Annotated in this window: 106 protein-coding genes, 11 pseudogenes and 1 riboswitch (2 of these 118 running past the window's edge); of the genes and pseudogenes, 56 read left to right on the top strand and 61 right to left on the bottom strand. The window is 72.3% G+C overall.

Annotated features, from left to right (window positions below; genetic code table 11):
- From ACZ7HQ_RS14100 to ACZ7HQ_RS14085, 4 genes are all read right to left on the bottom strand, one after another.
- Positions 1–1397, bottom strand: the 5' portion of a protein-coding gene (locus tag ACZ7HQ_RS14100) for a phosphoketolase family protein (RefSeq protein ID WP_470988487.1). 985 nt of this gene lie to the left of the window's left edge; 1397 of the gene's 2382 nt are visible here — the first part of the coding sequence; the start codon lies at positions 1395–1397; the stop codon falls past the left edge of the window.
- A 48-nt stretch (positions 1398–1445) separates the two neighbouring features.
- Complete coding sequence (locus tag ACZ7HQ_RS14095) at positions 1446–2216, bottom strand: universal stress protein (RefSeq protein WP_470988485.1); 771 nt, start codon at positions 2214–2216, stop codon at positions 1446–1448.
- A gap of 199 nt (positions 2217–2415) precedes the next feature.
- Positions 2416–3030: a universal stress protein gene (locus ACZ7HQ_RS14090; RefSeq protein WP_470988482.1), complete on the bottom strand. Its 615-nt coding sequence runs from the start codon at positions 3028–3030 to the stop codon at positions 2416–2418.
- Between the two features lie 323 nt (positions 3031–3353).
- Positions 3354–4280 (bottom strand): dihydrodipicolinate synthase family protein, encoded by a 927-nt coding sequence (locus ACZ7HQ_RS14085; RefSeq protein WP_470988480.1) that lies wholly within the window; start codon positions 4278–4280, stop codon positions 3354–3356.
- Between the two features lie 70 nt (positions 4281–4350).
- Here ACZ7HQ_RS14085 and ACZ7HQ_RS14080 point away from each other — a divergent pair, with 70 nt between their 5' ends.
- Positions 4351–5304, top strand: a complete 954-nt coding sequence (locus ACZ7HQ_RS14080) for a LysR family transcriptional regulator (RefSeq protein WP_470988478.1) — start codon at positions 4351–4353, stop codon at positions 5302–5304.
- A gap of 45 nt (positions 5305–5349) precedes the next feature.
- Complete coding sequence (locus ACZ7HQ_RS14075) at positions 5350–5523, top strand: hypothetical protein (protein ID WP_470988476.1); 174 nt, start codon at positions 5350–5352, stop codon at positions 5521–5523.
- 23 nt (positions 5524–5546) lie between these two features.
- On the opposite strand, the gene ACZ7HQ_RS14070 is transcribed toward ACZ7HQ_RS14075, so the two are convergent.
- From ACZ7HQ_RS14070 to ACZ7HQ_RS14060, 3 genes are all read right to left on the bottom strand, one after another.
- Complete coding sequence (locus ACZ7HQ_RS14070) at positions 5547–6149, bottom strand: ParB/RepB/Spo0J family partition protein (RefSeq protein ID WP_470988473.1); 603 nt, start codon at positions 6147–6149, stop codon at positions 5547–5549.
- A gap of 190 nt (positions 6150–6339) precedes the next feature.
- On the bottom strand, positions 6340–7812 hold the full coding sequence (locus ACZ7HQ_RS14065) for an FAD-dependent monooxygenase (protein ID WP_470988467.1): 1473 nt from the start codon (positions 7810–7812) through the stop codon (positions 6340–6342).
- Between the two features lie 101 nt (positions 7813–7913).
- A complete protein-coding gene (locus ACZ7HQ_RS14060; protein ID WP_470988462.1) occupies positions 7914–8318 on the bottom strand; it encodes a nuclear transport factor 2 family protein in 405 nt (134 codons plus the stop codon).
- A 103-nt stretch (positions 8319–8421) separates the two neighbouring features.
- On the opposite strand from ACZ7HQ_RS14060, the gene ACZ7HQ_RS14055 reads away from it, so the two are divergent.
- Positions 8422–8871 carry a MarR family winged helix-turn-helix transcriptional regulator gene (locus tag ACZ7HQ_RS14055; protein WP_470988459.1) on the top strand — a complete coding sequence of 150 codons (450 nt, stop codon included), beginning with the start codon at positions 8422–8424 and terminating at the stop codon, positions 8869–8871.
- A 451-nt stretch (positions 8872–9322) separates the two neighbouring features.
- Here ACZ7HQ_RS14055 and ACZ7HQ_RS14050 read toward each other — a convergent pair whose 3' ends face one another.
- Complete coding sequence (locus ACZ7HQ_RS14050; RefSeq protein WP_470988456.1) at positions 9323–9514, bottom strand: hypothetical protein; 192 nt, start codon at positions 9512–9514, stop codon at positions 9323–9325.
- A 30-nt stretch (positions 9515–9544) separates the two neighbouring features.
- A riboswitch (cobalamin riboswitch) is annotated at positions 9545–9725 on the top strand.
- A gap of 39 nt (positions 9726–9764) precedes the next feature.
- Between ACZ7HQ_RS14050 and ACZ7HQ_RS14045 the strand changes: the two genes are divergently transcribed.
- From ACZ7HQ_RS14045 to ACZ7HQ_RS14030, 4 genes and pseudogenes are all read left to right on the top strand, one after another.
- Positions 9765–10163: a (2Fe-2S) ferredoxin domain-containing protein gene (locus ACZ7HQ_RS14045; protein WP_470988454.1), complete on the top strand. Its 399-nt coding sequence runs from the start codon at positions 9765–9767 to the stop codon at positions 10161–10163.
- 243 nt (positions 10164–10406) lie between these two features.
- Positions 10407–10599 (top strand): annotated as a pseudogene (locus ACZ7HQ_RS14040) (CbtB domain-containing protein).
- A gap of 22 nt (positions 10600–10621) precedes the next feature.
- Positions 10622–10867, top strand: a pseudogene (locus ACZ7HQ_RS14035) (CbtA family protein); the annotation flags it as partial.
- 641 nt (positions 10868–11508) lie between these two features.
- Positions 11509–13269, top strand: a complete 1761-nt coding sequence (locus tag ACZ7HQ_RS14030; RefSeq protein ID WP_470988451.1) for an MOSC domain-containing protein — start codon at positions 11509–11511, stop codon at positions 13267–13269.
- Between the two features lie 795 nt (positions 13270–14064).
- Here the strand turns inward: ACZ7HQ_RS14030 and ACZ7HQ_RS14025 are convergent.
- The 4 genes and pseudogenes from ACZ7HQ_RS14025 to ACZ7HQ_RS14010 all read right to left on the bottom strand — a co-directional run.
- The gene (locus ACZ7HQ_RS14025) at positions 14065–14496 is read right to left on the bottom strand and encodes a PRC-barrel domain containing protein (RefSeq protein WP_470988448.1); all 432 of its coding nucleotides are present in this window, start codon (positions 14494–14496) and stop codon (positions 14065–14067) included.
- The gene (locus ACZ7HQ_RS14020) at positions 14493–15098 is read right to left on the bottom strand and encodes a PRC-barrel domain-containing protein (RefSeq protein ID WP_470988445.1); all 606 of its coding nucleotides are present in this window, start codon (positions 15096–15098) and stop codon (positions 14493–14495) included. Before ACZ7HQ_RS14020 ends, ACZ7HQ_RS14025 begins: the two co-directional genes overlap by 4 nt.
- Positions 15095–15241: a hypothetical protein gene (locus ACZ7HQ_RS14015; RefSeq protein WP_470988442.1), complete on the bottom strand. Its 147-nt coding sequence runs from the start codon at positions 15239–15241 to the stop codon at positions 15095–15097. The genes ACZ7HQ_RS14020 and ACZ7HQ_RS14015 overlap by 4 nt, the downstream gene beginning before the upstream one ends.
- Positions 15242–15380: 139 nt before the next feature.
- Positions 15381–15613 (bottom strand): annotated as a pseudogene (locus tag ACZ7HQ_RS14010) (hypothetical protein); the annotation flags it as partial.
- Positions 15614–15650: 37 nt separating this feature from the next.
- Here ACZ7HQ_RS14010 and ACZ7HQ_RS14005 point away from each other — a divergent pair.
- A pseudogene (locus tag ACZ7HQ_RS14005) lies at positions 15651–16403 on the top strand (amino acid transporter); the annotation flags it as partial.
- 115 nt (positions 16404–16518) lie between these two features.
- Here the strand turns inward: ACZ7HQ_RS14005 and glgX are convergent.
- From glgX to ACZ7HQ_RS13990, 3 genes are all read right to left on the bottom strand, one after another.
- The gene (gene glgX, locus ACZ7HQ_RS14000; protein ID WP_470988439.1) at positions 16519–18459 is read right to left on the bottom strand and encodes a glycogen debranching protein GlgX; all 1941 of its coding nucleotides are present in this window, start codon (positions 18457–18459) and stop codon (positions 16519–16521) included.
- A gap of 339 nt (positions 18460–18798) precedes the next feature.
- Positions 18799–19248: a hypothetical protein gene (locus ACZ7HQ_RS13995; protein WP_470988436.1), complete on the bottom strand. Its 450-nt coding sequence runs from the start codon at positions 19246–19248 to the stop codon at positions 18799–18801.
- A gap of 35 nt (positions 19249–19283) precedes the next feature.
- The gene (locus ACZ7HQ_RS13990) at positions 19284–19703 is read right to left on the bottom strand and encodes an STAS domain-containing protein (protein ID WP_470988432.1); all 420 of its coding nucleotides are present in this window, start codon (positions 19701–19703) and stop codon (positions 19284–19286) included.
- 193 nt (positions 19704–19896) lie between these two features.
- Here ACZ7HQ_RS13990 and ACZ7HQ_RS13985 point away from each other — a divergent pair, with 193 nt between their 5' ends.
- The gene (locus tag ACZ7HQ_RS13985) at positions 19897–20073 is read left to right on the top strand and encodes a hypothetical protein (RefSeq protein ID WP_470988430.1); all 177 of its coding nucleotides are present in this window, start codon (positions 19897–19899) and stop codon (positions 20071–20073) included.
- 266 nt (positions 20074–20339) lie between these two features.
- Positions 20340–21293 carry an AI-2E family transporter gene (locus tag ACZ7HQ_RS13980; RefSeq protein ID WP_470988427.1) on the top strand — a complete coding sequence of 318 codons (954 nt, stop codon included), beginning with the start codon at positions 20340–20342 and terminating at the stop codon, positions 21291–21293.
- A gap of 12 nt (positions 21294–21305) precedes the next feature.
- Here the strand turns inward: ACZ7HQ_RS13980 and ACZ7HQ_RS13975 are convergent.
- Both ACZ7HQ_RS13975 and ACZ7HQ_RS13970 read right to left on the bottom strand, forming a co-directional pair.
- Positions 21306–21815: pseudogene (locus tag ACZ7HQ_RS13975) on the bottom strand (phosphatase PAP2 family protein); the annotation flags it as partial.
- Positions 21784–23180 (bottom strand): annotated as a pseudogene (locus ACZ7HQ_RS13970) (bifunctional phosphatase PAP2/diacylglycerol kinase family protein); the annotation flags it as partial. The pseudogenes ACZ7HQ_RS13975 and ACZ7HQ_RS13970, both read right to left, overlap by 32 nt.
- Positions 23181–24073: 893 nt before the next feature.
- Between ACZ7HQ_RS13970 and ACZ7HQ_RS13965 the strand changes: the two are divergent.
- Both ACZ7HQ_RS13965 and ACZ7HQ_RS13960 read left to right on the top strand, forming a co-directional pair.
- Positions 24074–24640, top strand: coding sequence for a PP2C family protein-serine/threonine phosphatase (locus ACZ7HQ_RS13965; RefSeq protein WP_470988996.1), 567 nt, complete (start codon positions 24074–24076; stop codon positions 24638–24640).
- Positions 24618–25835 carry a PP2C family protein-serine/threonine phosphatase gene (locus ACZ7HQ_RS13960; RefSeq protein ID WP_470988425.1) on the top strand — a complete coding sequence of 406 codons (1218 nt, stop codon included), beginning with the start codon at positions 24618–24620 and terminating at the stop codon, positions 25833–25835. The genes ACZ7HQ_RS13965 and ACZ7HQ_RS13960 overlap by 23 nt, the downstream gene beginning before the upstream one ends.
- Positions 25836–25838: 3 nt before the next feature.
- On the opposite strand, the gene ACZ7HQ_RS13955 is transcribed toward ACZ7HQ_RS13960, so the two are convergent.
- From ACZ7HQ_RS13955 to ACZ7HQ_RS13945, 3 genes are all read right to left on the bottom strand, one after another.
- Positions 25839–26345, bottom strand: coding sequence for a MarR family winged helix-turn-helix transcriptional regulator (locus ACZ7HQ_RS13955; protein ID WP_470988422.1), 507 nt, complete (start codon positions 26343–26345; stop codon positions 25839–25841).
- Between the two features lie 951 nt (positions 26346–27296).
- Positions 27297–28262, bottom strand: a complete 966-nt coding sequence (locus tag ACZ7HQ_RS13950) for a pirin family protein (RefSeq protein ID WP_470988420.1) — start codon at positions 28260–28262, stop codon at positions 27297–27299.
- Positions 28263–28705: 443 nt separating this feature from the next.
- Positions 28706–29401: a type 1 glutamine amidotransferase domain-containing protein gene (locus ACZ7HQ_RS13945; RefSeq protein ID WP_470988417.1), complete on the bottom strand. Its 696-nt coding sequence runs from the start codon at positions 29399–29401 to the stop codon at positions 28706–28708.
- A 139-nt stretch (positions 29402–29540) separates the two neighbouring features.
- On the opposite strand from ACZ7HQ_RS13945, the gene ACZ7HQ_RS13940 reads away from it, so the two are divergent.
- Positions 29541–30446, top strand: a complete 906-nt coding sequence (locus ACZ7HQ_RS13940; RefSeq protein WP_470988415.1) for a LysR family transcriptional regulator — start codon at positions 29541–29543, stop codon at positions 30444–30446.
- 282 nt (positions 30447–30728) lie between these two features.
- Positions 30729–31085 carry a cupin domain-containing protein gene (locus ACZ7HQ_RS13935; RefSeq protein WP_470988413.1) on the top strand — a complete coding sequence of 119 codons (357 nt, stop codon included), beginning with the start codon at positions 30729–30731 and terminating at the stop codon, positions 31083–31085.
- Positions 31086–31347: 262 nt separating this feature from the next.
- Here ACZ7HQ_RS13935 and ACZ7HQ_RS13930 read toward each other — a convergent pair whose 3' ends face one another.
- The 3 genes from ACZ7HQ_RS13930 to ACZ7HQ_RS13920 form a co-directional block, all read right to left on the bottom strand.
- Positions 31348–32322, bottom strand: coding sequence for a pyridoxal-phosphate dependent enzyme (locus ACZ7HQ_RS13930; protein ID WP_470988409.1), 975 nt, complete (start codon positions 32320–32322; stop codon positions 31348–31350).
- 100 nt (positions 32323–32422) lie between these two features.
- A complete protein-coding gene (locus ACZ7HQ_RS13925) occupies positions 32423–33775 on the bottom strand; it encodes a vWA domain-containing protein (protein ID WP_470988406.1) in 1353 nt (450 codons plus the stop codon).
- Complete coding sequence (locus ACZ7HQ_RS13920) at positions 33772–34629, bottom strand: AAA family ATPase (protein WP_470988401.1); 858 nt, start codon at positions 34627–34629, stop codon at positions 33772–33774. Before ACZ7HQ_RS13920 ends, ACZ7HQ_RS13925 begins: the two co-directional genes overlap by 4 nt.
- Before the next feature lie 154 nt (positions 34630–34783).
- Here ACZ7HQ_RS13920 and ACZ7HQ_RS13915 point away from each other — a divergent pair, with 154 nt between their 5' ends.
- The 4 genes from ACZ7HQ_RS13915 (at position 34784) to ACZ7HQ_RS13900 (ending at position 38109) form a co-directional block, all read left to right on the top strand.
- Positions 34784–35353: a TetR/AcrR family transcriptional regulator gene (locus ACZ7HQ_RS13915; protein WP_470988398.1), complete on the top strand. Its 570-nt coding sequence runs from the start codon at positions 34784–34786 to the stop codon at positions 35351–35353.
- 173 nt (positions 35354–35526) lie between these two features.
- Positions 35527–36270: an ABC transporter permease gene (locus tag ACZ7HQ_RS13910; protein WP_470988396.1), complete on the top strand. Its 744-nt coding sequence runs from the start codon at positions 35527–35529 to the stop codon at positions 36268–36270.
- A 127-nt stretch (positions 36271–36397) separates the two neighbouring features.
- Entirely contained in the window at positions 36398–37069 is a 672-nt protein-coding gene (locus tag ACZ7HQ_RS13905) for an ABC transporter permease (RefSeq protein ID WP_470988393.1), read from the top strand.
- Positions 37070–37197: 128 nt separating this feature from the next.
- Entirely contained in the window at positions 37198–38109 is a 912-nt protein-coding gene (locus ACZ7HQ_RS13900; protein WP_470988993.1) for an ABC transporter substrate-binding protein, read from the top strand.
- Positions 38110–38126: 17 nt separating this feature from the next.
- Here the strand turns inward: ACZ7HQ_RS13900 and ACZ7HQ_RS13895 are convergent.
- Both ACZ7HQ_RS13895 and ACZ7HQ_RS13890 read right to left on the bottom strand, forming a co-directional pair.
- Positions 38127–38294, bottom strand: a pseudogene (locus ACZ7HQ_RS13895) (IS982 family transposase); the annotation flags it as partial.
- Between the two features lie 113 nt (positions 38295–38407).
- Positions 38408–38803 carry a hypothetical protein gene (locus tag ACZ7HQ_RS13890; RefSeq protein WP_470988390.1) on the bottom strand — a complete coding sequence of 132 codons (396 nt, stop codon included), beginning with the start codon at positions 38801–38803 and terminating at the stop codon, positions 38408–38410.
- Between the two features lie 189 nt (positions 38804–38992).
- Here ACZ7HQ_RS13890 and ACZ7HQ_RS13885 point away from each other — a divergent pair, with 189 nt between their 5' ends.
- A complete protein-coding gene (locus ACZ7HQ_RS13885) occupies positions 38993–40924 on the top strand; it encodes an NACHT domain-containing protein (RefSeq protein WP_470988387.1) in 1932 nt (643 codons plus the stop codon).
- 146 nt (positions 40925–41070) lie between these two features.
- On the opposite strand, the gene ACZ7HQ_RS13880 is transcribed toward ACZ7HQ_RS13885, so the two are convergent.
- On the bottom strand, positions 41071–42225 hold the full coding sequence (locus tag ACZ7HQ_RS13880; RefSeq protein ID WP_470988385.1) for a betaine/proline/choline family ABC transporter ATP-binding protein: 1155 nt from the start codon (positions 42223–42225) through the stop codon (positions 41071–41073).
- Positions 42226–42378: 153 nt separating this feature from the next.
- Between ACZ7HQ_RS13880 and ACZ7HQ_RS13875 the strand changes: the two are divergent.
- Positions 42379–42633, top strand: a pseudogene (locus ACZ7HQ_RS13875) (glycoside hydrolase family 78 protein); the annotation flags it as partial.
- A 39-nt stretch (positions 42634–42672) separates the two neighbouring features.
- Here the strand turns inward: ACZ7HQ_RS13875 and ACZ7HQ_RS13870 are convergent.
- The 4 genes and pseudogenes from ACZ7HQ_RS13870 to ACZ7HQ_RS13855 form a co-directional block, all read right to left on the bottom strand.
- Positions 42673–43314: a LutC/YkgG family protein gene (locus ACZ7HQ_RS13870; protein WP_470988382.1), complete on the bottom strand. Its 642-nt coding sequence runs from the start codon at positions 43312–43314 to the stop codon at positions 42673–42675.
- Positions 43311–44789 (bottom strand): lactate utilization protein B, encoded by a 1479-nt coding sequence (locus ACZ7HQ_RS13865; RefSeq protein WP_470988379.1) that lies wholly within the window; start codon positions 44787–44789, stop codon positions 43311–43313. The genes ACZ7HQ_RS13870 and ACZ7HQ_RS13865 overlap by 4 nt, the downstream gene beginning before the upstream one ends.
- Positions 44786–45541 carry a (Fe-S)-binding protein gene (locus ACZ7HQ_RS13860; RefSeq protein WP_470988990.1) on the bottom strand — a complete coding sequence of 252 codons (756 nt, stop codon included), beginning with the start codon at positions 45539–45541 and terminating at the stop codon, positions 44786–44788. Before ACZ7HQ_RS13860 ends, ACZ7HQ_RS13865 begins: the two co-directional genes overlap by 4 nt.
- 90 nt (positions 45542–45631) lie before the next feature.
- Positions 45632–46057, bottom strand: a pseudogene (locus ACZ7HQ_RS13855) (FGGY-family carbohydrate kinase); the annotation flags it as partial.
- Between the two features lie 98 nt (positions 46058–46155).
- On the opposite strand from ACZ7HQ_RS13855, the gene ACZ7HQ_RS13850 reads away from it, so the two are divergent.
- From ACZ7HQ_RS13850 to ACZ7HQ_RS13840, 3 genes are all read left to right on the top strand, one after another.
- Complete coding sequence (locus ACZ7HQ_RS13850; RefSeq protein WP_470988376.1) at positions 46156–47181, top strand: LacI family DNA-binding transcriptional regulator; 1026 nt, start codon at positions 46156–46158, stop codon at positions 47179–47181.
- Positions 47182–47291: 110 nt separating this feature from the next.
- Positions 47292–48593 (top strand): alpha/beta fold hydrolase, encoded by a 1302-nt coding sequence (locus tag ACZ7HQ_RS13845; RefSeq protein ID WP_470988374.1) that lies wholly within the window; start codon positions 47292–47294, stop codon positions 48591–48593.
- Between the two features lie 41 nt (positions 48594–48634).
- The gene (locus ACZ7HQ_RS13840) at positions 48635–49375 is read left to right on the top strand and encodes a PIG-L deacetylase family protein (protein ID WP_470988371.1); all 741 of its coding nucleotides are present in this window, start codon (positions 48635–48637) and stop codon (positions 49373–49375) included.
- Positions 49376–49462: 87 nt separating this feature from the next.
- Here ACZ7HQ_RS13840 and ACZ7HQ_RS13835 read toward each other — a convergent pair whose 3' ends face one another.
- Positions 49463–50953 (bottom strand): cytochrome P450, encoded by a 1491-nt coding sequence (locus ACZ7HQ_RS13835; protein WP_470988369.1) that lies wholly within the window; start codon positions 50951–50953, stop codon positions 49463–49465.
- Positions 50954–51070: 117 nt separating this feature from the next.
- Between ACZ7HQ_RS13835 and ACZ7HQ_RS13830 the strand changes: the two genes are divergently transcribed.
- Together ACZ7HQ_RS13830 and ACZ7HQ_RS13825 are read left to right on the top strand one after the other, a co-directional pair.
- Positions 51071–51676, top strand: coding sequence for a TetR/AcrR family transcriptional regulator (locus ACZ7HQ_RS13830; protein WP_470988366.1), 606 nt, complete (start codon positions 51071–51073; stop codon positions 51674–51676).
- A 102-nt stretch (positions 51677–51778) separates the two neighbouring features.
- Positions 51779–52504 (top strand): DUF2470 domain-containing protein, encoded by a 726-nt coding sequence (locus tag ACZ7HQ_RS13825; protein WP_470988363.1) that lies wholly within the window; start codon positions 51779–51781, stop codon positions 52502–52504.
- On the opposite strand, the gene ACZ7HQ_RS13820 is transcribed toward ACZ7HQ_RS13825, so the two are convergent.
- The 3 genes from ACZ7HQ_RS13820 to ACZ7HQ_RS13810 form a co-directional block, all read right to left on the bottom strand.
- Positions 52472–53671: a lactonase family protein gene (locus ACZ7HQ_RS13820; protein WP_470988361.1), complete on the bottom strand. Its 1200-nt coding sequence runs from the start codon at positions 53669–53671 to the stop codon at positions 52472–52474. The genes ACZ7HQ_RS13825 and ACZ7HQ_RS13820 overlap by 33 nt on opposite strands.
- A 106-nt stretch (positions 53672–53777) precedes the next feature.
- On the bottom strand, positions 53778–54833 hold the full coding sequence (locus ACZ7HQ_RS13815; RefSeq protein WP_470988359.1) for a hypothetical protein: 1056 nt from the start codon (positions 54831–54833) through the stop codon (positions 53778–53780).
- Between the two features lie 70 nt (positions 54834–54903).
- A complete protein-coding gene (locus ACZ7HQ_RS13810) occupies positions 54904–56157 on the bottom strand; it encodes an FUSC family protein (RefSeq protein ID WP_470988357.1) in 1254 nt (417 codons plus the stop codon).
- A 129-nt stretch (positions 56158–56286) separates the two neighbouring features.
- Here ACZ7HQ_RS13810 and ACZ7HQ_RS13805 point away from each other — a divergent pair, with 129 nt between their 5' ends.
- Positions 56287–56892: a TIGR03086 family metal-binding protein gene (locus ACZ7HQ_RS13805; protein WP_470988355.1), complete on the top strand. Its 606-nt coding sequence runs from the start codon at positions 56287–56289 to the stop codon at positions 56890–56892.
- Between the two features lie 50 nt (positions 56893–56942).
- Here the strand turns inward: ACZ7HQ_RS13805 and ACZ7HQ_RS13800 are convergent, their stop codons facing one another.
- Positions 56943–57437 carry an FBP domain-containing protein gene (locus ACZ7HQ_RS13800; RefSeq protein WP_470988353.1) on the bottom strand — a complete coding sequence of 165 codons (495 nt, stop codon included), beginning with the start codon at positions 57435–57437 and terminating at the stop codon, positions 56943–56945.
- Between the two features lie 83 nt (positions 57438–57520).
- Here ACZ7HQ_RS13800 and ACZ7HQ_RS13795 point away from each other — a divergent pair, with 83 nt between their 5' ends.
- Entirely contained in the window at positions 57521–58474 is a 954-nt protein-coding gene (locus tag ACZ7HQ_RS13795; RefSeq protein WP_470988348.1) for a DUF3626 domain-containing protein, read from the top strand.
- On the opposite strand, the gene ACZ7HQ_RS13790 is transcribed toward ACZ7HQ_RS13795, so the two are convergent.
- Positions 58408–59049 (bottom strand): PAS domain-containing protein, encoded by a 642-nt coding sequence (locus tag ACZ7HQ_RS13790; protein ID WP_470988344.1) that lies wholly within the window; start codon positions 59047–59049, stop codon positions 58408–58410. The genes ACZ7HQ_RS13795 and ACZ7HQ_RS13790 overlap by 67 nt on opposite strands.
- A gap of 265 nt (positions 59050–59314) precedes the next feature.
- Between ACZ7HQ_RS13790 and ACZ7HQ_RS13785 the strand changes: the two genes are divergently transcribed.
- Together ACZ7HQ_RS13785 and ACZ7HQ_RS13780 are read left to right on the top strand one after the other, a co-directional pair.
- Positions 59315–62491 carry a bifunctional cytochrome P450/NADPH--P450 reductase gene (locus ACZ7HQ_RS13785; RefSeq protein WP_470988339.1) on the top strand — a complete coding sequence of 1059 codons (3177 nt, stop codon included), beginning with the start codon at positions 59315–59317 and terminating at the stop codon, positions 62489–62491.
- A 143-nt stretch (positions 62492–62634) separates the two neighbouring features.
- A complete protein-coding gene (locus tag ACZ7HQ_RS13780; RefSeq protein ID WP_470988336.1) occupies positions 62635–63927 on the top strand; it encodes an ROK family protein in 1293 nt (430 codons plus the stop codon).
- Positions 63928–64171: 244 nt separating this feature from the next.
- Here ACZ7HQ_RS13780 and ACZ7HQ_RS13775 read toward each other — a convergent pair whose 3' ends face one another.
- Both ACZ7HQ_RS13775 and ACZ7HQ_RS13770 read right to left on the bottom strand, forming a co-directional pair.
- Positions 64172–64354 carry a hypothetical protein gene (locus ACZ7HQ_RS13775; protein ID WP_470988331.1) on the bottom strand — a complete coding sequence of 61 codons (183 nt, stop codon included), beginning with the start codon at positions 64352–64354 and terminating at the stop codon, positions 64172–64174.
- Positions 64355–64389: 35 nt separating this feature from the next.
- Positions 64390–65421: an SDR family oxidoreductase gene (locus tag ACZ7HQ_RS13770; protein ID WP_470988325.1), complete on the bottom strand. Its 1032-nt coding sequence runs from the start codon at positions 65419–65421 to the stop codon at positions 64390–64392.
- Between the two features lie 177 nt (positions 65422–65598).
- Between ACZ7HQ_RS13770 and ACZ7HQ_RS13765 the strand changes: the two genes are divergently transcribed.
- The gene (locus tag ACZ7HQ_RS13765; protein ID WP_470988322.1) at positions 65599–66477 is read left to right on the top strand and encodes an alpha/beta fold hydrolase; all 879 of its coding nucleotides are present in this window, start codon (positions 65599–65601) and stop codon (positions 66475–66477) included.
- Positions 66478–66632: 155 nt separating this feature from the next.
- On the opposite strand, the gene ACZ7HQ_RS13760 is transcribed toward ACZ7HQ_RS13765, so the two are convergent.
- Together ACZ7HQ_RS13760 and ACZ7HQ_RS13755 are read right to left on the bottom strand one after the other, a co-directional pair.
- Positions 66633–67289 (bottom strand): HAD family hydrolase, encoded by a 657-nt coding sequence (locus ACZ7HQ_RS13760; RefSeq protein WP_470988319.1) that lies wholly within the window; start codon positions 67287–67289, stop codon positions 66633–66635.
- Between the two features lie 51 nt (positions 67290–67340).
- On the bottom strand, positions 67341–68381 hold the full coding sequence (locus ACZ7HQ_RS13755) for a PHP domain-containing protein (RefSeq protein WP_470988316.1): 1041 nt from the start codon (positions 68379–68381) through the stop codon (positions 67341–67343).
- 104 nt (positions 68382–68485) lie between these two features.
- Here ACZ7HQ_RS13755 and ACZ7HQ_RS13750 point away from each other — a divergent pair, with 104 nt between their 5' ends.
- Both ACZ7HQ_RS13750 and ACZ7HQ_RS13745 read left to right on the top strand, forming a co-directional pair.
- Complete coding sequence (locus tag ACZ7HQ_RS13750; protein ID WP_470988313.1) at positions 68486–69274, top strand: SDR family oxidoreductase; 789 nt, start codon at positions 68486–68488, stop codon at positions 69272–69274.
- Between the two features lie 174 nt (positions 69275–69448).
- Positions 69449–69694: a hypothetical protein gene (locus ACZ7HQ_RS13745; RefSeq protein WP_470988308.1), complete on the top strand. Its 246-nt coding sequence runs from the start codon at positions 69449–69451 to the stop codon at positions 69692–69694.
- A 9-nt stretch (positions 69695–69703) separates the two neighbouring features.
- Here the strand turns inward: ACZ7HQ_RS13745 and ACZ7HQ_RS13740 are convergent, their stop codons facing one another.
- On the bottom strand, positions 69704–70933 hold the full coding sequence (locus ACZ7HQ_RS13740; protein WP_470988303.1) for an RICIN domain-containing protein: 1230 nt from the start codon (positions 70931–70933) through the stop codon (positions 69704–69706).
- 101 nt (positions 70934–71034) lie between these two features.
- Positions 71035–71712 (bottom strand): VanZ family protein, encoded by a 678-nt coding sequence (locus ACZ7HQ_RS13735; protein WP_470988299.1) that lies wholly within the window; start codon positions 71710–71712, stop codon positions 71035–71037.
- A gap of 241 nt (positions 71713–71953) precedes the next feature.
- On the opposite strand from ACZ7HQ_RS13735, the gene ACZ7HQ_RS13730 reads away from it, so the two are divergent.
- From ACZ7HQ_RS13730 to ACZ7HQ_RS13705, 6 genes are read left to right on the top strand one after another with little or no spacing between them, the layout of a single operon-like run.
- Entirely contained in the window at positions 71954–72148 is a 195-nt protein-coding gene (locus tag ACZ7HQ_RS13730) for a hypothetical protein (protein WP_470988296.1), read from the top strand.
- Positions 72145–72597 carry an MrpF/PhaF family protein gene (locus ACZ7HQ_RS13725; protein ID WP_470988293.1) on the top strand — a complete coding sequence of 151 codons (453 nt, stop codon included), beginning with the start codon at positions 72145–72147 and terminating at the stop codon, positions 72595–72597. Before ACZ7HQ_RS13730 ends, ACZ7HQ_RS13725 begins: the two co-directional genes overlap by 4 nt.
- A gap of 21 nt (positions 72598–72618) precedes the next feature.
- Positions 72619–72879, top strand: a complete 261-nt coding sequence (locus tag ACZ7HQ_RS13720; protein ID WP_470988289.1) for a Na(+)/H(+) antiporter subunit B — start codon at positions 72619–72621, stop codon at positions 72877–72879.
- Positions 72876–73610 (top strand): MnhB domain-containing protein, encoded by a 735-nt coding sequence (locus tag ACZ7HQ_RS13715; RefSeq protein ID WP_470988286.1) that lies wholly within the window; start codon positions 72876–72878, stop codon positions 73608–73610. Before ACZ7HQ_RS13720 ends, ACZ7HQ_RS13715 begins: the two co-directional genes overlap by 4 nt.
- A gap of 8 nt (positions 73611–73618) precedes the next feature.
- Complete coding sequence (locus ACZ7HQ_RS13710; protein WP_470988987.1) at positions 73619–73966, top strand: sodium:proton antiporter; 348 nt, start codon at positions 73619–73621, stop codon at positions 73964–73966.
- On the top strand, positions 73966–75738 hold the full coding sequence (locus ACZ7HQ_RS13705) for a complex I subunit 5 family protein (protein ID WP_470988282.1): 1773 nt from the start codon (positions 73966–73968) through the stop codon (positions 75736–75738). Before ACZ7HQ_RS13710 ends, ACZ7HQ_RS13705 begins: the two co-directional genes overlap by 1 nt.
- On the opposite strand, the gene ACZ7HQ_RS13700 is transcribed toward ACZ7HQ_RS13705, so the two are convergent.
- Complete coding sequence (locus tag ACZ7HQ_RS13700; protein WP_470988279.1) at positions 75739–76398, bottom strand: DUF4230 domain-containing protein; 660 nt, start codon at positions 76396–76398, stop codon at positions 75739–75741. It lies immediately after the preceding gene.
- A 154-nt stretch (positions 76399–76552) separates the two neighbouring features.
- Here ACZ7HQ_RS13700 and ACZ7HQ_RS13695 point away from each other — a divergent pair, with 154 nt between their 5' ends.
- Positions 76553–77500 (top strand): ribose-phosphate diphosphokinase, encoded by a 948-nt coding sequence (locus ACZ7HQ_RS13695; RefSeq protein ID WP_470988276.1) that lies wholly within the window; start codon positions 76553–76555, stop codon positions 77498–77500.
- Between the two features lies 1 nt (position 77501).
- On the opposite strand, the gene ACZ7HQ_RS13690 is transcribed toward ACZ7HQ_RS13695, so the two are convergent.
- Complete coding sequence (locus ACZ7HQ_RS13690) at positions 77502–77882, bottom strand: anti-sigma factor antagonist (RefSeq protein WP_470988273.1); 381 nt, start codon at positions 77880–77882, stop codon at positions 77502–77504.
- A gap of 142 nt (positions 77883–78024) precedes the next feature.
- Entirely contained in the window at positions 78025–78975 is a 951-nt protein-coding gene (locus ACZ7HQ_RS13685) for an NADP-dependent oxidoreductase (protein ID WP_470988270.1), read from the bottom strand.
- A gap of 71 nt (positions 78976–79046) precedes the next feature.
- On the opposite strand from ACZ7HQ_RS13685, the gene ACZ7HQ_RS13680 reads away from it, so the two are divergent.
- Positions 79047–80009, top strand: coding sequence for a GlxA family transcriptional regulator (locus ACZ7HQ_RS13680; protein WP_470988267.1), 963 nt, complete (start codon positions 79047–79049; stop codon positions 80007–80009).
- Positions 80010–80132: 123 nt separating this feature from the next.
- Here ACZ7HQ_RS13680 and ACZ7HQ_RS13675 read toward each other — a convergent pair whose 3' ends face one another.
- Complete coding sequence (locus ACZ7HQ_RS13675; protein ID WP_470988265.1) at positions 80133–81758, bottom strand: amidohydrolase; 1626 nt, start codon at positions 81756–81758, stop codon at positions 80133–80135.
- Between the two features lie 19 nt (positions 81759–81777).
- Positions 81778–83280, bottom strand: a complete 1503-nt coding sequence (locus ACZ7HQ_RS13670) for an APC family permease (protein ID WP_470988261.1) — start codon at positions 83278–83280, stop codon at positions 81778–81780.
- Positions 83281–83405: 125 nt separating this feature from the next.
- On the opposite strand from ACZ7HQ_RS13670, the gene ACZ7HQ_RS13665 reads away from it, so the two are divergent.
- Genes ACZ7HQ_RS13665 through ACZ7HQ_RS13655 form a run of 3 tightly spaced genes read left to right on the top strand, consistent with a single transcriptional unit; the run spans position 83406 to position 85076 of the window.
- On the top strand, positions 83406–84125 hold the full coding sequence (locus ACZ7HQ_RS13665) for a TetR family transcriptional regulator (RefSeq protein WP_470988257.1): 720 nt from the start codon (positions 83406–83408) through the stop codon (positions 84123–84125).
- Positions 84126–84168: 43 nt separating this feature from the next.
- Positions 84169–84633: a pyridoxamine 5'-phosphate oxidase family protein gene (locus tag ACZ7HQ_RS13660; RefSeq protein ID WP_470988254.1), complete on the top strand. Its 465-nt coding sequence runs from the start codon at positions 84169–84171 to the stop codon at positions 84631–84633.
- Between the two features lie 50 nt (positions 84634–84683).
- Entirely contained in the window at positions 84684–85076 is a 393-nt protein-coding gene (locus tag ACZ7HQ_RS13655; protein WP_470988251.1) for a VOC family protein, read from the top strand.
- A gap of 13 nt (positions 85077–85089) precedes the next feature.
- Here the strand turns inward: ACZ7HQ_RS13655 and ACZ7HQ_RS13650 are convergent, their stop codons facing one another.
- Both ACZ7HQ_RS13650 and ACZ7HQ_RS13645 read right to left on the bottom strand, forming a co-directional pair.
- Positions 85090–85392 (bottom strand): DUF4235 domain-containing protein, encoded by a 303-nt coding sequence (locus ACZ7HQ_RS13650; protein WP_470988248.1) that lies wholly within the window; start codon positions 85390–85392, stop codon positions 85090–85092.
- Positions 85393–85420: 28 nt separating this feature from the next.
- Positions 85421–86437, bottom strand: a complete 1017-nt coding sequence (locus ACZ7HQ_RS13645) for a glutathione S-transferase family protein (RefSeq protein ID WP_470988245.1) — start codon at positions 86435–86437, stop codon at positions 85421–85423.
- 319 nt (positions 86438–86756) lie between these two features.
- On the opposite strand from ACZ7HQ_RS13645, the gene ACZ7HQ_RS13640 reads away from it, so the two are divergent.
- Positions 86757–87758: a cation diffusion facilitator family transporter gene (locus ACZ7HQ_RS13640; RefSeq protein ID WP_470988985.1), complete on the top strand. Its 1002-nt coding sequence runs from the start codon at positions 86757–86759 to the stop codon at positions 87756–87758.
- An 89-nt stretch (positions 87759–87847) separates the two neighbouring features.
- Here ACZ7HQ_RS13640 and ACZ7HQ_RS13635 read toward each other — a convergent pair whose 3' ends face one another.
- Positions 87848–88297 carry a nitroreductase family deazaflavin-dependent oxidoreductase gene (locus ACZ7HQ_RS13635; RefSeq protein WP_470988243.1) on the bottom strand — a complete coding sequence of 150 codons (450 nt, stop codon included), beginning with the start codon at positions 88295–88297 and terminating at the stop codon, positions 87848–87850.
- Between the two features lie 201 nt (positions 88298–88498).
- Here ACZ7HQ_RS13635 and ACZ7HQ_RS13630 point away from each other — a divergent pair, with 201 nt between their 5' ends.
- The 3 genes from ACZ7HQ_RS13630 to ACZ7HQ_RS13620 all read left to right on the top strand — a co-directional run bounded on the left by ACZ7HQ_RS13630 (position 88499) and on the right by ACZ7HQ_RS13620 (position 90567).
- On the top strand, positions 88499–88957 hold the full coding sequence (locus ACZ7HQ_RS13630) for a nuclear transport factor 2 family protein (protein WP_470988241.1): 459 nt from the start codon (positions 88499–88501) through the stop codon (positions 88955–88957).
- Between the two features lie 167 nt (positions 88958–89124).
- Positions 89125–90354 carry a cytochrome P450 gene (locus tag ACZ7HQ_RS13625; protein WP_470988238.1) on the top strand — a complete coding sequence of 410 codons (1230 nt, stop codon included), beginning with the start codon at positions 89125–89127 and terminating at the stop codon, positions 90352–90354.
- 12 nt (positions 90355–90366) lie between these two features.
- Positions 90367–90567, top strand: a complete 201-nt coding sequence (locus ACZ7HQ_RS13620; protein ID WP_470988235.1) for a ferredoxin — start codon at positions 90367–90369, stop codon at positions 90565–90567.
- On the opposite strand, the gene ACZ7HQ_RS13615 is transcribed toward ACZ7HQ_RS13620, so the two are convergent.
- Entirely contained in the window at positions 90542–91129 is a 588-nt protein-coding gene (locus ACZ7HQ_RS13615) for a TetR/AcrR family transcriptional regulator (RefSeq protein WP_470988233.1), read from the bottom strand. The two genes, ACZ7HQ_RS13620 and ACZ7HQ_RS13615, sit on opposite strands and share 26 nt — an antisense overlap.
- A 136-nt stretch (positions 91130–91265) precedes the next feature.
- Here ACZ7HQ_RS13615 and ACZ7HQ_RS13610 point away from each other — a divergent pair, with 136 nt between their 5' ends.
- Both ACZ7HQ_RS13610 and ACZ7HQ_RS13605 read left to right on the top strand, forming a co-directional pair.
- Positions 91266–91724 (top strand): nuclear transport factor 2 family protein, encoded by a 459-nt coding sequence (locus ACZ7HQ_RS13610; protein WP_470988231.1) that lies wholly within the window; start codon positions 91266–91268, stop codon positions 91722–91724.
- Positions 91725–91733: 9 nt separating this feature from the next.
- On the top strand, positions 91734–92267 hold the full coding sequence (locus tag ACZ7HQ_RS13605) for a flavoprotein (RefSeq protein ID WP_470988228.1): 534 nt from the start codon (positions 91734–91736) through the stop codon (positions 92265–92267).
- Here ACZ7HQ_RS13605 and ACZ7HQ_RS13600 read toward each other — a convergent pair.
- Both ACZ7HQ_RS13600 and ACZ7HQ_RS13595 read right to left on the bottom strand, forming a co-directional pair.
- A complete protein-coding gene (locus tag ACZ7HQ_RS13600) occupies positions 92264–93121 on the bottom strand; it encodes a hypothetical protein (RefSeq protein WP_470988224.1) in 858 nt (285 codons plus the stop codon). The genes ACZ7HQ_RS13605 and ACZ7HQ_RS13600 overlap by 4 nt on opposite strands.
- Positions 93122–93275: 154 nt before the next feature.
- Positions 93276–94202, bottom strand: a complete 927-nt coding sequence (locus ACZ7HQ_RS13595; protein WP_470988221.1) for an endo alpha-1,4 polygalactosaminidase — start codon at positions 94200–94202, stop codon at positions 93276–93278.
- A 139-nt stretch (positions 94203–94341) separates the two neighbouring features.
- Here ACZ7HQ_RS13595 and ACZ7HQ_RS13590 point away from each other — a divergent pair, with 139 nt between their 5' ends.
- The gene (locus tag ACZ7HQ_RS13590; protein ID WP_470988219.1) at positions 94342–95310 is read left to right on the top strand and encodes an aldo/keto reductase; all 969 of its coding nucleotides are present in this window, start codon (positions 94342–94344) and stop codon (positions 95308–95310) included.
- A gap of 8 nt (positions 95311–95318) precedes the next feature.
- Here the strand turns inward: ACZ7HQ_RS13590 and ACZ7HQ_RS13585 are convergent.
- Positions 95319–95499 (bottom strand): annotated as a pseudogene (locus ACZ7HQ_RS13585) (phytanoyl-CoA dioxygenase family protein); the annotation flags it as partial.
- Positions 95500–95811: 312 nt separating this feature from the next.
- On the opposite strand from ACZ7HQ_RS13585, the gene ACZ7HQ_RS13580 reads away from it, so the two are divergent.
- Together ACZ7HQ_RS13580 and ACZ7HQ_RS13575 are read left to right on the top strand one after the other, a co-directional pair.
- Positions 95812–96246, top strand: a complete 435-nt coding sequence (locus ACZ7HQ_RS13580; protein ID WP_470988217.1) for a hypothetical protein — start codon at positions 95812–95814, stop codon at positions 96244–96246.
- A 282-nt stretch (positions 96247–96528) separates the two neighbouring features.
- Positions 96529–98412 carry an RICIN domain-containing protein gene (locus ACZ7HQ_RS13575; protein WP_470988215.1) on the top strand — a complete coding sequence of 628 codons (1884 nt, stop codon included), beginning with the start codon at positions 96529–96531 and terminating at the stop codon, positions 98410–98412.
- Position 98413: 1 nt separating this feature from the next.
- On the opposite strand, the gene ACZ7HQ_RS13570 is transcribed toward ACZ7HQ_RS13575, so the two are convergent.
- From ACZ7HQ_RS13570 to ACZ7HQ_RS13550, 5 genes are all read right to left on the bottom strand, one after another.
- Complete coding sequence (locus tag ACZ7HQ_RS13570; protein WP_470988212.1) at positions 98414–98905, bottom strand: universal stress protein; 492 nt, start codon at positions 98903–98905, stop codon at positions 98414–98416.
- Between the two features lie 30 nt (positions 98906–98935).
- Entirely contained in the window at positions 98936–100189 is a 1254-nt protein-coding gene (locus ACZ7HQ_RS13565; protein WP_470988982.1) for an SLC13 family permease, read from the bottom strand.
- Between the two features lie 66 nt (positions 100190–100255).
- Positions 100256–101494, bottom strand: coding sequence for a polysaccharide deacetylase family protein (locus ACZ7HQ_RS13560; RefSeq protein ID WP_470988210.1), 1239 nt, complete (start codon positions 101492–101494; stop codon positions 100256–100258).
- Between the two features lie 215 nt (positions 101495–101709).
- On the bottom strand, positions 101710–102399 hold the full coding sequence (locus ACZ7HQ_RS13555; protein WP_470988206.1) for a DUF4232 domain-containing protein: 690 nt from the start codon (positions 102397–102399) through the stop codon (positions 101710–101712).
- A gap of 151 nt (positions 102400–102550) precedes the next feature.
- Complete coding sequence (locus ACZ7HQ_RS13550) at positions 102551–103942, bottom strand: serine/threonine-protein kinase (RefSeq protein WP_470988204.1); 1392 nt, start codon at positions 103940–103942, stop codon at positions 102551–102553.
- A gap of 65 nt (positions 103943–104007) precedes the next feature.
- Here ACZ7HQ_RS13550 and ACZ7HQ_RS13545 point away from each other — a divergent pair, with 65 nt between their 5' ends.
- Positions 104008–104538, top strand: coding sequence for an RNA polymerase sigma factor (locus ACZ7HQ_RS13545; protein WP_470988980.1), 531 nt, complete (start codon positions 104008–104010; stop codon positions 104536–104538).
- Between the two features lie 64 nt (positions 104539–104602).
- On the opposite strand, the pseudogene ACZ7HQ_RS13540 reads toward ACZ7HQ_RS13545, so the two are convergent.
- Positions 104603–105052 (bottom strand): annotated as a pseudogene (locus tag ACZ7HQ_RS13540) (PAS sensor protein); the annotation flags it as partial.
- Positions 105053–105132: 80 nt separating this feature from the next.
- Between ACZ7HQ_RS13540 and ACZ7HQ_RS13535 the strand changes: the two are divergent.
- The 3 genes from ACZ7HQ_RS13535 to ACZ7HQ_RS13525 all read left to right on the top strand — a co-directional run bounded on the left by ACZ7HQ_RS13535 (position 105133) and on the right by ACZ7HQ_RS13525 (position 107762).
- A complete protein-coding gene (locus ACZ7HQ_RS13535) occupies positions 105133–105372 on the top strand; it encodes a hypothetical protein (RefSeq protein WP_470988202.1) in 240 nt (79 codons plus the stop codon).
- Between the two features lie 3 nt (positions 105373–105375).
- Positions 105376–105750, top strand: a complete 375-nt coding sequence (locus tag ACZ7HQ_RS13530) for a toxin Doc (protein WP_470988200.1) — start codon at positions 105376–105378, stop codon at positions 105748–105750.
- A gap of 275 nt (positions 105751–106025) precedes the next feature.
- Positions 106026–107762, top strand: a complete 1737-nt coding sequence (locus ACZ7HQ_RS13525) for an RICIN domain-containing protein (RefSeq protein WP_470988196.1) — start codon at positions 106026–106028, stop codon at positions 107760–107762.
- Between the two features lie 42 nt (positions 107763–107804).
- Here ACZ7HQ_RS13525 and ACZ7HQ_RS13520 read toward each other — a convergent pair whose 3' ends face one another.
- Positions 107805–108119 carry the end of a lactate 2-monooxygenase gene (locus ACZ7HQ_RS13520; RefSeq protein WP_470988194.1) on the bottom strand. It continues 855 nt past the right edge of the window, so the window shows 315 of its 1170 coding nt (coding positions 856–1170); its start codon lies beyond the right edge, outside the window; it ends in the stop codon at positions 107805–107807.

Here is a 108119-nt window from a genome sequence, read left to right as displayed (position 1 = left end):
AGGATCTCCATCACCCGGCCGTGCCGGTCGAGGTGTTCGTCGACCGGCAGCATCTCCGCCTGCCAGGCCTTTCCGCTGGCCTCGAAGACGGCCTGGAGCCGGTTGGAGGCGGTCTCGTCCGGGCCGACGAGGCGGAAGTCCCGTCGCACCCTGGTGTCCTTCATGACCTGTTCGAGGAGAGCGCCCAGGACTCGGGTGGGTTCGTGCAGGGTGGAACCGGGTTTGTCGACGGGCACGGCGATGCCCTCGAGGGCCGGCAGGGGCAGCTGGCGCAGGAGGAGGCCACCGTTGGCGTGCGGGGTCGCCCCGAGCCGTTTCGTCCCCTCGGGGACGCAGGCGAGGACGTCCGGGACGGGCCGCCCGTCGGAGCCGAACAGCTCCTGCGGCCGGTACGAGCGCAACCACTGCTCCAACTGCCGTAGATGCTCAGGGTTTTCCCGGACCCCGGCCAGCGGAACCTGGTGGGCCCGCCAGGTACCCTCCACCGGTTCGCCGTCCACTTCCGCCGGGCCGGTCCAGCCCTTGGGCGTGCGCAGCACGATCACCGGCCAGCGCACCCGCTCGCTGATGCCCTCCTCGCGTGCCCTGCGCCGCATCAGGGCGATGCCGTCCAGCGCCTCGTCGAGCACCGCCGCCAGGGCGCGGTGCACCACGGCCGGGTCGTCACCGCTCACGTGGAGGGGCTCGTGCCCGTATCCCCGCAGCAGTGCGTCCAGTTCCTCCTCCGGCAGCCGGGACAGCACGGTGGGATTGGCGATCTTGTAGCCGTTGAGGTGCAGGATCGGCAGTACGGCCCCGTCGTGGACCGGGTCGAGGAACTTGTTGGAGTGCCAGGAGGCGGCCAGCGGTCCCGTCTCCGCCTCGCCGTCGCCGATCACGCAGGCCACCAGCAGGTTCGGGTTGTCGAAGGCGGCGCCGTAGGCGTGCGCGAGCGAGTAGCCGAGTTCGCCGCCCTCATGGATGGAGCCGGGGGTCTCGGGGGCCACGTGACTGGGCACCCCGCCGGGGAAGGAGAACTGCCTGAACAGCCGCGCGATGCCGGCCGCGTCCCGGGAGACGTCGGGATACGTTTCGCTGTAGCTGCCGTCCAGCCAGGAGCCCGCGAGGACGGCCGGCCCGCCGTGGCCCGGGCCCCACACGCAGAGTGCGTCGAGTCCGCGCGCCCTGATCACGCGGTTGAGGTGCGTGTACACGAGGCTCAGGCCGGGCGAGGTACCCCAGTGGCCGAGCAGCCGCGGCTTGATGTGCTCGGGCCTCAGCGGCTCGGTGAGCAGCGGGTTGGCCATGAGGTAGATCTGACCCGCCGCAAGGTAGTTGGCGGCGCGCCAGTGCGCGTCCAGGATGCGCAGTTCCTGGTCGGTGAGGGTGCTGGCGTCCGAGTGGGCGGCCTGGGGCATGAGAGCTCCGGATGTCGTCTTCGGTTGTGGGAAGGTTTCCCGCTGTTGTCAGGAAGGTTCGGGTACGACGGCCACCGGGCACGCCGCGTGGTGCAGCACCCCGTGGGCGACACGGCCGAGCTGGGGTCCGAAGTGGCCGGGGCGGCGCCGGGCGCCGACGACCAGCAGGTCAGCCTCGTGCGAGGCGGCCGGCAAGGCGTCGAGGGCGTGGCCCTCGACGGTGTGGCGGTGCGCCGGCTCCCCGACGAGCTGGGGGCGCCCCCGGACGAAGTCTGGGGGAGGGTGGCCGGTGGTCGCGTGCGCGGGCCGCCGCCAGGCCCGTACGGCTTCCAGGGGCACTCCCCGCAGCACGGCTTCCTCGGTCGCGAACCGTACGGCGGCCGAGCCCGTCGGCTTCTCACCCACGCCGAGGACGATGCGCCCTCGGGTTCCGGGGCGGCCCTGGTCGTCGTGGCTGCCACGCAGCACGATCACCGGGCAGTGCGCGTGCCCGGCGACCGCCAGGCCCGCGAGGGCGGTGCGGCTCTCTCGTAGGAGTCCGGACTCCGGCGCCTCGGGCAGCACGTCGGTGGTGACCTTCACGCCGGGTTGGTGGTGCCGGGCTCGCTGTCGGGCGGTGTCCACGACGTCCTGGGCCATCACCTCCTCCGACGGCTCGTCCGGTTCCTGGGCGAGCAGGGCGCCTTCGTACCGTTCCCAGAGCGAGGCGTACACCGGCCGGAGCGACGCCCCGCGCAGGGCGGCCTCGTCGGCCGCCCAGTCCACAGCCCCCAGGCTCGGTTCGCAGCCGTCGACGCCCACGACGATCGGAAGGTCCATCGTGCTCACCGTCCCGTGCCGGGGTCGACGGGCTCCTCGATGGCCAAAGGTCCGCCGAGCACCCGCGCGACCACTGCCTTCATGGGTTCTCCTCCTCCAGTGAGTCAGTCGTGCGCGAACACGGCAACAGGGGCGACCACGCAGTACCTCGGTCAGGGCGGTGGCCCGCCGGCGCTCGAGTGAGTCCTGGAGTTCGGCGTCACCGGAGAAGCGGCAGAACGAGGTGGGCGGCTCGGACCAGGCGTGTACGACCCTCAGGGAGGCGTCCCGGCGCACGGCGGCGAAGGCGAACCCCAGGAGCGTCTCGTCCGGGTGATCGGTGCCGAGGCCGACGACGACGGGCCGGAAGGCGGTCGCGGCCGACGGGACACCCGCGGGGCCCGTCTTGTGTTCGTCGGCTGCCTGTTCCCCGGCCCGGACCGGTACCACCGGACGTGCGGCGTGGGCGACGACGGCCAGGCTGACCGAGCCCTGACGACCCTACGCCGTAGCCGCGTGAGCCGAGCACCAGCAGCTCTGCGGCGTCCGCCGCCTGTACCAAGGCCTCGGCCGGCTTGCCGGTGACCCGATCGGTGATCACCTCGACACCGGGGTGGCGCAGCCGGAGGCGCTCCGCCCCCTCACGTGGGATCCTCTCGGTCCAGCCCTCGACGCTCTCGCTGCCGAGCAGTCGCTTCCGGGCCCCGGACATGGGCTCGAAGACATGCAGAAGCTTCAGCGGCAGGGAGCGCAGACTCGCTTCACGCACCGCCCATTCGGCGGCGGCCCGACTTTCGGGCGAGCCGTCGAGACCTACGGTGATGCTGCGGGCCATGGTCTCCACCTTCCGGGCGAGGGATCCGAATCCAGAGTGGTGACCCAGCCCTCGCGGGGTCAGGGGCCGCAGGTCCCTGTGCGGGGCCGTTCGGCCCTGCAACGTCCGTTCGGCCCTGCCACGTCCGTGACACGGCACTGGGTCCCATGGCCGTGCGCCTGGCGCGGGCCGTCGAAGGGGTGGTGGACGTGCAGTTCGACCTCGCACACCACGACCAAGGAGTGTGTGAGGCCGGCCGGCCCTGGTGGATGGCTGCACCTGGGAATTCATGAACATCCTCCGGGGAGACTCGCTGTCCCCTTCGGGGGGACCATGTGCCTGTGTCAGGCCGCGGCCTCTTCGTGGGCTCGGTGGCTCCGGGTGGTGGCCAGGTCCGCCGCCCGCCGGACCGAATCGGCGGAGGCGGCCAGCAGCGGCAGGCGGACGGCCGGGCTGGGGATGCGGCCCTGGGCGTGCAACACCCCCTTGATGACGGTCGGGTTCGGCTCGGCGAAGAGCGCGGCGGACAGCCGGGCCAGCTCGGCTCCCAGCCTGCGGGCCGGTCCGGTGGCGTCGCGCTGCCACAGCGAGATCAGCTCGGCGTAGTCAGCGGTGCGGACGTTGGCCGACGCCAGGATGCCGCCGCGGGCGCCCGCCGCGAGCAGCGGAGAGATGACGGCGTCATCACCGCCGAGCACCGCGAAGCCCGGTGCCGGCGAGCCCAGCAGTTCCATCGCGGCCGCGTCGATCGCGCCGGTCGCGTACTTGACGCCGACGACCTCCGGCAGGTGCCCGAGCGCGTTCAGGGTTCGGGTGCTGAGGGGCTGAGCGGTGCGGTACGGGATGTCGTAGACGACCAGTGGCAGGCCCCCGTGTTCGGCGAGTGCCGTGAAGTGCGCCAGGGTTCCCGCCTCGCCGGGCCGGGTGTAGGGCGGTGCGGGAACCAGCGCCGCGGCGACGTCACCGCTCTGCGCGAGCTCCCGCAGTGTCGTGATCGCGGCGGCGGTGTCGTTGGTGCCGACGCCGACGATCAGCGGAGCTCCGTGTGCCCGGCAGGCGGCCGAGCAGATACGCACCACGGCCTGCTTCTCCTCGGTGGTCAGCGTGGCCGCCTCCGCGGTGGTGCCCAGGGCGACCAGTCCGCGCGCCCCGCCGACTGACAGCGCCTCATGGGCGAGCCGGGCGAGCGCGTCCGGGGCGAGGCGCAGGTCGTCGGTGAACGGGGTCACCAAGGGGACAAACAGGCCGGTGAGGTTCGCTTCGGGCTTCATGCGCCCAGCCTGACCGACGCAAACCAGTAGATCCAGTTCATGTTTCTTCGCCTATGCGTAAGCTCACCTTATGCTTGATGTCCGACGTCTCCACCTGCTGCGCGAACTGGACCGACGCGGCACCATCGCGGCCGTCGCCGAGGCGCTGACCTTCACCGCCTCGGCCGTCTCCCAGCAGCTGAGCGTGCTTGAGCGCGAGGCGGGCGTACCCCTGCTGGAACGGAGTGGCAGACGGGTGGTGCTCACCCCCGCGGGCCGCACCCTCGTCACCCACGCCGACGCCGTCCTCGAACGCCTCGAACTGGCGGTCTCCGAGCTGGCCGGGGCACGCGAGGGCATCGGTGGGCCGCTGCGGATCGGGACGTTTCCCTCTGGCGGCCCCGCGATCGTGCCCGCCACGCTGGCCGAACTGGCCCGGCGGCATCCCGCGCTGGAGCCGATGGTGCGGGAGATCGACTCGGCGCGGGTCTCCGACGGCCTGCGCGCCGGCGAACTCGACGTGGCCCTCGTCCACGACTACGACTTCGTGCCCGCGTCACCGGACACCACGGTCGACCAGGTGCCCCTGTTGGAGGAGCCGATGTACCTGGCCACGGGCGGCTCCGCCGACAGCGCTCTCGCCACCGGTCCTGCCGCCTGCGGCGACACGCTGGCGGAGCTGCTGGGACCGTGGGCCGCGTCCCCATGGATCACCGCCCGGGACGGTACGACCGGCCACGCGATGGCCGTACGGGCCTGTCAAGCGGCCGGGTTCCAGCCGCGCATCCGCCACCAGGTCAACGACTTCCGTACGGTCCTGGCACTGGCCGCCATCGGGCAAGGCGCCGGATTCGTACCGGAGATGGCCACCGCACACGCCCCCGAGGACGTGGTCCTGACCCGGCTGCCCCTCTTCCGCCGCTCGAAGGTCGCCTTCCGTGCGGGCGGCGGCACCCACCCGGCGATCGCGGCATTCGTGGCGGCGGCGCGCACAGCGGTGGGCACCGCGGGCCGTGCCTCCCTACTGACCGCTTCAGGGAGTTGAGTCGCGGGTCCTGTCCTCGGCGATCTTGGTCGGCAGGTGTCCCGAGTGCGTGGGGATCTTGTTCCTGACGACCTGGGGGAGCGGGTGGCACCGCTGCTGCCGCCCACTCCCGCACGGCACTGCCGCAACACCTGGCTGCTGCAGGAGGTCCGCGCGGCCCCCGCCCAGGGCGAACACGAGCAACTCATCGGCCAGGAGGGCCCGGACTGGCCGGCCTGACTGCGGCCGGGCGAGGTCGTCGTTCAGGAGCGCTGGGGGCGAGCGAGTTCGTCAACGCGCACCTGGCCGTGCAGCTCAAGCAGCAGCGTCTGGTACTCCTCAGGGTGCTGCTCGCGGAGGATCTTCATCCACACTCGTGCGCCCTGGACGAAGTGCTCGGTAGCCATCTTCAGGTGAAGGTGCCGGACAACGTGGAGTGCGTCGTCGTACGGCAGAGTTCCTTCGCCCCCGGGCCGGCGCCGCCCCTGCCCCGGGGTCTTGACGGCATTGAGAGCTTTCTCCGCCTCGGCCTTCTGCTCCGCCTTGGGAAGTCGGCCGATCCGGCGGGCGTGCTCCACCTTCAACTCGCCCGCTTCGACTCTCTCCTGAAGCTCCGAAGTGAGCTCCAGCAGTGCCAGGCGTTGGGACACCCAGGCTGGTGTCCTCCCCAACCGCTTGGCCACTTGGCCCTGGGAGCCATGGACCCGTACGAGTTCCCGGATGGCTTTCGCCTGGTCCATGGGAGGGACGTCCACGCGGTGGATGTCGGCGAAGAGGGCGGGTTCAAGGATGTCCGCAGCACTGGCGGAAAGATCGTCGTTGACGTCGCTGAACCCACGGGTGGCCGGATCCTGATGGTACGTCATACGGCAAGCTCCTTCGCGAGGTCGCACATGCTGCGGCACCGCGCCGGCGCACCCGCGCGTGTTCACTGACCTCTGATCCGGGCGGGCCACCGCCGGGGGCTCCTGCCGTGCAAGGTGACCGGGCGCCATTTTCCGAATCCGGCATAAGTGTTCCCAAACGCCGCCGACGGGCGGGCTCATCGAGCGGCGTTCAGCGGCACAGGGTGCGCAGGGCCGCGCTGCAGTCCGCGGCCCGGCGCTGCGGGTCGGTGTCGGTACCGGCCCAGGCGATCCGGGCGTCCGGCCGGACCAGGACGGCGGTGACGTCCCGCCAGACCGGATGCGACTCCTCGGCATTGACGCCTACCGTCCGGCGGTCCAGACCGGGTGCGGCACACGGCGTCCGCGTTCCGCCGAGGTCCAGCAGCAGCGGTCGGCCGTGATGCATCAGCGGGTGGGCGGTGGGCGCGTCGGCCACATCCAGGGCGAGGCCGGCCAGCCGCGTGCCGGTCAGCGGGTGCGCGCCGGGTGCGGTGCCGGCGGGGAGCGGCTCGTCGAAGCCGGCGATCCTTCGGGCCCACTGTCGGTTGGTCCGCGGTTCGGCCAGCGCGGCGGACCAGACCTCGCGCAGCGCGATCTGCTCCGGGCTCGCCGCCGCGAACAGGGCCAGCTGCGCCCGGGTGTTGTGGATGACCGCGCGGGCGGCCGGCCGCCGCTCCGCGTCGTAGCTGTCGAGCAGTCCGCCGGGCGCCCGGCCCTGGAGGGTGGCGGCCAGCTTCCAGCCCAGGTTGGTGGCGTCCTGGATGCCGAGGTTCATGCCCTGCCCACCGGCGGGGAAGAACATGTGCGCCGCGTCCCCGGCCACCAGGACCCGTCCGGCCCGGTAATGCGCGGCCTGCCGGGTGGCGTTGCCGTAGCGCGACAGCCACCGGGGGTTGCGGATGCCCAGGTCCCGTCCCAGCAGCGCGCGGGTCTGCTCGCCCACCTCCTCCAGGGTCAGCGGGTCACCGGTGCCGCGGTGCACGGTGGCCGTGGACAGGCCCGCCAGCCGGTGGACGCCGTCGCCGATCGGGGCTACCAGGAGGGACCCGGCCGGCCCGGTGGCGGACAGTGGCCCCGTGGGCGGATCGTCCAGTTCGACGTCGGCGAGCCACCCGGTCATGGTGGTGTCCTGACCGGGGAAGCCGATGCCGGCCGCCTGGCGCACCGCGCTGCGGGTGCCGTCGCAGCCCACCACCCAGCGGGCCCGCACGGTCCGGTGGGCACCGGCGGCCCGGATCACCGCCTCGACGGCATCCGGCCCCTGGGTGAGCGAGACGACCTCCTCCCCGCGCAGCACCCGGGCGCCCACGGCGAGTGCGTGCTCCTCCAGGACCTTTTCGGTGACGGACTGACCGAGCGCCAGCATGAACGGGTGCACCGCCCCGACTGTGGAGAAGTCCAGCCGGGTGGTCGCCGCGCCGAAGTGGCCGGTCGGCACCGGGGTGCCGCGTTCGATGAACCGCTCCGCGAGGCCGCGGGTGGCGAAGGTGTCCAGCGTGCCGGCCTGCATGCCGACCGCGCGCGACCGTCCGTCCGGTGCCGCCCGGCGTTCCACGACGGTCACCTCCACCCCGTGCAGGCGCAACTCCGCGGCGAGCCAGAGTCCCACCGGGCCGGCCCCGGCGATGAGCACATCGAGCATGACAACCACTTCCTCTCACTTCTGGGACGATGCGCCGTGACGGCGGCGCGCCGATGTGCTGGGACAGGGGCGGCCTCGTGGCGTCAGGTGGGCAAAGTGGCTCAGCGAGCGCTGCCGAGGTTCCGGTCGTGCTCGGCGCCTTCGAGCATGAGGGTGGTCTCCTCGATGCGGCGGAAACGGCCGTCGGGGGCGAACTCGGCGAAGAGGTAGACCTCCATGCGGACGGTGGAGCCGTCGGTCTTGATGACCTCCATCGTGTGGCGGTCGGCGTAGCGATCGCCGGACGAGAGTTCGTCGTGCACCTCCACCGAGCCGCCGGCGACGACCGTGCGCAGGTGGGCGATGTGGGCGAGGAACTCGGTGCGGTCCGCCCAGCTTCCGTCAGTGCGCTGGCGGTAGTCGGGGGCGAAGTGCCGGTCGGCGGCCTCGTCGAGGTCGAGGCCCGGGGTGAGGAGCAGGTCGGTGAGGGCGGCGCGGGCGTCGGTGCGGTTGCCGGCGGTGGTCATGACGGTCCCCTTGGTGTTCATGTTTCGGCAGAAAGTGCGTGCGCCGAGCACGCACATGCACCGTACTACAGATTGCGTGCGTCGCGCACGCTATTCTTGGGTCATGCCTAACGATGTGGGACACGAGATCGCCGACGCCCTTGGAGCTCTGCTCAGGCGGGGCACCCGAGCACGGCTCTACGCGCGCCTGACGGACGGCCTGGGCGAGGCGGTGGACGAAACCACCTACCCCGTCCTCAGTGGGCTCGCCCGGACCGGCCCGTGCAGCGCTGCCGACCTCGCGGGCGAAATCGGCCTCGACCGCTCCGGCGTCACCCGCCGCGCCACCCGCCTGGAGGAAGCCGGCCTGCTGCGCCGCGAACCCGACCCCGACGACCGCCGCGCCACCCTGCTCGCCCTGACCGAAACCGGACAGCAGGCGGTGAAGACCACCCGGCAGCGCCTGGCCACTATCATCGAGGCGTCCCTCGCCTCCTGGCCCCCGGAGGAGGCGCAGAGCTTCGCCCGCCAACTCCACCGCTTTGTCGCCACCGGCCCGTTCGCGGAATCGTGACGCCTGCAAGCGAGGTGCGAGTGCGCAATGCCCGGGCCGCGCCGACTCCGGCGCTTCGTTCCTGCGCTCGTACATCGTCTTGTCGAAGCCGGGGGGTCTGCCGCCCCAGCTGCCGCGTCCCTTGCGGTGAGCGCGCCGGCTTCTGGGCTCAGGAGTGGTGCGCTTGCCGCCGCTGACAGGGGTCGGCCACCGAGTGGACGCTTTCTGGCTGCGGATGCGGGCGAGTTCACGTCGTTCTGCGGACGGGACGCCGCGGTGGCGGGCATTGGCGTTGTGCCGGCAGTAACCGGGACGGCATCGGGTCTCGCTCTTCCCCTCGACGCTTGACTCACAGAATTATGAACATGTTCAATTCATGAGTCGAGAAGGAACTGCCGTCGTCCGTGCGGCAGATCTCACGAGGAGGCGCGGTGGGTTCGGGGGCGGGGGTCATCGCATACGCCTTTCTGATCTACACCATCCTGATGACGCTGTTCTGCGTCTTCATCGGGTCCAGGACCTCCTGGAGGATGGGCTGGCTCATATCAGCTCCAGTGATCTTCGCGCCCTGGGGTTTGGTGCTGGTCGCGTTCGCCATCCACTGACCGGTCCCAGCGGCCGGCACCGGGACGGCGCCGACCGACGGTGGGGCAACTCCGGTCAACGGCGTCATCGTCGGACGACAGCGCTGACCGGATTTGAGATCATGACCGGTGACAACAGGCGACGGCGGTTCGAGGAAGCCGGTGAGAATCCGGCGTGGTCCCGCCACTGTGACCGGTGAGCGAGTTCCGGCCACCGCCCGGACAGGGTGGGAAGGCGGGGCGAGCGGCGACCCGGGAGCCAGGACACTCACGCGGTCGCCTCCTCGACGAACACCGGGGCGGATCTCCCCGGGAGGGGAGTGGTGTGCCATGCCGGAGACGCCGTCAGAAGAGACATCGGTCCAGGCCGCGCAGGTGGGTGAATCGGTGCCGTGCCGGGTCGTCGTGTGCCGGGACTGCTGCTGCGGGAGTCCCAAGGTGACCGGAGTGGATCACGCCGCACAGACCGCGCGACTGCGGGCGGAGGTGCCGGTGCGCATCTCGGAGTGCCTCGACGTGTGCGATCAGGCCAACGTCATCGTCGTGCAGCCGTCCGCCGCGGGCCGTGCCGCCGGTGCCCGGCCGGTCTGGCTCGGGCTCGTCAACGATCCGGACGCGACCGAGGACATCGTCACCTGGGTCCGTGCCGGTGGTCCAGGCGTGGCGCCACTGCCGGACATCCTCGACTTGTACGTCTTCACCCCACCGCGGCGCACCGCGGTTTCCTGAGGCTTGCGCGCGACAGGAGGCTGGTCGCTTCGAATCCGGGGCGCTTGCAGACTCGAAATCGCGAGGTCTGACTGAGGCTGGCCGAACCCTCTTCCCATGGAGCCCGTTCCGCCCCGCCTGGTGCGAGTGGAAGATCACGCCAGGCTGAGGCGGTCTTGGCCGTGCACGCGGCGCGCGGTACGGTCTGTCCGATATCGCCGACGGCGAGACGGAAGCCGGTGAGAACCCGGCACGGTCGCGCCACTGTATGCGGGACGCCCCCTGCGGCGTCCCGTGCGTCAGACAGCTCCCTGGGCGGTCTTCTTCGGCATTCCTGATGCTGGTCCTGGTCTACTTCGTCGGCGCCGAGCAGGGCGCCACCTCCGTGTTCAACGGCACCGGCGTCCACGAGTGGGTGCACGACGCCCGCCATCGGCTCGGTTTCCCCTGCCACTGACGCGGGGGGACACCGCACGCCCATGAACTCCGCAACCGTACGGAACCTTCTCGTACGGGGCATGCTCGCCGGCCTCGCCGCCGGCGTGCTCGCCCTCGTCGTGGCATACCTCCTCGGTGAGCCGAACGTCGGCAAGGCGATCAGCTTCGAGGAGGCCCACTCCCACGAGCATGAGATGGAGGTCGTCTCCCGCTCCCTGCAGTCCACCGCCGGCCTCGCCACCGGTGTCCTCGTCTACGGGGTCGCCTTCGGCGGCGTCGCCGCTCTCGAGCCTGGTCGTCCGCGCAGCAGACCCTGCGGGTGACGCGCCCCGGGACGCTGCGCGATGCCATGCTCATCCGAAGGGCGTCCATCCCAACCTGGAACCCGGCCCGGTGCCAACGGCCGAGTAGGGATACTCGGCCGTCAGCGTTCTCCCGGCGGACACGAGGGTCGGGGCCCATGCTCGTGGAGCCCCGGTCCGAAAGATCGTCCGGTCAGGGTCAGGAGGCGGGCAGCTCCCCGCGGACGGTACGGGCGGCGGTGACCAGGTTTTCCAGGGAGGCGCGGGTCTCGGGAACCGCATGAAGGCAAGGCGCCACTGCCAACGCACCCGCAACGCCATCGCCGAGTAGCCTCTCCGGCGGTCGTCTGCGAGGGTGATCGGACGGATGCATCCCCCACTGGGCTCCTAGTCCATGCAGACCCTGGACGCTCACAGGGCGAGGATCCGTCGACAACGTCCACGACACGGACCAATCCGCCAGATGGAGCATCCGCGACCCCTTCGGTCGAAGAATCTCCGCGGACACCAAGGCCCGGGACGAGAGAGCCGCCAGCGGCACCAGTCCAAGAACTACGATCGCCCCAGCGCAACAGATCACAGCGCCATGAGGGACTGCCCGGACAGCCACCCGCAGGAGGTCTGCAATGGCGAAGCTGCTGTCCGTCAACGTAGGAATGCCCAAGGACGTCTTCTGGCGGGGAAGGACCGTCCACACCGGAGCGTGGAAATCTCCCGTCGCGGGCCGTCGCATGGTGCGGCGGCTGAACGTCGAAGGAGACGGCCAAGGCGACCTCGCCGGGCACGGCGGCGAGATTCGAGCCGTTCTGGTCTACCAACTGCAGTCCTACCAGTACTGGCAAAGGCAGCTCGGTCGCCACGACCTGACCTTCGGGATCTTCGGGGAGAACTTCACCGTCGACGGCCTGCCCGACAACGAAGTGTGCATCGGCGACCGGTACCGCATCGGCGAAGCCGAATTCGAGGTCACCCAGCCACGGGTCACCTGCTACCGCGTCGGCATGCGCCTGGGTGAACCCACCATGGCCTCACTCCTGGTTGCCCACCACCGCCCCGGCTTCTACCTCCGCGTGATCACCGAGGGATTTGTCCAGGCCGGCGACGAGATCACGCTCACCCGCAAAGGCCCCGGACAACTCAGCGTCGCCGACACCGACGCCTTGCTCTACCTCCCCGACCGCGACCCCGAAAAGCTACGCAAAGCACTCGGCATTCCCGCCCTCAGCCCCGGATGGCAGCAGTCCTTCCGCGAGCTCGCCACTGCCCAAAAACCCCAACAGGAACCGGGATGGCCAGGCGAACGCGCCGGCACCCAGCAGCCCAGAGAAGAACCCGGATGGCAGGGCTTCAAGACTATGCGCGTTGCCCGCATCGTCCCGGAGACCCCCACCGTCTCCTCGATCTACCTCGAATCCATGGACGATACACCCCTGCCCCCGGCCCGCCCGGGCCAGTACCTCTCCCTCCGCCTCGCCGTCGGCGACGCCCCACCCGCAGTGCGCAGCTACTCCCTGTCAGCCATGCCAACCGCCAGCACCTACCGCATCAGCATCAAACACGAGCCCCACGGACGAGTGAGCAGTTACATTCACGCAAGACTCCACCCCGGGGCCCTCGTGGACATCGCCAGCCCCCGCGGAACATTCGTACTCGAAGAAAGCACCCGCCCCGTCGTGCTCATCTCCGCGGGGATCGGCGCCACCCCCGTGCTTGCCATGCTCCACCAACTCGCCGCCACACGAGACCCACGCCCGGTCTGGTGGATCCACACCGCCCACGACCGCGCCCACCACGCCTTCGCGGACGAGTCCCACGCCCTCCTGGCGCACCTCCCTCACGCTCACGAGTACGTCTACTACACCGCCGAAGCCCCGCCTCCGGGCGAGGACCACATCATCCAGGGCCGCCCGACCCGCCAGACGCTGGAGGCCATGCATATCCCGACCGACGCCGACGCCTACCTCTGCGGGCCGACCGCCTTCATGAACGACCTCGGCGACCTCCTGCGCCATCACGGCCTCCGCACCGAGCGGATCCACACCGAACAGTTCAGCGCCCTGCCCGCCATCAATCCCGGCGTGGCCCCTACCGCGGTGCTCCGGCCACACCAACCGCCCGGCCCCCCTGGCACCGGCCCACTCATCACCTTCGCCCGCAGCGGCGTCACCACGCCATGGTCATCCGCCCACGCATCCCTCCTCGACCTCGCCGAAGCATGCGACGTCCCGACCCGCTGGTCCTGCCGCACCGGTGTCTGCCACACCTGCATCACCCGCCTCGTGGCAGGCGACATCACCTACACCACCCCACCCCTCGAACTTCCCGAGCCCGGCACCGTCCTTGTGTGCTGCAGTACACCGGACACCGACGTCGTCCTCGATCTCTAATCACCTGGCACGCGTCGATATCACACAGCTCTGACGTGCAGGAGGGAACCGACCTTGCACGTCGCCGACGTGGGCGTACGGGGATTCGACGCAGCCGGCTGACACCTCCGGCGCTCACGCTCCATCCCCGCGATCGCGCCGGCGCCTCACCTCGCCGATCTCGCCCTCGATGGGAAGCCAGTAATATGACGACCACGGCGCCTGAGCGGCCTGGTCCCCATGGCAGTGGTCCCCAGCGGCCTACCAGACATGGGCACCGGTGAACGGAAAGGCCCAGGCGGCTGCCTGGGCCCTGGAGTGATCTGCGAAGGGGATTGGCTCTCTGGTTTCAGCTGTTGAGTCCTTACGGTCACTTCTGCCGCGTCGTCTCTCCGGTGCCCGAGCGGTCGGCCGGGCCGTGCAGGGCCTTGTCATGTCTCTCGCAAGCCCGGGGAGCGCAGGCTTGGTCCCGCGCAGACAAACGACCCGGTGCCTTCGGCACCAGCTCATGGGAACCGGACGAGAGCTGGTCAGGAACGGCGGTCGGCATGATGGGCGGGGGAGGCCCCCAGGAGTTGCTGGAGGCCATGACAGCCGCGGAGCCTCCCCCGATCCGCCTGTCGGCGGATCTTGCGGTCCCGCCCCATCCGCCGGTGATGGTGGGGGCCGTCGACAGGCTTGAGCCTGCTGGATTCCACACGCAAGAGCGGAAACAGCGACACGGTTGCCGTCAACGACCGGCTCGCCGATTCTGCTGACCGCCGACCTGGCGCGCGCCGTCGCTGGTCTGACCAGCGGCCACGAGCGTGAACCTCGTCAAACGGAGTCGACGCGTACCACGACGGCGTAGGAGCCGAGACCGATGAGGCGGTCTCCGGAGATGTCGCCGAGAGCTGTGTACAGCCTGCGGATGTGTCCGGTCGTGTCGTCGAAGGCGATGTCCTTGACAGTGCCGTGGGCGGTGCCGTCCTCGGTCAGGACGGAGTGTCCGATCGCCTCTTGGTGAGCAGGGAACGTGTGGTGATCAGGGTCGGTAGCGGCGCGGGAGTGCACGATGACGGCGTCCCGTCCCATCCCTTCGATCGCGTTCCAGGCGATGGTCGTAGCGTGCTTCGGGGCTCCGGAGAGGTGAAGGCAGGCGACGCTCCTTGTGTGCGCGTCGATGGTCAGGCCTTCCACTCGTCCAAGCGGTTCGGCCTCTTCCGCGGTGATCACGGGAAGGCCCTGGGCCTGGGTGAACAGCATCATGCCTGGCCTCCTTTTCCGAGAGCGGCCGTGTCGGCGTACGGCTCGGCGGTGTGCGTGCGGAAGGCTTCGACCTGGGCGCTGAAGCTGGGCAGGTCGTCGGCGACGAAGTGGCGGACGTGCGAGGGGACCACCAGGGCCCGTCCGGAGACGGCCAGTGTCTCTCCGCGTGGGATGAACACCTTCTGCTCTTGGTCGTCCAGGTTTGCGTTGGCGGCGATCTCAAAGCCGATCACCCGTCCACTGCTGCCGGCCTCGATCACGACATCCAGGACCGTGCCGATCTCCGTCCCCTGATCCGTGAGGACGGGCGCGCCGATGACCTGGCCGTGTGCGGCTTCGCCGGCTCCCACGACCAAGTCCCGCTTCTCCAGGACCGCCTCACTGAGAATCATCACGGCGGACGGTCCGATGGCGTGTACTTCGGAGAAGGGCAGGCTCTCCTTGAGGGGGCCGGCCAGCAGGCCGCGCCCGCTCAGGGTGAAGCCGGTGATCCGTCCCGCCTGAGCGTCGAAGACGGTGTCCCGGATCTGTGCGACGGCTTCGCCGCCCAGCGTCACGACCACCCGCTTGGTCAGTTCCGAGGCCAGCATGAGTGTGTTCACTGCGGACCCTCCCGACTGGGCCGGTGGCCCGTACGTACCGCGATCACCGTGCCGCTGCGGCGTCTGGCCTGAACCGCCAACGTCGCGGCGGTGAGCAAGCCCACCGCCGCGATGAGGAAGATCACCCAGCTCCACCACTCCATCGCCGACCTCCTCCTACCGTCCGTCTTTGCCGTTGACTGTCGTTCTGTCCGGCGGTCCCCGGGCTATCCGCTTGCCCGCAGTACCGGTTCGCACGCCTTCCGCGGTAGGAGTCGGCGGACCAGGCCACCCCTGGGAGTGACTTCGCCGGGGCAGGCGTACGACAGTGACGAAGAACTCGTCGATCTGGCGTACGGCAGCGATGAACTGATCGAGGTCGACGGGGGAAGTCGAGGGCTTCCTCTCCGTCGCGGACGGGCGACGTGCAGGGTGTTGCCGATTTTGTTGCCTTCGAAGGCTTCCTTGGTCATCAGTTCGTCGCCGGGGTCGTCCTCGACGAGCAGGACTTCGATCGGCTGCACGGGGGCGGTCATGCGGCCGCCAACAAGCCGCGACGCCGGAAGGGACTGGATGACCGACGTGGAGGTGACGGACACCGGCAGCAGCAGACCCTGCGCGTCCGAGACGGCCTCCGCAGGTGCCCGGTGGCGGGCGTGGCTTCTGCAGGGGCTGAGTCAGCGGACGACCCGCCACCCTGGCCCGCACCGCACTCCGAGCACGAGGGGCACCGGCGGTGGCGGGTCATGTGCCTGACCGGCGTCGATTACTTCTCCACGCTCGGCTACCAGCCCGGCATCGCCGCACTCACGGCCGGCCTGCTGTCCCCCTGGCCACCCTGGTCCTGATAGTGCTGACCCTGTGTGGCGCGCTGCCGATCACCATCACGCTGTCGGCCGCGGACGCTGCCGCGCACGTCGTGCAGAACCCGTTCGCTCCGCACTGGCTGCAGAATGCCAACATGCCGATCACGCTCTTCCTCATCGGCGTACTTGCGGTCAACGTGTGCTCGCCGTTGCCGCCTGGCACGTGATCGGCCATCGGGTGCGGATCCACCATTGGGCGGACGCGCTGATGGCGTCGCACAGCTCCTCATGGGCCATGGCTGGCGTGGCTCTGCTGGTCTTCATCCGGCAGGACGCCTTCAAGAGCGGCGGACCGGCCAGCGGCCGCGCGCTCGCCTACCTGGCGCACCAGTACTTCGTCGAAGCGGGCGGCACGGTGTACGACGTCTCGACCATCGCCATCCTGTGGTTCGCCGGAGCGTCCGTGCTCGCGGGCCTGCTGAACCTCGCCCCGCGGTATCTCCCGCGCTGCGGCATGGCTTCGGTTACACCCTGGTCGCCAATGTGGTCGCACGGCCCGACGGTGTCAAGATCGCGGTACTGCGCCGTGCCCAGCGGGGCCCGGAGCGACGGCCGCGGGTCCACGTGAGCTGAGTTCAGCTGTCCTGGTGGGCCCGGAGGACGAGCATGGAGCGGCCCTCGACCTCCACCCGCAGGCCCCGCAGGTCCGGTTCCGTGATGGCCCTGCCGTTGAGATGGACCATGAGGGACCTGGCGAAGCCGGTGTCCCAGTCGGTGTCGGTCATCTCCCGCCCGGCAGGGGTGAACCAGGTGATGTCCTGCACCGCCTCGCCGGATGCCCGCGCCGCCCGTCCCCTGAAGAACCGACGCCGACGGAAGACCGGGTGCTCGCGGCGCAGGGAGATCAGTTTACGGGTGAAGTCGAGCAGCTCGCTTCCTTCGGTGACCTGTGCCCAGTCGATCCAGGTCAGTTCGTTGTCCTGGCAGTAGGCGTTGTTGTTGCCGCGCTGGGAGCGGCCGAGTTCGTCCCCGTGCAGCAGCATGGGTACGCCCTGGGAGAGCAGCAGGGTGGCGAGGAGGTTGCGCTGCTGGCGGACGCGGAGGGCGAGAATGCCGCGATCGTGGGTGGGGCCTTCGGCGCCGCAGTTCCACGAGCGGTTGTGGTCCTCGCCGTCGCGGTTGCCCTCGCCGTTGGCCTCGTTGTGCTTGCCGTTGTACGAGACGAGGTCGCGCAGGGTGAAGCCGTCGTGCGCGGTGACGAAGTTGACCGAGGCGTAGGGCCGACGGCCGTCGTTCTGGTACAGGTCGGAGGAGCCGGTGAGGCGGGAGGCGAATTCACCGAGCGTGCCGCCCTCGCCGCGCCAGAAGTCGCGTACGGTGTCGCGGTACTTGCCGTTCCACTCGGTCCACAGCGGCGGGAAGTTGCCGACCTGGTAACCGCCGTCGCCGACGTCCCAGGGTTCGGCGATGAGCTTCACCCGGGAGATCACCGGGTCCTGCTGGACGAGGTCGAAGAACGACGACAGCCGGTCCACCTCGTGGAACTGCCGGGCCAGGGTGGCGGCCAGGTCGAAGCGGAAGCCGTCGACGTGCATCTCGGTCACCCAGTACCGCAGCGAGTCCATGATCAGCTGCAGGGTGTGCGGGTGGTTCATCCGCAGGCTGTTGCCCGTACCGGTGGTGTCCCAGTAGAAGCGCGAGTCCTTTGGGGACAGGCGGTAGTAGGCCGCGTTGTCCAGTCCCCGCAGCGACAGCACGGGCCCGAGGTGGTTGCCCTCGGCGGTGTGGTTGTAGACGACGTCGAGGATGACCTCGATGCCCGCCTCGTGCAGGGCCTTGACCATCGAGCGGAACTCCTGCACCTGCTCGCCCCGCTGCCCGGACGAGCAGTAGGCGTTGTGCGGGGCGAAGAAGCCGATGGTGTTGTACCCCCAGTAGTTGGACAGCCCCCGCTCCACCAGCGCGTGGTCCTGGACGAACTGATGGACCGGCATCAACTCCACCGCGGTGACACCCAGCTTGACGAAGTAGTCGAGCATGGCCGGGTGTGCCAGTGCGGCGTACGTGCCGCGCATCGCCTCCGGTATCGCCGGGTGCGTCCCCGTCATGCCCTTCACATGGGCCTCGTAGATGACGGTCTCGTGATACGGGGTGTGCGGTGGGTGGTCGTTGCCCCAGTCGAAGAAGGGGTTCACCACCACTGACTTCGGCGCGTACGGCGCCGAGTCGAGGTCGTTGCGCCGGCCGGGAGCGTCGAAGTGGTAGGGGAACAGTGCCTCATTCCACTCGACCTCGCCCTCGATCGCCCTGGCGTAAGGGTCGAGCAGCAGCTTGCCCGGGTTGCAGCGCTGACCGCGCTCGGGCCGGTACGGGCCGTGGACGCGGAACCCGTAGCGCCGGCCCGGGCCGACGTCCGGCAAGTAGATGTGGTGGACGAAGCCGTCCACTTCCTTCAATGGGATGCGCTCCTCGGCGGCGTCCTCATCGAAGAGGCACAGCTCTACGCGCTCCGCCACTTCTGAGAACACCGCGAAGTTCGTCCCCGCACCGTCGAAGGCCGCGCCCAAGGGCGACATCTGTCCCGGTCGCGGGCCTACCTCGGTGCTTTCCTGCCAGATACGCACGTCATGGCCCTCCCCAACACGGACGGTGGGCAGCCCCGCCTTGTTTTCCCTTTTGCCCTCGTCCCCGGTGAGCATGCGCATGGCGCGCTCTGTACGACCAAGGATGACGAGTATGACGTCGCAGCACATCGTTGACGTACGTCCAAGGGACGCGCCTGAGTGGCCGAGTCTGCTTTCCTGGGCCCCGGAGGGACAGGCGGGCAGCGGCTGTTTCAGTGCGCTCGGCGCATCCCGCGGCATCATGCTGTCGTGCAGATCACTGCCCGCGCGGTCTTGAGCGGGCCTTGTCGATCAGAGCGGCGAGCGGCTACGCGGCACTCGCGTCAAGGGGCTCACAGCTCCGTACAGCTGGTTGAACACGTCCCGCAGTACCGGGCGGTCCGGTGGCGCGGCGGTCACCAGTGTCTGTTCCAGAAGTTGCCGACGGCGCTGACGCGTCGCTTCGAGCACACACTGTCCGGCGCCGGTGAGAGAGAACTCGCCGGACGGAAGCCGCCGTACCAGCGTGCGCTGAGCCAAGTGGTCGAGCAAACGGGTTGCCCCCAAGGCGCTGACACATAGGTCCCCGGCAATGCGATCAGGATCGGTTGGCTCGGTGCTCAGGGCGAGCAGAACGCGCATCTGCTCCTCGGAAACCGTCGGAGCGACGTCCTCATGGGCTCGCTTCCACAAGTTGATCATCGCTTCGGCGGCGTGTTCCGCAGCAGGGCTCGCTTCGGCACGTTCGGGTTCCACTGACATGGTTTCCCCTTTCCTCGACGCCGTTGCGTACGCGCTTACCCGACCGAAGGATCGTCAGCCCCGTCTATGTGTTCGAAAATGCTATGAGCTGGGGCGGGAGATGAATAATATGCAGAATCGGTCGGTCGTCTGGGTGATGCGGTCCTCGTTCGAGGGTCGACATTTCCCTCATTCCCCGAATTGTTGTCACGGCGGCTCGCAAGGTCCGTCATGGCGTCTTCCGTAGCATCGTAGACGTCAAGAATCCTGTCGACGCCGGGGAGCTTCAGCAGCTGTCGTGAATCGCAGAATGGGACACCAGTGAGGTCCAGCACGATGAACCGTGCGCCGGAATCGATGAGGTTCAAGAACTCGGTTCGAAACATCGGCCCGGTCAGGTAATCCATGTCGCCACTGAAGGAAGCCATTAGACAGTGGCCGGCGTGGGTCTGCCTGACCGAAGGAACACGGGACATCCGACGCCCTCCCCACCATCCTTCGCGGTACGCAGGTCGTACCCGTGAAGCACTGTCTGCCCTAAATGTCTCCGCCCAACCGGGACGGTGTCGACGAGACTCGGCGGGTTTGCTCACAGCCGGTGTGAGTCGCCAGGTGCTGGGAATTCGCAGTGCAGTGCACCACGGACGTCACCCGTATAGGAGACAAACCATGCTGGCCATTGTTTCTGCTGCCCTGTTCTTCATCGCCTTTTTGATCAACGCGGCGGATATCACGACCAACCACACCTTCACCTCGACCAACGTCATGCTCCTTGGCCTCACCGTTCTGGCCCTGCACCTCGCGGGACTGGGAGGCGGCTGGACTGTCGGCGGTCGCAGACGCTGAAGATTGCCGTGGCTCTGAGAAGACCGTCTGACGCGCGCCGAGGAGGGCTGCTCATGACACGCATCTACGCCGCCCGCGCACGCCGGCGTGGGCGGGCGGCGAACGGAGCGGTACGGGGAACCCGGGCCGCTGCCAGAGAGTCAGGCGTCGGCGGGCAGGGGAGGAGAGGACTCGGAACCATTTGGCCACGACCCGTTGAACGCAGCGGCTCGTGGCTGCGGGCCGGCTTCGCTCTGGGACTCGGGGGGACTCTGGCCTGGCTGCTGGTGCACACCGTTCTGCAGATCGGACAGCTGCTGTCATTGTTCTTGGCGGCCGTCTTCATCGCGATCGGTCTGGAGCCGCTGGTCGCCCTCCTGACCAGGCACCGCGTACGTCGCGGCTGGGCGGTTCTGGTCGTTCTTCTCGCATTCCTGCTGTGCCTGTCGGGGTTCGTCGCGCTGATTGCTCAGCCGGTCACGGATGAGATCAACTCGTTGGTCAAGGCGATTCCGAAGTGGCTGACGCAGCTGCATGACAGGCACACTGCCCTCGGCCATCTGGAAGACCGCTACCACCTGATCTCCAAGGTCCGCAAAGCTCTGGCCTCCGGCGGCTCGAGTGTGCTCGGCGGGCTGCTGGGAGCGGGGAGGATGGTACTCAGTCTGGTCACATCGGCCGTCATCGTCGTGGTCGTGACCATCTACCTGATGGTCGCCCTGCCCGAGATCAAGCAGTTCGGATTCCGCTTCGTCGCCGCGAGCAGGCGCGCGCGGGTCGAGACGGTGACGGACGAGATCCTGACCCGGACGGGCCGGTTCATGCTGGCCAACCTCGCGACGTCGGGCATCGCCGGGCTCGCGACCTTCGCCTGGTGCGCGGCCATCGGTGTCCCCTATCCGGCCGCCCTGGGCTTCTTCGTGGCGCTGATGGACCTGATCCCGGTCGTCGGGTCGACGGTGGCCGGGGTGGCCGTGAGCCTGGTCGCCCTGTCGGTTTCCCTGCCGGTCGCGGGTGCCACAGCCGGCTTCTATGTGGGCTTCCGACTGGCGGAGGACTACCTGATCATGCCCCGCGCGATGAAGTATGCCGTCGACGTGCACCCGGTGGTCACGGTCGTGGGCGTCCTCGTCGGCGGCGCTCTTCTGGGCATCATCGGTGCTCTGGTCGCCGTACCGGCTGCCGTTGCCATCGGCATCCTGCTGGACGAGTACGTCTTCCCCCGCACCGACGCATCCTGACCGCCCGAGTCCCTACCAGCGCGACCGGCCCGGCTCAGGCGTGGCTTCTGCGAGTTCGGGTTCCAGGCCCTCGCTCACCGGGGGATGCCCCAGACCGGCGCCGATACGCCACGCTTCAAAGGCCCAGGTGGTGAGGGCGACGACGGCCAGGCCGAGAAGCCAGCCGCCCAGGACGTCGCTGAACCAGTGCACACCGAGGGCGACTCTGCTCAAGCCGACGCCGAGCACGCTGAACACGGCGACGCCCCAGCAGGCAGTCCGCCAGACCTTCGGTACCAGGGGCAGGAGCACCAGGATGAGGACGGCGAAGGACGTGGTGGCCGTCATGGCGTGGCCGGATGGGAAGGAGTAGCCCGGGGCGTGCGCCACCGGGTCCTGCAGAGCCGGTCGCTCACGTTCCACCACCGCCTTGACCAGCAAGCCGATCAGCCCGCCGGCCACGGCGGTCACCGCCGCCCAGGCGGCCAGGCGCCACGCCCTGCGGTGCAGCAGCCAGGCGGTCCATGCGAGCCGTACGGCGCAGGGCCGGCAGTCGTCGAGGCGGATGCTCACCCTCATCCGGGGGGCGCGCAGCACGCGGAGAAGTGCCACGGCGTAGGCGGGCCAGCCCAGAACGGCTTTGGTGCGGCCGCTGCGATTGGCGCGCTCCAGCATCGCGGCGTCGAGGCCGGCGCCGCACATGGCGGCGAAGTGTGTGGCGGCCAGGCCGTCGCCGTCGATGCGGCCGAGGTCGATGCGGTGCGTCGTACCGCGCAGCGCGGCATCGAGGGCGTCGGCAGGAGACAGCGGCAGGCCGAGGTTGCGGGCGAGGAGGTTGCCGGTTCCGCAGGGCACCAGGACGAGCGGGACCTCGCTGCCCGCCAGGGCGTCGGCAGCAGCCCGAAGTGTGCCGTCGCCGCCGCAGACCACTACGAGCACGGCACCTTGGCGGACAGCGCCGGCGGTCTGGCCACCCCCTGGGTCGTCGGCGGAGGTCTCCTTGAATACCGGTGCGTCATAGCCGTGTCGTTTCAGGACCCGGCGCAGGGCGTCACGGTCGGTCCGGTCGGTGACGGTGGGATTGAAGATCACGGCGGCGTGACCAGGCGGCCGCCCCGCGCGGTCGGCGGCGGCGGGAAGCGGGGAGGCGGCGGGCGGAGCAGTCACGAATCCGTCCGTGAGCAGGGGACGTCCGACGATCAGCAGGGACAGGCAGCCGTTCACGAGCCCGCCCACGACATCGGTGGGGTGGTGCATGCCCCGGTACAGTCGGGCGAGGCCCCCCGCGACGGGCACGAGGAACAGCAGGCCGGCCACGACTCTCCGCCAAGGACCGCGCAACCGGGACAGCACCAGCACCGCCAGGCCGCCATAGAGTGCCGTGGCCGCACCGGTGTGACCGGAGGTGTAACTGGAGGTGGGCAGCGAGCCGTCGAGACGGTGCACGTCCGGACGGTGGCGGTCGACCGCCACCGTGATGACCAGGAAGACCAGCGACTGCAAGGACACGGCGACAGCGAGGAAGGCGGCCTGCCGCCACATCGGCAGTCTGGGGATCAGGATCAGGCCCGGACAGCTCAACAGAGTCACGGTGATCACCGTCGGGGTGTTGCCGGCCTCCGACGTGACCGAGGACAACGCGGTGAGAGAGCCGGTGCGCATCCGCTCGAAGGCCTCGTCGACCTTGTCCTCGACCGTCAGAGGCCACAAAACATGGGCGGGGCCGGTGATCAGCAGGCCGATGCCCACCATCAACGTCGCCTGACACGCGGTCAGCGCGCCGATCCATCCAGCGGACCAGCCGATTCCGTGCGGCACTGCGGAATTGCCGCTCCTGGCGACGCCGGGGCGGTGCCCAGGTCTTTCACCGGGCAACTCGGCAGGTGTCCCCGATACAGCGGTCGGCATCCGTACCCGCTGATCACGTCTCTCGGCATGTCCGGCCGGAGGGCGTCCTCCGGCTCACCGCCGTATGCCCGCTCAGCTCCGAAGCAGGCAGGCCCAAGTCCGGCTCACTTGCTCGCAGGAAGCTGACCGGCCCGACTTGGTGCCTGCGCGGCGTCCAGAGCAGCCCACCCGAAGGGCGCAACCGGAGACCCGACGAAGAGGGGCATGTCGAGAACGTGACTTTGCCTGAGGACAGAAACGGAGGCGCTGTCGCGCGGGTGGGCGCGCGACCCTACGCCGAAGTCGAACGTGCACGGGCGGCTGCAGCATACGAGTGGGCCCTCGGGCGGATCGAGAATCCACCAGTAACCGGCCGAGGAGGCCGGGGCACCCTTGATCTGCTTCAGCTGACGTCTGAGCTGGACGCTGCCGCTGCTCTGCTCGAAATCCCAGCCTTGACTTCCTGCATGGGGTTCGCACGGCTCTTGCCTGGGTGTGCGGTGATGACCAGGCCTCTGTGACTGACAGGGCGCGGGGTAGATGAGAAGAAGAGCCGCGTACGCAATGTCCGGCAGGTGGAGCGGGAAGCTGTCAGCGCGCCGTGCGCCTCAGCAGTCTGCCTCGCTGTGCCCGCAGCAGTTGCTATGTGCGCCTCCCAGAACCGCTGACAGCGGCGGGCAGAGGGCGCGGGCGAGTTCCCGCAGTTCGTCGTCGGTGGGATGGATAGGGCCGTTGGCGCCGTCTTCTGCGAACGCTTTGACCCGGAGGCGTACGAATGCCGGTCTGCTCGGCGATGGCCTGGGCTGTCAGGTGTCGGCGGCGCATCGTCTGCTGGATCAGTTGCGCGAGGTCGTCCATCTTCCCTGTGCCGTCCGGTCGGCCACCCCGCACAGATCCTCACCCGCTTGCACCGCATGCTGCGCCATCTGCAGCCGAACCTGTACGCGACCGCCATGATCGCCCGCTTCCGGCCCGGCGACCCACAGATCGCGTGGGCCGCAGCCGGACACCCGCCGGCCGTTGTCCGCGCGCCCGACGGCAGCGTACGAGTCCTGGACACCAAACCCGGTCTCATGCTGGGCGTCCCCCTGCCCTACGCATACCAAGACCACACGGCCGAACTGCCGCCCGGTTCGATGCTCGTCCTGTACACCGACGGCCTGGTGGAACGGCGTGCCCACGGGCTCGACCCGGGTATCGAGCTGCTCAGCCGCACGCTGGCCGCTCTGAGCGAGTCTGACCTGGAAGATCTCGAAACCTGTGCCGAGTCACTCCTCAAGCCATTGGTGCACGACTCCGAACGCGACGACGACGTCTGCCTCCTGCTGTGCCGCACCACCCGGCAAGCGATGCCGGACACAGTCGGTAACGAATCCCCGCAGCGGCCGGCCGTGGTCCTGCCCGACCGGTCCGGATCCAGCCATCACCGCGATAGCGTGGAGGCCACAAGGGGAGAGGGTGGACGCCGTGAATGCCTTTGAACCGTTCTCGTCCGCGGAGAGCCGACTGCGCGCCGTCCCGCCCCACGCGCTGGTCGCCACCGCCGGATCCCTCCTGGCCGAGGGCTTCGGCGCACAGGACGTCACACTGCTCCTGGCCGACTACGGTCTGACAGTGCTGCAACCCGTCACGCACCTGCCACACACCGGCGAGCCGGTCTCCGCGCACGACGGCCCCGCCGGCACCGCGTTCACCACCCAGAGACCGGTGGTCGAGGTCATCCCCGACACGACCATGGAACGGGTCCACCTGCCCATCACTGTCCGCGGTGACCGGCTCGGCATCCTCTCCACCCGCCTACCCGCCACCTCCGCGGACCCGGCCACTGTGCTCAGGCTCGGCGAGTTCGCCACAGCGCTCGGCCACGAGGTCGCCACCGCCGGTCGGGACACCGACCTGTACCTGCAGGCCCGTCGTACCCGCCGCCTCACCCTCGCCGCCGAGATGCAGTGGCAGCTCCTGCCGGGGAGCGGCTGCGCACGCCGGGAGTACACGATCGGGGCCCACCTGGAGCCGGCTTACGCCGTCGGCGGCGACAACTTCGACTGGTCCACCAGCGCCGACCATCTCACCCTCACTGTCACCGACGGCATGGGCCAGGGCATCGATGCCTCGCTGCTCACCAACCTCGCGGTGAGCGCCCTGCGCAACGCCCGCCGCGCCGGTATCGGCCTCGCCGACCAGGCCGCCCTGGCAGACCAGGCCGTGTACGCCACGTACGGCGGCAAGGTGTACGCCTCGACGCTGCTGCTCCGCTTCGACCTGGACACCGGAACCGTGCGCGCTGTCGACGCCGGCTCCCCCCAGCTGTACCGCCTGCGCGCCACCGGCATCGATCTGATCGAGTTGGAAGCGCAGCTCCCGCTGGGCATGTTCGAGGAGACCCCGTACGAGGAGCAGACCTTCCAGGTGGAACCCGGGGACCGCCTCGTCGCCATCAGCACCGGCGTGCACGGCACCCGCTCGGCGACCGGAGACATCTTCGGGGAACGCGCCCTGCGCCAGATCCTGAGCGCGACCCGCCAGACCCCGCCGCACGAGACGGCGCGGGCGGTCGTCGCCGGCCTGATCGAACACTTCGGCAGCAAGGACCTCACCTCCGATGCCGCGGTCGTCTGCCTCGACTGGACCGGCAGAGCCGCCGAGAGAGCACGGCTCACCCCGGAAGGCGCCTGACCCTCACCGCGCGTCCGGTGGCTCGGCCGGAGGCAGTGCCCCACTCCTAGCGGCGAAAAACGCCTGCATCCCACGGCTCAGCGCTGACCGTTCCGCCGGCTCCATGGCCCCCAGTGCAACCGTCAGAGCCTGGGTCCGCCGCTCCGCCACATCGTCCAGCACACGGCGCCCCTGCACTGTGAGACTCAGCCGGACCTCGCGGCGCTTCTCCGGATGCACCTTACGCTCCAGCATCCCCGCCGCCTCCAGCCGGTCGCAGAGCCGGCTGGCCGTGGGAAGTCCTATGTCCAGCCGCTCTGCCAATCCGGTGAGATTCAGATCCGGTGCCGCCTCAAGCGCACGCAGAGCCCGCAGCTGGTGCAGAGACAGGCGCAGGGCCGACTCCTGCGCAGCCAGCGACCACAGGTTCGTCAGACTCTCCACGGCATCGGCGATCTCCAGCGCGACTGTGTCCGGGCTGTCGCCCGGTCCCTCCACACGGTCGCCGCCGGAGTCGTCGAGACGGGTCACGACACATCGCTTTCAGTGAGTTCCGCATGCTGCCAAGGCAATCCTCATTCAATCGCTGTACCCGAAGACAAGGGGTACACGCTGTTTCTGCAGTGACTGGTACCGCCCGGACAGTGAAGGGCACGGCGCCTGCTTGAGCACCACCGCGCCCGGCTGGCCACCGTCGGCCACCCACCCCCGCCACCCAGTGATCGGCTGCGCGTACCGATTGGCTTCCTCCCGACGTCCTCGGCACGGGCGACCTCTGCACTCGCAGAGCAGTCATCACCCGTGAGGGCGAGTGGATGCCGAGCGCCGGGTGACCTCCGCTGTCTGTGGCGAAGCCAGCCTCGCGAGCTGCCGGCGCCCTCCGTGGAGTTCACACCGCCGTGCCGGCGCTGGGCACCGGTACCCGACGGCCCGTAGCCGCGCCAGACCAGAAGCCAGCCCAGCGCCTCACGCGACGGCACCGGCACCTGCTGTGGAGATCGGTCCAGCCACGGCTGGTTCGACCCTGTCCTTGGTGCGGAAGCGGTTGCTGAACTGTGGACACTGGTCGCCCGCCTTGAGGCCCGGGTGGAAGACGGACACACGGAGGGGGACGTCCTGCATCTGCTTGCCCGTGCCCGCGTGGGGCTCGGGGTCGCCCTGGGAAATGTCCTTCCAGAAGAGCGACTGAGCACGGCGGCCCGGTGGACGGCCAAGAGTCTGGAGCTTGCCGAGTACTTCGGGGACCCGGTCACGCTCTCAAAGATTCGGCGCCGAAGCCTCCCTCGCTGCGGGATGCTCCTCATGGCGGCGAGGGACCGGGGCGCAGACCTGGGCCGGAGATCCTTTGTGCGAGCTTCCAGGTCTGTTGGGTGTCCACAATCACCGGGTGGACGGGCTCCCAGCGACTGCGTCGGCGGAGTTGATCGCATGAGGGGAGGAAATGTCGGGAAGTCTGGACAGCGATTCCGGCGTTTCCCCAGGTCAGCGCACCCTTCCGCGTGGTTTCAACGGCACGGCCGGCAGCTCGGGTGCGGGCAGAGGCCCACCGTCGTAGCCCTTCACCTCGCCGAAACGAACCCCCTTCATCCAGTCCTCTCGCGCTTGTACGATCTCTTCCTGGGAGCGGGCGACGAAGTTCCACCACATGACCAGCTCCTCCGCGAACGGCTCGCCGCCGAGCAGCATGGCCGCGGCGTCCGACTCGGCGCGCAGGGGCAGTTCGGAGCGTCCACAGCCGAGGTAGAGCAGCGAGCCGGGGAGCACCGGTACGCCGTCCACATCCAGCTCGCCGGACATGGCCAGGACGCCGTACTCGAAGTCGGGCTCCAGCGGCAGGCGTACGTCGGCGCCCCGGGCGAGGGCGAGGTCGGCGCCGACGATCGGGGTGTACGTCGTACCGGGCGAGGCGGAGCCGTCGAGGTCGCCGAGGATCACCGTGGCGGTCAGGCCGGGCGCGGTGACCGTGGGAAGCTCCGGGTGGTACTCGAACTTCGGCTCGGTGTCGCGGTGTTCGTCGGGCAGCGCCACCCACAGCTGGGCGCCGTGCAGGAAGCGGGCGTGCGGGCGGGGGGTCTCCTCGGAGTGGCTGATCGCGCGGCCCGAGGTCATCAGGCCCAGCTGCCGGGGGCCGATCGTCTGCAGGCTGCCCGTCGAGTCGCGGTGCAGCACCTCGCCCTCGTGCAGCCAGCTGACCGTCTGCAGCCCGATGTGCGGATGCGGCGGGACCTGCATGCCCGGCTCGTCGGCGATGTCATCCGGGCCGTAGTGGTCGACGAAGGCCCACGCGCCGATCATGCGACGCCCGAGGTTCGGCAGCAGCCGGCGCACCTCGGTCGACTCGCCCAGCCTCACCTGACGGGGGCTCAGCAGCTCGCGCACGGGCTCCGCGACGACGAATCCGCGGCCGCCGCAGACGCTGGGCACGGGCGCGCGGTCAAGATTGCTCATGGCGCCCAACTTAGCGGGGCGGGCGTCGTACCGGTGAGTGCGGAAACGCGCATTTTTTTCTGGGATGAGTCAATCAGCTGACTTGTATGCGGGGCGCGTGCACAGCTCCTGGACCCAGCGCACAGCACACGTCGACGACCCGATTTACCGGCACCGACGCTGCGTCGGCACCCGCGGCCGGCGGAGCCGTCCCGGGCGGTGGGCTCGGACGGGCCGGGGTCGGTGGGACGCCGGTGCGTGGGTGTGTGCGCGGGGCCGACGATCCGGTGCCGGCCGGGCCGCGGTCACCCTTGTCTCGCTCGGCGGGCGGCAACTCGGCCGGGCAGTCGCCGCGGACGACGGCGGCTGAACCGTCGAGGTACCCGGGGAGGGGACGTACGTCCTCGTCGCCTCCGCGACGGCCGCCGCCCGCGGGTCACCACCGTCGTCGTCAGGCGGCCGTCTCAGCCCAGCCTCTTCAGCAGTTCCTCGGCGACCGGGCCCGCGGAGGCCGGGTTCTGGCCGGTGATCAGATTGCGGTCGGTCACCACGTGCGGCGCCCAGGGCTCGCCCGCCTCGACGTCCACGCCCGCCGCGGTCAGCCGGTCCTGGAGCAACCATTTGGCCCGTTCGGCGAAACCGGCCTGCCTCTCCTCCTCGTTGGTGAACGCCGTCGCCCGGTAGCCGGCGAAGGCGTTGGCGCCGTCGGCCCGGTCCGCGGCGAGCAGCGCGGCCGGTCCGTGGCAGACCACGGCCAGCGGCTTGCCGGAGTCGAGGGCAGCCACGAGCAGCCGGCCCGAGTCGGCGTCCACGGCCAGGTCTTCCATCGGCCCGTGTCCGCCGGGACAGAACACGGCGGCGAAGTCGTCGAGCTCCACCTCCGCGAGCTTGACCGGCGTGCGCAGCTCGGTCATCTCCTCCAGCGTGCGGGCGATGTCGTCCGCCTTCTCCTGGCCGCCGTTGACCTCGGCGGCGAGGCTCGCCCGGTCGACCGGCGGCACCACGCCGCCCGGTGTGGCGACGACGATCTCGTGACCGGCGGCCTTCAGGGCGCGGTAGGGGACCACGGCCTCGTCCGCCCAGAAGCCGGTCGGGTGCGGCGTGCCGTCGGCCAGCGTCCAGTGGTCGGCACCGGTCAGCACGAACAGGATCTTCGACATGGGTTCCTTCTCCCGGAGCTTGGGTTTCCGACACAGAACGTAGGCGAGACGACCCATAGGCAACCAATGAAACACCGAATGCCCGGTATTGGATCTCCTATGGGTGCCGGGGAATGCCGGCCGGTGAATACTCGGACCCGTGGAGACCGCTTCCCTCGATCTGAACCTGCTGCGTACCTTCCTCGCGGTGTACCGCTCCGGCTCCTTCACCGGCGCCTCCCGCCTGCTGGGCCTGTCCCAGCCGACGGTGACGACGCAGATGCGCGCGCTGGAACGGCAGACCGGCCGGGAGCTGTTCGAACGGCTGCCGCGCGGGGTCGCGCCGACCCCGGTCGCCGACGAGCTCGCGGCCCGGATCGCCGCGCCCCTGGACGAGCTGGCCGCTGCCGCGGGTCCGGCCACGGCCGCCGGCACCCGCCGTGAACCCGTGCATCTGGCCGGCCCGGCCGAGCTGCTGTGCACCACCGCCCTGCCGGCCCTCGCGCCCTTGGTCGCGGAGGGCGTACGACTGCGCGTGTCGACCGGGCTGACCGATCCGCTGCTGGAGGAGTTGCGCGCGGGCCGGCACGACCTGGTGATCGCCACCACCCGCCCTCGGGGCCGTACCCTGCACGCGGTTGCGCTCACCGACGAGGAGTTCGTGCTCGTCGCCGCGCCGGTGTGGGCCGAGCGGCTGGCGGACCGGCCGGCCGTCGAGGGGCCGGCCGCTCTGCACGACGTCCCGCTCGTCACCTACGCCGAGGACCTGCCGATCGCCCGCCGCTACTGGCGGCACGTCTTCGGCCGCCGCCTGTCCCGCACCGCCGCGCTGACGGTGCCCGACCTGCGCGGAGTTCTCGCCGTGGTGGCGGCGGGGGCGGGGTTCGGTGTGCTGCCCCGCTATCTGTGCCAGGACCTGCTGGCGTCCGGCGCGCTCGTGGCGCTGCTGGAGCCGGAGGATCCGCCGATCAACACCGGCTTCCTGGTCCAGCGCCCCGGCCCGCCCGACAACCCGGACGTGGTCCGCGTCCGCACACTCCTTTTGCAGGCGGCGCGCACCTGGTAGCCGTACGGGCCCCGGCCCGCCCGGCACGGTGGAATGCGCCGCCCGCTGCCCTCCCCGAGGCGGTGAGGACGTCACCCAACTCCATGAACCACGGTGGCGGGAGGTGCCCCGGAAGTCTCGGGGCCGACCATGGTGCCCGACCCGGATGGCGGCGCACAGGCGGGGGGCCGACGATGGTGGCGTGGGGTACGGCCGCCGCCGCAGCGCCGGTGCCGTCCGAGGCCGCCGGGGGACGGCGGCCGGCCCCGGTCGCGGTCAGCGGCCGGAAGGGAGGACACCGTCATGCTGGAAGTGAAGACGGTCGAGAAGCCGGACGAACGGCGCGACTTCCCCCGCGGCCACCTCGAAGCCCTGCACCTGACGGGGCTGGACTTCGCCGTGGCCACGTTCGAACCCGGTTGGCGCTGGTCGGAGTCCGTGGCGCCGCTCGCGGGCACCGACAGCTGCATGGTCCACCACAACGGCTATGTGCTGCGGGGACGGATGCACCTGCGCATGGACGACGGCGGTGAGGCCGAGATCGGTCCCGGCGACGTGTTCGTGTGCGCGCCCGGCCACGACGCCTGGGTGGTGGGCGACGAACAGGTCGTGGTCTTCGACTTCGCCGGGACCATGGCGAAGGAGTACGCGAAGGGCTGAGAGGGCGGCATGGCGGTCCGCCCGCCCACAGGACCGGGTCGGACAGCGCGCGGCCCGGTCCGTGGTCGAGTCGCCGTCACCGGGGAGGTGCTGCCGTCACCGGGGAGGAGGGTGTCGCCTTTCGCGGCGCCCTGACACGTGGGAGGGCCGGACGGTCCCCGTTCGAAGGGCGGTCACCTGCCGGGGGCCGACACCCGTCGTTGCCCCGTTCCCTCGTTGCGCGGCCCCCGTGGTCGCTCCGCCCCCGCCCCCGTGAGCACCCTCACCCCTCGAAGGCCGTCGCCCCCTCCTCCGCGAAGGTGACGGCGTGCGGGTGGCCGAACAGGCCGGGGAGGCCGCCGGTGTGGACGAACACCGTCTTCTCGCCCGGCCGTACGTCGCCGTCCTGGACGGCCGCGCGGAGGCCGGCCAGGGCACGGGCCGTGTAGACGGGGTCCAGGACCAGGCCCTCGGTGCGGGCGGCGAGCCGGAGCGCTTCGCTCGCCGGGCCGGTCAGGGTCGCGTACCCGGCGCCCACCTGGTCCCGGCGTACCCGCAGCCCCTCGGCCGTGACCTCCTCCGCGGTGAGCGGTGCGGCGAACTCCGCCACGGCGGCGGCCGGGTCGGCCAGGGCCCCGACGTCGACGCCGAGCACCGAACCGGTGCCCAGGGCCGCGACCAGCCCGGCCATGGTGCCGCCCGAGCCGAGCGCGACCACCGCCGTGCGCAGCTGGGGCAGCTGCTCGTCCAGCTCCTCGCCGCAGCGCACGTAGCCACGGGCGCCCAGCGCGCTCGACCCGCCGAACGGGACCAGCGCGGGCCGGGCACCGGCCGCCCGCAGCCGTGCGCACACCTCGGCCGCCGCGGCGTCCAGCCCCGCCCGGTCCACGTCCCCGGCCCAGGCGAGCCGCGCCCCGAACAGCCCGTCCAGCGCCAGGTTCCCGGAGTGGGAGGCGCCCGGGGCGCCGCGCAGCACGAGGACGGCGGAAAGGCCGAGCCGGGCGGCCGCCGCGGCGGTCAGCCGGGCGTGGTTGCTCTGTGGGGCACCCGTGGTCACGAGCGTGTCCGCGCCGTCGGCGAGGGCCGCGCCCACCGCCCACTCCAGCTTGCGGATCTTGTTCCCGCCGCCGCCCGGACCGGTCAGGTCGTCCCGCTTGATCCACAGGTCCCCGGGTCCGAGCCCGAGCGCGGCGGCCAGCCGGGGCGCCGGTTCGACGGGGGTGGGGAACGTGCCGAGAGGGACGGGGGAGTGGCTCATGGTGTACGTCCTTCGGTGCGGATGAGATCCTGGTCGGTGCGGACCGGCCGCCGGTGTCCGTGCGGACCTGGCGCCGATCGCGGCGTGCGGGACCAGTCGATCACACCGGCAGCAGGCGGGCGATCAGCGCGCTGAGCTGGCGGGCTGTACGGCACTCGTGCATCTCGACCAGGTCGGCGTAGGCGGGCGCGGCCGAGTCGCCGGTGCCCCACTGGGCGCGTGGCTCCGGGTTCAGCCAGTACACGCGGCGGGCCCGCCGGGTGACCTCGCGTACGGCGGCCAGGTTGGGGTCGCTCATGTTCGTCCGGGCGTCCCCGAGGACGAACACGGTCGTGCGCGGGCCCACCGCGCCGCCGTACCGCTCGGCGAACTCGCCCAGCGCCACGCCGTAGTCGCTGCTGCCGTGCCACCCGGTGAGCGTGGCCTCGGCGCGGATCCGGGCGCTGAGCCCGTCGGGGTCGGCGCGGCCGTGGTCGAGCAGCCCTGTCACCTCGTCCAGGCGGTTGACGAAGGCGAACACCCGGATCTTGCTGAACTGGTCGTGCAGCGCCTGCACCAGCAGCATCGTGAAGTCCGAGAAGCCGGACACCGAGCCGGACACGTCGCAGAGCAGCACCAGTTCGGGCCGGACCGGGCGGCGCCGGCGCAGCACCGGCCGCATCGGCACCCCGCCCGTGGACAGCGAGGAGCGCAGGGTGCGGCGCAGGTCGACGGTGCCGCGTGCGGCCCGGCGGCGGCGCGCGGCCAGCCGGGTGGCCAGCTTGCGGGCGAGCGGCTGAACCGCCCTGCGCAACTCGGCCAGTTGGTCCCGGCCCGCGAACAGGAAGTCCACCCGGTCGGCGGTCGGCAGAACGCCGCGCCGGGCGATCTCGTCCCGCCCGCGCCGCTCGGCGACCCGGCGCCGCGCCTCCGTCCCGACCAGCCGCCGGAACTCCTCGATACGGCGCCGGATCTCGTCGTCCAGCAGCCGGTCCGCGAAGCCGCCACCGCTCCCGTCCCCGCCCCGGACATCGGCCCGCACCCGGGCCAACAGGGTCTGCGGGCGCAGCCGGTCGAGCGTCTGGTACGCCGAGAAGCCGTCGGAGCCGGGTGAACTGCCGTACCCACCCATGCCGTCGACCGCCTCTGCCGCCAACCGCGCCATCAACGCCTGGTCGTTGGCCGCGAGCGCCTGGGCCAGTCGGTCGCGCAGCTCGTCGCGGTCCGCGCCGGGGCCGTGTGGGCCCCCGACCGTGCGCGGGAAGTACAGGTCGAAGACGGAGTCGAACACCCCCCGCTGTCCGGGGCCGTGCAGCAGGGTCGCGGCCAGCCCCTCGCGCAGCAGCTCCCGGTCGGCGAGGCCCAGCGCCTCCACCGCGCGGGCCGCGTCCACGCTCTCACCGGTGCCGATCCGCACGCCGTGCGCGCGCAGTGCACCGACCAGCCCGGTGATCCGCTCGGCGACCGCGGTCACAGCGCGTCCAGGTCGAGCTTGGCCGCCGCCTTCTGGATGTCGTCCTGGTGCTTGAGGATCACGCCGAGGCTGTCCCGTACGACCGTCTCGTCCAGGGTGTCGGCGCCCAGCGCCAGCAGGGTGCGCGCCCAGTCGATGGTCTCGGCGACGGACGGCACCTTGCGCAGGTCCATCCCGCGCAGCGCCCCGACCACCCGGACCACCGACTCGGCCAGCGCAGCGCCGAGGCCCGGCACCTTCAGCCGTACGATCCGCCGCTCCAGCTCCTCCTCGGGGAAGCCGATGTGCAGGAACAGACAGCGGCGGCGCAGCGCCTCGGACAGCTCACGGCCGGCGTTGGAGGTGAGGACGACGAAGGGGCGGCGGGTCGCGGTGACCGTGCCTAGCTCGGGCACCGTGATCTGGAAGTCGCTGAGCACCTCCAGCAGCAGGCCCTCCATCTCGACGTCGGCCTTGTCGGTCTCGTCGATCAGCAGCACCGTCGGCTCGTCGCCGCGGATGGCGGTGAGCAGCGGGCGGGGGAGCAGGAACTCCTCGCTGAAGATGTCGGTGCGGGTCTCGTCCCAGTTCTCGTCGCGGCCGGCGCTGATCCGCAGCAGCTGCTTGGCGTGGTTCCACTCGTACAGCGCGCGGGACTCGTCCACGCCCTCGTAGCACTGGAGCCGGACCAGCCGGGCGCCGGCCACCTGGGCGACGGCCTTGGCCAGCTCGGTCTTGCCGACCCCGGCGGGGCCCTCGACCAGCAGCGGCTTGCCCAGCCGGTCGGCGAGGAAGACGGTCGTGGCGACGGCGGGCGAGGCGAGGTAGCCGGTCTCGGCGAGGCGGGCGGAGACGTCGTCGACGGACGTGAACAACGGGGCCTCCGGCGGGTCGGGAGCGGGATCCGGGTCCTATCTAAGCGCTTGTTCAGCGTCTCTGTCACGGGGTTCCGGCGGAAGGCGCTCGGCCGGCCCGGGCGGTATACACCGATCGGTTTCCTTTCGTCCGCCGTCCGGCTAACCTCGCTGCATGGCCTCCACAGACAAGCTGTCCCCCCGTGACCGGCTGCTCGACGCGGCCGCCCGGCTCTCGTACCGCGACGGCGTCTCCGTCGGCATCGAGGCGCTGTGCCGGGAGGCCGGCGTCTCCAAGCGGTCGATGTACCAGCTCTTCGACAGCAAGGACGCGATGCTGGCCGCGAGCCTGGAGCGGCGCATCCCCTGGTACGACGCCCAGCTCACGCACCCCGACCCGGAGGCCACCCCGCGCGAGCGCATCCTGTACGTCTTCGAACGCCTGGAGCAGGCCTCCGTGGCCGCCGACTACCACGGCTGCCCCTATCTGGCGGTCCTCGTGGAGCTGAAGGACCCGGACCACCCGGCGAGCGCGGTCGCCCGCGTGGTCAAGGAACGGCTGGGCGCGACCTTCCGCGGCGAGGCGGACCGCGGCGGCGCCCGTGACCCCGACCTGCTCGCCCGCCAGCTGCTGCTGGTCTTCGACGGCGCGAGCGCCCGGGCCGGCGCGAAGGTGGAAGACCTGACCGGCGGACTCGCGACGACGACGGTGACCGCCCTGCTGGACGCGGCTGGGCTGGCGTAGCGCCCCGGACGCGCGCGGGGCTGCGCCTGACCTGCGTCACCGTCGGGAGGGCGCGACCGGCCGCGACGGCGCCGCACCCGCACGACGGCACCTCGCCGCTCTCCCGGCAGAGCTACACCCGTACGGGCCAGTACAGCGCGCCGGTCCGCTCGCCCACCCGGTCCAATGAAACCGTGACCGCGCCCCCGGACGACTGCCTCGCGCGCAACGAATGGATCTGCGGCGCCTATCTGAGCACCCGCCGCCAGATCGTCCTCGACGCGGTCGTCCAGCACCTCCAGCTGACGTTCCTCTCGGTCCTGATCGGCCTGTTGATCGCGGTGCCGCTCGCGGTGCTGGCCCGCCGCTGGGGCTGGGCGGCGGGGCCGGTCCTCGCGGTGACGACGATCCTCTACACGATCCCGTCGCTCGCGATGTTCTCCCTGCTCCTGCCGCTGTACGGTCTCTCGGCCACGCTCGTCGTCGCCGGGCTCGTGCTGTACTCGCTGACCCTGCTCGTCCGGAACATCCTCGCGGGCCTGCGCGCGGTCCCCGAGGAGACCCGGCAGGCCGCGCGCGGCCTCGGCTACGGCCCGATCCGCCTGCTGCTCACCGTGGAACTGCCCCTCGCGCTGCCCGCCGCGATGGCGGGCCTGCGCATCGCCACCGTCTCGGCGGTCTCCCTGGTCACCGTCGGCGCGATCGTCGGGTTCGGCGGCCTGGGGAACCTCATCTACGCGGGCATGAACACCTATTTCAAGGCCCAGGTCCTCACCGCGTCCGTCCTGTGCGTGCTGATCGCCGTCGCCGCCGACCTCTTCCTGCTGGGCGTGCAGTGGCTGATCACGCCCTGGTCCAGGGCGGGCCGCGCACGCGTGCCTCCTCGGCGCGGGCGGCCACGCCTCAGATCCATCGGGACGAAGGCGGGCCGGGTATGAGCGCTCCCCGGACATGGGGCGGATCGGGTATGACTGCTCCCCGGACAAGAGACGGATCGGGTACGAGTGCTCCCCGGACAAGGAGCGGATCGGGCGTGAGTGCTGCTCGGGCGCGGGCGGGGCGCGCATGAGCACGCTCACCGCGACCTGGGACTGGCTGGCCGACCCCGCGCACTGGTCGGGCGCCGACGGAGTCCGGCACCGGCTGCTCGAGCACCTGCTGCTCACCGTGGCCTGCCTCCTCCTCAGCTGCCTGATCGCGCTGCCCGTCGCCCTGGTCCTCGGCCACCTCGGCAAAGGTGGTGCGCTCGCCGTCAACATCTCCAACGTCGGCCGGGCCGTGCCCACCTTCGCCGTCCTCGTCCTGCTGCTCCTGACTCCGGTCGGCAGGTGGAGCGAGGGGCCCACGGTGGTGGCCCTGGTGCTGTTCGCCGTCCCGCCGCTGCTCACCAACGCGTACGTCGGCATGCGCGAGGTCGACCGGGGCGTGGTCCAGGCGGCCCGGGGCATGGGGATGACCGGACGGCAGATGCTGCTGCGCGTGGAACTGCCCCTCGCGCTGCCCATGGTCCTGAACGGGGTGCGGATCGCCGCCGTCCAGCTCGTCGCCACCGCCACCATCGCCGCGCTCGCCGGCGGCGGCGGCCTCGGCAGGATCATCACCGCCGGCTTCAACCTCGCCAGTACGCCCCAGGTGGTCGCCGGCGCCCTCCTCGTCGCCGGGTTCGCACTCCTCGTCGAGGCCGCCTTCGAACTCGCCGAGAGACTGGCGCCGACCTGGTCGAGGGGTGACCGGTGACCGCTGCGGGAAGGAGCACGGCGCGACCGGCGACCGGCCCGGGGGATGACGCCGGGCGGGTGGTGGCGGGGGTTGGCGGGGGTACCGGGCACGGTCCCCCAGGCCTCCTCGCCCTCCTCGCCGTCCTCATCCTCCTCACCGTCACCGCCTGCTCCACCGGCCCCTCCCTCGAGGACCGCGGTCAGGTCACCGCGCCGCCCGGCGACAGTCATCACCTGACCATCGGCTCGGCCGGGTTCACCGAGAGCGATCTGCTCGCCCAGATGTACGCGCAGCTGCTGAACCGGGCCGGGTACAAGACCTCGATCCTCACGGTCGCCAACCGGGAGCTGTACGAACCGGCGCTGGAGTCCGGCCAGATCGACGTCGTGCCCGAGTACGCGGCCACCTTCGCCGACTGGCTGAACGCCAAGACCCACGGCGCCGACGCGAAACCGGTCGGCTCACCCGACCTCGCCACCACCATGAGCGCCCTGCGCGCACTCGCCGAGCCCCGCGGGCTCACCGTCCTCCCGCCCGGCCGGGCGGTCGACCAGAACGCCTTCGCGGTCAGCGCCGCCTACGCCCGCGAGCACCGCCTCAAGACCCTCAGCGACCTCGGCGCCGCGAAGCTGCGGGTACGGCTCGCCGCCGGTGACGAGTGCGTGCAACGACCGTACTGCGAGCCGGGGTTGAAGAAGGTGTACGGCATCGACGTGACCGGCGTCGACCCCAAGGGTGTCGGCACCACGCAGGCGAAGCGAGCCGTGCAGGAGGGCCGGGACCAGATGGTGCTGACCACCACCACGGACGCCACGCTCGACTCCTTCGGCCTGGTCCTGCTCACCGACGACAGACACCTGCAGAACGCCGACTACGTGGTCCCGGTCGTCAACCGCTCCCGTGCCGGCAGCGACCGCGTGGCCAGGGCACTCGGCACGCTCAACGACGTCCTCACCACGCGCGACCTGGCCGGGATGAACCAGCAGGTCGACAGCTGGCGCCGGCTGCCCGCCGACGTGGCCCGGACCTACCTGAAGGAGAAGGGCCTGCAGGCCTAGATGATTGATTCCAAGGTCAGTGGTCGTAGGCGGTCAGTGATCGCAGTTGGGGGCTCGCCCTTGCGGGCCGGCCGCAGCAGCCGCGGGCCCCTGGCGGCCGGCTCGCGCTCGCACGCGCGCCCGTAGGAGTTCATGTCCGCTAGCGGGATCTGGTCGGTCCGCCTGCGGACCAGGTCCTGCCCGGCGACGCGTTCGCCGACCCTCGCGGCGAGCGGAGAAGTTGAGAACGTCAGCTATGACGTTCGGGAGAACCCACCCGCAGGGGGCCGGGCCCTCGGTCACGCCTCCCGGACGCCGGTCAGCCCTGCCTGCCCGGCGGGGTCTGGACGTTGTTGACCCTCCCGGCCTGGATCGTCACACCGCTGAAGTGACCGCCGCTGATGGTGTTGATCACCACGTCGCCGTTGTCCCGCACCTGCTTCGCCCCTTCCTCCCAGGCCGACAGCTCACCGGCGAACTCCGGGTCCAGCGCCGCCCGCATCCCCAGCGCGATGCTCAGCTGCTGGGCCAGTGCCGGATCACCGGGCGCCTGCTGCAGCGCGACCAGCTCCGCCTCCCCGCTGCTCGCGGTCGGCAGGTGCGCGGGCCGCTGGAACGGCCGTCGCACCACCTTCAGGGCCCCCTGCAGCGCCCGCTTGCCCGCCTCGCCGCCGGCCCCGCCCGCGAACGCCGCGAGCAGTGTGGTCACCGTCATCGGATCCACCGTGCACCCCTCCCTGTCGAGCCTTCACCCCAACCCTACGGCTCAGGCGGCCGGGCTGATGGGCCATCAGGCGAACCGGAGTGTGTACCTGCCATAGAGTGTCCGGTGCAGTCGACGGGACCGGATGGCCGGGGGAACGCCATGGAACCGAGAACGCAACGCCCGACCAAGGTGCACAGGGTGCGGACAAGGCGCCGGAGCATCCCCGGCGGCACACCGACCACCCTCCAGGTCAACAACCGGTTCAGCGGCACGATCACCAACGGCGACCTGATCCAGGCCGGCAACGTGTTCATCCGTCACCTGCCCGGGCCGCAGGACTGGGCAGCCGAACTCGCCCAGCAGGTGCTCCACCTGGAGGGCAGCGAGTGCCGCCGCCTGCTGGGGCACTCGCTGCAGCGCATCGACCTGAGCTACACGCTCGTCACCCAGCCGGGCCGGGCGGCCCGGAAGGCCGGCCCGGCCGGCCGGCAGCTGACCGAAGCGACGGACACTCCGGGCATCGCCCAGTACTACCGCGAGCTCGACCCGGGCCGACTGGTCATCACCGGAGCCGGCGGTGCCGGGAAGACGGTGCTCGCGATGGAGCTGATGATCGCGCTGCTCCAGGACCGCGGGGCGGACGACCCCGTCCCGGTACGGATACCCCTCGCCGACTGGCCCAGCGGAGTCGGCCTCGCCGACTTCCTGACCGACTACCTGCACAAGACCTACCGCTGGACCAAGCGGAAGGCGCGCCGCCTGGTCGGCGAGCAGCGCGTGCTGCCCGTTCTGGACGGTCTGGACGAGATGGATCCGCCGCTGGCGAACGGCAGACCCGATCCGGCCGCCCCCCGGGCCCGGGCGGCACTGCGCGCGATCAACGCCCTGCAGAAGGGGCTGCAGCACGGCGCGGTCATCCTCACCTGCCGCTCGGAGGCCTACGACGCGCTCGCACAAGGGCAGCACGACCCCGAGGCGCGCCGGCTGCTCCACGCCGCCCGGATCGAGGTCGAGCCGATCGAGCGCGCCACCGCCCTCGCCTACCTCACCGAGCGGGCCGCCGAGCAGGACCGCTGGCAGCCGCTGCTGAAGCGGCTGGCCGCGCAACCCCGCTCACCGCTCGCCCAGTTGCTCTCCACTCCCTGGCGGCTCTGCCTGGTCGCGCGCAGCTACGCCACCGACGGCGACCCCGGCGAACTCACCCGGTTCCGCAACGCCGAGAAGCTCGACCGGCACCTGCTGAACCGGTACATCCCCGCGCTTCTGAAGCCGGACCCGGCGCTGCCGGCGGCCACCGCGCGCTACCACCCGGCGGACGTGCACCGCTGGCTCCACCAGCTCGCCCGGCACCTGCAGACCGCCGGCGGCACCGAGTCCCGTGCCGTGCTGACCCTGCACGAGCTCTGGCGGATGCGCCCCCGGCTCGCACTCCAGGTCCAGACGGTCGCGATCCTGCTGGTCGGCACAATCTTCGGATTCCTCGCCCCGCTCCTGCCGTTGGACCACCCGGCCTACGCGGACCTGGTGTCCACGATGTGGGTGTGGGGGTTGCTCGCGCTCGGCTTCTCCCGCACACAGTTCGCCCGGCGCCCGCGCAGCCTGCGGCTCAGCATGACGGGCTGGACCTGGCCCGCGCTGGTCTTGCTGCTGCTGATGGCGGTCGGCGCCGCCGCATTCCTCCACCAGTTCTTCCCCGGCCACCTGCCACTGGTGTCGGCCGTCCTGATGCCGCTGTCCACACTGGCGGCCGTGTCCTACGTCAACCCCTCCAAACCGGCCCGCTCCCCCCGCACCGTACTGCGCGAGGACCTGGTGGCCGGCGTGGTCGGCGGCTTGCTGACCGGAGTCGGCGCGCCGTTCGGCTTCGGCCACGACGCCCACGACATCGCGGTGCTCGGCGCCGCCGAGGGCGTGTTCATCACCCTGACCGCCACCGGCGGCCTGTACCAACTCCACCTGGCTTTCGTGTTGGCCTCCCGCCGACTGCTGCCGCTCCGGCTCGGCCCTTTCCTGGACTGGGCCACCGGGCTCGGCCTGCTCCGGCTGGCCGGCCCGGCCTATCAGTTCCGTCACCGCGAACTGCAGGCCTGGCTGGCGGCCAACCCGCACCCTCTCACGTCCGACGCCTAGGTGATTGTTCCGGGGGGTAGCTGCGCAGACAGCGCGAGGGTGTCCAGTCTCAGTGTGATCGGCGCTGTTCAAACCACCGCGGCAGCTGATCGGGTCGGTCAACCAGACCCTCAAGGCCCAGCTGGCCCCTGAGCGTCACGGCGGCATCAGGCGTCCGCCACCGAGTCGAAAGGCACCTGTCCCCGCGCCACGCCCCGCGCGTCCGCGTCCACCGAGCGGCGCAGCGCCTCGTGCAGCTTCGCCGGGGTGAGCACGCCGAGGAAGCGTGCGCCGTCCAGCACCGCGACCCATCCGGCGTCGTACTGGAGCATCACCCCGAACGCCTGCTTCAGCGGCGCGCCCACCGGCACCCACGCGGTCATCCGGTGGGCCAGGTCCCCGACGCTGCCGGCCGCCCCGAGTTCGTCGATGCCGGCCCAGCCGTGCAGATCGCCGTGCGCGTCGAGGACCACCGCCCACCGGGCGCCCTCGGCCCGCAGCCGCTCGACGGCCCGTGCGGCGGGCTCGTCCAGCCGGGCCACCGGCGGCTGTTCCAGGTCGTCCGGCTCGATCGCGGTGACCGACAGCCGCTTCAGCCCCCGGTCGGCGCCCACGAACGCGGCGACGTACCCGGTCGCGGGCGCCCCGAGCACCGCACCCGGCGTGTCGAACTGCTCGATGCGGCCCTGTCCGTAGACGGCGATGCGGTCGCCGAGCCGGACGGCCTCCTCGATGTCGTGCGTGACCAGCAGCACCGTCTTGCGCACGGCGGCCTGCATGCGCAGGAACTCGTCCTGCAGCTGCTCGCGCACCACCGGGTCGACCGCGCCGAACGGCTCGTCCATCAACAGCACCGGCGGATCCGCCGCGAGCGCCCGCGCCACCCCGACGCGCTGCCGCTGCCCGCCGGACAGCTGTTCCGGATAACGCGAGCCGTACGTCTTCGGGTCGAGCCCCACGAGGTCGAGCAGCTCGGCGGCGCGGGCCCGGGCCTTCGCCCGCTTCCAGCCGAGCAGCGCGGGCACGGTCGCGGTGTTGTCCAGGACGGTGCGGTGCGGGAAGAGGCCCACCTGCTGGATGACGTACCCGATCCGGCGGCGCAGCCGGACCGGGTCGACGCCGGCGACGTCCTCGCCGTCGACGAGGATCCGGCCGGAGGTCGGCTCGATCAGCCGGTTCACCATCATCATGGTCGTCGTCTTGCCACAGCCCGACGGTCCGACGAGCGTGACCAGCTCACCTTCGGTCACCTCGAAGGAGAGGTCGTCCACGGCCGTCGTCCCGTCCGGATACCGCTTGGTGACATGCTCGAACCGGATCATTCCCTCACGCTAACGGCGCCGCCCCCGGCATGCTCTCCGGCTCAGTGAAACGAATCAAACGAGCTGTGCCGACTAGCCGATCGCTTCAATCGTCGATTGCTCTGAATCGATACATCTCTCCCTGGCCGAAGGGATGACGGGCTGACTGACGGAGTGCGACGTAGGACGGTTCTGGCCACGGCTCCCGGCACCGGCGCGGTCGGTGCCGCGCCCCTGGCCGACCGGGACGCGGTGACCGGCCTGACCGTGGGCCACCGCACCGACCCGCTCGGCGTGGACACGGACGCGCCGAGGTTCGGCCGGCGCACGGACTCGCCGGTGCGCGGCCGCCGGCAGACCGTGTACCGCATCCGCGTGGCCACCGCGCCCGGCCGCCTCACCCTGGGCCGCCCCGACGTCTGGGACAGCGGCCGTGTCACCCGGTGGCACGGCGCCCGTGACACCGGGTCAGCTCAGCAGGATCACTTCCAGCGTCCGCGGTCCGTGCACGCCCTCCACCCGGTCCAGCTCGATGTCGCTGGTCGCCGACGGACCGGAGATCCAGGTCAACGGCCGTGCGGGGTCGAGGCGTTCGAGGGCCTGCGGGACCGAGGAGACGACCTGGCCGGGCACGCGCACGACACAGATGTGGTGGTCCGGGACGAGCGAGATGCGGCGCCGGCCCTGGTCCGGGGAGCCGTCCAGGACGATCGTGCCGGTCTCCGCGATCGCCACGGCACAGCCCGTCACCACGCTGTCCACCTGGTCCAGCCGCTGCGGCGTGTCCACCGCCCGGTCATGGATCCGCACCGGGTCCGCGGCGGCCATCCACTCCGGCGGCAGCCCCGGCGGCACCAGCACCTCCTGCGAGCCGCGTTCGGCCAGCAGCCGCATGACGAGCAGCGGCAGTTCCTCCCCGTCGGCGCGGTGCACGATCGCCCGGTAGTCCGCCAGGTTCTCGGCCAGCAGCTCCACCGTCTGCTCGGTCGTACGGCCCCCGTGCTCGCGCAGATAGTCCCGCGGCACGGCCTCCACGTACGGCCGGTCGTCGGGTGTCACATCGGCGAGTGCCCTTCGCACCCGGCCCAGGATCCGCTCCCTGCTGCTCACTCGGCGCCGTCCTTTCCCTCGCGCGTGCGCTGCCACCAGTCCCGGAAGGGCTCCGCGGGCACCTGCGGAAGGTCCCGGGCGGCGCTCCACGCCCTGCCCGGGCCCGGCAGCGTGCGAGGGTGCAGCCGGCGGGTGCGGGAGGCGAGCCGCTGGCCGGTGCGCAGGGCGCCGGGGTGGGTGAACGCCCAGCGTGCCGCGCGCATGGCCGCCCGCTCGGCCGCGTGTCCCTTCGCCGGCTTCAGCACCACCTTGTTGCCCTGCCGTACCGCCGGGCCGCCCTCCACGACCCGCTCCCGCAGGTGCACCAGCACCTCCGGGATGTCGATGGCGACCGGGCACACCTCGTAGCAGGCCCCGCACAGACTCGACGCGTACGGCAGTGAGGCGTCGATCTCGCTTGCCGTGCCGCGGAGCTGGGGGCTGAGGATGGCGCCGATCGGGCCCGGGTAGACCGAGCCGTAGGCGTGCCCGCCGGCCCGCTCGTAGACGGGGCAGACGTTGAGACAGGCCGAGCAGCGGATGCAGCGCAGGGCCTGGCGGCCGACCTGGTCGGCGAGGGTGTCGGTGCGGCCGTTGTCGAGCAGCACCAGGTGGAAGGTCCGGGGCCCGTCCTCGTCCGTCGTGCCGGTCCACATGCTCGTGTACGGGTTCATGCGCTCGGCGGTGGAGGAGCGGGGGAGTGTCTGCAGGAAGACCCCCAGGTCCCGCCAGGTGGGGACGATCTTCTCGATGCCGACGACCGAGATCAGTGTCTCGGGCAGGGTCAGACACATCCGGCCGTTGCCCTCGGACTCGACGACCACCAGGGTGCCGGTCTCGGCGACCATGAAGTTGGCGCCGGAGACGCCGACCCTGGCCCGCAGGAACTTCTCCCGAAGGTGCAGCCGGGCCGCCTCGGCGAGTTCCGCCGGTGTGTCGGTCAGCCCCTCGGGAGCCGGGCGGCCCCACGCGCCCATCTCGGAGCGGAAGATGTCCCGGATCTCACCCCGGTTGCGGTGGATGGCCGGCACCAGGATGTGCGAGGGCCGGTCCCTGCCGAGCTGCACGATCAGCTCGGCGAGATCGGTCTCGTAGGCGCGGATGCCCTCCTCGAGAAGCGCCTCGTTGAGCCCGGTCTCCTGCGTGGCCATCGACTTGACCTTGACGACCTCCGACTCGCCGGTCGCCTTCACGAGGTCGGCGACGATCCGGTTGACCTCCTCGGCGTCCGCGGCCCAGTGGACCGTGCCGCCCGCCGCGGTGACCGACTCCTCCAACTGCACCAGATAGCGGTCGAGATGGCGCAGCGTGTGGTCCTTGATCCGGCGGCCCGCCTCACGCAGTGCCGCCCAGTCGTCCAACTCGGCTACCGCACGGGCCCGTTTGGCGCGGATGGTGTGCGTGGCGTGCCGCAGATTGCCCCGCAGGGTGGGATTGTGGACCGCTGCGCGCGCGGCCTCCGGAAAGGCCGGCATGCCGACGAACGTTCCGCTCATGCCGCCGGTTCCTCCTCCGTGCTCGCCAGGATCTCCGCGATGTGCACCGGCCGCATGTCCGTCCGCAGCCGGCTCATCGTGCCGCCGATGTGCATCAGACACGAGTTGTCGGCCGCGCACAGCACCTGAGCGCCCGTCGACTCGGCGTGACGCACCTTGTCCGCGCCCATCGCCGCCGACACCTCGGCGTTCTTCAGCGCGAAGGTCCCGCCGAAGCCGCAGCACTCCTCGGCACCGGGCAACTCCAGCAGTTCCAGCCCCTTGACCGCCTGCAGCAGCCGGCGCGGCCGGTCGCCGAGTCCGAGGCTGCGCAGTCCGTGGCAGGTCGGGTGATAGGTGACCCGGTGCGGGTAGTAGGCGCCCACGTCCGTCACGCCCAGCACGTCCACCAGGAACTCCGTCAGCTCGTACGTCTTCGGCACCACGGGTGCCAGGGTCCGTGCGAGCGAGTCCCCGCGTCCCTCGGCGCGCGCCCGTTCGCCCATCCGGGGATAGAGCTCGCGCACCATCGCCCCGCAGGATCCGGAGGGCGTCACGATCGCCTCGTACTCCCGGAAGACATCGGAGAAGTGGCGGGCCAGCGGCTCGGCCTCGTGGCGGTAACCGGTGTTGTAGTGCGCCTGCCCGCAGCAGCTCTGGCCTCTCGGGAAGTCGACGTCGACGCCCAGCCTGGTCAGCAGTTTCACCACGGCACGGCCGGTGTCCGGATAGAGCGTGTCGTTGACACACGTCAGGAACAGGGCGACACGCATCGCGGCTCCTCGGGGTCGGTCATCGGACGAGTGCAGGGTAGTGGGCGGACAACGCCGAGGGGAGACGGCCTCGCCGGGCGGACGTCCTCGCCGCGTGGCGAGCCGTGCCTCGGCCTCCCGCCGGCGGGCACCGTCGCCGCGGGGCGCGTACCGGGTCAGTGGCTGGGTACGGGTGAGCAGGCGGCGCATCGCGGCCAGGTCGCCGACCAGCCCGTGGGCCCGGCCAGGTCGCCGACCAGCCCGTGGGCCGGGGCCTGGACAAGGACGTTGCCCAGGGCCGCCGCCTCCGCCGCCCCCCGCCACCACGGGCAGCCCGCAGGCGTCGGCGGTCAGCCGGCACAGCAGCGCGTTGCGGGTGCCGCCTCCGACGGCGTACACCACGTCCGCCGGATGCCGGGCCAGCCGCTGTGCGTCCGCGACGGTCCGCCGGTGGGCGAGGGAGTCCAGGATGCGCATCCGGCCCGGCGCCAGGAACGTCTCGTTCCCGGCGTCCACCACCGAGCGCAGCGCCGGCACGGTCCCGCGCCTCGCGCAGGAGGAGGTCCGAGCCGACTTCGCGGGTAGTGTGAAGGATCGCCCGCCGCCCCGGTTCGCCCCTTGGAGGTCTTCGCCCGATGGCCCAGTCGGTGGGTATCAAGGACGTCGCCCGCGCCGCTGGAGTGTCGGTGGGCACGGTGTCGAACGTCATCAACCGCCCGGACACCGTCGCCCGTGAGACCCGGGCGCGCGTGGTGTCCGCGATCGACCGGCTCGGCTACGTCCGCAGCGAGTCCGCGCGGCAGCTGCGCGCGGGCCGCAGCCGGATCATGGGTCTGCTTGTGCTGGACATGGGCAACCCGTTCTTCGTGGACGTGGCACGGGGCGCCGAGCGGGCGGCCCGCGCGGCGGGGCTCGGCGTGATGGTGTGCAACAGCGCCCAGAACTCCGCCGAAGAGGCCGACTACCTGGCGCTCTTCGCCGAGCAGCGGGTGCGCGGTGTGCTGCTCACGCCGGCCGACGCCACCGGCCGGAACATGGAGGCCTTTCGCCGGCACGCCATCCCGTTCGTGCTGGTCGACCGGGTCGCCGAGGGCACCACCGAGTGCTCGGTCTCCGTGGACGACGTGGCCGGCGGCGCGCTCGCGGTCCGGCACCTGGCCGACGCCGGGCACCGCTCGATCGCCTACGTCGGCGGACCGCCCGGACTCAACCAGGTCCGCGACCGCCGCACCGGCGCGCTGAACGCGCTCGCCGAGGCCGGCCTCGGCCCCGACGCGCTGCGCGAGCTGCCCACCGAACGGCTCGATGTGGCCGCCGGCCGGGACGCCGGCGCCCGCCTGCTGGGCCTCGCCGACCGCCCCACCGCTGTGTTCTGCGCCAACGACCTGCTCGCTCTCGGCGTCCTGCAGGCTCTCTACGCGGCCGGCGTCACCGTCCCCGACGACCTCGCGATCGTCGGCTACGACGACATCGAGTTCGCGGCGGCCGCCGCCGTACCGCTGACCTCCGTACGGCAGCCCGCCGTCACCCTGGGCGCCCTCGCCGCCGGGCTTCTGCTGGAGGAGACCGAGCAGGGCGAGGGCGAGCGGACGCACGAGCACCGCCGGGTGGTGCTCCAGCCGGAGCTGGTGGTCCGCCGCTCCAGCCTCGCCGCACGATGAGCCGGGTGCTGACCGGAAGTTCAGTAACAATCCATGATCCCGGGGGTCTGCGCGCGCCCCGTCCTGTGCTGAACTGGAAGGCGTCCGGCCCATCCGTCCCGGGAGACCCGTTGAGCCTCAGCTACCGCCAGCCCGGCGTCATCCTCACCGACCGCCGCTTCACCGTGCCCCTCGACCACGCCGCCCCGGACGGCGAGACGATCGAGCTGTACGCCCGTGAGGCGGTCGCGAGCGACAAGGCCGGGCAGGAGCTGCCGTGGCTGGTGTATCTCCAGGGCGGCCCGGGCTTCGGGGCGAATCGTTTCGTCGGACGTCAGGCCTGGCTCGACCGGGCCCTGAAGGACTACCGCGTCCTCCTCCTCGACCAGCGCGGCACCGGCAGCTCCACCCCCGCCAACCGGCAGACGCTCCCGCTGCGCGGCGGCCCCGCCGAGCAGGCCGACTACCTCACCCGCTTCCGCGCCGACTCCATCGTCCGCGACTGCGAGACCATCCGCGCCCAGGTCACCGGCGGCGCCCCGTGGACCGTGCTTGGCCAGAGCTTCGGCGGCTTCTGCACGGTGTCGTACCTCTCCCTCGCCCCCGAAGGCCTCGCCACCGCCGTCGTCACCGGCGGCCTGCCCTCCCTGCACGCCCACGCCGACGACGTCTACCGCGCGGCCTACCCACGCATCGAACGCAAGGTCACCGCGCACTACGCCCGCTACCCGCACGACGTGGAACGGGCCCGCCGCATCGCCGACCACCTGCTCACCCAGGACGTGCTCCTGCCGAACGGCTACCGGTTCACCGTCGAGGCCTTCCAGTCCCTCGGCCTGATGCTCGGCACGAGCGACGGCAGCCACCGGCTGCACCACCTCCTGGAGGACGCCTTCGTCCGCACGCCCGGCGGCCTCGACCTCTCCGACGCCTTCCGGGAACAGGCCCAGTCCCTGCTGTCGTACGCGAGCCACCCCCTCTACGCCCTCGTCCACGAGTCGATCTACGGCCAGGACGCCCGGCCCACCGCCTGGGCCGCCGAGCGGGTCCGCGCCGAGTTCCCGCAGTTCGACGCGGCCAAGGCGCTCGCCGGCGACACGCCGGTCCTCTTCACCGGCGAGACCGTCCACCCGTGGATGTTCGACACCGACCCGGCGCTGCGCCCGCTGCGCGAGACGGCCGACCTGCTCGCCGCGCGCACCGACTGGCAGCCCCTCTACGACCGGGCCCGCCTCGCCGCCAACGAGGTCCCGGTCGTGGCGGCGGTCTACCACGACGACATGTACGTCGACACCGCCCACTCCCTGGAGACCGCCCGCGCGATCCGGGGCCTGCGCACGTGGGTCACCGACGAGTTCGAGCACGACGGCCTGCGCACGGGCGCACCCCGCGTCCTGGACCGGCTGCTGGCGATGGCACGCGACGAGGTGTGACCCCTCGCGGCCCTGCCCGCGGAGCGCATAGTGTGCGGACCATGACCGCCGAGATCGCCCAACTCCAGCCCATGCCCCAGGACTGGCAGCGCGCCCTGGCCGTGGTGGCCCACCCGGACGACCTCGAATACGGGTGCTCCGCGGCCGTCGCGGCCTGGACCGACGGCGGCCGAGAGGTCACCTATGTGCTGGCGACCCGTGGCGAGGCGGGCATCGACACGCTCGACCCCGCCACCTGCGGCCCGCTGCGCGAGCGCGAGCAGCGGGCGAGCGCGGCCGTGGTCGGCGTCGGCACGGTGGAGTTCCTGGGCCACCGGGACGGAGTGATCGAGTACGGCCCCGCGCTGCGCCGGGACATCGCCGCCGCGATCCGCCGCCACCGGCCCGAGCTCGTCCTCACCCTCAACCACCGTGACACCTGGGGCGACGTCACCTGGAACACCCCGGACCACATCGCCGTCGGCCGGGCCACCCTGGACGCCGCCGCGGACGCGGGCAACCGCTGGATCTTTCCCGAACTCACCGAGCAGGGCCTCGAGCCCTGGGCCGGCGTCCGCTGGGTGGCGGTCGCCGGCTCCAGCCGGCCCACCCACGCGGTCGACGCGGGGCCCGGTCTGGAGCGGGCGGTGCGTTCGCTGCTCGAACACCGCAGCTATCTGGAGGCGTTGACCGACCAGGACCCCGAGAGCTACGTCCGCGACTTCCTGAGCACGCAGACCACCGCCCTCGCCGAGCGCTTCGGCGGTACGCCGGCGGTGGCGTTCGAGGTCTTCAGCCGCTGACCGTGCGGAGTGGCTGCGCCTTCCGGGGTGCTGACCGTCGGGTCGGTTGCAGCCGCGCCCCCGGCTGTTCGCACACCGCCGCCCTCTTCAGCCGCTGACCGTGCGGAGTGCCTCTGGCTTCCGGGGCGCTGAGCGGTGCGTCAACTGCAGCCGCAGGCCCTCCGGCATCACCGTCAGCCGCTCGGTCACGGTCAGCCGGTAGGCGGGGTCGGCCGACAGGTCGTAGCGGCGCAGCAGCAGGCCGAGGACCAGGGTCGCCTCGTGCAGGGCGAACTGACGGCCGATGCAGGCCCGGGCGCCGGTGCCGAAGGGCTTGAAGGTGTGCGGGGGGCGGGCCCGTACGGCCGCCGCCTCGAAGCGGTCCGGGTCGAAGCGTTCGGCGTCCTCGCCCCACACCTCCGGGTCGCGGTGCAGCATCGGGGTGAGGACGAGCGCCCACGCGCCCCGCCGCATCGGGTGCTCGCCGGCGAGGACCGTGTCCTGGCGGGCCTCACGGGCGAAGGCGGGCGCGGTCGGCCACAGGCGCAGGGACTCGTCCAGCACCCGGCGGAGGTAGCGGAGCTTGGCCACCTGGTCGTAGCCGGGCTGCTCGGTGTCGCCCCAGACGCGGTTCACCTCGGCGCGGGCCCGGGCGGCGATCTCGGGATGCCGGGCGAGGTAGTACAGGGCGAAGGAGAGCGCGCCCGAGGTGGTCTCGTGACCCGCGACCAGGAACGTGATCACCTGCTTGCGGACGTTCTGCGCCGACAGCTTCTCGCCGGTCTTCGGGTGGGCCGTCTCCAGCATCCGGTCCAGCAGGTCACCGTCACCCCGGCCGGAGCGGCGGCGGGCCGCGACCAGGTCGTCGACCGTGTGGTTCAGGTAGGCCAGGTCGGCGGCGTTGCGCCGGGCGGCGGCGCGCAGCAGCAGCGGGGCCAGCGGTGCGGGCACGCTGTTGAGGCGCTGGGCGTAGGTGAGCGTGCCGACCATCGCGGTGACGAAGGGGTGCGGCCGGTCCCGCTCGAAGGAGCCGAAGTCGTGCCCGAAACCGGTGCGCGCGATCGTCTCCAGGGTCAGTTTCGTCATGTCCCCGGGCGCGTCGACCGTGCGGCCGGCCGCCGCCTCGCGGTCCCAGTGCTCGGTCAGCCGGCCGGCGACCGCCAGCATCATCCCGTGGTAGCCCTCCATGGCCTCCCGGCTGAAGCCGGGCGCCAGGACGTCGTGCGCCAGCTGCCAGTTGGGCTCGTGGTTGTACGCGGTGAACAGGCCGTCCCCGGCGACCGGCCGCAGGTTGGCCACGCCGAGACCGACGTGCTTGGCGAACCGGGACTCGTCGGAGAGGTCCGCGACCAGCTTCGCGCCCCACACGAACACGAACTCCTTGCCGAAGGCGCGACGCCGGAAGACCGGCCCCAGCTCGCGCGCGAAGCGCATGGAGTCCTGCAGTGGCCGGCGCCGGTCGGCGCCGAGCACATCGCCGAGCAGCGGCAGCCGGCGCGGCGGATGCGGGATGCGGTGCAGTTCGGGCCAGCCCTGCTCGGCGCTCCGGAACCCCTTCTGCAGGCCTGGTTCCGCCGTCGTCCCCGCTGTCTCCGCCATGACGCCGATCTCCCTTGATCCAGCGGCCGTCGATCTGTGACGCGTGTGTTGTACGTGGGTTCAATAACGGTTTCAGTGTGGGCCGCTTGTTGAACCCGCGTCAAGTAAAGTGACGCCATGCCCGCGAACCAGGGGGAGCGCGCCCGGCGCCGACTCAGCACCGGGGAGCGTCGTGAGCAGCTGCTGTCGGTCGGTGCGAAGCTGTTCTCGGAGAGCCCCTACGACGACGTGTGGATCGAGCAGGTCGCCGAGATCGCCGGGGTCTCCCGCGGGCTGCTGTATCACTACTTCCCGACCAAGCGGGACTTCTTCGCGGCGGTCGTGGAGCGCGAGAGCGAGCGGATGCTGCGCATGACGGCGGCCGTGCCCGGGGTACCGGTGCGCGAGCAGCTCACCGCCGGCCTCGACACCTATCTCGGCTACGTCCAGGCGCACGCCCACGGCTTCCGCGCCTTCCACCGCGCCGACGCGGCGGGCGACCAGGCCGTGCGCCGGGTCTACCAGCGGGCCCTGGCCGCCCAGGAGCAGCAGATCCTCGCCGCGCTCGCCGCCGACCCCGAGTTCGGGCCCGTCTCCGAGAGCGCCCCGCATGTGCGCCTGGCCGTGCGCGGCTGGCTCGCCTTCACCACGGCCGTGTGCCTGGAGTGGCTGCGCGACGCCGACCTGACCCGTGAGCAGGTGCGCGACCTGTGTGCGCGGGCGCTGTTGGGCGTCATCTCCTGACTCCCGCCCGACCCCCGTCCGATCCTTTCCGCCGGTGGCGTGTGGTTGGCGTGCGCCTCGATCTTCGATAGGTTAGGCAAGGCTTACCTAAGGAGGTTCGGGATGGGTGACACGCAGGACTGGACGGCCGCACCCGGCGCGGCGGAACGGGCGCGATCGGTGCTGGCCGCCGCCTGGTCGTGCGCGGTGACCGCGGACGGCGCCCGCGAGGAGTACGTCGGCGCGCACACCGTGACCGAGGACGGCGCCGTGCGGCTGACGGTGCCCGACGACAGCGCCCTGTTCGCGGCGACCCTGTGCGCCCCGCGTCAAGAGCCCTCCGCCGTGCTGGAGTTCGCCGACGTGGCGCCCGTACCGGTCCGGGGCCGGATCCGGGCCCGGCTCCACCTCGCCGGCTGGTTCGCGCCGGACCGGGGCACCCTGCTGCTGAGGCCCACGCGGGTGGTGCTGCGGCAGTCCTCGGGGGCCGTGGTCGTCGACCTCGACGAGTTCGCCGCCGCCCGGCCCGACCCGCTCGCCGGCGCCGAGGCCCGGCTCCTCACCCACCTCGCCGACGCCCACCCGGACGCGGTCGAGCGGCTGACCCGGCTCGTACGGCCCCAGAGCCTGCACGGCGCGACCCGCGTGCTCCCTCTCGCCGTCGACCGGCACGGCCTGACCCTGCGCATCGAACGCACCCGCGCCCACGGCGACGTACGGCTGCCCTTCCACACGCCCGCCGACGACGTCGCCCAGCTCACCGAACGCGTGCACGCCCTGCTGGCGCAGGCCAGTGCCGCCGCCTGCCCCCGTGCCCTACAGCGGCAGCGCGCAGACGGCGACGGGTGAGGTGAACGGCTCGCCGGCCGACCGCAGTTCGCCGTCGGACCGGTCCACGTGGAAGACGGTGACCGTCCCCGAGCGCTGGTTCGCCGCGAACAGCAGCCCGCCGTCCGGGGAGAGGGCGATCTGCCGGGGGAAGTCCCCGCCCACCGGCACCGTACCGAGCAGCCGCAGCCGGGCGCCCTCGGCCTCGATCGCGTACCGTGCGAGGCTGTTGTGGCCCCGGTTCGCCAAGAACGCGTACCGGCCGTCCGCCGTCACCACGAACTGCGCCGGGTAGTTGGTGCCGCCGTCCGACCCCGTCGGCTGCGGCTCGCCGATCGTCAGCCGGCCCGAGGCGGGGTCGTAGCCGCAGACCACGACCGTGTCGTCCACCTCGTTGGCCAGATACGCGTACCGGCCGCCCGGGTGGAAGGTCAGATGGCGCGGTCCGGCACCTGGCCGGGTGTGTGCCTGCGCCACCTCCGCCAGGGTGCCCTTCGTCTGGTCGAGACGGTAGCTGTAGACGGTGTCGGTGCCGAGGTCGACCGCGAGGACATGGCCGCCGTCCGGGCTGGTGACGAACTGGTGGGCGTGCGGCCCCTGTTGACCCGGACCCGGTGGCGGAGAGGTGTGGGTGACGAGGTCGGTGCGCTCGCCGAGGGCGCCCGAGGCGTCGATCGGATGCACGGCGACGCTGCCCGACCCGTAGTTGGCGCCCAGCAGCCAGCGCCCGGAGGGATGCACGGACAGATGGCAGGGACCCGCGCCGCCCGTGCCGCGGCTGACAAGAACCCGTCGGTCCGCGAGGCGTACCGCCGTCACGGCGCCGTCCTGTCGCTCGGCCACCGCGTACAGCGTGCGGCCGTCCGGGTGGGCGGCGAGATACGACGGGTCGGGCGCGCCGGTCAGCGTGCCGGAACCGGTGATCCGGCCGGTCGCCGGGTCGTACGAGGCCAACCCGATGCCGGCGCCGCCGCCCTCGACGGAGGTGTACGTGCCCACGTACAGCGGACGCGGTCCGGACGCCCCGCGGGAAGGCACGGCGGCGTGGGGCGCGCCCGCCGGGGACGGCGGGCCGGCCGGTGGCGCCGCCGGAGCCGGGACCGCGACCACGGCCGCCGCGCCCGCCGCGGCCCCGACGAACCGGCGCCGGCTCCAGCGTCCGTTCACCGGCTCGTCGTCCGTGTCCATGCACAACCTCAGATCGTCGGTGGTCCCCGGTCGTGACTGCCACCTTGGCCCCTGCCGGCGCAAAGGGCAAGCACGGCAACGCGGGTTGCGGGCCGTGCAACGCGATCTACCAGTCGCCGTCCTCGACCGGCTTGCCCTGCGCGTCCTTCAGCGGGGTCACCTGGCCGGCGGACGGCGCCTGCCACGGGTCCAGGTCGTCCCCGAGCCACTCGCCGACCGGCTTGACCTTCCCCAGAGCGTCCGTGGGGGCCAGATCCTCGGCGTCGGCGTCGTAGTAGTCGTACCAGGGCAGCCCCGCCCGGGTGTACGCCGCCCGGTCGACCGGTGACGGCGGGGGCGCCTCGCCGGTGATGCGCCGCCACTCCGGGGGCGTGACCAGGTGTACGAACACGCGCCCCGCGGGCTCCTCGGACCAGTCCGCCGGCGGCCGCTCGTCCCGGTACACCTCCTGGCGCATCGAGCCGCCGACACCCAGACCCATGGCGGCGCCCCGAGGCGCGCCACCCGGGGCCGCGGGAGGCGGCACCGCGCCGGGCGCGGACGCCATCATCGCCGCGCCGTACGCGCCCGTCGGCCCCGCCGACAGGGTCCTGCGGCGCGCCTGCTCCCGCTCCCGCTCGCGGCGCCGCCACTCGGCGAGCACCGGCTCCCTGAGCGGGAACGACTGGAGCTGCACCCCGCCCCACACCTCCTCGCCGGTGACCTGCCCCTCCACGGTCGCGCCGAGACCCAGCGGCACGGCGACGAACTGGCGGACGGTCCCCTTGCCGGAGTTGATGCCGTCCAGCCAGGGCTGGCGGGGCAGCACCACGTAGTTCTGCGGATCCCGGGCGAGACGGCCGCTCCAGGGCCTGCCGGAGACCGCGCACACCTTGCCGACCCCGACCTGGAGCGCGGCCGGCTCCGTCGTGCCGGAGAAGCTCAGCCACATCGCCTCGCGCAGATACACCGGCAGCATCATCCCGCCGCGCGCCCGCCACTCGTCCGGGACGGTGTCGGCGTGGTCCGCGACCCGCCGGACCGGGAACTCGCCCAGCCCCGGCGGCAGCGGATGCGTGCCGGTCTCCGGCAGCCGCAGCGTGCGGATGAACCGCACCGCCACCCCGCCCGGCAGCCGCAGTGTGTTCCCGTCGATCCGCACCCCGGAACCGGAACCGGCCATCGGTCGCCCCCTCGCCTCGCGCGCCGGCCCACCCGGCGCCCTCCTCACCGGGCCACGCCCGGCGCTTTCCTCACGGAGAACGCCCGCCGAAGCCCGTACGGTTCCGCCACAGCTCCTCCTGCACGCCGAGCCGCTCGCGCAGCCGGGTCATCCGCGGCAGCTTCGCCTGCTGCTCGCGCGAGACCCGGTCCAGTTCGTCCAGCAGACGGCGGGTGCGGTGCTCGGTGTTCAGCTCGTCGATGATCCGGGTGGTCTCGGTCAGCACCGCCCCGAACAGCTGCCAGTTCGCCCAGTCCCTGCCGATCTCCTCCCGCAGCAGCTCGGCCAGCCGGTCCCGGGTGCCGGCCGCCGTGTGCAGCTCGGCCGACAGGCGTGCCTCCGCCGACTCGGCGTTCTCGCTCAGATGGGTGGTGACCAGGACCGCGAAGCTGACCACCGCGTCCGCGATCTCCGACAGCAGCTGTTCCACCGTCACCCCGACCCGGGCCGGGAACAGCTCCTCGGTACCACGGGCCTTCGCCAGGTCGGTGAAGGACCGGGCCAGCACCCGCAGGACCACCGTGCAGATCTCCAGGGTGTCCAGACCGGTGCGCAGCACCACCCGGTGCAGCAGCCCCTCCTTGACGCGCGGATTGAGCCGCAGGCTGTCCTCGGCCTGCCGCAGCGAGGCGTCCACGTGGGCGATGTGCTGGTCCAGCCGGCGTGCCTCGTGCAGCCGTTCGGCGGCCTGCTCCCAGGGGGTCCGGCCCGCGGCCTGCTCGCCCATCCGCAGCATCAGCTGCCGTACCCGGCGCGCCAGGTCCCCTATCGAGCGGCCCGCCTCGTCCACCCACACCGGTGGCGGGAGCAGGAGGTTGCAGGCCGTCCCGACGACCGCGCCGATCAGCGTCTCCACGATGCGCGCCCAGGCGGTGAACCCGACGGTCGTGACGCCGAGCACCAGCATGGCGCTGATCGCCACCTCGGCCACGTACTCGTCGACCCGCACCAGGTGCCCGACGGCCAGCGCGGCCACGATCAGCAGCGCGAGGCTCCACCAGGTGAGCCCCACCAGCACGCTGAAGGCGATCGCCACCAGCACCCCGGCCACCACCGAGTTCACCCGGCGGATGCCGTTGGTGAGCGTGGCGTAGAAGGTCACCTGGACGACCAGCAGCGCGGTCAGGGGTGCGGTCAGCGGGGCCGGCTCCGGGCTCAGCCGCAGCGCGACGACATAGGCGATCGTCGCCGCCGTCGCCGACCGCAGCGTCTGGACGACCACCGGCTGCCGGCGGCGCTCCAGCAGGCGCAGCAGTCCCGCGGTCCACTTCCGTACATCGTGCATCCCTTGGCCTGTTCCCGTTCCTCCCCCGGGTCGAACGTGCCCTGGTCGAGGACCGTAACTGTCCGCAAGGGTTCCTAGTGTGGTCTCAGTGGCGGAGAGGTCGCCGCAAGGTCACGGAAGGATGCGGACATGGGGCTGAAGGCGGGAGCCGTGAAGGGCGCGGGTGTCGAGGTGCTCGAGCAGGCGCACGCCTATCTGCGCGAGGTGGTCGCGTCGGTCCCCCGGGAGACCTGGGGCGGACCGACGCCGTGCTCCGAGTGGACCGTGCGGCAGGTGCTCAACCACGCGCGGATCGACCAGCACGCCTACGCTCTCGCGCTTGCCGCCGACCGGCCCGGCGAGGACCCGTTCCAGCCGGCCGACGCCCTCCACGGCGATCCGGTGGCCGAGCTGGACGAGGTCCTGGACGCCGTGGCCGACGCCTACGCGCGGTTGCCCGCCGCCGAGTCCGTGCCGACGCCGCTGGGCCCGCTGCCCCTGCCGCTGGCCGCCGGTGCGGGCGCACTGGACGCCGCCGTGCACGCCTGGGACATCGCCGTCGCCACCGGCCAGGACCGCCCGCTCGCTCCCGCGCTGGCCGCGGGCCTGCGACCGGCCGCCGGTCACCTGGTCCCGCGCCTGCGCGAGTACGGCGTCTTCGCACCCGCCCTCACGCCCGACGGTCCCCTGGACGAGGCGGCGACCCTGCTCGCCTTCCTCGGCCGCAACCCGGAGTGGGCACCTCCGGCCCCCTGACGACGAGGGCCGCCGGGCGCCCTCTCCGCGCCATGAAGTGAACGGCGCCGTCAGGCACCCAGCCTGTCGATGAACGCGGACAGATTGCCCGTCGCACGGGCGATCTGCTGCTCCACCGTCAGGCTCTCCTCGAACCGGGCCCCGGACTCGGGCACCTTCTTGCCCCGCACGTACAGCGAACAGGCCAGGTCCGTGCACATGTACAGGCCGACCGAGTTGCCCTCGCGACCCGCCGCTCCCGCTTTCCGTGCCGCCATCAGTGTCACCCCGCCGCCGGGATGGGTGGTCAGGCACACCGAGCACATGCTGCGGTGCAGGAAACCGTGCCGCGCGGCCTGGAACCGCAGGGCGACGCCGATGAGCCGGTCGTCCCGTTCGGTGACCAGATAGCTGCGGTCGGGCGCCCCGGGATCCCGCCAGCCGAGGAAGTCCAGGTCGTCCCAGGGGCGTTCACCGAGGTCCCGTGGCACCGCCAGCCGCCTGGCCTCCCCCTTGGAGCAGTTGATAAAGGAGTTGCGGATGTCCTGCTCGGTGAGTGATCTCATGGGGGAGGCCTTTCGATGCGCTACTGAAACCTAGGATGTCTAGGTTTTCGGCTAGCGTAGGTAGCCAAGGGGAGGGTGGGCCAATGGATTTCGGTACTGGGCCGACGGCTGTGCAGGGGCTGCCACCGCGCGCCCGACGGGCGCTGGACCACGTGGCCGGCACAGTGTCCGGCCCGCCGCTCGACCCCGGCCTGCGCATCACCCTGAACTTCCATCCCGACCGGGTCTCCCGGGGACTGCCCATCCTCGAGGCACTGGCCCGGGACGGCGCGTACCACTCCCAGTACGTCACCGGCACCAGCAACGGCGGCCTCACCGCGCATCCGGGCGGCGACCGGACCCGGTGGGAGAGCCGGATCTTCGGCGGGGCGTACGACGACGCGGCTCCGGCCGAGCGCCCGCTGTACGGCGCGCTGAACTTCCGCCGGCAGGCCGTCGGAGCGGCTCCCCGCTTCGGCTCCTCGCACCTCAGGCTGGCCGGAGCGGTCCTGGACCGGGCCACCTTCTGCTACCCCGACAGCGCGGCCGGACCGACCGACTTCGGTGTGGCCGCCGCGATGCCGCTGATCGCTCTCGCCCAGGCGGACGAGCAGGACGCGCTCAACGACTACGTCGAGAGCCATGTCCACGCCGGTGTGCTGCTGGCGCGGGACGTGGAGGCGCTCGTGCTCGACGCGAGCTACCGGGGCACCGCGGTGGAGGCGGCGGCCCGGAGCCTGCCCTTCCCGTCCGAGTGGCATCCCGGATACCGGCTCACCGTCACCGAGCTGCGTCGGCACGCCGACTACCGGGGGCCGCGGTACGCCGACCTCGGCGCCCGGATCGCCGAGCGCGGTCTGCTGACCCCGCGGGTCATCGGCGACGCGGCCCGCACCGGCCGGTACGACCTCCAGGACCTCAAGATGGTCTGGCACACCCTGGCGCGCTTCGGCGCCCCGCCTGGCGCGGGCACCGCCCACGCCGCGCCGTCTCATCCCGGCTCCGCCGTTCTCGCCTCCGGTGGCCACACCCCCGGAGTCAGCACCCCCGACGCATAGGCACGGGCGACCAGTTCGGTGCGGTTGGAGGCGTTCCAGCGGGCCGACAGACGGCGCAGGTGGTAGGTGACGCCGTCCTTGCTGAGACCCAGTTCGCGGGCGGCGCCGGCCGTGGTGGCGCCGCCCGCCAGCAGGGCCAGCACCAGGCCCTCCACCGGTGTGACCCGCACCGGCTCCGGCTCGGGCGGCGCGCACTCGCCCCGCACCCGCAGCATCACCAGCAGGGCCGGTGTCTCGTCCACGCTGTCGCTGACCGGATCCGCCGTCAGCTCCCCGAACCGCTCGGCCCCGCCGGGCGCCCGCCAGCGCACCGACACCTCGTAGCGCGAGCGGTGCCGCAGCCGCAGTGCCTGCGCGATCCGCTCCACCTGCGTGGCCTCCTGCGGACGGAACAGTTCCAGTACGTCCCGCCCGCGCAGCCGCCCCGGCGTCGTACCGCACTCCGCCGCCATCGCCGGGTTGGCCAGCGCCACCCGGCCGTACACGTCGCACACCGCGACCGGGACCGACACCCGGTCGAAGAGCGTCAGGGCCCGGTTGCGCCACACGACCCCATCGGTCCGCCCCGCGTCCACGCCTACCTCCCGAAGTGCCGAGCCAGCACCCTCATCCAAGACGAAGAGCCAGGTCAGCGGCAAACCACACAGCACGCCGGCGCCTGCCCCGGGCTCCCGGCGCACCCTCGGCGCAAGCCCCGTAACCGATTTTTGACTGCGCGAACGTGTAGTGCGGTGGCACGAGTACACCCCGCGGGTCGACCACCCTGGACGGAGTCCTCCGTTACCGCCGGTACTCCGTCACCACGAGTACTCCGCCACCGCGAAAGGCAGTTGTCGCGCCATGCCCCCCACCGCAGTGCACCCCGACCCGGCCGGTACCCTGCCCGGCGTCCCCGTCGTCGACATCACCGCCACCGGCCCCGGTCGCACCCCCCTGCAGCAGGTCATGGGCCTGATGCGCACCCACGGTCCGGTCCTGGTGCGGCGGCTGCACGGCCGGGACGTGCTGTTCGTCGCCGACGCCGGCCTGGTCGCGGACCTCGCCGACGAGGAGCGGTTCGCCAAGCACGTCGGGCCCGCGCTGGAGAACGTCCGCTCCTTCGCCGCCGACGGCCTGTTCACGGCGTACAACGACGAGCCCAACTGGGCCAAGGCGCACGACATCCTGATGCCCGCCTTCGCGCTCGGCTCGATGCGCACCTACCACCCGGTCATGCTCAGGGTGGCCCGCCGGCTCATCGACTCCTGGGACCGCGCGGCACGCGACGGGCGGCCCGTCGACGTGCCCGACGACATGACCCGGATGACGCTCGACACCATCGGGCTGGCCGGCTTCGGCTATGACTTCGGCTCCTTCGAGCGCAGCGAGCCGCACCCCTTCGTGGAGTCGATGGTCCGCTGCCTGGAGTGGAGCATGACGCGGCTGGCCCGCATCCCGGGCCAGGACCACTCCGCGGCCGACGCGGCCTTCCGGACGGACGCCGACCACCTCGCCCGGGTCGTGGACGACGTCATCGCCTCCCGCACCGGCACCGACCAGAGCGGCGCCGAGGACCTGCTCGGGCTGATGCTCAGCGCGCCGCACCCCGCCGACGGCACCACCCTGGACGCCGCCAACATCCGCAACCAGGTCATCACCTTCCTGATCGCCGGTCACGAGACGACCTCGGGCGCGATGTCCTTCGCCCTGTACTACCTCGCCAAGCACCCCGCCGTGCTCCGGCTGGTGCAGCGCGAGGCCGATGCGCTGTGGGGCGGCGCGGCCGATCCGGAGCCCACGTACGACGACATCGGCCGGCTCACCTACACCCGCCAGGTCCTCAACGAGGCCCTGCGGCTGTGGCCGACGGCAGCCGCCTTCAGCCGGCACGCCCGCGAGGACACCCTGCTCGGCGGCCGGATCCCGCTCGCCGCCGGCCAGGCCGTCACGGTGGTCACGCCGATGCTGCACCGGGAGCCCGTGTGGGGCGACAACCCCGAGCTGTTCGACCCCGAGCGGTTCACCGCCGAGGCGGAGGCGGCCCGCCCGGTGCACGCCTTCAAGCCCTTCGGCACCGGTGAACGCGCCTGCATCGGACGGCAGTTCGCGCTGCACGAGGCGACCATGCTGCTCGCCATGCTGGTCCACCGCTACCGGCTGCACGACCACGCCGACTACCGGCTCACCGTCAAGGAGACCCTCACCCTCAAGCCGGAGGGTTTCACCCTCACGCTCACCCCGCGCACCGCCGCCGACCGAGTCCACGCCGTGCTGCCCGGCGGCGCCGCCCACCAGGACGCGGAGACCCCGGCCACGGACGCGTTCCCGGCCCGCGTCCGCTCCGGCACCAGCGTCCTCTTCCTGCACGGCAGCAACTACGGCACCTGCCGCGCCTTCGCCGCCCAGCTCGCCGACGAGGCCGCCGCCGTGGGCTGCGCCACCGAGGTCGCCGCCCTGGACGCGTACGCGGACGGACTGCCCACCGGCCGGCCCGTCGTCATCACCGCCGCCTCCTACAACGGCCGCCCCACCGACGACGCCGGTGCCTTCACCGCCTGGCTCGACGGCACCCCCGACCTGACCGGCGTCATCTACGCCGTCCTCGGCGTCGGCGACCGCAACTGGGCCGCCACCTACCAGCACGTCCCCACCCGCATCGACGCCCGCCTCGCCGAACTCGGCGCCACCCGCCTGACCGACCGGGCCGCCGCCGACGCATCCGGTGATCTCGCCGGCGCCGTCCGGGTGTTCACCGCACGGCTGCGCACCGCGCTCCTGGCCGAGTACGGCGACCCGGACGCCCTGCCGGGCGCCCCGGCCGAGGAGCCCGCCCACGCCTACGAGGTCCGCACCCTCGGCGGCCCGCTGGACGCCCTCGCCGAGCGGCACGAACTGCTGCCGATGACCGTGACCGAGGCGTACGACCTGACCGCGCCGGACCACCCGCGCACCAAGCGGTTCCTGCGCATCGCGCTGCCCGAGGGCGTCACCTACCGCACCGCCGACCACCTGACCGTGCTGCCGGTCAACTCCCCCGACCTGGTGGACCGTGCCGTCGCCGCGTTCGGCCTCGAACCCGACGCCGTCCTGGACATCCGGGCCACCCGCCCGCGGCGCGACGGCCTCGCCGTGGACCGTCCGCTGTCCGTGCGTCAACTCCTCGCCCACCACGTCGAGTTGCAGGAGCGGCCGACCGCCCGGCAGCTGGCTCTGCTCGCCGGGGCCAACCCGTGCCCGCCCGAGCGTGCCGCTCTCGCCGCGCTGGGCGAGGACGACCCGCGCACCCTGCTGGAGCTGGCCGAGGACCATCCCGCCCTGCGCGGTGCGCTGGACTGGCCGCTCCTGCTCGACCTGCTGACCCCGCTGCGGCCCCGCCACTACTCGGTGTCCTCCTCACCGGCGGTCGACGCGCGCCACGTGGACCTCATGGTCTCCGTCCTCGACGCCCCCGCCCGCTCCGGAAAGGGCCGCTACCGGGGCACGGGCTCCGGCCACCTCGCGACCCTCAAGGCCGGCGACACCCTCCACGCCCGCGTCCAGCCCTGCCGCGAGGCCTTCCGGATCGACCACTCGGCACCGGTCGTGATGGTCGCCGCCGGTACCGGACTCGCGCCGTTCCGCGGCACCGTCGCCGACCGGGTGGCGGCCCGCACCACGGGCGGCGTACTCCCGCCCGCGCTGCTGTACTTCGGCTGCGACGCCCCCGACGGCGACTTCCTGCACGCCGGGGAACTGCGGGCCGCCGAGTCGGCCGGCGCGGTCTCGCTGCGCCCCGCCTTCAGCGCCGCCCCCGAGAACGGCGCCGCCTTCGTGCAGCACCGCATCGCCGCCGAAGCCGACGAGGTCTGGGAGCTGCTGGGCGCCGGTGCGCGGGTCTACGTCTGCGGCGACGGCGCCCGGATGGCACCGGGCGTCCGCGAGGCGTTCCGCGCGCTGTACCGGAAGCACGCTCCCGGCGCCGATGCGGATGCCGCCGCACAGTGGCTCGACTCGTTGATCGCTCAGGGGCGTTACGTGGAGGACGTGTACGCGGGGTGAGTGCCCGGGGCGCGGGCAGCCCCGCGCCCCTTGGGGGCACCGTCCCTTAGCTCAGATCGTGAACTAAGGGTTGTGAGAATCTCGCATTCCGCTCGGCTGAAGGGGTATGTTGCAGGTCGGACACGGTTCGTGAAGGGAGCCGCATGGCGGCGCGCAACGGGCGCACGGTACGTGATCTCAGGCGGGGCAACCGCACGGCCGTGCTGCAGAAGCTGTACTTCGACGGTCCCCTCAGCCGGTTCGAGCTGGGCCCCGCCACCGGCCTGAGCAGCGGCTCGGTCAGCAACGTGGTCGCCGACCTGATCACGGACGGCCTGGTCGAGGAGGCCGGCAGCGTCGACTCCGACGGCGGCCGGCCCCGCACCCTGCTGCGGGTCGCCCCGGACAGCGGACAGATGATCGGCGTGGATGTCGGCGAAACCCGTGTCCGCGTCGAGCTGTTCGACCTGGCCCTGACCGAACTCGCCCGTACCGAACGCAGACTGACCCCGCAGGGCTGCTACGACGTCGACGTGATCACCGGCCACATCCGCGACGGCATCGCCGAGGTCCTCGGCGCGGAACAGGCCGCGCCCGGCCGGCTGCTCGGTGTCGGCGTCGGCGTTCCCGGCATCGTCGAGCACACCCCGGAACGGGGCGCCGTCGTTCATGGCCAGACCATCGGCTGGGACGCGGTCCCCTTGGAGCAGCTGCTCCGCTCGGCCTCCCGACTCCCAGAGGAGACCCCGTACTTCATCGACAACGGCGCCAAGACCCTGGGGCAGGCCGAGATGTGGTTCGGCGCGGGACGCGGCGCCCGTAACGCCGTGGTCGTGCTCTTCGGCTCCGGCGTCGGCGCCTGCGTGGTCACGCCGGAGGTGGAGCACGGACGGGCCGTCGAGTGGGGCCATCTGACGGTGCGGGTGCGCGGGCGCCGCTGCCGGTGCGGTGCGCCCGGCTGCCTGGAGGCCTACGCGGGCGCCGAGTCGCTGCTCGCGCGCTGGCGGGAGGAGGGCGGACGACCGCCCGAGGACACCGACGAGGAGACGGCGCTCACCGCGATGCTCGCCGCCGCCTACCCGCCCGAGGGCGCCGCATCCGACCCGGTCGCGCTGGCCGTCCTGGAGGAGACCGCCGAGTACCTCGGTGCCGGGCTGTCCGACCTGATCAACCTCTTCCAGCCCGAGCGGATCCTGATCGGCGGCTGGGCCGGACTGCAGCTCGGTGCCCGCTTCCTGCCCGCGGTGCGGCGCCATGCGGCGACGTACGCGCTGCGGCATCCGGCCGACCGGGTGACCGTCGAGCTCGGGCGGCTCGGGCCGGACGCGGTGACGGTCGGGGCGGCGATCCTGCCGCTGGCCGAGTTCTTCGCGAGCGGGGGCCGCCGTCCCGAACCGGTGGCCGAGGACAACGTGCCCGCGTGGCGAGCGGCACTTCGGCAGCGGACGCCACGCTGACCGGCCAGCATGACGCACCGCTCTCGGCCGCCGAGGCGCCATGAGCAGGCGCCGGACTGCGGCTCGGTAGCCGCTTGTGCACGCTGCGGCATCCGGCCGACCGGGTGACCGTCAAACTCGGGGGGCTCGGGTCGGACGCCGCGGCGATCCTGCCGCTGCCCCATGCCGGTGACCGGCCGGTGCCGGGCCCGACGGCCGGCCTGCCGCACCGCTCTCGGCCGCCGGGGCGCCGTGACGGCGCCGCTCAGGCCGACGGCTCGTCCGCGTCGGGTGCGTCCGCCGCGGGAGCCGCCTCCTCCTCGGGCTCCTCGTCCGGCGTGACCTCCCACGGGTCCTCGCCGGCGCCCGCCTGCTGGTCGGGCATGTCCTTCGGCACCGGGCTCGAGTCGCGGCCCGGTTCGGGTTCGGGTTCCTGGTATGTGGCCATGACGTACTCCCCTCGGCCCGTACGGGCACGGCGCGTCAGCCGGCCTTGCGCCCGCGCATCGGCTCGGTGTCCATCCCCGCGCCCTTCTGCAGGCCGTCGAGGAACTCCTGCAGCACTTCGGTGGCCGTGCGCCGCGGCCGCCAGCCCAGCTCGGCGTGCGCCCGGCCGCAGTCCATCAGCGGCAGCCGCAGCACCGCGTCGAACAGGTGTGGCGAGGCCGGGAGCAGGTGCAGCCCCCAGGCCGCGGCGATCGCCGACCGGGCCGCCGCGCGCGGCAGCCGCACCGGGCGGCTGCCCAGCAGCTCGCCGAGCACACCGGCGTCGAGCGGTGGGTCCGCGGCGAGGTTGAAGGCGCCGCGCGCGCTGTCCGAGGCCACCGCGAGCCGGTAGGCCTCCGCGGCGTCGTCCGTGTGCAGCGCCTGCACCCTGAGCCCGGGGATGTCCGGCAGGAACGGCAGTAGCTCCGGCCGGGCCAGCGGACCCGGCAGGAAACGCCCGCCGAAGATCCGGCGCTGTTCACTCGCGGACTCCCACTTGAACAGGAACGCGGGGCGCATGCGCACCACCCGGACCTCCGGGTGGTCCCGCTCGAACACGTCCAGCGTGCGCTCCAGATAGGCCTTCTCCCGGCAGTACGCGGCGTCGGGCCAGCCGTGTGTCGGCCAGGACTCGTCCACCGCGTGGTCCTTCGGCCCCGGCGAGTACGCGCCCACCGACGAGGCGTGCACCAGCACCGGCACCCGTGCCGCGGCGACCGCCTCGAACACCCGGATGCCGCCGAGCACATTGGTCCGCCAAGTGGCCGCCGGATCGTGCGTCGGCTGGAACGCCCACGCCAGATGGACCACCGCGTCCGCGCCCTCGAACCGCTCCGCGAGGTTGGCCTGGTCGGAGGCGATGTCGACCGCGGACCACTCGGTCTTCGGCGGCGACCACTCGGGCGTACGCCGGGCCAGCCCGCGCACCGACTTCACGCCCGGGTCCGCCGAGAACAGCCGCACCACACTCGTGCCGACATTGCCGGTGGCCCCCGTCACGACGACCCTGCTGCCCGCTGCGCTGCTCACCCTCGGCTCCTCTCGGCCCACGGCTTCGGCGGACGGCCGGGTACCCGGGCCCGGGCGCGCGCACACCCGGGCATGACGCGGCAGGTAATCGACCGGTCGGCGGAACCCGGGGAGTATCGGGGACGTCAGCGCGACCGAGCCGCGTCGCACCTGGTCCACCGCCCGAGGAGGCGTCCCATGCCGTACTTCGAGAGCCCCGTCGACGGTACCCGTCTGCACTACGCCGACCACGGCCCCGCCACCGGGCCCGTCGCGGTCTTCGTCGCCAGCGCCTATCTGGGCCACGAGATGTGGGAGTACCAGATGCTGCCCCTGGCGGAGGCGGGCTTCCGCTGTGTCGCCCTGGACCGGCGCGGCCACGGACGCTCCGACGACGCCTGGTCCGGCTACGACCTCGACACGCTCGCCGACGACGTGCACGGTCTGCTCGACCACCTCGACCTGCGCGACGTCACCCTGATCGGCCACTCGGTCGGCACCGGCGAGGTGATCCGCTGTCTGACCCGGCACGGCCGTGCACGTGTGGCCCGCGCCGCCCTGATCGCCGGGGTCACCCCCGGTGTGGTGCGCTCGCCGGGTGTCCCGGAGGGGGTGGACCCGGCGCTCGTGCAGGCCGACGACGAGGTGTTCCGGCGCGACCGCGCCGCGTACTTCACCGCGCTCGCCGACGACTTCTTCGCCGCCCATCTGCCCGGCAACCGGATGTCGGAGCCGTACGTCCGCTACCTGATCGACCGCTGCCTGAGCGCCACCGCGCGGGCCGCGAACGGCGTCCGGGCCGTGGTCGCCGCACTCGACCTGGCCGCCGAGGCCGCCGAGGTGCGCGTCCCGGTGCTGGTGGTGCACGGCACCCACGACACCTCCGCACCGCTGGCGCTCACCGGTGCGCGCATGGCCGAGCTGCTGCCGGACAGCACGCTCAAGGTGTACCAGAACGGCGGGCACGGCCTGTTCGCCACGCACGCGGAACTGCTCACGGCGGACCTCAGGGAGTTCATCGACGCCGGACGCGTCCGGGCCACGGTACCGGCCGGTGCCGCGGCGGACGCCCACTGAACAGCTGAACAGGAGAAAGCCCCGGCCGTGACGGGGGAATCACGGCCGGGGCGGTCAGGTGGTGGGCACGGACGACGGTCCCACGATTGGTTCAACGGGCAACCACCCCGTGGTGTTCCAGCGCGCCATGTGACCCGCAGCACTCCCTGCCAGGTTCAGGCCAGCGGACTCCCGTCGAGCCGTTCGAGCAGGTCGGCGGGGTCGGCGTAGACCGCGTCCGCCCCGGCCTCCTCCAGGTCGGCCCGGGGGATCCCGCCGCACAACACGCCCACGCACCGCACCCCGGCCTTGCTGCCCGCCCGCATGTCCCACACCGTGTCCCCGACGAACACCGCCCGCGAGGCCGGGGCCCCGGCCAGCTCCAGGGCGCGTTCCACGGGCTCCGGCGCGGGCTTGCCCTCCCGCACGTCCTCGGCGCCTGCGGTGTCCGTGATCGCGTCGTCGGCGTCGATCGCCCGGCGCAGCGCGCCCAGCTCGGCGCCGCTCGCCGAGGTGGCGAGGACGACCGTCCAGCCGCCCCGGTGCAGCCGGCGCAGCAAATCCCCGGCCCCCGGCAGCGCGGGCAGCCGGTCGAAGTACTGGCCGTACAGGGCCTTGTGCGCGGCACTCAGTTCGCCGTCCCGGTCCGTGTCGCGGTCGTCGCCGAGCAGGTGGGCGATCAGGTCCGTGGAAGCCAGGCCGACGGCCCGGTGCACCGCGTGCATGGGAACGTCGTGCCCGGCCTGGCGGAAGGCCTCCCACCAGGTGACGACATGCAGGTGGTTGGTGTCGACGAGGGTCCCGTCGACATCGAAGACGGCGGCTCGCTCCATTCCGGCTCCTTCCCCGGCTCCTGATGCGAGCCGGGTACCACGCCGGCCGGCTCAGGAACCCGTCGCCCGCGCCGGCACCCGCCCCTGCCGCGTCCAGTCCAGGAGCTCGTCGGCGGACCAGGTGGTCACCACCCGCTCGGCGGCCACCCCGCACTCCTCGGCCCGTGCGCAGCCGAGGATCTGCCAGTCCAGCTGGCCGGGCGCGTGCGCGTCGGTGTCGACGGAGAACAGCACCCCGGCGTCCACGGCCCTGCGCAGCAGCCGGCGCGGCGGGTCCAGCCGCTCGGGACGGCTGTTGATCTCCACGGCCGTACCGGACTCGGCGCAGGCGGCGAACACCGCGTCCGCGTCGAACTCCGACTCCGGGCGGCCCCGTCCGGTCACCAGCCGCCCGGTGCAGTGCCCGAGCACATCGGCGTGCGGATCGCGCACGGCGGCCACCATCCGGCGGGTCATCGACCGGGCGTCCATCCGCAGCTTGGAGTGTACGGACACCACGACCACGTCCAGCCGCTCCAGCAGCTCCGGCTCCTGGTCCAGCGAGCCGTCCTCGAGGATGTCGCACTCGATGCCGGTCAGCAGCCGGAACGGCGCCCACCGCGTGTTCAGCTCCGCCACCACCTCCAGCTGCTCGCGCAACCGCTGCGGCGACAGTCCGCGGGCCACGGTCAGCCGGGGGGAGTGGTCCGTCAGAGCGGTCCACTCGTGCCCGAGCGCGGCCGCCGCCCGCCCCATCTCCTCGATCGGACTGCCCCCGTCGGACCAGTCCGAATGCGTGTGACAGTCCCCGCGGACCAACGCCCGCAACTCCGCCCCGGCGCCCGACCGGGACGCCGTACCGGCCTCCTCCTCTAGCTTGTGCAGATAGCCGGGCACCTCCCCGGCGAGCGCCTCCCGCACCACCTGCGCGGTCTTGGGGCCCACCCCTTTCAGCGCCTCCAGCGTCCCGGCGGCGGCCCGCTCGGCGACCTCGTCCGCGGGCAGCGCGGCCAGCGTCCGGGAGGCCGTACGGAAGGCCTTGACCCGGTAGCTGGGAGCCAGGGCTCGTTCCAGCAGAAACGCGATCCGGTCGAGTGCGGCCACGGGTTCCATGCAACCCAGGGTGCGACGGATGCCGGCCGGGGGCGCGGGGAACCCGTTTGCCCACCCCGCCCCCGGGTACTGCGAAGCCCACACCCACCCCCGGGAGGCCGGCCATGCCCAGCGCAGCGATCGTCACCGGCGCGGACTCGGGTATCGGCCGAGCCACCGCCGTACGCCTGGCCGAGGCGGGCCTGGACATCGGCATCACCTGGCACACCGACGAGAAGGGCGCCGGGACGACGGCCGAGGAGGTGCGCCGTACGGGCCGCCGCGCCGCCGTGGCCCGGCTCGACCTCACCCGGCTGCCTGAGGCCGCCGACACCGTGGACGAGCTGTGCGATGAACTCGGCCGTGTCGACGTGCTGGTCAACAACGCCGGTACGGGCACCATGACCCCCTACCTGGACCTCACCCTGGCGGACGTACGCCGCGTCCTGGACGTCGACCTGGTCGGCCCGTTCCTGTGCGGGCAGCGCGCGGCCCGCCGGATGATCCGGCAGGGCGACGGCGGCCGGATCGTCAACGTCACCTCCGTGCACGAGCACCAGCCCCGCGTCGGCGCGGCCCCGTACTGCGCGGCCAAGGGTGGACTCGGCCTGCTCACGCAGGTGATGGCGCTGGAACTCGCCGAGTACGGCATCACCGTGAACGCGGTCGCGCCGGGTGAGATCGCCACGCCGATGACCGGCCAGGAGGACACCGACGTGTACACCGAGCGCCGGCCCGGTGTGCCCCTCGGGCGCCCCGGCGACGCCCGCGAGGTGGCCGCGGTGATCGCCTTCCTGGCGAGCCCGCAGGCCTCGTACGTCACCGGCGCCTCCTGGAGCGTCGACGGCGGCATGCTCCGCATGGGCCCGCAGGCCGGTTCACACCTGACCAGTGACGACTGGCGGCGTCCCTGAGCCGGGCTGTTCGAACAGGGCGTGACCCGCGCCCCCGCGCTCACCCGGGCTGGGGGAACACGGGAACGCCGGGCACCCGGCCACGCGGGGAGCCGTCGAGGCGGCGGTCCTCGGTCTCCTCGGCGACTCCCACGGATGACCCGTCGGGGCGGGATGCGTTCTACCCTCGATGACATGACCGAACAAGCAGCTCCCCACATCTCCCACCCGCGGATACTGGTCCTCGGCGTGTGCCCGGGCAGGCCCGGCGAGCCGCCGTTCCGGATCATGCAGATCGACGGGCAGGTGGTCGGTGAGGCCAGGACCGTCACCGACGTCCTGGAGGCGGCCGCGTCCTACGGCATCACCATCCACGACCTGGACGACCCGGACGTGGTCCGCTTCGTGGGCGGGGACAAGTACACCTGGAAGCTGCACTGAGCCGACGGCTCAGCCGACCGTCCACTTCTGGTTGGCGCCGCCCGTGCAGGTCCAGATCTGCAGCCGTGTCCCGTTGGCCGAGTTGTTCCCGGTGACGTCGAGGCACTTGTTCGCCTGCGGGTTGACGATGTCGTGCGCCCCGGTGACGGTCCACTTCTGGTTCGGGCCGCCGGTGCAGTCCCACAGCTGGACGGCCGTGCCGTCCGCCGTGCCGTTGCCCGTGACGTCCAGGCACTTGCCGAGCGCCCGGACGGTGCCGTCCGAGCCGACGGTCCACGTCTGCGCGGCGGTGCCGTTGCAGTCGTAGAGCTGGACCGGGGTGCCGTTCGCCGAGCTGGCGCCCGCCACGTCCACGCACTTTCCGGCCAGCCCGCGCAGGGGAACCCCGGCCGCGCTGTCGCTCGTCGTCACCGACACCGAGTCCACCACCAGCTGCTGCGGGAACCGGGTGCTGCCGTCCGGGTCGCCGGGCCAGTAGCCGCCGACGGCCAGGTTCAGGATCAGGAAGAACGGCTTGTTGTCGAACACCCACGTCTTGCCGTTCAGGTCGGCGGGTGTGCGCCGCTCGTAGACGTTCCCGTCCACGGACCAGGTGATCGAGCCGGGCGCCCAGTCCACGGCGAACGTGTGGAAGGCGTCGGCGAAGGCCTGGCCGTTCGGCAGGGTGTAGGCCGCGCCGATCCCGCCCGAGCCGGAGTAGCCGGGGCCGTGGATGGTGCCGTGCACGGTGGAGGGTTCGAAGCCGACGTTCTCCATCACGTCGACCTCCCCGGAGTCCGGCCAGTTCACGGGCGTGCCGAGCATCCAGAACGCCGGCCACATGCCCTGCCCGCGCGGGATCTTCATCCGCGCCTCGACGTGTCCGTAGCGGGCCTCGAACTTCCCGGCCGTGTTCAGCCGCGCCGAGGTGTACTGGCAGCTGCCGTACCAGCACTGGTAGCCGGCCGGGTTCTCCTTGCGGGCGGTGATCACCAGGTGGCCCTGGCCGTCCAGGGCCGCGTTGTTCGTACCCGACGTGTAGTACTCGCGCTCGTGGTTGTTGACGTTGTCGCCGGTCTCCTGCGTCCACTTCGAGGAGTCGACCGGGGAGCCCGCGGGCCCGTCGAAGGTGTCGGAGAAGGTGGTGGCAGCCGCCGGCGCGGTGGCCTGGGCCCGCGCGGGGCCGACGGCGGCGGATGCGACCAGCGCGGCGGACAGGGCGGCGAGGAGACATCTGCGGAGCAGGCGTGGGGAGGCCATGGCTCTCCGATCAGCGTGGGGGGTGATGAGATGCCTCTTGATTTAAGGAGTGAGATAAGAGGGCGTCAATACTCTGGCAGGGACCTGTTACTGATGGCACGTCAGTCGGCGGGGCGGCGTACGCGCCGGTGCACCGCTCGTCCGAGCCGCCGCCCCACCAGCAGCCAGCCGAGCAGCGCCCCGCCCGTGTTGAGCAGCACGTCGTCGATGTCGAAGGCCCGCCCGGTGACCAGCGCTCCCTGCGCCAGCTCCACCATCAGCATCACCAGCGCCGTGAGCGCCAGTACTCGCAGCGCGCCGCGGGCCCGTGGCGCGAGAACCGGCACCAGCACCCCGAAGGGGACCCCGAGAAGCACGTTCCCGCCGAGCTGCCGCACCGCGTCCGCCGTCCGCGCCTGCTCCACGTAGGCCCGCAGCGAGTGGCCCGGGCGCAGGTTGCTGTGCGTCAGATGCACCGACGCGGGCGACGGTTCCAGGGTGATGCGGGCCAGCGCGGCGGCGAACGCCACCATGCACACGAAGGCCACCAGCATCGCCAGCAGCCGCAGGGGCAGGGCGAGCGCGTGCCGCTCGGCCGGCGGACGGGCCCGTTCGCCCTGCTCCCGCTTCCCCGTCGGGCGCAGGGCGGTGGGCAGCCGGGAGAGGAGACGGCCCCTGCGGTCGTCGGGCCGTCGCGGCCCGGTCCGCTCCCGTTCACCCGGCAGGTCCCGTTTCCCTGGCAGGCCCCGTTTACCCGGCAGGCGCAGGGCGGCGGGCAGATGCGGGACGGTGCGGGCCATGTGCTCCTCCTGACTCGAACTTCCCCATGCCGTAAGCCGGTTACCCGGCAGCCGGCCCGGGATGCCCCCGCCCGGGCGGCTCCGGGCGCACGGCGGCGTTTCCGTTCACGCTCCCGGGGCACTCCGGCTGCGGACCCGCGTGCCGCCGCCCCGCCACGGGCCCGGCGGTGCTTGGATGCCCCGAGCGGCGACTCGGGCGCATCGCCGCACACACGTACAGAGCGGACCGAGGAGGTGGCCGATGACCCGGCGTACGGCTCCGCGCACCGTCCTCGTCGCCCTCGGTGAACTCCTGGCCTGGTGGGGGGCGCTGGCGCTGCTGTGGCTGGTGCTCATCACGTCGGTCGACACCCTGGAACGGATCGTGGGAGCGAGCGCAGCGGCCATCGGGGCGCTGCTCGCCCGGGCCGGCCGGCGGGCGGTGACCTGGCGGTGAACGGCTGGATCCTCGCGGCGACCGTCGAACTGGGCGGGGGAGGGGCGGCCGCCCTGTGGGGCGTGACCACCGGTCCGCCCTCCCGCCGGGTCGTCGCCCAGAACATGACCACGTCGGCCGTGTGCCCGGCCCTGCTGCTGCTCTCCCAGGGCTACGGCCGCCCGTCCTACGTCGACCTCGCCCTGCTGCTGGCCCTGCTCGGTCCCGTCGGCACACTCGTCTTCGCCCGGCTCCTCTCCGACGACCTGGAAGGCGGACGGCCGAGCGCCTGGGGCCTCACCTGGACCGCCGCCGGACTGAGCGCGGCGGTCGTGGCCGCCGTGTGCGTCGCCACAGGCCCGGGCCGGGCGATGGTGAAGCTCCTGGTCATCGGGGCCCTGCTGATCGCCGGCAACGTGATCGCCTCCCGTGCGCTGTCCGGCGGGTTCCGGGGGGTGCGGGGTGGCTGAAACGCTCTGGGGAGGTGCCGCGTGAACGATGCCGTGATCGTCGTCGCCCTGCTGCTGATGGCCGCTGCCGCCACCGCGGCCGTGGTCCAGCGCGACCCCGCCCGCCAGGCGCTGGTGCTGTCCGTGCTCGGGTCCGTGCTGGCAGCGCTGTTCACGGTGCTGCAGGCGCCGGACGTCGGGCTGTCCCAGCTGGCCGTCGGTTCCGCGCTGACCCCGCTGCTGATCATGCTGTGCGTGCGCAAGGTCAGGCGCCGCGGCCGCTCGAAGGACGGTGCGGGGTGAACCGGCTGCGACTCGTCCTGCTGGCCGCCGGCGGCGCCGGCCTCGCCGCCCTGCTCGTCGCCGCCTGTCTCGACCTGCCCGGCTTCGGCGGCCGCAGCCACCCCTACGGCGTCCGGGCCGTGCACGCATCGCTCAGCCGGCACACGGCCAACACCATCGCCTCGGTCAACTTCGACCAGCGCGCCTACGACACCCTCGGCGAGATGAGCATCCTGTTCGCCGCAGTCCTCGGCTGCGTGGTGCTGCTGCGCCAGGCCCGCGACGAGCACTGGGCCAGTCCCCAGCCGGCCCAGGTGGCCCGGCCGGTCCGCCGCTACGCCCTGCTCGTGCTGCCGGTCGCCCTGGTCACCGGCCTCTACGTCATCGCCCACGGCCAGCTCAGCCCCGGCGGCGGCTTCCAGGGCGGGGTCGTCGCCGCGACCGCCCTGCACCTGCTCTACCTCGGCGCCGACTACCGCGCACTGGAACACGTCCGCCCGCTCGCCGTGTACGAGATCTCCGACGCCCTCGCCGTGTCCTCGTACCTCGTGCTGGGCGCCGCCGGAGTCCTGGCCGGCACCGCGTTCCTCGCCAACACGCTGCCGTACGGCACCTTCAACACCCTGTCCTCCGGCGGCACCGTCCCCCTGCTGAACGCGGCCATCGGCATGGAGGTGGCGAGCGCGGTCGTCGTGCTGCTCGCGAACTTCCTGGACCAGGCCGTCGAGATCGAGGAGGAGAACGGGAGTTGAGTACCGTGATGCACGTCCTTCCCTACCTGGTCGCCGCCTACGTCTTCCTGACCGGCTGCTACGGCCTGGCCACCAGCCGCAACCTCATCCACGCCGTCGGCTGTCTCGCGGTCTGCCAGTCCTCCACCTATGTGCTGCTGCTGGCGGTCGGCTACCAGGACGGCGCCACCGCACCCGTCTTCTCCGACCTCACGCCGGGCTCACGGCCCGTGGTCGACCCGGTGGTGCAGGCGCTCACCCTCACCGACATCGTCGTCGGTGCCACCGTCACCGCGCTGCTGCTCGCCCTCGTCCTGCAGATCGCCAAACGGCACGGCACCGTCGACCCCGACGAACTACGGGAGCTGCGCGGCTGATGCACCATCTGCTCCCGCTGCTCGTCGCGATCCCGCTGCTGGGCGCCGCCCTGCTGGTGGCCGTCGGCCGCCGTCTGCCGAGGGTCGCCGCCGAGATCACCGGCTTCGTCGTCTCCGGCTGCACGGCCGCCCTCGCGCTCGTCCTGCTGCTGAACTCCTCGCCACCGATGGTCGAGTGGGTCGGCGGCTGGCTGCCCGTCGGCGGTGAGAGCGTCGGCATCGTCGTGGTCGGCGACGGCCCCGCCCTCGGCATGGCCACGCTGGTCTCCCTGCTGACGCTGGCGGCCCTCGCCTACTCCTGGCGCTACTTCGACGAGCCCCCGCGTGGCCACCGCGGCGCCTTCACCGCACTGATGCTCGCCTTCCAGGGCGCCATGTGCGGGTTCGCCATCGCCGGCGACCTGTTCAACGCGTTCGTGTTCTTCGAGCTGATGAGCGTCACCGCGTACGCGCTCACCGGGTACCGCATCGACGACGCGAAGGCCGTACAGGGCGCGCTGACCTTCGGCGTCGTCAACTCCCTCGGGGCGTACGCCATGCTCATGGGCATCGGCCTGCTGTACGCCCGCACCGGTGAGCTGTCCATGGCGAAGATCGGCCGGGGCCTGGACACGGCGGCGGGACACGGTGGGCCGGACGCGCTGGTCCTCGCCTCCTTCGTGCTGGTCCTGACCGGACTGCTGGTGAAGGCGGCCGCGGTGCCCTTCCACTTCTGGCTCCCGGACGCGCACGCCGTCGCCCCCACCCCGGTCTGCATGCTGCTGTCCGGCGTGATGGTCGAACTCGGCGCCTACGGCGTCTGGCGCGTGTACGGCACCGTCTTCGCCGGACCCGGCGGAATCCCCGCCGCCGACCTGACCCGGGCCCTGGTGACCCTCGGCGCCCTCACGGCCGTGACCGGCGCCGTCATGTGCTGGTACCAGCGGCACATCAAACGGCTGCTGGCCTACTCCACCGTCGCCCACACCGGTCTGTTCCTCGTGGGCCTCGGCGTGCTCACCCCGGAGGGCGACGACGGGGTCGCCCTGTACCTGCTCGGGCACGCCGGGGTGAAGGCCGCGCTGTTCGCCTGCGCGGGGGTGCTGCTCGACCGGTACGGCAGCGTCGACGAGCACGCCCTGCACGGCCGGGCCCGCGAACTGCGCCCGACCGGGGTGATGTTCGCCGTGGGCGGCCTCGCACTCGCCGGCCTGCCCCCGTTCGGCACCGCGCTCGGCAAGGCGGTCACCGAGGAGACGGTCGGCGGCCCGCTCACCGTTGTCTACGTGGCCGCCTCCGCGATCACCGCCGGCGCCGTCCTGCGCGTCACCGCCCGCGTCTTCCTCGGCCTCGGACCGCGCCCCGAGGACGCCGACTCCGACCTCGAGACCAGCGGATCCGGTGAGCAGCCCGAGACGACCGGCCTGCTCAGCCGCATCCCGGACACCATGACGACGGTGCCGGCCGTGCTGCTCGCCGCCGCCCTCGCCGTCGGCGTGAGCCCCGGCTTCGGCGACCTGGTCGCCCGTTCGGTCAACGAGGCGGGCTCGGGGGGCGCCCACGCCTCCGTCCACTGGGCGCTCCCCGGCATCCTGCTGGGCCTCGCCTCCGCCGCTCTGGCCGTGGCGCTCGCCGGGCTCGCCGTGACCCGCCCGCACTGGACCGCGGCCCCCGACTGGGCCCGGCCCCTCAGGCGTCTGCAGTCCGGCCACGTCGGCGACTATGTGGCCTGGCTGCTGATGGGCGCCACGGTGCTGGGGGCGCTGGTCCTGCCGGGGGTGCTGGGCGGCTGATCAGCCCGTCGAGGTGCCGTAGGAGACATGCACCTCCGTGAAGCCGAGGGAGCGCAGCAGCCCCTGGAGCATGCCGGTGGTGTTCGTCTCGGCGCGGGCGGTCAGCCCACTGCTCCTGGCCGCGTCGCCGATGTGCCGGACGGCGAGTTTCTGCACGGCCTGCTCGCTGTTCGGATTGTCCGAGAACAGGTCGCCGAGCCGGTCCAGCAGTCCGCGCTGCTTGGACACGGCGTAGGAGCGGTCGGGGTCGAGGGCCGGCTTGCCGAGCCGCGCGTGCGGCAGCCGGAGCGTGGCGGACGTACGGTCGCCGTTGACCGACACGTCCCTCGCGCCGACCCGGCCGAGGTCGACGTACGCGTCCACGGTCCCGGCACCGACGTACAGGGTGCGGGTGCCGCGGATCGCGTCGGGCAGGAACTTCGCGTCCTTCTCCAGATCGACCACCACCTGGAAGTTGCCCGAGGCGGCGTCGTAACGGCTCATGTCCTGGATGGATTTGAGGAGTGCGGGTCCGGAACGGTCGTGCGTCTCGGTGCCGAACAGGTCCTTGATGCCGGGCAGTACGGCCAGCCGGATTCCGGCGAACAGCACGGCGAGCACCAGGACGAGCGCGCCGACGGCCTTGGCCCAGCCGGGCAGGCGCCTGACGGAAGTCGTCATCGCGACGGTCCTCCTTCCTGCTCTCCGGATGCCCGCCGAACGGTCCCGCCAGACCGGTGTTCCTCTTCTGGGACGGAACGCCGATGCCGTGGTGAACGGGGTGCCGCACGTAGCATGACGGTCCAGCCCGTGACGATTCCGCGAGGAGCGAATCGTGCGAGACATCGCCGTCTTCAGCGGCAGCGCCCATCCCGACCTGGCCCGCGAGGTCTGCGCCCACCTCGGGGTGCCGCTCAGTCCGACCCGGATCAGCCGGTTCGCCAACGACTGTCTGGGGGTGCAGCTTCAGGCCAACTGCCGGGAGCGGGACGTGTTCCTGATCCAGCCGCTGGTCCGGCCGGTGCAGGAGCACCTCGTGGAGCTGCTGCTGATGTGCGACGCGGCCCGGGGCGCCTCGGCGGCCCGGATCACGGTCGTCATGCCGCACTACTCCTACGCCCGCTCCGACAAGAAGGACGCCCCGCGCATCTCGATCGGAGGCCGGCTGGTCGCCGACCTGCTCGTGGCGGCGGGAGCGAGCCGGGTCCTCGCCATGACCCTGCACTCCCCGCAGGTGCACGGCTTCTTCTCGGTACCGGTCGACCACCTGAACGCACTGCGCGAACTCGCCGCGCACTTCCGCCGGTACGACCTCACACGCACCACGGTCGTCTCGCCCGACCTCGGCAACGCCAAGGAGGCCGCCGCCTTCGCCCGGCTGATCGGTGCCCCGGTGGCGGCCGGTGCCAAACAGCGGTTCGCCGACGACCGGGTGACCATCAGCTCCGTCATCGGCGATGTCGGAGGGCGGGACGTCATCGTGCTCGACGACGAGATCGCCAAGGGCAGCACGGTGATCGAACTCCTTGGCAGACTACGGGAGTTGGGCGCCCTGTCGGTGCGGGTGGCATGCACGCACGGGCTGTTCGCGGCCGGCGCGCTGAAGCGGCTGAGCGAGCAGTCGGACGTGCTGGAGATCGTCTGCACCAACACCGTGCCGCTCCCCGTGGACGGGGAGCGCACGGACAAGCTGCGGGTGCTCTCCATCGCCCCGGCGCTCGCCGAAGCGGTACGGCGCATTCACAACGGGGAATCCGTCAGCGCCCTGTTCGAGCAGTCGTAGCTCACAGCGAGCCGGACGCGGCCCCGCACCGGGCCAGGGCCGCGTCGAGCGTGGGGTGCGGGGGCAGCAGCCGGGACAGCCCGGTGACCTTGAAGACGCGCAGGATCAGCGGGTGCGTGCACACCAGGCGCACCTGCCCGCCGCCCTCCAGCACCCGGGCGCGCGCCCGGTACAGCAGCCTGAGCCCCGAGCAGTCGAAGAACTCCACCGGCCGCAGGTCGATGACGACCCGGGCGCCGGGCCGGGCGGTGACCCGGTCCAGGAGCGGGCCGATCTCCGTGGCCGAAGCCAGGTCGATCTCGCCCCGCAGCTCCAGGACCGTGTGCGCCCGTTGTTCGTACACACGGAGGTGACGGTTGAACGGTGCAGGCTCGTCTCGCACGACGGCATCACCTCCCACCCGTGCCCGGACGTCGGTCTCCCGATCGTCAAGTTACCCTCGATGGAAGGAATTTGAGCATGTTCGATTGACATATGTCTTCGAGTTTGGCGCTCGGCGTCCGGTAACCGCGCCCGGATGACCGTCAGTCGACCAGAAGGACCAGCTTCCCCGCGGTCCGTCCGGTGTCGCCCACTTCGTGCGCCTTCGCCGCGTCGGCCAGCGGGAACGTCCCGGCGATCGTCGCCTTCAGCTTCCCCGACTCCGCGAGCTCCGCGATCCTCTCCATCCCGGTCCGGTCGGCGTCCACCAGCATGCGCACGGCCCGTACGCCGAGCCGCTCGGCCTCGTCGTGGAACTCCTGGGAGCCCACCGGCAGGATCGACACCACGACACCGCCCGGCCGCAGCACCTTCAGCGAGTCGACGGACGTGTCCCCGCCGAGCGTGTCCAGGACGACGTCCACGTCCCGCACCGCCTCCGTGACGTCGGTGGCACGGTAGTCGACCGGCTCGTCCACGCCGATCTCCCGCAGGAAGTCGTGCTTGCCCGCACTGGCCGTGCCGATCACGTACGCGCCACGCGCCTTGGCGATCTGCACGGCCACGTGCCCGACCCCGCCGGCCGCCGCGTGGATCAGCACCCGCTGCCCCGGCCGCAGGTCCGCGTGCTCGGTCAGCGCCTGCCACGCGGTCAGCGAGACCAGCGGCAGCGCGCCCGCCTGGGTGTGGCCGATCGAGGCCGGCTTGTGCGTCAGGGCGCGGACCGGGGCGATCACGTACTCGGCGTGCGAGCCGTGGCCGTAGGGGTAGGGCAGCATGCCGAAGACCTCGTCGCCGGGCCGGAAGGCGACCACCCCGATCCCGGTCTCGGCGACCTCGCCGGAGACGTCCCAGCCGAGGACGAACGGCGGCTCGCCCAGGAAACCGCCGTTGGCCCGGTGCTTCCAGTCGGTGGGGTTGACCCCGGCGGCCCGCACCCGGACCAGCACCTGGTTCGGGCCCGGCTTCGGCCGCTCGACCCGTACTTCCTTCAGGACCTCGGGACCGCCGAGGACGTCCTGGCTGATGGCTCGCATCGTGTTCACATCGCTCATGGTCACCCAGCCTGCCGGGTGTCGCCCGCCCGGAAAATGGCATGATTGCCAAGCTTCGATAGGATCGTGCCATGAGTGTCATGCGGAAGCGGAAGCCCGAGCGCGTGGTCGTCCTGGCCCTGGACGGCGTCTACCCCTTCGAGCTGGGCATCCCCAGCCGCATCCTCGGCGCGGCCGACGGTCACTACGAGGTGCTGACCTGCACCGTGGACGGCGGGCCGGTACGCACCAGCGCCGACTTCACGATCGGCGTCGCACACGGTCCGGAGATCCTCGCGTCGGCGGACACCGTGGTGGTCACCTCCATGCCACCCGCCCACATCCCCGAACAGCTGCCGGACGAGGTCGCCGCGGCCCTCGCCCGGATCCGCCCGGACGCCCGGATCGTCTCCATCTGCACGGCCGCCTTCGTGCTCGCCGAGGCCGGTCTGCTCGACGGCCGCCGGGCGACCACCCACTGGCAGGTCGCCGACCTGTTCCGCCGCCGCTTCCCCGAGGTCGACCTCGACCCGGACGTCCTCTTCGTCGACGACGGCCGGATCCTCACCTCGGCCGGGGCCGCCTCGGGCGTCGACATCTGCCTGCACATCGTCCGTACCGACCACGGCAGCGAACTGGCCAACTCCGTCGCCCGCCGCTGTGTCGTCCCGCCGTTCCGGGACGGCGGTCAGGCCCAGTACATCGAGCAGCCCGTGCCGGTCAGCGGCATGGCGAGCACGGCCGCCACCCGGGCCTGGGCCCTGGAGCGCCTGGACGAGCCGCTCGCCCTGTCCGACCTCGCCGGCCATGCCCGGATGAGCCTGCGCACCTTCGCCCGCCGTTTCCACGACGAGGTCGGCCTCAGCCCCGGCCGCTGGCTGATCCAGCAGCGCGTCGCCCGCGCCCGGCACCTGCTGGAGGCCAGCGACCTGCCGGTCGACCGGATCGCCGCCGAGGTCGGCTTCGCCACCGGCGCCTCGCTGCGCCAGCACCTGCACGCGGCGATCGGCGTGTCCCCCCAGGCGTACCGGCGGACGTTCCAGCAGGCACGCTGACCGTTCCGGCCCGCTCCTGCATCCCAGTACCGAGGGGGCACTCGGCGAGGGCCTGCGCACGGCGCCGTACCGCGCCCCCGCCGGCCCCGGCTGAAGACGGGCGTCGGCTGCGGCCGACGCCCCTCACTCCGCCGCGTACACCCGCTCCCCGCCTACATAGGTGAGCGCCACGGCCGTCCGCGCGATCGCCTCCGGCGGCCCGGCGAACGGGTCGCGGTCCAGGACCACCAGATCGGCGAGCGCCCCGACGGCCACCCGCCCGGTGTCGTCCAGGTGGTTCACGTACGCCGATCCGGCCGTGTACGCCGTCAGCGCGTCCGCGAGGCCGAGCCGCTCCCGCGGCAGAAACACCGGCCCGGTGCCGCCCGGCTCGACCCGGTTGACCGCGACATGGATGCCCTGGAGCGGATCGGGGCTGCTCACCGGCCAGTCGCTGCCCGCCGCGAGCCGCGCCCCGGAGCGCAGCAGCGCACCGAACGGGTACTGCCAGGCGGCCCGTTCGGGCCCGAGGAAGGGAATCGTCAGCTCGTCCATCTGCGGCTCGTGCGCGGCCCACAGCGGCTGGATGTTCGCACTGGCGCCGAGCCGGGCGAAGCGTGGCACGTCGTCCGGGTGCACCACCTGGAGGTGCGCGAGGTGCGGCCGGGTGTCGCTCGCCCCGTTCGCGGCGCGGGCCGCCTCGACCGCGTCCAGCGCGTCCCGTACGGCCCGGTCGCCCAGCGCATGGAAGTGGCACTGGAAGCCGAGGGCGTCCAACTCCGTGACGTACTTGGGCAGGTGACCGGGCTCGATGAAGGTCTTGCCGCGGTTGGCGGTGGCGCATCCGCACCGGTCCAGATAGGGGTCGAGCAGCGCGGCCGTGCCGTTCTCGGCGACCCCGTCCAGCATCAGCTTCACGGACCCCGCCCGGAACCGGCCGTGGCTCGACGCCGCCCGCTTCTCGACGAGTTCCGGGATCTGCTCGGCCCCGCGCTCCCGGTCCCACCACAGCGCGCCCACCACCCGCGCGGTCAGCGAACCGTCCCGCGCGGCCGTGCGATACGCCTCGGCCGGATCGTCCATGCCGAGGAAGTCGCCGACCAGCGCGTCCTGCCAGGCGGTGATGCCGAGCGAGTGCAGATGCCGCTGGGCGTGCAGCAGCGCGGCCAGCCGGTCGGCCGGGGTCGCCGCCGGGGTGAGCCGGCCGACCAGTTGCATCGCCCCCTCCTGGAGGGTGCCGCTCGGCTCTCCGGAGGCGTCCCGCTCGATCCGCCCGTCGGCCGGGTCGGGCGTGTCCCGGCCGATGCCCGCCAGCTCGAGCGCCCGGCTGTTGACCCAGGCGCCATGGTGGTCCCGGTTGGGCAGATACACCGGCCGGTCCGGTACGACCGCGTCCAGCAGCTCCTTCGTCGGCGTGCCCCCCGCGAACGCCTCCATCGACCAGCCGCCGCCCAGGATCCACTCCCGCTCGGGATGCGCGTCGGCATACGCGCGTACGGCGGCCACGGTGCCCTCGGCGGTCGTCGTGCCGCTCAGGTCGCACTGGGCCAGCTCCAGCCCCGCCGGCACCGGATGGACGTGCGCGTCCTGGAAGCCGGGCAGCAGCAGCCGTCCGGCGAGGTCCACCACTTCCGTGCGCGGCCCGGCGAGGTCGCGCAGCTCGTCGTGCCCGACGGCGGTGATCCGGTCCCCGGTGACGGCCACGGCGGTCGCCGTACGGCCGCCGGGAGTGAGGACGGGGCCACCGGTGAAGAGGAGATCAGCGTGCATGATGCCTTTCCTGGTTCGGTCAGTGAGCGGTGGTGAGCAGTTCGGGTGAGTCGGCGTCGGTGCCCGCCCCGGTGCGGAAGTACGGCGACCTGCGCACCCACTTGGCCCAGGCGGCGACCGCGAACCCGGAGGCGATCATCGCGACCGGCATGAGCAGCAGGAACCAGCCGTTGTCCGCGCGCAGTTCCAGGTGGTCGGCGGAGTCGTAGAAGGACCAGCCCAGGTAGCCGCCGAGGCCCAGCAGGGCCAGCGCGCTGAGCGCGGGCAGCAGCACCGCCCGGAAGCCCTGCCACCAGTCGTCCCGCAACAGCGCCCGGAAGCGTACGGCGGCCGCGAGCGCGGTGAGCGCGTAGGACAGGGCGACGACGATGCCGACGCCGTTCACGATCGCGTCGATCATGTCGGCGAGGCGCGGGATCACCAGCGCCCCCGCCGCCACCGCGACGGCCAGTGCCCCGATCAGCAGCGTCCCGGTCGCCGGTGTCCCGTACCGGGCACTGATCCTGGACCACACCGGTCCGAGGGTACGGTCCCGGCTCATCGCGAACATCCCGCGGGCCGTCGGGATCACCCCGGCCTGCAGCGAGGCCACCGCCGAGAACGTCAGGGCGACCAGCGGCAGCGCGGCCAGCGGCTGGTCGGCCAGCCGGTCCCCGTAGTACGCGAGTCCCTGCGCGCCGTGGCCCGCCAACTCCTGCTGGGACAGCACCCGTTGGAAGGCGAGCGAGCCGAGCAGGAACAACCCGAGCATCGCCACCAGGGTGATGGTCCCGGCCCGGGACGCGTCCCGGGGGTCGCGCACCTCCTCGTTCACGGTGAACGCCGCCTCGAACCCCCAGTAGCAGAACACCGACAGCAGCAGGCCCTGCGCCAGCGCGGTCGACGAGGGGATCGCGAACGGGTCGAACCAGGAGAGGCGGAAGGAGTGCCCTCCGGTGACGATGCCGTAGCCGCAGAACCCGAGCAGGACGACGTACTCGAAGACCAGCAGCCCGGTCTGCAGCCGGGCCGCCGTGCGGACACCGGTCACAGCGGTCAGGGTGACGGCGACCAGGACGACGATCCCCACCGCCGTCGTCTGCGCGGTCGAGCCCGGGTCGAGGCCGAGCGAACCGATCCGGTGCAGGCCCGCCTCCCCGGCCAGCTGCAGCAGCGCGGAGCCGGTGACCGCGGTGGTGTAGGCGAGGAACGCCACGCTCGCCACGACGTTCACCCAGCCCACCATGAAGCCGAGCCAGGGGCTGAGGGAACGGCCCACCCACACATAGCCGTTGCCCGCGTTCGGCTCCACCCGGTTCAGCCGCGAGTAGGCCCCGGCGATGCCGAGGACGGGCAGGAACGCCAGCAGCATGATGGCCGGCAGATGCGGGCCGACCACCCCCGCGGTCACCCCCAGCCCGATGCCGATGCTGGTCGTGGCGGCCGTACTGGAGGCGGCGACGGCGACGCCGTCCACCACGCTCAGGGTCCTGCGCAGCTCGGGCCGCGCGGGGGGATCAACTCCGAAGGGTCTGTCGCTCATCGCCGGCTCTCCGCTCGCACCGCGGGGCCCCGGACGGCCCCGGTGACCGCACATGAAACTGCCGGGGTACTCCACAGGTCAACGGTGTTGTCGTAAGGTGCCGGGCACGTCCCGAGGGAGGCCCCATGCCCGACCGAGTCGTTCCGCCCGCCGCCCGGCAGCGCCGCCGGCCCACCAAGCAGGGCGTCGTGCTCTCCGAGGAGCTGATCGTGGCGACCGCCCTGCGGCTGATCGAGGAGCACGGCGCCGACGCCCTGTCGGTGCGCCGCCTCGGCCGGGCCCTCGGCGCCGACCCCAGCTCCCTGTACCGGTACTTCCGGCACACCGACGACCTGATGCTGGCCATCGCCGACGAACTGATCGGCAGCACCATGCGGACCTGGCGGCCGACCGGCGACTGGCCGGCCGACCTGCGGGACCTCGGCCTGCGCATGCACGCCGGCGCGCTCGCCCACCCCCGCGCGGCGATGCTCAGCGCCCACCGGGTCACGGGGCGTGCCCAGGAGATCCAGGCCGTGGAGAGCATCCTCGGGGTGCTGCGCGGGGCCGGTTTCCCGGACCCGGAGGCGGTGCGGATCTACCACGCGTTCGTCGACCAGGCCCTGGCCTTCGGAGCCCTGGACTCCGCGGGTACCGCCCTGCCGAGAGCGGCGCGCGAGGCGGAGGCGGAGGTGTGGCGCAGCACCTACGGCCGGCTGCCCGCCGACACCCACCCGCACATCGCGGCCGCCGCCCCCCATCTCGTGGCCAGCATGCGCTCCAGCTCCTACCCGGCCGCCCTCGACCTGTTCCTGGCGGCCGCCCGGACACGCCTTGAACGCATTCGTGCGGGGATCCGGGCCTGACGGCCACACTGGACACGATTCGTCTTCCGAGGAGGCCGTACGCATGACCCCACCGCCCGCCCGCGCCGCCGAACAGCGCAAGAAGGACACCCTGCACCGGCTGGAGCACGACGTCGACGTCTGGGTCGCCACCGCCGGCCCCGACGGCGGCACCCCCTATCTCGTGCCGCTGTCCTTCGTGTGGGACGGCGCCACCCTGCTCATCGCCACCCCGGCCGAGAGCCCCACCGGCCGCAACCTCGTGGCCACCGGCCGCACCCGCCTCGGCCTCGGCCCGACCCGGGACGTCGTCGTGATCGAGGGGACGGTCCAGGCGGTGACACCCGAGGACCTGCCCGAGGAGGACGCGGAGGTGTTCGCCGGCAAGACCGGCTTCGACCCCCGTCAACTGTCCACCCGTTACCTGTACTTCAGGGTCCTGCCGCAGCGCGTCCAGGCGTGGCGGGAGGAGAACGAACTGAGCGGCCGGGAGCTGATGCGGGACGGACGGTGGCTGCTCGCCGACTGAACGCGGCGGCCGGGGATATCCGCAGAAGGAGGACATCCCCGGGAGGAAGCATGACACTGGTGACAACGGGCGTCGTGGTGCTGGACTGTGCCGAGCCCGAGAAACTCGCCGAGTTCTACAAGGAGTTGCTGGCGGGAGAGCAGACGGGCGCCTCGGCCAACCTGGTGGAGATCAGGGGCGCCGGCGGCCTCCGTCTCGCCTTCCGCCGCGATGTGAACGCCGCCCCGCCGAGCTGGCCGCGCCCGGAGAACTCCCTCCAGGTCCATCTCGACTTCCTCGTCGAGGACTTGGACGAGGCCGAGCGGCGGGTGGTGGGTCTCGGCGGCCGCCCCCTCGACACGAAGGACGCGGCGGGCCCGTACGAGGAACGCGGCTACGCCGACCCGGCCGGCCACTCGTTCACCCTGCGTCTGGTGCCCGCGACGGCGCCAAAACAGGGCTGAGGGCCGCCCCGCCTCAGTCCCGGCCGCCCTTGTCGACCGCCGGCCACTGCCCCGTCGACCGCGCGATGGCCTTCGCACCGGTACGGTCCACCGCGCTGCGCACCACCGCGAAGATCGCGCCCTGGACCGCCGCGGCCAGCAGGATCTCGCCCCAGCCGCGGTCCGGGTCCAGGGCGTCGGGCGCGTCGTCCTCGTGCCGGATCGCCTTCCACGCCTGCCGGAAGGCCATACCGGCCAGCGCGCCGCTCGCCCAGCTCAGCACGAAACCGATGGGCTGGTAGACGAAGGGGAGCTTTTTCTTCTTTTCCTTGGCCATGTGTGACTCCTTTCTCGCGGGACGGCCCTCAGGCGGGCCGTCCCTCAGGGGCGACCCGTTCGCCCGGGGGCACCGGTCCCGGCGGGGTGCCGTCGCCGAACGGCCGGCCCCCCAGCTCCTCGCGGTGGTGCGGACTCAGCCAGCCGGCGAGATCGGGGCCGACGGGCACGATGCCGGTGGGGTTGATACCGGTGTGGACCTGGTAGTAGTGCCGCTTGATGTGGTCGAAGTCGACCGTGTCACCGAACCCGGGCGTCTGGAACAGGTCCCTGGCGTACGCCCACAGGACCGGGTTCTCCGCCAGCTTCCAGCGGTTGCACTTGAAGTGGCCGTGGTAGACGGCGTCGAAACGGACCAGCGTGGTGAACAGCCGGATGTCCGCTTCCGTCAGGGTGTCGCCGACCAGATACCGCTGTCCGCCCAGCCGCTCGGCGAGCAGTTCCAGCCGCCGGAAGACGCCCGTGCACGCCTCCTCGTACTCCTTCTGGTGCGTGGCGAACCCGGCCCGGTAGACGCCGTTGTTCACGTCCTCGTACACGTCGGCCATCACCTGGTCGATCTCCTCGCGCCGGCTGCCCGGGTAGAGGTCGGGCGCGCCGGGGCGGTGCAGGGCCGTCCACTCGGTGGCCAGGTCCAGGGTGAGCCGCTGGTAGTCGTTGGTGACCAGCTGTCCGCTGGGCACGTCCACGACCGCGGGCACGCTGACCCCGCCCGGATAGCCGGTTTCGCGCCGGTCGTAGGCCTCGCTGAGGAACCGGATGCCGAGCACCGGGTCCCGGCCGTCGGGGTCCAGGGTGAACCGCCAGCTGCGGTCGTCCTGGATCGGATCGGCGACGGCCATCGACAGCGCGTCCTCCAGGCCCAGCAGCCGCCGGGAGATCACCGCCCGGCTCGCCCACGGACAGGCGCGGGAGACCACCAGCCGGTAGCGGCCCGCCCGGGCCGGCCAGCCGTCGCGTCCGTCGGCGGTGATCCGGTCCGTGAAGTGGCTCCTGGACCGGCTGAACGTCTTGTGCCCGTAGGCGCGGTTGCCGTCGCCGCCCATGTCTCCTCCTCGCCGCCCGGTGCCTCTCGGGTTCGCGTTCCCCGTTTTCCGCCGCCCGCACGGTGTGATCCGCACGCGCAGGGGCAGTCGTCGTCAGGTGAGCGGGACATCCTCGGAACGGAAACAGGCCGCACGGACGGCCGAGGACGACGCCACGTCCGCGACGCCCACGGCAACGCCCGACGACGGCCGGACCCACACTCCGCCCGCTGCGGAGACAGGGCCCCCGCCCGCGACGCCCGGGTCCCCGGCTGGGGAGGCTGACGGGCAGAGCGGACCCCCGTCGGCCGCCGCGGTGAAGGCGGAGCAGGGCGGCGGGTTGCCCGGTGCGCAGGACGACGGGCGGAGTCGCGGAGCGCCCGGCGGGGAGGTCGCGGCCGACCGGCGTACGAAGGTGACCGTTCTCGTGGCGCTCGCCGCCAATCTGGTGATCGCCGTCGCCAAGGCCGTCGGCGGTGTCCTCGCGGGTTCGCCCGCGCTGCTGTCGGAGGCCGCGCACTCCGTCGCCGACAGCCTCAACGAGGTCTTCCTGCTGGCCGCCCTGCGCCGCAGCCGACGTCCCGCCGACCGACGGCACCCCTTCGGCTACGGCAAGGAACGCTTCTTCTGGTCCCTTCTCGCCGCCGTCGGCATCTTCGTCATGGGCGGCTGTTTCTCCTTCTTCCAGGGTGCCGAGGCGCTGAGCCAGGGCACCGAGGAGAAGTTCAGCGGCTATGTGGCGGGTTTGACCGTGCTGGGCGTGGCCCTCGTCGCCGAGGGCGTGTCGCTGCTGCGGGCCCTGCACCAGGTACGCCGCCAGGGCGGTGGCCTCGGCTCGCTGAGCGATCCGGCGCTGCGCACGGTGGTCGCCGAGGACGGCACGGCGGTGCTCGGCGTGACGCTCGCCATCGCCGGGATGGCCCTGCACATGGTGACCGGTCAGGTCGCCTGGGAGGCGTCGGCCTCGCTGGCGATCGGCGTGCTGCTGGTGTACGTCGCCTACCGGCTGGGCCGCGACGCCCGTGACCAGCTCATCGGGGAGGCCGCCGACCCGGAACTGAGCGGCCGCATCCGCTCCCTGCTGCGGGCCCAGCCGGAGATCGACAGCGTGGAGGCGCTGTTCACGATGAAGATGGGGCTCGACTCCACCCTGGTGGCCGCCCGTATCGACCTGGTGCCGGGTCTGGACAGCGAGCGGGTGGAGGAGGTCGCCGTACGCATCAAGCGGTCCCTGGCGCGGACGTTCCCGCAGGCGGACCAGATCTTCCTGGACGTGACCGACCGGCCGGCCGGCGAGGCAGCGAAGAGCCCCGCCGCGACGGGGGAACGCGGCGGGGCCTGACGCACCAGTGCCCGCCTCGGGACGGGTTCACACCTCCCCGGCACAGATATTTCTGAAACCGGCCGGTGCGCGGCGCGAATCCGCTCTCGTCAGCCCTTTTCGACGGGCTCCAGCACGAAGACCGGGATCTCCCGGGTGGTCTTCTTCTGGTAGTCGGCGTAGGGCGGGTACGCGGCGACGGCCCGTTCCCACCACAGCGCCCTCTCCTCCCCGGTGACCTCACGGGCGCTCATGTCCTGCTTGACCGGCCCGTCCTGCAGCTCGACGTGCGGATCGGACGTGATGTTGAAGTACCACACCGGATGCCTGGGCGCGCCGCCCTGCGAGGCGACCACCGCGTACGTCCCCTCGTGCTCCACCCGCATCAGCGGCGTCTTGCGGATCTTTCCGCTCTTCGCGCCCCGGGAGGTCAGCACCACGACCGGCATCCCGGTGTCCATGAGCGTCGTGCCCTTCGTCCCGCCGGAGCTCTCGTACAGCTCGACCTGCTCGCGCACCCACTGCGTCGGGCTGGGCTCGTACTCGCCCTCAAGAGGCATGGGATCCGTCCCCTTCGTCGGTCCAACAGCTGTCTGCCACCGGCATTCAACACCGGCGGCCCCACGAATCATCCGTACCGTGGGCCAGTTGGGCCGACGGGGTGATGACCTGCGGGGTAATCGCACCACCTCGGCGCACGCGGCACAGTGGTCCACGTCCCGACGCCACGTGTGTCCCGACCCTCCCGTTCAGGAGTTGCCATGACGACCAGCCACGACCAGTCGACCCGCGCCGTGGTCGAGGAACTGCTGCGCAGGATCGGCCAGGGCGATGCGGAGCGGATCGCCGAGCTGTACACGGACGGCTGCGACTGGCGGCTCGACTGGCCCGAGGAGGAGCACGGCCGCGCCGACACTCCCTGGATCCGGCACCGGTCCACCCGCGCCGACGCCGCGGCGCACTACCGGGAGCTGGCCGCGCACCATGTGCCGGACCGGGCCGACACCCGGGTCGAGCGGATCCTGGTGGACGGTGAGGACGCGGTCGTGCTCGGCGTCATCCGGCAGACGGCCGGGCCGACCGGCCGTGGCTACGCCGCCCGATTCGCTCTGCATCTCACTATTCGCGGCGGTATGGTCGTACGGCACCACGTGTACGAGGACAGTCTCGCCGTCGCGCGTGCCTTCGCCCCGTCCGGCGATCACCGTCGGTTGCCGTGACCGGTGGACGCGTGCCGCACCCCGGCTGGATCCCGCCCTTCCGGCCGCCCTTCTTCGGCCAGATCACGCGCCTCACCGAAGTGGCTGAACTTGCCGTCGACCCATAGGTGCCTGAGGCATCTAATGAAGATCGGCACGACGCACTTCTTCGTCTGCGAGGTCTTTCCATGACGGAACTGACGGACATCACCGGCTCGGCGACCCCGGCCGACCCCGTCGCCTTCCCGCAGGACCGCACCTGCCCCTACCACCCGCCCGCCGGATACGCGCCGCTGCGTGACGGGCGCGCCCTGTCCCGCGTCACCCTCTTCGACGGCCGTGAGGTCTGGGCGGTCACCGCGCACGCCACCGCCCGCGCCCTGCTCGCCGACCCCCGCCTGTCCAGCAACCGCCGCCATCCCGACTTCCCCATGCCCACCGAGCGCTTCGCGGGTGTCCGCGACCGCAGGGTGGCCCTGCTCGGGGTGGACGACCCGGAGCACCAGCGGCAGCGGCGGATGATGATCCCGTCGTTCACCCTCAAGCGCGCGACCGGGCTGCGGCCGTGGATCCAGCGGACCGTGGACGGGCTCCTGGACGCGATGATCGCGCAGGGGCCACCCGCCGAGCTGGTGTCCGCCTTCGCGCTGCCCGTGCCCTCCATCGTGATCTGCCGTCTGCTCGGCGTGCCGTACGCCGACCACGAGTTCTTCGAGGAACAGTCCCGCCGGCTGCTGCGCGGCCCGACCGCGGCGGACGCCCTGCAGGCCCGCGCCCGCCTGGAGGACTACCTCGGAGGGCTGACCGACGACAAGGCGAAGCAGCGCGAACCGGGCGACGGCATCCTCGACGACCTCGTCCACCAGCAGCTGCGCGAGGGCGCCCTGACCCGGGACGAAGTGGTGTCGCTGGCCGTCATCCTGTTGGTCGCGGGCCACGAGACGACCGCCAACATGATCTCCCTCGGCACCTACGCCCTGCTCCAGCACCCCGAGCGGCTGGCCGAGCTGCGCGCCGACCCGGCGCTGCTGCCCGCGGCCGTCGAGGAGCTGATGCGGATGCTGTCCATCGCCGATGGTCTGCTCAGGGTGGCGCTGGAGGACATCGAGATCGCCGGCACCACGATCCGGGCCGGTGAGGGGGTGGTCTTCTCGACCTCGGTGATCAACCGCGACCCGGACCAGTACGAGGACCCCGACACCCTGGACTTCCATCGCTCCGCCCGCCACCACGTGGCGTTCGGCTTCGGGATCCACCAGTGCCTGGGCCAGAACCTCGCGCGCGTGGAACTGGAGATCGCCCTGGGCAGCCTGCTCGCCCGGCTGCCGGGGCTGCGGCTGGCCGTCCCGGCCGAGGACGTCCGCTTCAAGGGCGGCGACACGATCCAGGGGATGCTGGAACTCCCCGTGACCTGGTAAGAGGCTCTGCTCATGCGCATCGACATCGACAAGGACGTCTGTATCGGAGCCGGTCAGTGCGCGCTGACCGCACCGGGCGTCTTCACCCAGGACGACGACGGCTACAGCACCCTGCTGCCCGGACGCGAGGACGGCGCGGGCGACCCGATGGTCCGGGAGGCGGCCCGTGCCTGCCCGGTGAGTGCCATCACGGTGTCGGAGACGGTCGGCTGAGTTCCCCCCGGCCCGCGGCCGCCACAAGCGCCCGCGCCGCGTCGCGGGCCTCGGCCGCCGGCCCGGTGCTCCCGGTGATGCCCGCCGTCACCATGGCCCCCTCCGCGAGCAGGAACAGCGGCCCGGCCAGCGCGGTGGGCAGCCCGGCCTCGGCCACGAGCGAGGCCAGGCAGTCCCGGAACGCCGCCTTGTGGGCGCGCACCTGATCGGCCACCAGGGCCGAGGTGGCGCCCAGCTCTCCGTGGGCGTTGATCCAGGCGCAGCCCCGGAAGCCGTCCTCCCCGAACCACCCCTCCAGCCAGTCGAACACGGCCGGGATCCGCTCCAGCGGGTCCCGCCGCCGTGCCACGTACTCGGTGAGGCGCCCTCGCCAGCGTTCGTCCCGCCGCGCCAGGTAGGCCGCGACGAGCTGCTCCTTGGCGGGGAAGAGCTGGTAGAGGCGCTTGAGCGAGAGACCCGACGCGCCCCGCAGTTCGTCCATGCCCACGGACTGGACACCACGGGCGTAGAACAGCTCCTCGGCGGCGTCGAGCGCCCTGTCCCGGGCGGCCGCGCTGTCCATCGGCGACACCATCACTCCTCGCTGCGTTCCTCGGCGGGCCGCTGCGTTCCTTGACGAGAGAACGAGCGTTCTCCTACGGTAGCAGCCACCGGGAGAACGGTCGTTCTCCAGTGCTGTCCGAGCCCAGGAGGAGACCATGGCCGACCGCCCGCCCCTGCCGCCGTTCACCCGCGAGAGCGCCGCACAGAAGGTCCAGGCCGCCGAGGACACCTGGAACACCAGGGACCCGCACAGGGTGGCGCTCGCCTACTCCGAGGACTCCGTCTGGCGCAACCGCGACACCTTCGTCACGGGCCGCGCCGAGATCGTCGACCTCCTCACCGCCAAGTGGCGTCGAGAGCTGGACTACGCGCTGCGCAAGGACCTGTGGGCCTTCGACGGCAACCGCATCGCCGTCCGCTTCCAGTACGAGTCCCACGACGCCGACGGCCAGTGGTGGCGCTCCTACGGCAACGAACTGTGGGAGTTCGACGAGCACGGCCTGATGACCCGGCGGGAGGCGAGCATCAACGACGTACCCATCGACGAGGAGCAGCGCCGGATCCACGGCCCCCGCCCCGAGGCCGAGCGGGGGGTGTCCTTCCCGCTTCAGTAGGGTTCCCGGATGACCGAACAGGCCGTGAAGCCCTTCCTCTACGTCGTCGTGTGCGCGGCCGGTGTCGCCGCGGGCGTCAGCAAGCTGATCACCGCCGCCCAGGAACGGGGCTGGGAGGCCGGGGTCATCGCCACCCCGGTCGCGATGGGCGGTTTCTTCGACAGCGCGGCCGTGGAGACACAGACGGGCCGCCCCGTCAGATCGGCCTGGCGCACACCGGCCGACCCGCGCCCCTTCCCGCCGCCCGACGCCGTCGTGGTGGCACCCGCCACCTTCAACACCCTGAACAAGTGGGCGGCCGGCATCGCCGACACCCTCGCGGTCGGCACCCTCTGCGAGGCCGCGGGCCTCGGCGTACCGATCGCCGTCCTGCCCTGCGTCGCCGACGCGCTGGCCGCCCATCCCGCCTACCAGGACAGCCTGCGACGGCTGCGCGGCATGGGCGTCCGCTTCGGCGACACCACCACCGGTGAGGTCCGGCCGGACGGCGCCCGGCCGGACTTTCCCTGGGAGCGGGCCCTGGACCTGCTCCCGCCGCGCTAACGACAGGTCAGCGTCGGTCCCGCCAGCATGTCTCCGGTCTCCAGGGCCTGGCCCTTCGGCAGCCAGTAACCGAGCTTCGACACCACCGTCGAGCACTTCGCCCCGACGGTGACGCGGACCGTCACCTTCTCCGGATGGCCGGGCTGCAACTCCGTCAGCGCGCAGTCCACGGAGTGCGCCAGCCGGGTCTTCGCCGGGTACCGGCCGACCAGCGGGTTGACACAGCGCCGGTCGGCCGTGGCGATCCGCACGCCGGTGCCCTCCTCGCCGATCAGGCCCAGCCGTGCGTTGCCGTCACCCTCGTCACTGTCCCGGCGGACGGTGTAGGTCAGCGTCGTCGTGGCATTGCGGCGCAGCGTGGTCCGGTCGACGGTGATGCCGTGCGTGTCCTTCGCCCTGGGCGTGGTCAGCGACAGCGTGGTCTGCGCCGTGCCCTTGAGGTCCACACCGGAGGGCGTCGACCGCACCCGCACGGTGGCGCTGATGTCGTAGGTGCCCGGCCCCGGGTACATGTGCGAGCCGGGCAGCGTTCCGGTGTCGAGCGTCTTGCCGGCGTGGCGGACCGTCCACGTGCCCTCGGTGCGGCAGGCGTACCGGACCCGGACACCCGCGCGCCGGCAGGTGGCCGGGGCCGAGATGGTGAGCCTCGGCGAGCCGGTGTCCGCACACAGGCTCACCTGGGCCTCCTCACCGTGTGCGCCGCGCAGGGTGCCGGCGGTCGCGCACAGCGTGGCCGGGCTCTCGGGCGCCGGCGTCGGTGCGGCGGCGGGCCGCCCCCAGGCGGGGGTGACGAGAGCCAGGGGCAGCAGCGCCGCGCCGGCCAGGGTTCTCAGGGTGGTGGGACGAGTCGGCACCGAGTTTTCCTCCGGGCGGCCGAGACCGGCCGGATGCCGGTCCTCTGCGCCGAGGATGAACCGACGGTACGACGATCTCCGGCTCCCACGCCGGGCGGTCACCCGGGGGCACCCATACGGCGCCCCGAAGAGACGCGTGCGGTGCCGCGGACGTTCAGCGAAGCACGGCGGCACCCCCGGACCGCGCATCGGCACCACCGGTGGAGCGCCGGACGTACCCCTTGCTCCCCGGCGTGGACACGTCCCGGTCCCGCCGCACGATGCTCAGCCGGCCGCCCCAGTGGGCGAGGGCCGCGCGCAGACCGGAGTCGGTGTACTCGATGTCCACGACCCGGTCGTCGAACGCCTTCGCGTACACCCCGCACTCGTCGTACTGCCCGCATTCCTCCGCCACCGCGAAGTCCAGCCCGGCACGCCTGCGCACACCGGCCAGTTCGGCGGTGTTCTTCTGCGCCACGGCCAGGTGCCGGGCGTGCGCGTGCCGGGACAGCAGGGTCATGAAGGCGGTCGCGTCGGCCGCGGTGAGCAGATGGCGGGAGCGGGTGTAGCTGTCGTAGTTGTCCGGCTCGACGGCGTCGAAGCCCTTCGCCGCGCAGCCGTCGATCCACCGGTTCACGCGCCTCGCCACCCGCTCCCGCCCCGCCGGGGTGCCGATGTCGAGCAGGGCCTCGTTCCAGTCCGTGTCGATGACGGCCTTGCCGTGCGCGTCGCGCAGCAGCAGGTCGGCCGGCCAGGAGGAGCGCTCGTCGGGCTGGGCCTGGAAGGCGTTGACGTAGCAGATGTTGTACAGGCCGGGAGCGGGGGAGTCGGAGCGGTCCCGGCTGACGATCCGTACGCCCTTCGGCGGGGGATAGGCGCCGCCGATCTGGTAGTCGAACCCCGCGCCCCGCGGCGGCAGCCTCACCCCGGTGGCCCGGCCGGACGCCCCCGTGCCCCCGGACCCACCAGAGGCACCCGAGCTGTCGGAACCGCCCGCATCGCAGCCGGCCGACGCCGACAGGGCGACGATCAGAGCCGTCATTGCCAGAGCGCCCGCGGTCCGCCGGGAGTCCGCGGCGCGCAGGGCACGCTTGGGGGGCACGTCCGCTCCGTCCTGCCCACGCCGGGCGGCGCGGCACGTGTCGGGATCCAACCGCCCGTGCGGTTCGGTCGTCAAGTCGGTGCCGGGCCACGTCGTACGCTCGTCGGTGACCATCGTCCCGAAGGCAGGAGCAGCAACGATGCAGTACGTGAAGCTCGGTTCGACGGGCCTGGACGTGTCGCGGATCTGTCTGGGCTGCATGACCTACGGCCTGCCCGACCGCGGTGTCCACGAGTGGACCCTCGACGAGGAGGCGTCCCGCCCGCTCATCCAGCAGGCGCTGGAGGCGGGCATCAACTTCTTCGACACCGCCAACGTCTACTCGGACGGCACCAGCGAGGAGATCGTCGGCAGGGCGCTGCGCGACTTCGCGAACCGCGACGAGATCGTGCTGGCCACCAAGGTGAACGGCCGGATGCGGCCGGGCCCCAACGGCGCCGGACTGTCCCGCAAGGCCATCATGGCCGAGATCGACCACAGCCTGCGCCGCCTCGGCACCGACTACGTCGACCTCTACCAGATCCACCGCTTCGACCACGCCACTCCCGTGGAGGAGACGATGGAGGCGCTGCACGACGTGGTCAGGGCGGGCAAGGTCCGCTACATCGGGGCGAGTTCGATGTACGCCTGGGAGTTCGCCAAGCTGCAGTACACGGCGGAGCGGCACGGCTGGACGGCGTTCGTGTCCATGCAGAACCACTACAACCTCCTCTACCGCGAGGAGGAGCGGGAGATGCTGCCGCTCTGCGCGGACCAGGGCGTCGGCGTGCTGCCGTGGAGCCCGCTCGCCCGGGGGCGGCTGACCCGCGACTGGGGCACCGTCACCGAGCGCAGTGCGAACGACAACTTCGGCAGCCGCCTGTACCTGGAGAGCGACCGCTCCATCGTGGAGGCCGTCACCCGGATCGCGAACGACCGGGACGTGCCCCGCGCCCGGATCGCCCTCGCCTGGCTGCTGCACCAGGACACGGTGGCCGCCCCGATCGTCGGCGCCGCCAAACCCCACCACATCCAGGACGCGGTGGCCGCCGTGGAACTGGAGCTGACGGAGAAGGAGATCGAGGAGCTGGAGCAGCCGTACACCGCGCGTGCCATCAGCGGCCACTGAGGCCGAGTCCCGGTAACCGCCTGCACAGGAACGGGGGTCAGCCCGACCGGAGGGGGAACGTACTCGCGGCCGAAGGACAGTCCCCTCGTCGGCTGTTTCGGGACAGAACAGCTCCATCCGGTCGGTGCCCGGGACGACCTCGAGACCGCCGTTGTCCCGGTCGACCGTCTCGCAGGCCACCCAGGCCGCCGGGTCGGGGTCCGCCGGGCGCGGCTCGAAACGTCCCGGCACCGCACCGGCCGAACAACTCCCGTACGGCGATGAACCCGTCGCGTGCGAACTGCCGCCTGAGCGCCTCGGGCAGGATGGCGCCGTTCTCCGTGGCCGTCATGTGTCCCCTCCTGAAGTCGGGTGGTCACCCGGCCGCCACGCTCACCCTGGGCGGATCCGGACCGCTCAGGCAGGGCGCCGCCCGGACCCGTGCCGGTGCCGGGGACCTGGTGGTGCTCGCGCCGGGCACCGGCCACCGCTACACCGTGGCGCCCGGCACTGGCGGTTCTGGTGGACGCACTGCCAGCCCGGCCGTCCTGGACGCCCTGGCTCGCCCCGTGCGCCGCGTCCGACGGGCTGTACGCGGTGAGCTCGGTGCCCGCCATGCTGTACGCGCGGATCGAGGCGGCGTTCGGCCGGATGCTCGCCGACGCCCACGGACCGGCGCAGCACGCCCCGCGCGGGCCGGACCCGGTCACCGTGGCCCAGGGCAGCCCGGCGCGCGAACTCGCCCTGTGTGCGCTGGAGGAGGTCGTCCTCGTCGCTGAGGCCGGCGCCCGGACCCCCACCGCCCGCACGGGATGCCGACGCCCGTCCCCGTCCCGGTTCGCGCACCTTTTCTCCCTGCGCACCGGACGGTCCCCGAGTCCCTTCCACTTCAGCCGGGTCTTCCGTGAACGGTACGGAGTGCCGCCCGGCGCGTATCGGGCCGGCGAACGGAGGTAATGCGAAGAAAAGGGATTCGTTTGACCCTGCGTCAATAAGGAACGGCCGCACAGGCCATTGTCGATAATCGAAAGATCCCTTGTTTATACGTGTGCGGCTGTGCGAAAGTGTGCACCGTCGGCGCCCGGGCACATCGCAATTCCGTTGCATGCGCCAGGCCGCTCCCCGTACACCCCCCACGCTTCAAAAGAGCCGCCTCAGGTGGACGTTCGAGCAGCCCCGCCACCTTCCCATACCCATTGGTATGGACTAATTCCGTATCACGTCTGGAGGAATGCAGTCGTGAATGAGGCAGGCCTGTCGGACGAACAACTGAGTGCCGAGCTGAAGAAGTGGACGGGCGGGACACCGGCGCTCCATCCCGTCGGTGAACTCCTGGACCGGCACTGGGAAGCGGCCTTCGCCTACGCCCGGTTGTGCACGGACGGGACGCGTGCCGCCGGCATGCTCACCACCGCCGCCTTCACCCGGCTGTTCGGGGAATCGCTGCGGCAGGTCGGCCCGACCGCCGCCTGGCGTCCCCATGTGCTGGTCGCCGTCCGCAGGATTGCGGCCGAGTGGGACGCCGACAGCCGCCAGGAACTCCTCCACCCGGCACTGCGGCCCGGGGCCGCCGGTGAGCGGGCCACCGCGCGGCTGCTGCCGCCGCCCGGCCGGAGACTGCTGTCCCGTGCGTTCCAGCGGGTGCCCCAGACCTCGCGGGCCGTGCTGTGGCACACGGAGGTCGAGGCCGAACCGCTCGCCGTACCCGCGGCCCTGCTCGGCCTGGACGAGGAGGACGCCCGCGTCGAACTGCGCCGGGCCCGTGAACGGTTGCGCGAGGAGTGCCTCCAGGCCCACCGCGAACTCGCGCCCGAGGCGGAGTGCCGGCGGTATCTGCGCATGCTCGACGTGACGTTCCGGCGCGGCGGTGTGGACATCGACCCGGATCTGCGTGAGCACCTGGGGCGCTGCGGCCACTGCAGCCGGACCGCCGACCAGCTCGCCGCCTTCAACAACGGCCTCGGGCTCGCCCTCGCCGAGGCGGTCCTCGGCTGGGGCGCCGGCGCCTACCTGGAGTCCCGGGCAAGCCGCACCGAGGCCCCGACCGAACCGGCGCCCCGCCCCGAGACGGTCGCACCCCCGTCGGGAGAGGCCTTCTCGATGCCCGAGCCGTCGAGCGGGACTGGTGTCACCGGGCGGCTCGGGCCCCCAGGTGGCCCGGCCGGCTCCCCGCGGACCGGCGGTTCCGCCAAGACCCCGCGCCGGCGTGCCTCCACCGAGTCAGCAGGCGAAGCAGCCGGCCCCGGCCGTTCGGCCCGGCGAGCCGCCCGCGCACGCCGTACCCGGCGCCGCCAGCTCGCCCTGGCCGTGGGCACGGTCAGCGGTCTGATCGTGCTGCCGCTGGTGCTGTGGTCGGTGCTCGGCTCCGGCGCCGGCCCGGCACCGGCCGGCGCCGGCACCTCATCACCGGCGCCCGGCAAGGACACCGCGAGTCCCGGCGCCTCCTGGGCCGGGGCCGCCAGGGCCGGCCAGGGCGCCCTGCGCGGCCGACTGCACAACCTCGCCTCCGGCCTGTGCGTCGGCGTCGTGGGGAAGAAGGCCGTCAACGGCGCCGAGACCGAACTCGCCACCTGTTCGGCGACCCCGGCCCAGCAGTGGACGTACGAGACCGACGGGCTGCTGCGCAACTCCGCCGCCCCCGACCTGTGTCTGGACTCCCACATCGGCTACTCGGTCCGCCTCGCCCCCTGCTCGGCCACCGGCAGGGCCGCCCGCACCGTCCGCTACGACTTCACCCTCCAGGGCGCCCTCGTACCCCGCTGGAACCAGGACCTGGCGCTCACCCCGGCCGCCACCGACGGCTCCGGCGCCCTGGTCCTGAAGACCCGTGCCGCCGGCGCCGCCCAGCGCTGGGCCGTGGACACCGCCAAGCTCGATCTGCAGATGCAGAACGTCAACTGGGACAGCGACAGCGGCCCGTCACCGGCTGCCACCCCGCACCCGTCGGCTCCCAGGGCGACGCCCATCCCGAAGGCCTCCGGGGCCACCGCGTCGCCGACCCCGAGTCCGGCCCCGACCAGGTCCACGCCGTCACCCGCGCCGTCCGCCACGGTCGATCCGTGCTCCGCGTACCCGTACTACTGCGGCGGGGGCTACGGCGGCGGCGAGCACCACCACCGCTGACTCAGGGGTGGTGCGGCGGTGGCGGCGGGATCGTGCCCAGTCCCGGGGCCGGTTCCGGCCACACCAGCAGTACCGGGCAGGGCGCGTGGTCGACGGCGAACCGGGCGGCCGGACCGAGACTCCTCGGCCCGAGCCGGGACCGGTCGCCGTCCCGGGCCAGCACCAGCAGATCGGCACCCTCGGCGGCGGCCACCACCTCCCGCTCGACCCGGCCCGACCGTTCCTCGCACACACACGGCCGGCCCAGCCGCTCCGCGGCCGCGGCGAGCAGTTCGGCGGCCGAACTCCCGCCGAGCGCCTCGAGGAGGCCGCCGGGGTCACGCTCCGGATGCCCCCGGCCGAGGAGCCCCGCGAACGCGCCGTGCGCGAGACCCGGCACCTCGGGCCCGCTGACGTGCAGCAGCACCACCTCGGCGGGGTCCGGCGCATGGCTGCGCACGGCGTCCACGCAGGCGGGCCAGGTGCCCTCGACAAGCCAGGCGATCACACGCATCCGGTCGGCCTCCTTCGGTGCCCGCGCAGCTCAGAGAACCTGCAGCGATCCCCACAGTGCCACCACCGCGACGGCGAGGGAGGACGGCACGGCGAGCAGGCCCAGCCGGGTGAACTCCCCGAGGTCCACACCGTGCTCGTGCTGGTGCACGATCCGCCGCCACAGCAGTGTCGCCAGCGACCCGGCGTAGGTCAGATTGGGGCCGATGTTCACGCCGAGCAGCACGGCCAGCACCGCGCCCGGCCCGGCCGGCGCGGCCAGCGGCAGCAGGACCAGCACGGCGGGCAGGTTGTTGATCAGGTTCGCCAGGACCGCGGCGAGCGCGGCGATCCCGAGCAGCGCCGGCAGCCCGGTCCCGCCCGGCAGGGCGTGCCCGAGCACGTCCGCGAGCCCGTGGTCGACGACCGCCCGCACCACGATGCCCAGCGCCAGCACGAACGCGAGAAAGGCCGGGGCGGCCGCCCGTACGACGGCCAGCGGGGTCGCCCTGCGGCGCAGCAGCGCCCGGCCCGCCAGCACCAGCGCGCCCGCCGCCGCGACCCAGGCCGGCTCCACGCCGAACGCCGACGCCACCACGAACCCCGCCAGCGTGCAGGCGACGGTCACCAGCGCGAACAGCGGCATCCGCGGGGCCTCACCGCGCTCCCGGCCCGCCGGTGCCGCCGCCGCCAGGTCACGGGCGAAGAACCGCCGGAACACCACGTACTCGACGCCGATCGCCCCCAGCCACGGCAGCGCCATCAGCGCGGCGAACCGGGTGAAGCTCAGACCGCTCGCGGCGAACGCGAGCAGGTTCGTCAGATTGGACACGGGCAGCAGCAGTGACGCGGTGTTCGACAGATGCGTACAGGCGTAGACATGCGGTTTGGGCCGTACGCCGGTCCGTGCGGCCGTGGCGAAGACCACCGGCGTGAGCAGCACGATCGTGGCGTCCAGGCTGAGCACGGCGGTGATGGCCGACGCCAGCGCGAAGACCGCCGTCAGCAACCGCACCGGGCGGCCCCGCGCCCACCGGGCCATCCACGCCCCGCACGCCTGGAACAGCCCCTCCACGTCACAGAAGTGGGCGAGCACCAGTACCGCCGCGAGGAACCCGACCACCGGCCCGAGCCGCTCCGCCTCGGCCCTTGCGTGGTCCAGCGAGATCGCTCCGGTGGCGACCGCGACACCGGCGGCGGGCACGGCCATGACCGCCTCCGGCCACCCGAAGGGCCGTACGACGGCCCAGGCGAGGACGGCGACGAGCAGCACGGCGGACAGTGCTTCGGCGAGCGGGGTGTTCAGGGCGGGTCCTTCCGGAAGCGATCACGTGGGAGTGCCCGCCCATGAAAACAGAAGACGTCGAACGTCTTACGACGACCGGCTGCCCGCCGCGCCCAGGAACTCCGCCCAGCCGCCCGTCGGGGCCTGTCCCGGCACCAGCGTGCGCATCTTGCGCAGCACCGCCGGGTCCTGTGCCTCCAGCCAGGCCACGAGCTGCTTGAACGACACGAAACGCACGTCGTCGCCGTACGCGGCCATCTTCCCGATCGCCTCCTCGACGGCGTCCATGTAGATGCCGCCGTTCCAGCGCTCGAAGTGGTTGCCGATGAAGAAGGGGGCGCGGTTGGTCGTGTACGCCCGCTGGAAACCGGCGACGTACGCGTCCCGCGCCTGGGTGCGCCAGGCGTCGTACTGGGCGCGGTCGCCGTTCGGGTTCCCGGCGGACTGGTTGAACATCATGTTGTAGTCCATCGACAGCACCTGGAAGTTGTGCCCGGGGAACGGTACGGACTGCAGCGGGAAGTCCCAGATCTTGCCGCCCTGCACCTTGTCCGGCCAGATCTGGAGGCCGCCGGGGGAGCTGGCGTCGTACTTCCAGCCGAGGGCCGCGGCCGTGGGCAGCAGGTTGGACTGGCCCTCCAGGCACGGCGTACGGCCGCCGATCAGCTCCTTGTGGTAGTCGAAGGGGAGCGGCTCCAGATCGGTGAAGCCGGTGTTGGTCTTCCACTGGGTGACGAAGGCCATCGCCTGGTCTATCTCGCTGCGCCACTCGGCCGGGGACCAGTTGCGCACGCCGGTCGCGCCGCAGAAGTGACCGTTGAAGTGGGTGCCTATCTCATGGCCCTCCAGCCAGGCCCCGCGGACCTGCTGCAGGGTGGCGTGGATGTGCCGGTCGGCGAGGTAGCCGATGGCGGAGGCGCCGACCGGGTGCTGCGGCGGGCGGTACAGGTGCTTCTTGGACTCGGGCAGTGCGTAGATGCCGCTGAGGAAGAACGTCATCTTGGCGCCGTGGTCGGCGGCCACCTTGCGGAACCGGGAGAACAGCTGGTTGCTCACCTCGCCCGCGCCGTCCCAGGAGAACACCACGAACTGCGGGGGCTTCTGGCCGGGCTTGAGCCGTTCGGGCTTCGGCTGGTGGGGCTGGGGGCCGGTGTCGGCCGTGGAGCCGTCACCGATCGGCTTCGCCGGCCGGGCCTGGGCGGTGCCCTTGCCGTCCGCGGGGCCGCCGATCGAGAGGCCGGTGCCTGAGGAGCACGCGGCCAGCGTGCCCAGGGCGCCCGCCGCCGCGCCCGCCGTCAGCACCTGCCTGCGTGAGATCCCGCTCATCTTCTCCCCGATTTCCTTGTCGCGGCCCCTTGGGGGCCTGTTCGCCGGTGTGGGTCGTCGGGTTCGATGGCGGGGTCCGGCGGAAAGATCGCGGCCCCCTGCGGCTGTTGCCGTCCTGTGACAGTTGTGGCGCGCACATGACGAACCCCGCTGCCCGGGGGGTGGGGCAGCGGGGTTCGTGTCGGGGGTGTCGGTGAGGTCGGGAAGCAGACGGGTCAGGGAGCGGTGCCGGGGCTGAGCACCGAGGTGAAGACGGTCGAGGAGTTCCCGGAGACCGGCACCGCGCCGCCGGTCCACGCGACCTTCAGCGTGTCACGCTCGTCCGGCGGCGTGACCAGCAGCGCGGCCGGGGTCGCCGTCTTGGCGCCACTGACACCGGGGTTGGAGAAGGTCAGCCCGGCCCAGGCGCTCTGCCCGGGCCTGAGGGTGATCGTGGCCGGGGAGCCCGACTCGCGCTGGGGGTCCGGGCCGAGCTGGGTGCCGGAGGCGTTGACGAACGCCGTGCCCGGATAGCCGTGCACGGTGCACGTCCGGCCGGACTTGTTGGTGAGGACGACCGGGAAGTTCTCCTGGCCGGCGCCCGGGTCGTTGCGGCCCACCGAGGCGCGCAGCTGGGAGGTGTGGCAGCGGGCGCTCGCCCCGGCCGTGGCCGTACCGCCACCCGTCGACGCCGTGGCCTTCGTGGTGGACGACGACGGGGCGGCACTGGGTTTGCCGGCCGGGGCGGACGTGGTGGACTCCGGGCCCTTCGTGGTGCCGGTCGCGGGGGCGGCGGTACCCGAGGCCGTGATCGGCGGGTTGCTGTGGACGTCCTTGCCGTTGCCGCACGCGGTCAGCAGGCCCAGCACGGCGACCGTGCCCACGAGCAGGGCTCCGTGCCGCGCGGACCGGGGTGTGTACACCATGTCGCTCAACACTCCTGGATGGTCACGGCACGCGACGGACCGCGTGCCTGACGGCGCCGGGTGCGCCGTCCTCACACTCCGATGCGCCGAACCCGGGAAAAGTTCGGCACGCAGGGATTTCTTCCCCGTTGTGAGCACCGCCAGCCGCCCGTCAGGTCACGCTCAGCGAACGGAGTATGCCGTCGGTCGCGTCCGTGTCGCCCCGCTCCCGCACCTGCACGTACACCTGGGGCTGCGTGGCGCCGCCCGCCGGGTTCAGCGCGGACTCGGTGACCGAGCCGCCGTCCGGGCAGCCGCTCCAGGCCCGCACCAGGCCGTGCCAGTCGCCGTCGGCGAAGGTGCGGCTGCCCGAGTAGCGGCAGCCGGAGTGGGCGAGGGCCTTCACCTTCGCGCCGACGTCGCCGTGCTCGCTCAGCCCGACGAACACGCCGTCCACGGACCTGCCCAGGTCGGGCCACCGGTTCAGGTCGTCGGCGACCACCAGCCCCGGTTCGTGCCCCTTGGTGAGCCCCAGCGCGCCCGGGTCCCAGCCGGAGTCGCGCAGCTCCCGGCTCCAGTCGGAAGGCACCCGCACGGCCACCCGTCCGGTCGAGTCCGTCACCCGCACCCCGTCCGAGGAGCCGCCGTGGTGGATCAGCACGGTCACCGTGGCCGCGGCCGCGGCCGCGGCGAGGAGCGCGGCCAGGGACAGCGTCACCGTGTTCAGCCGGCCGCGGACACCGTCCAGCCGCCGGGAGGGCCGGAGCGCCGGCGATCCCGCCGCCAGCCGGTCCAGCTCGTTCGCGAACGCCTGCGCGCCGGGCCAGCGCCGCGCCCGGTCCGGTTCCAGGGCGCACAGCAGCGCCCGCTCCACGTCCTCGCCGAGGTCCGGCCGCAGCTGCCCGGGCGGCACGACCTTCCCCGGCGGGCCCGGCACACTCCCGGTCACCAGCTCGTAGCCGACCGCGCCCAGGCTGTAGACGTCGGCGCGCTCGTCTATGCCCTCGCCGGGCTCGGCCTGCTCCGGCGGCTGATAGCCCGCCGAGCCCGCGGCCAGCGTGAGCACCGAGGCCTGGGCGAGGCTCTTGGCGAGCCCCAGGTCGGCCAGCAGCACCCGGCGGGTGCCGTCCGGTGCGGTGTGCAGCAGCACATTGGTCGGCTTGATGTCGCGGTGCACGATGCCCGCCTCGTGCAGCGCGGCGGCCGCCCGGGCGGCCTCGGCCGTCAGCGCGAGCGCGTGGCCCACCGGCAGCGGCCCGCCCGCCAGCAGGTCGGCGAGGGTGCCGCCGTCGGCGTACTCCATGACGAAGTACGGCCTGCCGTCGGGGAGCTCACCGATGTCGTAGACCTGCACCACGCGGTTGGAGCCGGCCCGGCGCAGCAGCCGCGCCTCGGAAAGGAAGCGGTCCCTGATGTCGAGCCGGTGTGCCCAGTTGTCGGCGAGGACCTTCACCGCGACGGGGGCCTGAAGCTCGTCGTCGTGGGCGAGCCAGACCGTGGCGAAGGCGCCGGTGCCCAGCGGCCGTTCGAGGCGGTAGCGGCCGATCCGCTCCAGGGAGTGCATACGACTATCATGCCTGGCCTGAGATCGACTCGAAGGAGGGCCCGTCCGTGCAGGACCAGGCGCCGATGGATGACCTCGCCCGGCGGGCCGCCGCCGGCGACAGCGCGGCCCTGGACCGGCTGCTCGCTGAGATCCGGCCGGAGGTCCTGCGCCGCTGCGGGCGCTTCCTGCCGTGCCGGGAGGACGCCGAGGAGGCCGCCCAGGACGTGCTGCTCCAGGTGGCCCGGCACATCTCCGGTTTCGAGGGCCGCAGCCGCTTCAGCACCTGGCTGTACACCGTGGTCGCCAACTGCGCCCGGCAGAAGTACCGCGAGCTGAAGCGGCGGGCCGCCGAGCAGCCGGCCGCGATCGAGCCGTCGTACGCCGTCGACCCGAGGACCACCAGCGTCATCGCCGGATCCCGGGTGGATCTGCTGGAGGCGCTGGACCGGCTGGAGCGGACGCATCCGCACCTGGTCGCGCCGCTGGTCTACCGGGACATCTGCCAGCTGGACTACGCCGAGGTCGCCGAGCGCGTCGGCATCCCGCTCGGCACCCTCAAGTCCCGCCTGCACGAGGCCCGCAAACAGGTACGTCCCTGGCTGGCGGGGTCCTGATCCCTACCGGCCCTCCTCGGAGAGGGACGGTTCCGCCCCGATCGTCTTGCCCTCCGGGTGGTGCCGGCTGCCCCAGCGCCGGGTCGGCCGGGGTGCGCCAGGTCGCCACCTGCGAGGCGGGCAGCCCCTGGGTGCGGGCGAGCGGCAGCGCCATGTCGTCGGGGACACCGCCCGGCGGCAGCAGGGCGTGCAGAACCCGGTCGCAGACCGTGCCGAGGGAGTCCGTGCGCCCGGCGAGCGCCTCGTACAGCAGCTCGCGGCCCTCGGGCAGTGCCGCTTCGGCCGACTCGAAGCGCAGCCCGCCGAGGCCCAGCGGGGACCGGCGGGCAGGTCCGGCACGGGCGGCGGGTGCCCGGCGCGGGTCAGGGCGCAGCGCCGGTAGCGCCGGGACGCCGGGTCGTAGACGGCGTGCAGGCAGGTCGCGCCGATCTCGCCGGGGCTGGCGTCGCCGCCGGCCCATGGTGGCCGAGGCCTCCACGCCGTGTCCGACGACGTCCCCGACGACCATCGCGACCACCTCCCGGGTACCGGGGGAGAGGGCGCATGACCTGCAGATATTTACGGCTGAGTACCCGCGGCGGTACGGTGAGGGGCATGCCAGCTCTCAACGTGGAGTTCAGCGATCGGGAACTCGAGGACCTGCGGCAGATCGCCAAGGAGCGCGGTACGTCGATGAAGGCCCTCGTGCGTGAGGCCGCGGCCGCCGACATAGCCCGGCACCGGGCCCTGCAGGAGGGCGCCGAGGCATTCCGGCGGTTCTTCGCCGCGCACGCCGAGGAGTTCGCGGCGGCCTTCCCCGACGACGAACCCGCCGCGAAGGACGAGGCCGCCTGACGCATGTCCGTCATCCACATCGACGTCCCCTGGCTGCTCCAGCGCCATGAGGAGGTCCTGCCCGACCAGCCCGCGGTCGACGACTTCTCCGCGCTGGTCGCCGCCGTCGCCCGGCACCGCGTGGATCCGCCGCGGCTCGGCGTGGACTCCGACCCCGCCTGGCGGGCCGCCGCCCTGCTGCACACCCTCGCCGTGCTCAAGCCCCTGCCTGCGGCCAACGCCCGCTTCGCCTGCGCGACCGCCGTGTCCTACATGTTCGTCAGCGGCGTCGGCATCGACCCGCCCTACGGCGCCCTCGTCGACCTCGCGCGCGATCTGATCTCCGGCAAGGCCGACGTGTACGGCGCTGCCGACCGGCTGCGGTCCTGGCAGATCTGAGAGCTCCCCGATCCGAGAGGCGCGTGAAATACGAAAGCCGATGCGCCGGAGCGGGCAGCCCCCTATATCTGACTTTCCTTCAAAACTATGGATGTTGTGCGGGCGCCTTGTTGCTCATGTGGAAGTTGTGCAAGGGTTGAAACGCCCGTGCGGGGGGTAAAGTCCGGGGTTCTTCCGGCAGTTGTGGAACTTCACCGGTTGAAATCCGGCCAATTCCCCACCGCGCGCCGCACAGGTAAGAACCAACGCAGCACGTACCAAAAGGAACCCGCTCAGTGCCCACCCCCCACCCGCCTCGTCCTCCTTTTCCGCCGCCCGGCGGCGACCCCGGGGAGTCCGACGAGTCGCTCGCCGGTCCGCTGCGGGCCGGCTCCGACGCGGAGGGCTCCCGGTCCGCCGCCCTCCTGATGGCCCGGCACTGGCAGCCGGCCCAGGACTACGCGGTCGTCTGCCTGGCGCTGTCCGGGCCACTCGCGCACATGGTCACGGCCACCGCCTTCCACCAGGTCCTCGGCCGGCTCGCGCTCGGCGAACCCGCCGAGGCGCTGCGGCCCCGGCTGCTGGTGGCGGTCCGCGACACGGTCGTGAACTGGTCCGGCACCGACCGGATCACCGCCGTACTGCCCGGGCTCGGGAAACCCGCCGGGGGCCGCGGCATGCGCGCCGCGAAGACCCTGATACCGGAGAACCGCGCCCTGTCGGACCGCTCCTTCCACGCCCTTCCCCGGCTGGAGCAGACGCTGTTGTGGCACATCGAGGTCGAGGCCGAGCCGATAACCATTCCCGCGGGGCTGCTCGGCGTGGACGTCGAGAGCGCGGCGGCCGCACTCGAGCAGGCGCGCGACAAATTCCGGGAGGGGCTGGTGCGCGCCCACCGGGAACTCGCACCGGGCAAGGAATGCCGTTACTACAACCGCCTGCTCGACGTCCCGATCCGCCGCGGCGGCGCCCTGCTGCCCGACGTCCAGGAACACCTGTCCGCCTGCTCCTACTGCCGGCACGCAGCCGAGCAACTGGGGCACGCCGACGCCGCGCTGGGCGTGCTGCTGGCCGAGGCCGTGCTCGGCTGGGGCGCCCGCCGCTACCTCGAATCCCGCCCGGGCCGCCGCTCCGGCCCCGCCCGCGGTGGCTCCCGGCGCTCCGGCGGACGCCGGCGCGGCGGCGACAAGCCCGGCCTGTTCGCCCGCGCCGCCCTGCCCCGCGGCCGCCGGCGCGGCGACGGCGAGCCCCCGGCGCGGATCCCGGCCTCCCGCGGCCGGCGGCGTGCCGGCGGCGAGCCAGGACCGCTCGCCCGGATCCCCGGCACCGCCTGGTCCTCCAGGACCCTGCTCACCGGCGTCGGCGTGGCCTCGGCCGGACTGCTCGCGACCGTCCTCGCGATCAGCGTGTGGCCGGACGGCGGGGACGGCACCGACCCGGTCGCCTCCACCAGTGCCGTCCCCGGCACCGCCGCCGGCCGCTCCCCGCGCGCCACGGTCACCGCGCCCGGCACCGCGGCACGGCCCGCAGCCGGACGCCCCACCCGGCTGCGCAACGCCGCCGCGGACCTGTGCCTGGACATCAAGGGCACACCGAAGGCCGGGGCGAGCACGGCCCTCGCCGTCTGCTCCTCGGCCCTGACCCAGCAGTGGACGTACGACGCCGACGGGCTGCTGCGCAGCGCGGCCGACTCGGGGCTGTGCCTGGACTCGCACGTCGACGCCGGCGTGGTGATCCTCGGCACCTGCGCCGACGCCGGCTCGAAGCGGGGCGACGACGTGCGCTACGACCTCACGGCGCAGGGCGAGTTGCTGCCCCGCTGGGACGAGACGCTGGCGCTCGCCACGGCCACCGAGGACGCGGGCGCCGACCTCGTGGTCAAGGTCCGCGATCGCTCCGCGGGGCAGCGCTGGACGGCGGACGCGGCCTCGGCGAGCCCGGACTCGCTGTCGGTCGCCGGCAGGGGCGCTCCCACGCCCCAAAGGGGCGCGGGGAACTGCGCGACCGGCCACAACGGCGTCGCCTACGCCTGACGAGCTGTCGCGGCACGTCGCGGAGCGCCGGGCGGCCCGGGGTCAGGACGGGGCCTCGGCCACGTCCGCCGCTGTCACCGTCCCCGGGCCGGTGTGCCCGGACAGGGCGAGCGTCAGGTCCAGCTCCGCCAGCACGCACCGGATGACATGCTCCACCCCGGCCTGCCCGTCCAGCCCGAGCCCGTAGACGTACGGCCGCCCGAGCAGCACCGCCCGCGCGCCGAGGGCCAGCGCCTTGAACACGTCGTCGCCGGTGCGCACCCCGCTGTCGAACAGCACGGTCAACCGGTCGCCGACCGCGTCCGCGACCCGGGGCAGCGCATCGGCCGCGGCGACCGATCCGGCCACCTGCCGGCC

Source organism: Streptomyces sp. NPDC037290 (genome assembly GCF_055603245.1).
The sequence above is the reverse complement of the archived record's forward strand: the minus strand, read 5'-3'. Positions and strand labels throughout refer to the sequence as shown.

Coding starts and splice junctions, on each gene's coding strand:
- ACZ7HQ_RS13665 (WP_470988257.1), top strand. CDS start 83,406: ATGCCCGACCGAGTCGTTCCGCCCGCCGCCCGGCAGCGCCGCCGGCCC.
- ACZ7HQ_RS13835 (WP_470988369.1), bottom strand. CDS start 50,953: ATGGCGGAGACAGCGGGGACGACGGCGGAACCAGGCCTGCAGAAGGGG.
- ACZ7HQ_RS13905 (WP_470988393.1), top strand. CDS start 36,398: ATGAGCACGCTCACCGCGACCTGGGACTGGCTGGCCGACCCCGCGCAC.
- ACZ7HQ_RS13710 (WP_470988987.1), top strand. CDS start 73,619: ATGCACGTCCTTCCCTACCTGGTCGCCGCCTACGTCTTCCTGACCGGC.
- ACZ7HQ_RS14085 (WP_470988480.1), bottom strand. CDS start 4,280: ATGAAGCCCGAAGCGAACCTCACCGGCCTGTTTGTCCCCTTGGTGACC.
- ACZ7HQ_RS13765 (WP_470988322.1), top strand. CDS start 65,599: ATGCCGTACTTCGAGAGCCCCGTCGACGGTACCCGTCTGCACTACGCC.
- ACZ7HQ_RS13965 (WP_470988996.1), top strand. CDS start 24,074: ATGCTGCGCCATCTGCAGCCGAACCTGTACGCGACCGCCATGATCGCC.
- ACZ7HQ_RS13610 (WP_470988231.1), top strand. CDS start 91,266: ATGGCCGACCGCCCGCCCCTGCCGCCGTTCACCCGCGAGAGCGCCGCA.
- ACZ7HQ_RS13990 (WP_470988432.1), bottom strand. CDS start 19,703: ATGTCCCGTGTTCCTTCGGTCAGGCAGACCCACGCCGGCCACTGTCTA.
- ACZ7HQ_RS13735 (WP_470988299.1), bottom strand. CDS start 71,712: ATGGCCCGCACCGTCCCGCATCTGCCCGCCGCCCTGCGCCTGCCGGGT.
- ACZ7HQ_RS14030 (WP_470988451.1), top strand. CDS start 11,509: ATGGCGAAGCTGCTGTCCGTCAACGTAGGAATGCCCAAGGACGTCTTC.
- ACZ7HQ_RS13780 (WP_470988336.1), top strand. CDS start 62,635: ATGGCGGCGCGCAACGGGCGCACGGTACGTGATCTCAGGCGGGGCAAC.
- ACZ7HQ_RS13700 (WP_470988279.1), bottom strand. CDS start 76,398: ATGACGACTTCCGTCAGGCGCCTGCCCGGCTGGGCCAAGGCCGTCGGC.
- ACZ7HQ_RS14015 (WP_470988442.1), bottom strand. CDS start 15,241: ATGGAGTGGTGGAGCTGGGTGATCTTCCTCATCGCGGCGGTGGGCTTG.
- ACZ7HQ_RS13755 (WP_470988316.1), bottom strand. CDS start 68,381: ATGGAACCCGTGGCCGCACTCGACCGGATCGCGTTTCTGCTGGAACGA.
- ACZ7HQ_RS13805 (WP_470988355.1), top strand. CDS start 56,287: ATGGGGCTGAAGGCGGGAGCCGTGAAGGGCGCGGGTGTCGAGGTGCTC.
- ACZ7HQ_RS13750 (WP_470988313.1), top strand. CDS start 68,486: ATGCCCAGCGCAGCGATCGTCACCGGCGCGGACTCGGGTATCGGCCGA.
- ACZ7HQ_RS13555 (WP_470988206.1), bottom strand. CDS start 102,399: ATGGTGTACACACCCCGGTCCGCGCGGCACGGAGCCCTGCTCGTGGGC.
- ACZ7HQ_RS13935 (WP_470988413.1), top strand. CDS start 30,729: ATGCTGGAAGTGAAGACGGTCGAGAAGCCGGACGAACGGCGCGACTTC.
- ACZ7HQ_RS13550 (WP_470988204.1), bottom strand. CDS start 103,942: ATGCACTCCCTGGAGCGGATCGGCCGCTACCGCCTCGAACGGCCGCTG.
- ACZ7HQ_RS14055 (WP_470988459.1), top strand. CDS start 8,422: ATGCCTAACGATGTGGGACACGAGATCGCCGACGCCCTTGGAGCTCTG.
- ACZ7HQ_RS13625 (WP_470988238.1), top strand. CDS start 89,125: ATGACGGAACTGACGGACATCACCGGCTCGGCGACCCCGGCCGACCCC.
- ACZ7HQ_RS13605 (WP_470988228.1), top strand. CDS start 91,734: ATGACCGAACAGGCCGTGAAGCCCTTCCTCTACGTCGTCGTGTGCGCG.
- ACZ7HQ_RS13840 (WP_470988371.1), top strand. CDS start 48,635: ATGACCGCCGAGATCGCCCAACTCCAGCCCATGCCCCAGGACTGGCAG.
- ACZ7HQ_RS14045 (WP_470988454.1), top strand. CDS start 9,765: ATGCCGGAGACGCCGTCAGAAGAGACATCGGTCCAGGCCGCGCAGGTG.
- ACZ7HQ_RS13985 (WP_470988430.1), top strand. CDS start 19,897: ATGCTGGCCATTGTTTCTGCTGCCCTGTTCTTCATCGCCTTTTTGATC.
- ACZ7HQ_RS13795 (WP_470988348.1), top strand. CDS start 57,521: ATGGATTTCGGTACTGGGCCGACGGCTGTGCAGGGGCTGCCACCGCGC.
- ACZ7HQ_RS13740 (WP_470988303.1), bottom strand. CDS start 70,933: ATGGCCTCCCCACGCCTGCTCCGCAGATGTCTCCTCGCCGCCCTGTCC.
- ACZ7HQ_RS13650 (WP_470988248.1), bottom strand. CDS start 85,392: ATGGCCAAGGAAAAGAAGAAAAAGCTCCCCTTCGTCTACCAGCCCATC.
- ACZ7HQ_RS13645 (WP_470988245.1), bottom strand. CDS start 86,437: ATGGGCGGCGACGGCAACCGCGCCTACGGGCACAAGACGTTCAGCCGG.
- ACZ7HQ_RS13530 (WP_470988200.1), top strand. CDS start 105,376: ATGTCCGTCATCCACATCGACGTCCCCTGGCTGCTCCAGCGCCATGAG.
- ACZ7HQ_RS13660 (WP_470988254.1), top strand. CDS start 84,169: ATGACCCCACCGCCCGCCCGCGCCGCCGAACAGCGCAAGAAGGACACC.
- ACZ7HQ_RS13930 (WP_470988409.1), bottom strand. CDS start 32,322: ATGAGCCACTCCCCCGTCCCTCTCGGCACGTTCCCCACCCCCGTCGAA.
- ACZ7HQ_RS13945 (WP_470988417.1), bottom strand. CDS start 29,401: ATGTCGAAGATCCTGTTCGTGCTGACCGGTGCCGACCACTGGACGCTG.
- ACZ7HQ_RS13615 (WP_470988233.1), bottom strand. CDS start 91,129: ATGGACAGCGCGGCCGCCCGGGACAGGGCGCTCGACGCCGCCGAGGAG.
- ACZ7HQ_RS13560 (WP_470988210.1), bottom strand. CDS start 101,494: ATGAGCGGGATCTCACGCAGGCAGGTGCTGACGGCGGGCGCGGCGGCG.
- ACZ7HQ_RS13850 (WP_470988376.1), top strand. CDS start 46,156: ATGGCCCAGTCGGTGGGTATCAAGGACGTCGCCCGCGCCGCTGGAGTG.
- ACZ7HQ_RS13705 (WP_470988282.1), top strand. CDS start 73,966: ATGCACCATCTGCTCCCGCTGCTCGTCGCGATCCCGCTGCTGGGCGCC.
- ACZ7HQ_RS13730 (WP_470988296.1), top strand. CDS start 71,954: ATGACCCGGCGTACGGCTCCGCGCACCGTCCTCGTCGCCCTCGGTGAA.
- ACZ7HQ_RS14090 (WP_470988482.1), bottom strand. CDS start 3,030: ATGGCCCGCAGCATCACCGTAGGTCTCGACGGCTCGCCCGAAAGTCGG.
- ACZ7HQ_RS14025 (WP_470988448.1), bottom strand. CDS start 14,496: ATGATGCTGTTCACCCAGGCCCAGGGCCTTCCCGTGATCACCGCGGAA.
- ACZ7HQ_RS13820 (WP_470988361.1), bottom strand. CDS start 53,671: ATGGACACGGACGACGAGCCGGTGAACGGACGCTGGAGCCGGCGCCGG.
- ACZ7HQ_RS13825 (WP_470988363.1), top strand. CDS start 51,779: ATGGGTGACACGCAGGACTGGACGGCCGCACCCGGCGCGGCGGAACGG.
- ACZ7HQ_RS13680 (WP_470988267.1), top strand. CDS start 79,047: ATGAGTGTCATGCGGAAGCGGAAGCCCGAGCGCGTGGTCGTCCTGGCC.
- ACZ7HQ_RS13830 (WP_470988366.1), top strand. CDS start 51,071: ATGCCCGCGAACCAGGGGGAGCGCGCCCGGCGCCGACTCAGCACCGGG.
- ACZ7HQ_RS13760 (WP_470988319.1), bottom strand. CDS start 67,289: ATGGAGCGAGCCGCCGTCTTCGATGTCGACGGGACCCTCGTCGACACC.
- ACZ7HQ_RS13785 (WP_470988339.1), top strand. CDS start 59,315: ATGCCCCCCACCGCAGTGCACCCCGACCCGGCCGGTACCCTGCCCGGC.
- ACZ7HQ_RS13655 (WP_470988251.1), top strand. CDS start 84,684: ATGACACTGGTGACAACGGGCGTCGTGGTGCTGGACTGTGCCGAGCCC.
- ACZ7HQ_RS13880 (WP_470988385.1), bottom strand. CDS start 42,225: ATGATCCGGTTCGAGCATGTCACCAAGCGGTATCCGGACGGGACGACG.
- ACZ7HQ_RS13815 (WP_470988359.1), bottom strand. CDS start 54,833: ATGGCCGGTTCCGGTTCCGGGGTGCGGATCGACGGGAACACACTGCGG.
- ACZ7HQ_RS13915 (WP_470988398.1), top strand. CDS start 34,784: ATGGCCTCCACAGACAAGCTGTCCCCCCGTGACCGGCTGCTCGACGCG.
- ACZ7HQ_RS14065 (WP_470988467.1), bottom strand. CDS start 7,812: ATGCTCGATGTGCTCATCGCCGGGGCCGGCCCGGTGGGACTCTGGCTC.
- ACZ7HQ_RS13675 (WP_470988265.1), bottom strand. CDS start 81,758: ATGCACGCTGATCTCCTCTTCACCGGTGGCCCCGTCCTCACTCCCGGC.
- ACZ7HQ_RS13810 (WP_470988357.1), bottom strand. CDS start 56,157: ATGCACGATGTACGGAAGTGGACCGCGGGACTGCTGCGCCTGCTGGAG.
- ACZ7HQ_RS14070 (WP_470988473.1), bottom strand. CDS start 6,149: ATGACGTACCATCAGGATCCGGCCACCCGTGGGTTCAGCGACGTCAAC.
- ACZ7HQ_RS13800 (WP_470988353.1), bottom strand. CDS start 57,437: ATGAGATCACTCACCGAGCAGGACATCCGCAACTCCTTTATCAACTGC.
- ACZ7HQ_RS13685 (WP_470988270.1), bottom strand. CDS start 78,975: ATGAGCGATGTGAACACGATGCGAGCCATCAGCCAGGACGTCCTCGGC.
- ACZ7HQ_RS13995 (WP_470988436.1), bottom strand. CDS start 19,248: ATGTCAGTGGAACCCGAACGTGCCGAAGCGAGCCCTGCTGCGGAACAC.
- ACZ7HQ_RS13620 (WP_470988235.1), top strand. CDS start 90,367: ATGCGCATCGACATCGACAAGGACGTCTGTATCGGAGCCGGTCAGTGC.
- ACZ7HQ_RS13775 (WP_470988331.1), bottom strand. CDS start 64,354: ATGGCCACATACCAGGAACCCGAACCCGAACCGGGCCGCGACTCGAGC.
- ACZ7HQ_RS13745 (WP_470988308.1), top strand. CDS start 69,449: ATGACCGAACAAGCAGCTCCCCACATCTCCCACCCGCGGATACTGGTC.
- ACZ7HQ_RS13590 (WP_470988219.1), top strand. CDS start 94,342: ATGCAGTACGTGAAGCTCGGTTCGACGGGCCTGGACGTGTCGCGGATC.
- ACZ7HQ_RS13535 (WP_470988202.1), top strand. CDS start 105,133: ATGCCAGCTCTCAACGTGGAGTTCAGCGATCGGGAACTCGAGGACCTG.
- ACZ7HQ_RS13545 (WP_470988980.1), top strand. CDS start 104,008: ATGGATGACCTCGCCCGGCGGGCCGCCGCCGGCGACAGCGCGGCCCTG.
- ACZ7HQ_RS13570 (WP_470988212.1), bottom strand. CDS start 98,905: ATGCGTGTGATCGCCTGGCTTGTCGAGGGCACCTGGCCCGCCTGCGTG.
- ACZ7HQ_RS14080 (WP_470988478.1), top strand. CDS start 4,351: ATGCTTGATGTCCGACGTCTCCACCTGCTGCGCGAACTGGACCGACGC.
- ACZ7HQ_RS13890 (WP_470988390.1), bottom strand. CDS start 38,803: ATGACGGTGACCACACTGCTCGCGGCGTTCGCGGGCGGGGCCGGCGGC.
- ACZ7HQ_RS13860 (WP_470988990.1), bottom strand. CDS start 45,541: ATGCGTGTCGCCCTGTTCCTGACGTGTGTCAACGACACGCTCTATCCG.
- ACZ7HQ_RS14060 (WP_470988462.1), bottom strand. CDS start 8,318: ATGACCACCGCCGGCAACCGCACCGACGCCCGCGCCGCCCTCACCGAC.
- ACZ7HQ_RS13950 (WP_470988420.1), bottom strand. CDS start 28,262: ATGAGCAATCTTGACCGCGCGCCCGTGCCCAGCGTCTGCGGCGGCCGC.
- ACZ7HQ_RS14095 (WP_470988485.1), bottom strand. CDS start 2,216: ATGGACCTTCCGATCGTCGTGGGCGTCGACGGCTGCGAACCGAGCCTG.
- ACZ7HQ_RS13635 (WP_470988243.1), bottom strand. CDS start 88,297: ATGCCTCTTGAGGGCGAGTACGAGCCCAGCCCGACGCAGTGGGTGCGC.
- glgX (WP_470988439.1), bottom strand. CDS start 18,459: ATGTCGCCCTTGGGCGCGGCCTTCGACGGTGCGGGGACGAACTTCGCG.
- ACZ7HQ_RS13630 (WP_470988241.1), top strand. CDS start 88,499: ATGACGACCAGCCACGACCAGTCGACCCGCGCCGTGGTCGAGGAACTG.
- ACZ7HQ_RS13670 (WP_470988261.1), bottom strand. CDS start 83,280: ATGAGCGACAGACCCTTCGGAGTTGATCCCCCCGCGCGGCCCGAGCTG.
- ACZ7HQ_RS13865 (WP_470988379.1), bottom strand. CDS start 44,789: ATGAGCGGAACGTTCGTCGGCATGCCGGCCTTTCCGGAGGCCGCGCGC.